Genomic DNA, 115343 nt, shown 5'->3' on the forward strand with positions numbered 1-115343 from the left:
GCAGGATTCCCAAGGTGGAAACAAGTGCTATACGACTAGTCATTTTAATTTATTCTCCAGGACCATAAGGTCAAGGCTTTTTTCGGTCCATATTTTGGACAAGCTTTCGGGAACTGGAGTGAAACCATAGGAGAAGGCACTTAGGACAATATCCATGTCTCCATCCTGGTCCACATCCCCAGAATCCATCAACAACCACCTCCCCAGGTTGACATCCGCAAAGGTGTAGGGTTTAAATACGAATCCGGCGGCATCCATGTTTTCCAAATATACAAAGGCATATTCCGGTTTTTGATCGTAGTCGGGAAAGGTGGAAAGCAGTCCAAAATCTACATCCCCATCTTGATCAAAATCCTCAGCTACCACACGGGTGGTCCCGTTAAGGGGATAGAAGTAACGCTCCTCAAATACGTTCTCCCCTGTATTGATATGTATCCGCATGCCGTGATACGGTTTATGTACATAGGATTTATCGGCATTGTCTCCATGTACGGTAATCATATCATCATCCCCATCCCCATCAAAGTCCACTAGTTCAAACCAACTGCTCCCGTATACTGGACTGAAACGTATCACCTTTTGGGCCTTAAACTGCAGATCCTCCTGCTGATACAGAATGGTTATGCTCTCATCACCTTGGGAAGTAAGGACCACCAGATCTTCCAGACCATCCTGGTCCATATCTTTGGCTATGACACGTATTGCCCCAGGTTGCTGTAACAAAACGGTTTTTCTATAGGATGGGTCCTGTACCCCTTGTGCTAAAAGGGAGAGTTGTCCGGTATAATTGCCAAATTCGCTCACCACTAGTTCGTTCCTACCGTTCTTGTTCAGGTCACAAACTAGCGTATGTACGGGTCTGTGCAGCACTCCGCTGATTGTTTCCGTTGTGTCCGTTCCTACCCTAATAACTTTTCCCGAGGGTATTTCCGAGGGGTTTAAATAGCCAATGGACGTGGCATAAGAAAGCGAATCGGTTTCCGTAAAGTCAATAATAGGTGCACCGAACTGATGTAAGGACACCTTCTTCTTCTCGGTATAGGAATAGCCCAAAAGGTTTCCCGCAATATCGGCAGTTCTGATAAGTCCCTGGTTAGGGCTGTAGTCCAGAAAAGTAATTAAGGAACCCGGTGCGCTGTCCAGCGCAACCGCCTGTGGGGTAAATTGGTTTAATTCTCCGCTAGACTCCCTATTGATACTGGGAGGTAATGTGTCCGGGGCCATGGAAATGATGTAGGCCTTGAGCGATTCCCAATCGGCCTTCGAAATGGAAGGCCTGTAGGGGTAGATACCACTTTTAATAATGGCTTCCTGTTCTTCAAAGGACTCCCCTTTCATGGGATTGTAGCCCGCATCCCGGATGCCCAATCGTGCACCCATATCGGGTAAAATTTCCTGGGCCCATATATGTTTTGGCAATGACTGCATGGAAGGTGCCAGGTGACAACTGGCGCAATAGGTTTGGTATTGCACCATTGCGCGTTCCTTTTTAGAGGGCGAACAAGAAAATGTTAGCATCAGCAGGAACACGGAGATGCCTTTGGGAAGCAAGGGTCCTTTGGTCATTTTTAATACTTGGCAATTCACATTGGAAGATAGCCATCCTTGACAAATAATGGAACATAAATGACCTTAAAACCGACCTAAGGGCACAGAATACATCAAAAAAGCTTATTTCGGCAGGGGTACATAGCTATGGTCCCCGGACATCATAGGAAAGGTCCGCTCCTGCCATTGCTGCTTCGCCAGCTGGATCTTTGATTTATCGGAGGAAACAAAATTCCAGTAAATATGCCGTTCTTCCGGGAAGGCCTCACCTCCAAAAAGCAATACATGGGTATCTGGCCTTAGTACGGTATTACAGGAATCCGACACTTTGGAAACCACAATATTACCTTTTTCCACAACCTCCCCACAGGCTTCGAGTGTGCCGGTTACCACACAAATACCTATTTCGCCCTTCAGATGCCCTTTGGTTTCCAACCGATATTCCCCTATTGTCTTAATTTGGATCATAAACAAGGGCGAATGTACGGGCACGGGCGACCTTTTTCCGTATCCTTCCCCCGCTACCAGGGTAAAATGAGCATTGCCATCGGTCCATTGTGGCAGATCCTTGGCGGGAATATGATGAAATTCAGGGGCCATATCCTCCAAATGACTCGGTAGGGCAACCCATATTTGGTATCCATGGGCAGTAAAACTGTTCCCGTTCCTAAGATCGGCCGGGGTCCTTTCCGTATGCGAGACGCCCTTGCCGGCGACCATCCAGTTTACAGAGCCCGGGCGAATGCGTTGTTGGGTTCCTATACTATCCTCGTGCATGAGTTCCCCCTCTAGCAGATAGGTAAGGGTTGCCAGTCCTATATGGGGATGTTGATCCACATCCATGTACCGACCGGGTCCCAACTCGGTGGGCCCCATATGATCTATAAAAATAAAAGGACCGATCATGCGCTTTTTGCGGAAGGGAATTAACCTGCCTACAAGAAAATCCCCGATGTCCCTACTGCGCTCCTCAATGATCAAACCAATATTGGACATAAATACAAATGGTTATATTCGTTGCTTAAATGTACAATAATCCCCCAGTTAATGAAAACCTTTAAACGCGTTCTCGCCCTCCTTATCTTGTTTGTCATAGGAGTGGCCTTTTTCAATTATTCCAAGCTCAACATTATTTCGGGCTATGCTGCCAAGAACATGGCCTCTACTCTTTACATTGCCCAACGCACGGAGCATTCCGTGAACGAAAACGATAACAGGGTACCGCTTATAAAAATGGCGGAGACAGTCTATGATGAAAGTTCAGAAACTGTTTCAGCCTCGGTATTCGGTCTGATGGAACGCCAAGCTATCTGTAGGGATGGACTGGGCTGTGCGCTGGTTCTCGAGGACTATGAGATAAAGGAAAACTATCCTAAGCCCAACAGGCAACGCGTGCAGCGTAATGTCGCGTTTCCCTACGGGGATAAGGATCCCAGGGATACCCTCCTTGAAAATGTGGATTATGCCAAACTGAAGGAAGCCTTGGATGATGCCTTTGCCCTTCCGGACAAGCAGAAGACCCGCACTGTGCTGGTGTTGCATAAGGGACAGATCATTGCGGAGCGTTACGTTGAAGGCTTCAACAAGGATACGCCCATCCTGGGTTGGTCCATGACCAAAAGCGTTCTGGCCACTCTATATGGAATCTTGGAGTATCGGGGAGGGATTAATGTGCACCAATACAGGCCTTTCCACAACTCGGAGGAGGCTTCCAAGGCGTCCATTACCCTGAACCATTTATTGCGGATGCAAAGTGGTCTTGCCTGGGAAGAGGATTACACCAAAATTTCGGATGTTACCCTGATGCTGTTCCTGGCTGCCGATATGACCAAACCACAGGAAAATACCGAAATGATCGCGGCACCAACAGAGGTATGGAACTACTCCTCAGGTACGTCCAATATGTTATCTGGGATTTTGCGCAAGCAATTTAACAACTACCAGGAATACCTGGATTTTCCCTATGAAGTGCTTATTGATAAAATTGGTATGCACTCCATGTTGATCGAAACCGATTTGAGCGGGAATTTTGTAGGCTCCTCCTATGGTTGGGCAAGCACGCGCGATTGGGCAAAATTTGGACTGCTCTATTTAAACAGGGGCAATTGGAACGGGGAGCAGATCTTTGACCCATCCTGGGTAGATTACATCCAAAAACCTACTGAGCACTCCGATGATGCGTACGGGGCCCACTTTTGGCTCAATGCTGGTGGTAAGTATCCCGATGTGCCCCGCGACCTGTTCTCTGCCAATGGTTATCAAGGCCAGCACGTGTTTATCATTCCATCCAAAGATCTGGTCGTGGTCCGTACAGGACTCGCGGAATCTCCGAAATTTGATGCAAACGGATTTTTGGCGGGGATTGTAGCCGCCCTTCGTTAAAATACCGATTTCGCAGGGTAAAAAACCTTGATTTTCCTACAAATATCAAAATTAGCATACCAGACCACAAAACTACAGTGGTTCACAACAATAATTTCTTTTTTCAAGGAGTCGGTGGTACTTTAGTAGTGTAATTAAATAAGGAGTTAATTTTTTCATTTTCATATAGTGTTCTCGTAAAAGAGTCTTATCGTAAAAGGTAGGGCTCTTTTTAGTTGAACACCCCTGCTTGCAGCTCCCCATGCCCCCTTGTTTTAAGGAATCCACTTGTTTTCGCCAAAATCTGGCCTGCGTTTTTCCAAAAACGCATTTCTTCCCTCCTTGGCCTCATCCGTCATATACGCCAAACGGGTAGCTTCTCCCGCAAATACCTGTTGCCCCACCATACCGTCATCGGTAAGGTTCATGGCAAATTTTAACATCTTTATGGAGGTTGGGGATTTGGCCAGAATCTCTTGGGCCCATTCATAAGCGGTAATTTCCAGTTCTTCATGTGGTATCACTGCATTGACCATACCCATTTCATAGGCCGCCTGAGCGGTGTAGCTTCTGCCCAAAAAGAAAATTTCCCTGGCCTTTTTCTGCCCCACCATTTTAGCCAGGTAAGCGGATCCATAGCCACCATCAAAACTAGTAACATCGGCATCGGTCTGTTTAAAGAGGGCGTGTTCCTTGCTGGCCAAGGTAAGATCGCAGACCACGTGCAGACTATGTCCGCCGCCAACGGCCCATCCCGGGACCACTGCAATGACTACCTTGGGCATAAAACGGATCAGACGTTGCACCTCCAGGATGTTCAATCGGTGCATCCCATCTTCCCCAACATATCCTTGATGTCCCCTAGCTTTTTGGTCGCCACCGCTGCAAAAGGAATAGATCCCATCTTTGGTGGAAGGCCCTTCGGCGGATAATAAGACCACACCAATGGAAGTATCTTCCTGTGCATCGTAGAATGCCTGGTACAGTTCGCTGGTGGTCTTAGGCCTAAAGGCATTGCGAACATTGGGCCTGTTAAAGGCGATTCGGGCAACCCCATTGCATTTTTTATAGGTAATATCCTCAAAGGTTTTAGCTGTTTTCCAATGTATTTCTTTCATCCTATGTCCTGATTATCGATTGTTAAAGATAGTATTTCCAAGGCATCCATGAAACTGGTTTTTCCCTCCAATTGGGTACCGTAGACGCGATATGCAGATCAGCCTTCCGACCCTTCTGCCCTGTTTTTAGCACCGATCCATTTGGCCATATATTTTGTGCTTGCCATGGTATGGTGCAAAAGAAGGGTCCCAATCAAATTTTTATCCCTATGGGTATCTAAATTACGAAGTAATTTCTCAATTTTTCGGCCCAATCGGTCCTCTAGCAAAGCCTTGTCATAACACTGATTGATAATGGTGGTGCCATTTTTTTGCGCCTGTTCCCACAATTTTCGGTCCTGATACAGTTGTACGGCGGCATTGGCAAAGTAAGTTGGGTCATTTTCAATTTTCCCATTCCAATGAAACTGTTCGCACATCCCTTCTGCACCTATGCTAGTCGTTACATTAGGGGTGCCGACTAACATGGATTCTGCCAACTTTCCCTTAATTCCGGCGCCAAATCGCAAGGGAGCCAGACTTATCTTTGCGTTGGCCATGACCTGCATGGCGTCCTTGGCCCTTCCCATAACATAAAATCCATCTGCTGGTCGGTGCAGTTGGGTAATGCTTTCGGGCAAATAGGACCCGTATATCCGTAGATCGGCCTTTGGTAGTTGGGCCCTGATCAAGGGCCAAATCTCATTTTTGAGCCATACTACCGCATCAATGTTTGGAGCATGCCGTCCACTACCAATACAAATAAAATCCTTACGAGGCTCAAAAGGGAGCCAATTCGTCGTTTGTTCCTCGTTCAGGTTGGTTATCATAAAGGGAAGATGAAGCAGCAGGTTGGTGTCTATTTTAGCCGTTTTTTGGAGCAATTCCATTTCGTGGGAAGAAATGATCAACGATAGATCCGATCTGTAAATACTGGCTATTTCCCGTTTGGCCATATCACTGTGCATCCAATCCCTTTCGGAAAAGGGGAGTCCTGCCTTAAATTGGGTCTCCCTACTTGTGCGAAGTGAATGAATGTCCTCCGTATCCAGAATCCGTAGGGCCTTTGGAAGGTATTCCGCTACCCGCCATCCAAATTGCTCCTCAACCATAAAACGGTCAAAAAGCACAATTTGTGGCGCAAGTTCCTTTATAAAATCGTCAAAACTATCGTGGTTAAGACGGATAGACCGCTCCTTGACCCCAAGGTCACTTAAATTCACGGAGTGTTCATTTTTGGTAGCCGTACTGGCAAAGGTAAGCTCATAGCCCTGGGCGATAAAAAAATGGATAAGTTGTAACATCCTGCTTCCCGCGGCGGTGGAATTCGGTTCTGGCCAAACAAAACCAATGATAAGAAGCTTGTTACTGATGGTTTCCAAAATGTTACATCTTGGCCGCAAACTTTTGGGAAATGTTCAGACGAAGTTTACGTTCGTAATCTTCCTCCAGCCATTCCTTGTAGTTTTTGGTATTGTTCATGATACAGTACGAATATTGGCGTACCCTATAGGCAATTTCTTCCTTGAGCTGTTTAGCCAGGATACGGGCATCGAATACATCATCGCTGTTTTCAACACATATCTGAGCGTGCTGTTCAATACTGCGTTCCAGGACGGTTTTTGATTTTAAGCCCTTGGCAAACACCTTTTTGTACTCTTCCTTGATATCAAATTCGATACAATCCGACTTCCCGAACATCGCCTTGAGTTCTGGCGGCATTTCATAGACAAAATCGCGTTCAATTTCCTCATCATTTTTGATGTTCTCCAGAAAGAAATCAGGGAAATGAAAGATTTCCTGCCAATCTACCGGAGCATCCCACATACCGAATCTTGCCATATTGTTCCCCAGATCGATTACCGTAAAATCGTTCTTGTTGGGCAACACCCTGGAGCCTCTACCAATCATTTGAAAATACAGTGTCAGGGAACGTGTTGCCCGGTTCAACATGATGGTCTCCACGGTAGGTTCGTCAAAACCGGTCGTCAAAATACTTACGGAGGTCAGTATGGCATCCGGGGTCTCCGAAAACCACCGTAATATCTCCCGCCTTTCCGAGGCATTGTTCTTATTGTCCAAGTGCCGAATATTGTAGCCCGCTTTTTTAAAGGTTTCATAAACGTACCTAGAGGTATTGATACCATTGTTGAATATCAGGGTTTTTGTTCCCTTTGCAACCTCTTCGTAGCCGGACAGGAGTTTTCCCAGCATGTTCTGGTTCCCATAGAGCTCATCGGAGGATTTAACCGTATAATCCCCACTGATGCCAAGCTTTAGGCTACGCAGACTAACATCATAGCTATACATGTTTGCCCGTGCCAAAAACTTTTTTTCGATGAGGGAGGAAATAGACTCCCCAACGATCAGTTTCTGGTAATTATCCTTCATGGGAAGTTTAATATTTGAGCTTAAGGGAGTGGCGGTAACTCCTAGAATAATGGACTTCTCAAAATATTTAAAAAGTTTTCTGAAGGAATTGTAGTGGGCCTCATCAATGATGACCAGACCAATATTGTTGATCTCAATTTTATCTTCCTGAAGCCTATTGTTCAGCGTTTCTACCATGGCCACAAAACACATGAACTCATCTTGGTCCTGTAGTTCCTTGACATCACTGCTGATAATCTTATTATTTACTCCAAAACCGTGCAGCATCTTTGAGGTCTGGGAACTCAGTTCTATTCTATGGGTAAGGACGACCACCTTTTTTTTGGTCTCTGTGATATACCTACGGACAATCTCTGAAAAAACAACCGTTTTACCCCCGCCGGTAGGCAATTGATACAACAGGTTCTGATCGCTCGGGGCGGTTTTCAAATGGCTGAAGATCTTATTGAGATCTTCTAACTGATAATCATAAAGTGTCTTTTCTATCTTATGGGTTTGTATTTCCAAAGGTGTATAGGCAAGTTTTTGTTTATTTTCCGTCCCAAGGAGCAATTTCCGTAACTCCAATTTTGCAAAACTAGAAGTTTTTTATGCGTAAACGAAATATTAAGGACGAAATCTAAAATTTAACGGCCAATTAATCCAAAATGTCCAACGCTCGGGAAAAACCCTCTTGAAAAAGCCATTCTTGCTCTTGGACGGTTTCATAAATGATTCGGACACGGTCCTTAAAATCGGGCAGAAGCCCATTGAGAGAGATATATTGTACGGCTTGGGAAAAAGAATTGAGCATGCTTCGGTAAAAGGCATCAGGAACTTTGCGATCTCCGGCAAAGGCCTGTGCCACCTCAAGGTTGTACAGCATCAGATCGGCCACCATATGCGAAGCCACGCCCAAGGTAATAAAGTGTTTAATGAATTTTTGCGCCACGGACCTTCGGGCCTTGGGTTTTCTTCGCTTTACCGGGAAATACTCATTGGATATTCTGACTTTGGCTTCCTGTATCCTTTTTTCCTCTTTGGGATCAAACACAAAATCGTAATATTCCTTAACCACCGGAAAGCGATTATACAGGTCTAGCAGCTGTTCCGAAAGCCCTTCCCTTTCCAACCCTTCCAAATATTTCTTCAATGCCCGTTTGCCCATGTCCTTCCCAAGTGATTGCCGGAAGTGTTTTGCAGCAAAAATGGCTTTCCGGTCCGGTTCAAAAATAGCATAAGTAATTTACAGTTTGGGCAAAACAAGGGGTATTTTAAAAAAGAAAGCTCTTAATAAAATCGGTATAAGTAAATGGAATCTTGTTTGGATAATCCATTATAAAGGTGTATTATGAAAGTTTATAGAACCCAGTAAATTTAGAAGACATATATGAGGCAATTAAAGATTATCAAGCAGGTAACCAATAGGGAATCAAAGTCGTTGGACAAGTACTTGCAGGATATCAGTAAAATAGAATTGATTACGGCAAATGAAGAAGTGGAGTTGGCACAAAAAATACGGAATGGTGACCAGGCAGCCCTGGAAAAATTGACCAATGCCAATTTGAGGTTTGTGGTCTCCGTGGCCAAACAATACCAGAACCAGGGGCTGAAATTACCCGATTTAATCAATGAGGGCAACGTTGGGCTGGTGAAGGCCGCCAAGCGTTTTGATGAGACCCGGGGCTTTAAGTTTATCTCCTACGCCGTTTGGTGGATTCGCCAATCTATTTTACAGGCACTGGCCGAGCAGTCTAGGGTAGTTCGATTGCCTTTGAACAAAATAGGTTCAATAAACAAGATAAAGAAGACTTTTTCCTATTTGGAACAGGCCCATGAACGCCCACCTTCAGTAGATGAAATTGCCAAGGAATTGGAAATGAGTGTAAGTGAGGTAAAACAGTCCCTAAAGAATTCGGGCCGACATGTTTCCATGGATGCCCCATTGAGGGAGGGGGAAGATTCCAACCTCTATGACGTACTTCGGGCCGGGGAATCCCCCAAACCGGATAAGATACTAATGCAACAATCCCTAAATACCGAAATAAACAGGGCCTTGGAAACATTATCGCCCAGGGAGGCCGATGTGGTGAAGCTCTATTATGGCATCGGGGACCAACAATCCATGACCTTGGCCGAAATTGGGCAGACCTTTGACCTGACCCGGGAACGTGTGCGGCAAATCCGGGAAAAGGCGATACGCAAGTTGAGGCATAATTCTAGAAGCAAGCTTTTAAAGACCTATTTGGGCTAGGAGAGGGCAAAAAAAAAGGAGCCCCTTACGGACTCCTTTCTTATCGCGGTATTAAGGAATAACAATTAGGAATAATTTAATTTGCTGATATCATAATCTACTAGAATTTCATTCAGATCCTCAATGAAATTCAAATATGCGGAGTTGTCTTGATTTTGATTTGCCATAATTCAAAGATTTGGGGGAAAAGCTGGCCGGACTATAAATAGTCCAGCTCAGCTAATTCATTTAAACTTAAAATTTCATTTAAATCTCGGAGAAACGTAAGGTATTCCTCCCCGTAGGTATCGTATAACATGGTAAGCCTGGGTTTTTGTTTATTATTGAGATTTGGGATTCAATAATTATACAGTAAACATATATATTACAAGGGGGCTAAGCAACAAATTGTGGTGTATCTGCCGTTTTTTGTTGTAAACGTGCCTAATTTAATGGCTAAAGTGGGTTTTAGAACTTCACTTGATAGTTGATTCCGGCAGAAATCGCCCAAAAAAACTTCCCTGGTTCAAATACAAGCTCCTGTCGGGTCAGGCCCAAGTTGGCCCTGTACAGGTTGGGTCGGTCCTTGGCCGTAAATTGGTATTCCAATTCCAAGCGCTGTGATTCTATGTACAGCAGGCTCTCAGAGAGCAATACATCGTTGACCAATAATTGTTTCAGTTCAGGGGCGTTGCCGTAGATAGCGTTTAGACCCAAATAATTTTCGCCGTCCCGAAGGTATTTTCGGACCAGCAAACTACCGGAAAAACTGGTTGGTCCATCAGATCTTGGGGTAACATAGGGCCGTAATGAAAAATAGTAGTTTCCCATGTAATGCCCTATCGATCCCGTTAACACAGTTGCGTTACTCGTGCTAAAATCTAGATACCGCATTCCGAGCGAAGCTTCCAGATTTTTGGGCAGGTTGGCATATAGCTCTGCTCCTGCCCTATGGTCCGGAAATATATCGGCCTGCGAAAATCCGTAGTTCAGATACCCATAGAACCGCTTTGATATTTTGGGATAAAAATCCATTTCGTATTGTATCCCATGGGTCTCGAATCTGTTGGCATAGTTAATTCGCGGAATAATACTTCCTGCATCGGTCTCCCGTCTGTATTCCACGCTGGAATAGAACATGGGTTCATATACCACATCAAAAATTTCGAAGGAATTGATGACGCCCACCCTATTTTTAAGAACCTTAGCCTCCAACGAATCTTTTGGCGGAGCTGTTCCCTCCTCATTTGCGCTGTCTTTTTTTGCTCCCAGCAAGTCCATTACTTTGGTACGCAAGTTCAAAATATCGGTGTCATTTTCTATGTAAATCAGTGCTTTATTGGCCAGTCCCAGTGCGATGGGATAGTTTTTCGCGTAAATTTCGTTCTTAATGGCCGCTATCCATACCGCCTTGTTTTTCCGCTCCACGGAAGTGATCTTGTTGAAATGTCTACGCGCCTCATCATAACGACCATCCCAACTATAGGTCTTTCCCAACAATTCCCTGACATCGGCATACTCGGGGTATTTGCTGAGGATTCGCTGTAAGGTATCCCTTGCCTGGGTACGCTGGTCGTTAAAGGCGAGGTTCCTTGCATTGTAATAGGATACATCCGGATCTCCGGTATACGTGGTTCCCTGCGCACCAAGGCCCAAGGACCATCCGCAGAGTATCACAAGAAAATACAGGTTTTTTAGGTTCATCATCATAGGGATGCTAAATAGTTTTCAATATTTTGTGGGTTGCGCAAGGTATTCAGATCGTTTTCGGGATTGGATTTGAGGCGGGTGTAGGCCCTAGCTATTTTTTTGGCCACCTCCTTGCTTTTTATTTCATTGCGTTCAATGACCTCTACCAAAATCATGGCTTCCGTATCCTGATCAGACCAGAAATAGACATCCAGCAGGGCTGCATAGCCATCGGCATACGTAGGGTATTTTCGTATGGCTTCCTTTAAAATTTCGATGGCGATATCGTATTTGCCCTGCCAAGCATGTATTCTGCCCATCAATATCTGTGTGTCCGCATGTCCGGGTACCTTGGCCAAAATATAATGGCAAAGTAGCAAAGCCCTATCGTTTTCATGGTTCAATGCCAATTTCCGAGCGGAAGCATAGGCTTTATCAAAATCGTTCCCGTTGAATACGCTATTGATCCAGACCATATCTTCTTTGGCAAATTCCATTGTCGCTCTTTTAAAGAGGTTAAGGGAGTCCGGCATCAACTTGTTGTTTTCCACTACGTAGGTGTTGATTGCCCTAAAGGACTTGAATTGTTCGGCGAGATCTTTTTTTATGCCCGTATCGTCCACCTCGCTCAACGCCAATTCCGTGGTTAGCCCGTACAAGGTGCCACGGGACAACAGGTGTTTTCCGTATATGTAGTCTTGAATATTGTTCTGGCCCCTGAATAAGGGGATGGCCTTGCTGGAATCAAAGACGTTTTCCGAGATTAGGCTTTCACCCAACCAGGCTTCCCTATCAGGAAACTTAAGATCGTATTTTTCGTGTAAAAGGGCTACCACGGAAGGCAGTACATCGGCATGTGATGCCAGGGAGTTTACAGTTTTTGGCGCTTTTAACAAAGGGCTATAGATCATAAGCGGTGCCCGGTAACGTCCCAGATCGTCCACTTGGGGCAAATCTGTACTGTTGTGGCTACCTGTGATTATAAAAATGGTATTGGCATAGTCAGCGTGACGGCTGAAGTCCTTAAAGAACGTTTTCAGGGCCTCATCGGCATAAATTAAGCTGGCAAACATCTCCTTGTTCTTTGTAATCAGTTTTTTAGACCGCTTTGGCAATGGGGTCTGTGCCATATGTTTCTCGACCTGAGCAATATAATGTCCCCGATTGGGTATTAAATAAGGCTTTTTAGTGCTCAAGGTTAAAAAAACATCGAGCCTGGGTTTGTTGTCCAATATCCGTTCGGCATTCCACTTTTTGAAAAGTGCTTGATCGGGATACCCCAGGGAAATACCCGCTGCATCCTTGTCCATAAGGCTGTACTTGTCGCCAAAACCATTTTTATCCACGACAAAATCTACCCGTTCCTCGTCCACAAAACGGTCCAAGTGCTGTAGGGCGCTATTCCCACCATAATTAAAGGTAGTGGTATATCCATTTTTTTTAAGGATGCTGAAAAGCGTATTCCTGCCAGGTGATCGTTCCGCATAGGTAAACCCGTTCCTGCCAAAGGGCAGGGAGCCTATTAGGGTAGGAATGGCGGCAGCGCTTTCCCCTGTATTGCTCACATAATTGCTCCAATACAAAGATTGGGTGGCCATAGAATCCAAAAAGGCAGTGAAACCAGGGTATCTAGCCTTAGGTCCAACAAAATCGGAGCCGATTCCTTCCATGACCAGAATTACGATATTTGGCTTTTCATTCGGAAGCTCCAGGTATTTTCCCAAAACATCCTTTTGGACATGGGGTTTCAGCAAGGGATATTCGACCGCCCCCTCATATTTATTGAAATCGAACAAATTGGAGGCGATGCTACCCGCCAAATGCTGGATTTTATTTTCGTTGATCGGCCTCCTATTGGAGGTCAGCGTAGCCAGGAACAAGCCAAAAAGTACGATGGTAAACGGGTACATACTGCTTATAACATGGTAGAAGGATTTGCTTATCCGATAAAAGAGATAGAACAATGGTAGCAGCGCCAACAAGGCCACAAGGGCAATCAATAGGTATGGGCCTACCTGCCCTGCGCTGGAGGTACCTAAAATATCCGCCCCCAAAATTTCATAGTTCCGGACATAGTACTCGATTAGAAGGGTCTCCAGGACCAGTGAAAGGAGCAAGATACCCCCAACAAGCCTGAATCCAAATTTGGCCTTCCTCCCCTCTACAAAGTTGAACAGAAAGGCCAGAACTAGGGAGATTACCGCAGTAAAACCCAGCTGGTGAAGCCATAGCAACAATAGGCTTTTGTTCAAAAAGCTATCGAGCACCCCATTGGAATACAGTCTGAGTTGTTGATAGACAGACAGTACGGCCAGGGAAAAGAAAAAGGCAAAGACCAACCGGATAAAGTCCCTAAGGGTCTTCTTTTCCAAACGCTTATGTGCTTGTTTTTCTACCTGCATCCTGTTATGCTTTTGCAAAACCTTTTCTAACCTGGGATCCCCAGCCCGATTTTACCTTAAACAGTTTTTTATAGTTGCCCCTTACCGCTGCCCAAACCACAATAGGGTGAAAAACGATAGGCTCAATGATCGCACAGAACATTAGGGTTAGAATATCCTTTGTCTTTTTATACTCGTTATAGGAATACACGTCCCACAAAATGGCATAAAAGGAGAACATTACCGAAAAAGTATAGACCGTACAAGTAATGGCCACAAAGAACTCCCAGTTCAGGATACCCAAATAGTAAAAGAGCAGGATCGAGAAAAAACCGACGAACTCCAATATGGGCGCGAACCACTCATAAAAGAACCAATAGGGATAGCTGAGCATGCCCAATCTCCCAAATTTTGGGTTCAGGAACATGTCCTTGTGCTTGTAAAGGGTTTCCAAGTTGCCCCTGGACCATCGGTCCCTTTGGTTGATCAATATCTTCAGGTCCTCGGGCACCTCCGTCCAACAGAGCGGGTCCGGAATATACTCTACGGTATAGGGCAACTTTCGCTCGTGCATGTACCGCCTCATCTTAAACACGATTTCCATATCCTCCCCTACCGTATTGGTATCATACCCACCCACGGCCAAGGCTATTTCGCGGTCAAAAAATCCAAAAGCCCCGGAGATGATCAAAAGGCTATCTATGCGCCCCCAGGCCATTCTCCCCAAAATAAAGGAACGCGTATATTCCAAAAGTTGAAATTTGGCCAACCAATTTTTAGGTAAGCGAATTTCTTCCAACCTACCCCCTGCAATCTTACAGGAGTTGGCAATACGGATGACCCCTCCTACCGCAACAACGCGTTTTTTTGATCGTTGATAAAAGGATTTGACCACATGCAGTAGGGCATCGGGCAACAATAAACAGTCTACGTCAATACACCCCACATATTTGTTCTCGGACAACTGGATCCCAGTGTTCAGGGCATCGGATTTACCGCCGTTTTCCTTGTCGATCACCGTAAGTTTGGAAAAGGATGAATGCTTTGATTTGTATATGCCCCGTATGGGCTTGGATTTCCAATTGGGATCGATTTTCCGTTCAATTTTTACCAGGTCATAAGCCTCAATCATTTTCTCCAAGGTATCGTCCTTACTCCCATCGTTTACCACCATTACCTCGTAGTTTACATATCGTAGGGACATTAGGGAACGTATGTTCTCCACAATGGTCATGCCCTCATTGTAGGCTGGTGCTATAATGGTAATGCTCGGGGCCAAGGGCGAGGCCATGATCTTGGAAAGGTCCCCAAAACTGTTTTTGTTCTTATAGTGGATGGAACTTCGGGTAGAAAGGTACCCCATGAAGGTAAACATGGTAAAAAGGATTACGGTAAATACCAGGAAAATGATATTTATGTACTCAAGCACGATATTGAAAATTCCGTTATCCATTGAATTTTTCCATGATTTTTATGGGAAATGCAAGCAAGATATCCCACAGGGAATCCTCACCATTTTCCTTTTGCAGGTTTTTTACACCTTCTTTTCCACTTTCCTGTTCTTCCTCCATCTGCCGTTTATAGAACTCATGGGTAAGGGCAAAGTCTACATCCATAACGCTAAAGGCTTTGGAGGGTTTTATGTTCAACTCATCCAGTAGAAAACAGAAGTCAAGTGGCATATGGCCCCTACTGTTTTGAAAACCCGGTTCTTTTTTCCTGGCATCGGGCATGGACTGCAGTTCAAATGCAATTTCGGAAATCCCTTCGGCCAAGGAAGATGTCCTGGACGCCCGCTGGGCTCCAGATTCGGCCTCCGTACCGCTCATTTCCTCTTGTTGGGCCTGGAGTATTGTCCGCACCCTTTTCGCTCTTTCCCGTATTTCACGTACCGGAAAATTCTCGAGGGTTTTTAGAAAATTGATTTCCTTCTGGTCTCCCAACTGCTCAATTTCTTCCAGTAACATTAGCTTGGAAGGGGTATCCCCTGACCAGAACAACTGTCTGAAAATGCTACTTCCCTTAAAATCCTCGCTTTCAAGCACCGTACCGTGTACATCGATAACCCGGTAATTTCTTTCCGATATTCCGTTCAACACTTCCAAAGCGCGATCTCTTATAAAAGGATCCGATTCCTTATCCGTGATTTCAACAAGAAATGGTATTTCCCTTTCGTCACCGATATCCGCAATAGTGTCCAGCAACAGTATCTTACTGTACCGCCCCTTATCCAGGAACAATTGCTTAAAAACACTTTGGGAATAGGGAGATACCGTGGCGTCCGAAACGATAGGGGTAGATTCGCCTTTTTCAACCACAAGGGGCAAGAAATCCAGGAGAAAAATGTCCCTTTCATTTTCTATGTCAACCAGATCCTCTTCCCTGGCGGGAATAATTTCCTCGTAGACCAGGTCCAACGCACGTACGTTCTTCTCGATATCAATGGTGAAGTCTATTGCAGTATCCTCTGCCTCTTCTACGGTCACTGCAGCCTCGATAGTGTGGGTATCCGGTGTTTCTGGCACCATTTCCACTGTTTCGTAGGTCATGGGCACTTCTTCATAGACCACTTCAAGGGATTGTACGGCTAGGTCTGTTTCCTGCTCCGTCCCTATATCCTCAACAACGCTGGGTATCTCCTCATAAGATACCTCTAAGGATTGTATCGCGGTCCAAGAATCTTCGCTAAAGTCCATAAACACATCTTGCTCCTTCTCAGCATCGTTTTTCGGCCTGTGGGTTTTCTCTACCTCCTGAGTGTTGGGTACCACCAAGGGTAAAAAATCAAAATCGAGCAATATACGATCGTCTTCTGTTTCTTCCGGAAGTGTGTCAAATTCCTGGATAATTTCGTCCATGGGTCGTTTCAAGGAGAGCGCGGTTATTTCCTCACCGTTTACTTCGAGTTCCAGAAGGTCTTCGGGCGAAAGCAAAATTTGTTCTTCCGCGGGCACTGGCAAGGGTGTTTCTTCTGGCGAAACAAGATGCTCCGAAGACGCGTTGGATGGCTCTTCTTTGGGTGCTTCATCAGTTGTCTCCTGTTCCATGACAACATCCTTGGCATCCAGGGCTGCCGGTACATCGCTCTCCTCAATTTCAAAGGCAAGGGCATCGGTTCTCCAGGAATCGCTTTCCAATTGTTCTTGAATACCTTGGGTGGGCATGATTGTTTCGGGAGATATGGTATTAATGGCGTGCAACGCCTTGCTCCTGACCACAAAATTGGATTCCCTGCTTTCGACCAAGCGCAAAAAAGGAATGTCTTCCTCTTTTCCCAAAGTAGCGATAGCATCTAAAAGTAAAAGCTTAATATCCGTGCGACATTTCCAAAAAACCCCTTTTAAGGTATCCAGCGCTTCTAAAATGTAGAATTCCTTGATACAACCTATGGCCTCCGATTTGATCTGATCATTTTTATGCTTCACCAACTGGGTTATGGAGGCATAGGCATCGTTCTGATTATAATACTTTATCAAACGAAGGGCAAACAGTACTACATCCCGGTTCGTGGAGGTTAACCAGGCTTTAAAACTCGGGGGTTGGTAATCCTCAAAATTCCGGATGACATCCAACAGTTTTAGCTGCTGCCATTCGGAAATTTTGTAGCGAGTGGTATCCAAAAAGTAATTTATGCCTTCCGGTCTAAGGGTTACCGTAGCAATCTCGGCTTGTTTTCGTATAACGCCCCTTTTATCGTTGATGAACTTTGTAATAAAACTATAGGATTCCGGAACTTGTAATTTGGTCAGCTCCAAAATGCCCTGTGAAACCACTTCCCAACGCCAGCTCTTGAGTTTTGCAAAGGCATCATGCTGCAGTCCCAAATCCCTGTACAGCTTAAAGAGCCGTAAGAGGGTGTCTCCCAGCAGGTCTTTTTGTAGGTCCATAAGAATCTCGGTCAGCACTTTGCGATTAAAACGGTCCTTAAGCAGTTCCCTGATCTCGATTTTTAAATTGATATAGGTATCCTGGTCTTCCCTTGCGCTGTTTGGGTCATAAAAGAGAAATTCACTTACCATGGGGGTTAATTCCTTCTTTTTTAGCGCTATTCCTTTCGTTTTGGAGGAAAGTTTATTTCGGAAAAAAAAGACAAAAAGGAAATAGACCACTGCCAAGCCAACAAACAAAAGGGATAAATCCCACAAAAGATCCGTGTGGATCTTTGGCGCTGTTATGAGCAACTTAGGGTGATATGTAGGTAGTCCTATATCCACAAATTATACGAGCTTTATTTCCCGGCCTACCCGGATCAATAATTCCGAAATGTTCACCGGTTTTGAGATAAAGTCATTGGCTCCCAATTCAAAAGCACTCAAGACGTTTTCCTCGTTTCCTGCGGAAGAAATAATGATTATAGGGATAGCCGACCCTAATTCGTTGCGCACAAAATCGATCAGTTCAATACCGGAAAAATACGGCATCATGATATCGCTGACGATAATATCGGGCATGTGGCTCCCCAAATATTCCTTTACCTGCTTACCATCATGGACCAAGCTCACCTCGTATCCTCCTTTTTCCAGACGATAGGTCAGCAAGGAGGCCAATAATTCGTCATCTTCCGCAAGCAAAATCCTGTTCTTTGTCATGGGCTTTAGCTGTTTCTTTTTAATTTTTTCAATTCTTGTTCCATGGCTGTTTCCACGATAGGATATTCTTCAAGAAAACGGTCGTAGAGCGTTTGAAGCTTGGCCATATCGCGATCGGTCTTACTGCACTGGTGTATTTTGACCGCTATCTTGTGAAGACCATAGGTTTGCATCATGGCCAGACCGGATTTGATCTTATGGGAGGCAAATTCAAGTCCTTCGAAGTCCTGGTTCTTTAGATGCAATTTCACGTTACCAATGAATTCCAGGGCATTTTGCTTGTATAAACGAACCAACTCTTGAAGGAGTTCCAGTTCCCCTCCACAGTCTTCCAGCAAGTCGGATAGGTCCATGATACTATGTTGTTCCTCCGCCTTGGTTTCCTGCGTTTCACTGGTGGACATTTTAGAATTCAGGGTAGTTATTCCTTTTTTATTATCCAAGAGCTTTTGCATAAGCTCCTCGGGGGCATAGGGTTTTAGAATATAGTCGTTGATACCGGTCTTAGCACACTGCTCTTTGTCCCTAACGGTAAAGTCGGCCGTAAGTGCTATGATCGGAATGCTCCTTATTGCCCCACTTTTATGGCTACGTATCTTTTGGGTGACTTCAAAGCCATTCATGACCGGCATTCTCAAATCCATCAACACCAGATCAAATTTGCTTTTTTCAAGGATGTTCAGGCCGTAATGGGGATTATCGGTGATATAGGGTTTGCACCCCCATGTTTTTAGACGCTGTTCTATAAGGCGCTGATTCAGAAGGTTGTCCTCAAAAACCAATATCCTTAGGCCTTTTAACTGCGCTTTTGCCTCCTGCTCCGGGGCTTTGAGATTCTTCTTCCTCGGTTTTGGGGATTGCTTGCCCTTTCCATAGGGCAGCGTAAACGTAAAGGTAGTACCTACCCCCAAGGTGCTCGAAACCTCAACGGTACCGTTGAGGTTTTCTATGATTTTCTTTACGATGCTGAGCCCCAGACCGGAACCTCCGTATTTGGCAAAAGTATCCGACTCGGCCTGCTTAAAGGAATCAAAAATATGCTCCAATTTTTCCTCGGGAATGCCGATGCCGGTATCCGCCACCTCAAACTCCAACAGGACTTCCCCTTCCGTAGTTTTTAGGGGAGCCACGCGCAGATGGATTTCTCCCTGCTCTACGAACTTTATCGCATTGCCCATCAGGTTTAGCAATATCTGTGATAGTTTTGAGGGATCTCCGATCAGCACCTCCGGAATGGCCGGGTTTATATTGACCTCCAGGGTCACTTTTTTTTCCAGAATAAGCGTATTGCAGAGATAGGCCACATCGCGGATAACGCTGCTAAAATTGAAGTGTACCGATTCAAATTGCTCCAGACCAGCCGACAACTTGGAATATTCCAGCAATTCGTTGATGATGTCCAGTAGGGTACGCGAGGCGGATTGAATGGCGTTTACATGGGTCAGTTGTGACTTGGTAAGTTTGCTCTCCCTCAGGAGATCGGTAAATCCTATAATGCCATTTAAGGGGGTTCGTATTTCGTGACTTACGTTGGCCACGAGCATTCCCTCGGTGTTTGAGGTTTCCTTTGCCGGGGTCTTTTTGTAGAGGGTAATTGGTGTCTTTTCCCCAAAAACCTGTGCCTCTACCTGTGCCCTGAAAGACAAAAACGTTTTTCTTAGGGTGGCAGCTTCATCGGTGGTCAGTTCCTCAAAGGAAAAGTCGGATAACTTCGATTCCAGATCGGATAAATGGGAAAGTAGGTCTTTGGATTTCAATGGGGAGTGGATTTGGTAGGTAAAGGCTTGTGTAGGGAGCAAATCCTATACTTTTCTATACATGTTTGGTTTTTATACCCCTAAAACTCTTCTTTTCGCCCAGCCTGTGCAATTAAATGTTACCTAGGCTTCTGTTTTTGTTGTCAAAGCACTTTATTTGTAGGTATAAATTCTGACAAATGAAGCATTATATCCTATTTTCTTGCATCTTGACCCTGTTTTCCTGTGGCCCGGAGGGTAAAACAACTGGGGAAAGCGATTCCGAAAAAGCGAAGCGCATACACCAGGCGGTCATTACCCTGGATACACATAACGACATTAATGTCAAGAACTTCACGGATAGTCTCAACTACACGCAAAATTTGGATACTCAGGTGAACCTGCCGAAAATGGATGCAGGCGACTTGGATGTTTCCTGGCTTATCGTTTATACCGGTCAGGATTCGCTACATATGGAAGGGTATGAAAGGGCCGCCGAGAATGCCATGGCAAAGTTTGAGGCCATACATCGGCTCTGCGAGGAATTTGCGCCTGACCAAATTGAATTGGCGCTGACCTCGGAGGATGTACGCCGAATTGATGCTTCTGGAAAAAAGGTCGCAATGATAGGGGTAGAAAATGCATACCCCATCGGAGAGGATCTGTCCAATTTTGAAACCTATTACAAACTAGGGGCACGCTATATTTCCCTTTCCCACAATGGGCATAGTCAATTTTGTGATTCCAACACGGGGGAACAGGACAGCATATGGTTGCATAATGGTTTAAGTGACTTAGGTAAAAGGGCTGTAAACGAGATGAATAGATTGGGTATTATGATAGATGTTTCCCATCCGTCAAAGGAAGCCATGAAACAGATGGTAGCCTTGTCAAAAGCACCGATTATTGCATCACATTCATCGGCCAGGGCCCTCTGCGATCACAGTCGAAATTTGGATGACGAGCAATTGATGCTTATGAAAAAGAATGGCGGGGTAGTACAGACGGTGGCCTTTAGCTCGTATTTGCACAAAGCGAAGCATGAGGCCAGGGCCGACTTTATGAAAAGTATACACCAACAGGTAGCCGATTCTCTGGGGGTTCCCTGGTACGAGCGCTCAGAGTTTCGCCAGTTGGATCAGGAACAACAGGCCGCTTTTGTGGAAAACCGCACCAAGATCAGGGCCATTGCCAAAACCCTTTTGGCCTCCAGGCAGGATGCTCCGCCTCCGGTAGATGTAGCCGATTTTGTGGATCATATTGATTATATGGTGCAATTGATCGGGATCGATCATGTGGGCATAAGCTCAGATTTTGACGGGGGTGGCGGTATCGCCGGATGGGAAGACGCCTCCGAAACTTTTAATGTAACCCTGGAATTGGTCAACCGTGGTTATAGTGAAGCGGAAATAGCACAATTGTGGAGCGGTAATCTCTTGCGCGTGCTGGACGAGGTGCAGGAAGTGGCCATTAAACTCCAAAAAAATTAAGGTTCCGTTGCCAAACTTTGGGCTTCCCGCTTTTTCTTGTAGGAAACCTATGGGACGGTATTTAAAAATTCGCTCACGGCCTCCCAATAGCCCTTATGATCGTTGAACTTTTCCCATAGTGCCCTGGAACCGTGATTGCCCGAAGTATCGGGAAGGTAGCTTTTCTTTTGGGTACCAGGAATGGCCGCATGGATCGCCTTCCAGTTTTTATACTCGTTCTTGGCAGAGGTAATAAAAGTGGGCACCTCAATATGCTTTGCGCTATCCGCTATATAGGTTTTGCTGCCAAAATACTCACCAGGGGCAAAGGACACTATAGCCTGTACGGCTGTTGGATGATCGCCAGCGTATTTTAATACCAATGCAGAAGAATACGAGCTTCCCCAAAGAATGAGCTTTTCCGGTTTGTAGGTAGTTTTTACGAAATTGACAGCTGCTTCAATATCTTTAAAGGCTTCCTTATAAGTGGTTGCCATTCCCTTGGCTTTAGCCTTTCTGTTCGTTTCGTTAACCACGCCGTTGACCGCACCTCCAGATCGTAGGTCTACGGCAAGGCAGGCATATCCCATGGCATTCAACTTTGGGGCAATTTCGCGGTACTCGCCCCTACTCCAACCAGCCTGATGAAATAGAAGGATAAAGGTGGATGTCCCTTGTTTGGCATAATAATCGGAGCTAATTTCCAAACCGTCCGAAGAATTAAAATGTACAGATTGCTGGGACTGTACCGAACAACATAACAATAACATACCAATAAGGAAGACTTTCATAACTGCCAGGGCTTTAAAAAATAAAAGTAGTGATTTCATAGAACCCATAGGCTTTGGTATTCGATTTAACACAAAATTAGAAGCTTGTGGTAAAAACTGTTAAGCTTACAATAAAATTTTCTTAATTCACTTTTAGGTTGCGGGTAAAAAAAATACATTTAAGAAACCTAAACCATCTCCTCATGCAAACTATAGGTAAATTTTTCCTTGCCCTTCTCCTTTTATTCCTCTCCTACTTTACTCACGCACAGACCTCCGATGAGCAAGCCATTGAACAGGCCGCCATAGATTATATGGAGAGTTACTACAATAGTGATCAGCCTCAAATGGAACGGGCCGTGCACCACGAAGTGGCCAAACGCCACATTGTGGAACGCGAAGGTTTTCAGTTGGTAAAGAACATGGGATATACCGAACTCGTATCACTCACCAAGTTGGACGGGAAAAAATGGGCCCTGAAAAAGGACCAACCCTTGCGGGTAGATGTGAAAATATTGGATATTGATGGCAACATAGCCAGTATTAAGGCGAGCACCAATCAGTACGATTTTTATGATTATATGCACGTGGCAAAAATTAACGGGGAATGGAAAATCATCAATGTGCTATGGGATACTAAGAAAATAGACTAAGCCACTATGGAGACCTCTACCTTGGAATCGTATTATTCAGATCCACATTTTACCGTATTCAAAGTTCCCCAATGGCGTGCAAATCTTTATCAATTCCTATCCGTCAGTGTGTGGGGCAAGCTACCCAGCCATATACAAAAAAAGGTATCGGCCGCCTATGCATCTACCTATGACAAACCCTATTCCAAATGGATCATTAAACCCTATATCAAGATAAACTACCAAGACAAGAACTATTTGGAAAAGTTTAAACCTCCCAAAGGAAAAAAGAGCTTTGACAGTTTTCAAGATTTTTTTATCCGTGAGTTTAGAACCCCTCCTAAAAATGAAAGTCCGTACGTGTGGCCTTGTGAAGGCCTATTGTGCGATGAGGGAAAAGTGGGGGATATAGACAGGGTGAAGGTCAAATGTGACGAACGCAATATCACCACCATTTTCGGGGTTGCGGCAGATACCATCCCCGACAACTACAGTTTTACCAATGTATTTCTGCACAATAAAAACTATCACCGAATCCATTCCCCGATTGAGGGTACCATAAGCCGAATACAGCATGTTCCAGGAGATCTGGTGGTGTTACGCCCATGGATCTATAAACAAAACCCTTCCTTGCCGGCCTTTAGGAATGAACGCTACAATATAGACATTACCGATGCCGATGGCAGGGTCTGGTACATGTCGATCGTTGGTGGCCCAGCTGTGGGCACCATAGAGCTATCCGAACATATAGCCTTGGGCAATAAGGTCGGCAAACTGCAAGAGGTAGCGCTGTTCTATTTGGGATCTACCTGCTGTATGGCCGCCCCATTGGACCCTAAATTCCATTCAAAGAACACCTTCGTGGAAGTCGGTGCTAGCTACTAAAACAGTGTTTTGGGTTTTACCAGGGTATTCGGTATAATCAGGTTTACCGGTAATGCAGTATTTATTTTTTCAATAAAATAGGCGGATAAGAGTGGGGATTCCAGCTCCAAATTCTGATGTACAAAAAAGTGAATGTTTCGAAGCCCTTGATCGTACCAATGCTTTAGGCGATCCACCCAGTCGTCCATCCTATCGTAGTCACTTTTATGATTGGCCCCCACATAGCGGACAAATGCCTCTCCATTGGTTAATCGCATATGCATAATATCCCTACGGCCGGCGGTATCCACAAGGATGTTGGCTATATTATTTTCCTCAAGCAGGTGGTACAGTTCCTGGGCCACCTTAACATCATTGAACCAATCTGTGTGCCTAAATTCCAGCGCTAGTGGGAATTCCTTGGGCCAGTACTCTACAAAGCGTACGACCCGGTCCCAATTCTTAGGTCCAAAATTGTTATGCATCTGTAAAAAAATGGTTCCCAACTTCTCCTTTAAATTTGACGTGACCTCCAAATATCGATCCACCGTAGGATATATTTGATCATTTAATCTGCGAAGATGGCTTATCTCATTGGCTACTTTGGGGAAGAATTTAAAATGCCCGGGCGTTTTCTCATACCATTTGGTATACTGCTCTGCCGAGAAAATACGATAAAAGGTGGCATTCAACTCAATGCAATTGAATTGGGACGCATAATAGGCCAACTCGTCCTTGGTTCCGCGGGGATAAAAGTTCTTCAAATCCTGGCGGTTCCACTTGGCACAACCTATGTACACTTGCAAAGTTTCTTCCTGTTTGCCTTTGGAGAGTACCACTTGTGTATCCGGATGGTCTGCTGGCAAAGTAAAATCTATCAATTCTGGATTATCTACCTTTCCAAATTTCATGGGCTTCGGGTTTACAATATCATCTTAGGGAGCCTAAAGATACGCAATATCCCCAAGGACCATACAAGGTAATAAAAGCACAAAATTGCTAAAACCGAAGGATATGATCTATATTTGATACGAGTGACTAATTTAAAGAATGCTTGGTAATGAAAATACTACAGCTTAGCCTTGCGCTATGCCTATTTGTTTTTTCTAAGCCTGTACAAGCCCAGACCGTAGATCAGATTCTGACCACCTATATTGAGAACATAGGTGGCCAGGAAAAGCTTCGTATGCTTCAAGGTTTAAGAATGACCGCCAGCGTAAATCAAAGGGGTACGGAAATCCCTTTCCAAATTGTGCAGTTAAAGGATGGCCGTCAGATGACGATAATCCAGTTTCATGGAAACGAACTGAAGCAACGGGTTTTTGACGGCGAAACCCTATGGGGCCATAATTTTATTACCCTGGAACCCGAGAAGAGCGATGCGGAAACAACCCAGAACTTTAAACTCAGATCCAACGACTTCCCTATAGTTTTCTTGGACTACAAGCAAAAGGGATATACTGTTGAACTTTTAGGCAAGGCCGTTGTTCACGGAAACGAGGCCTTTAAGATAAAGTTGGTGAAGGAGCCTTTGACCATAGATGGAAAGGAAGAGGAAGATGTGTCCTTTTATTTTTTTGATGCCGTACGCTTTTTTCCTGTTGCCATACATTCGGAAATTATGTACGGAAAAGAAAAAGGACAGATGCAAGAGGTGGTCATGAGCGATTATCAGGAGGTAGAGGGACTGTATTTTCCCTTTTTCCTGATTCAAGGTATGGTAGGGGAACCCGGAAACCTACTTACCATAGAACGTATAGAACTTAACCCTGAGGTAGCCGATGATGCTTTTTCATTTCCCGGGGATTGATGACATCATTCCAAAGGAAGTGGGCGCTATTATTGAATATCTGCCTCCAGAACCTTAAATCGGATCGAGGCCTTTTCATCCGTAGCCAACCAAAAATTATAGGTAGAGCCCCAAGAGCTGTCGGGAGTGGCGGTGCGGGAAAAATTTTCCAGGTCCGAACTAACATCCTCTATTTTGGCAGAACTCAGTTGCTCGGTCGAAATAATGATGGCCAGTGCACTAAATTCCTTCTGTGAATTTTCCGCGTTGGGCACCCTGGCGCCATGCTGGGCAATGAGATCACTTGCAGTATGGGTATCTATGGCATCGGCAGTAAATTCCCCAAAAGTGGAACCAGGGGCCGGGTTAACGGCCACCTGCACCGACTGCAACTCGTCTGCCCCGATCAGCCCCATCACATAAAGTTCTATATTTCCATAAGGCACGGAATTTCCGCCATTGGCAAACGTACCAAAGCCATCGCCTCCGTTTAACCTGCCCCTATAGCTGTTCCCTCCCAAGGACACCAATTCATCAAAGCCGCCCAGTTGCCCTCCGGCACTGGCGTAGCCCCAATGACCACCCACTGTGGTAGGAATAAAACCATGGTTGGCCCAGGTATGTGCAATTTCATGCAAAAAAGGGCCCGTTCGCACATATTCGGTCCGTGGCATATAAATGACGCTCTTGAGTCGGCCCGCAGAACCGTAATTGGAGGTGCCATCAAAGATGCCCGATCCAATACCCTGTACCTGGTTTTGAACACTCGTGGACCTTCCAAAAAAGAGTCCGTCGGGTTGTACGGTTTCTACGGAAAGAATGACAATATAGTCGAACTCATCATTAAAATACTCGTATGCCTTTTCCGTGACCATGGTCACATCACCATCACCCTGGATAAAGGAATCATAGGTCGCTTGCGGTAGTACAAAGTTAACGAGCATCCTTTCCTCGTCAAGAACAAAGGTGTCTTCAAAGAAAATAGATCCGGAGGGCGCCGGTCCGTCATCATTCGTATCGATAGGCCCATCATCGGTCTGTGACATGTCATCTTCGCCTTCCACGCTATCGTCCTTGCTACAGGAAGCAATCAGCATAAGGAAGCTAAAAACAATAAGAATAACGGTAAACGGTCTTGGGGTGCAGTTAAGTTTCATTTTGTGTGTTTTCATTGAGGTACTTATATAACTCCCCGGATCGTGCTTTATTATCAAAATTTTCCCGCTGATCGATGAAATGCCATACCGAATCCGTTGCACGGTCTCCCCTGCCCTAGTCCTGCTACGCTCGTCAATCTTCATAGGGCCTTATTTATGCCCTTGGGAACGGCATCATAGCCCTTTCTCTTCCGAACCCTAACCATAGTTGGGGAATCGCTTTGCTAAGCGTGAAAATTCGATATTCTTTAATGCGCTGAATAACAACTATTTAAAATATGGTTATATAGCGAAAATGTTAAATAATGTTTAAAATGGTACTATTTATTACATAGTACTGTAACAAAACCACTAGTACGGCGTCTATTAAGTATAAATCAAAAAACAAACATCATGAATGCAGCGGATAAGAACGGCGTATACCAAATCCTAAATTACTTGTTCGGTTTTGGTTGGAACACAGAAAGGGGCCAGATATAAGCCGATAAACGATAGGCCCAAAAAAACATAAACAACAACACTAAAAGCAATAGACATGAGAGCAGCAATTAATAAAACACCGACAGAATCAAAGCGATTTTCTTTCTTCTCGAGTTATCGGGACAGCAAAAGGGTCCGCTGGGCCGAGCACAGAAATTTCAACAGATAAACGGCAAGCTTTGTCGTACCATCCCTTAGATTTAGTTAGTTGAACCTTAGGGGTCGGGCTTCCCATAAGCCTGGCCCCTATTTCATTCCCCATCAAAGTACTTCAAAGAGAATCCGCTTCTTTTCAGATGTTGGCTCCATGGCGGAGGCAAGATCGAGCTTGCTGTCGAATAGATGGTTCAGATTGTTTCCCGCCAGATCCTCCAAACGGGATTCCACGATAACGGTATAACTTCCTTTGGACCAGGGTTCCTTTGGCAAAAAAAGAAGGGAACGCTCTTCATTCATCAAGGTGTATGTACCGCGTATTTCATTTTCCCCTGACCGATGTACCTGAAAGGTTTCGGTAGCCAGAGTAGCGTCCATAGCCTCGTTAAAATCAAGGATCAAAGGCTCTAAGCTGCCTGGTTTGGGTACATGTATTGTCCAGTGTTCCGGCAAAGGCCTTTCCCCGTCCCGATGCGCAACATAAAACGTTTTTATACCGGTTTCCCCCAGTTCCATTCCATGGGCATCCTTCCAGTTTTTGGATATCGAGATGGTATAGTTATTCCCTTTCCGGAGGGGCAGTCCTCTCTCCTGGTTAGGAATTAGGTTGGTCTTGATCCTTCCAGGATCTAACCAGAGCGTAAGGCGATTATGGTCCGCATTCCAAAGTTCCGATTGCAGTTCAAGGAAAACGGGCACTTCCCGGTTTTCCTCCCTATGCGTCACCGAAACAAAGTCTAGGGCGTTTCCAACTTCCTGCATGGGTTCTGAAAAGTGTAAATATATTTTAAGGAGATTCTCGGGTACGGTATCCGCACTAGGGTAGATGGCCAACAACTTGGGACGCTCAGTTTTTGTTCTCCCAATCTGGAACTCCCCTATGGTCGTGGACCCTTGTCTTATTTGATAGCCTTGGCCCTCAGCAAATGGAACCGCTGGTACAAAGGTACAAGCGCCCTCTTTGATGGAGAACTGCCCCAGTACCGCCTGCTTGCCGTTCGCAACATATATCCCTAGCCCTTGGGCGGGCCCCTCATATGCGAAAGCAACACTTACCGCTTTTTTATTGGTCCAATTTACTTGGGTAGCAGTTAGTGTCGTATTTTTTTTGCAGCCAAACCCGGTTAGAAAGCAAAACAAGACCAAGTACACCTTGATCTTTTTATCGGTAACGCCCGAAGGAATTACATCCATTTGGTAGACCTGCTACGCAATATGAGTTCACCGCTGGAGGTTCGCTGCATATACACCACTTTGTTGGCGTCCAGGTTGTCCAATTGCAAAACATTTACCATGGGAAGTGAAACATAACCTACTCCGGTAGCCTTTGCAAATTCGGTTACGGGAGTCGTTAAGGATTCTTTGAAATCGGCAATGGTCGTATAGTCTATCCGCATCACGGAACGGTTGGTATTGGACATTAGAAAATAAGGCTTGCCTTCTTTTTCGAAAGAGATCATGTCCAAAGGGGAATTTCCAGAGCCCAATTCGGCCACTGTTCTGCCCTTGGTATGTTTACCCTCCTTTAATTCCTCCATGGGAAATAGTACCAAAGGCGTACAGGTATAACTTGCCATGAGGTATTCCTTATTCTCCAAAGCGATGACATCAAAGGTCTTGATGGGAGCAAAGGTTTCGTACTGTCCATGGGCTGCGTGGTAAATTTCCAAAGAGGCGTAGTCTTGTGTATCCTTAAAAGGGAAGGGAATACTCCTAAAGGTAGATCCAAATTCCTTATTGGAAAGTCCGGAGACCAGTATCTTGCCCTTATGGTACTTCATATCGGAAATGGCCCAAATCCTTAAGGGCCGTCCTCTTTTGTCCTCTGCATTCACCTCTACGGCATCGCTAAGTGCTATTTTGCTGTAGCCGATGTTGTTCAATGGGATATTGACCAAAGCTTCCTCTTCCAATTTTAATAGTACAGGGGTGCCATCCACCAAGTTCACGGAAAAATAAACCGTTTTGGATACAGGGTTCACCGCCATATCCGTAACCTTTATCTGATCCTTGGTCCTGCCCAATGAAGCTGCAATCTTGGTGTCAAAATCTCCCAAATTAATTTCCGCGGATTCGTCTTTGGGGTCGGCATCCTCAGTGTCCAGGGCATAGATTGTGGCATTTTTGGAATCCCCAATAAAAAGAATGCCCTCAGGTCCAAAGCTCAGGCTAGTAATGGATGCGATTTCCGGGTCTCCTATAAGAAAACCATCGGTAAGTGTGCTTTTTGTTTCGTTAAAGGCCGAAATGGTGACCCACCCCAGTCCACCTAAAATAAGGCCAAAGAGTAATTTTTTCATCGAAGTATAATTTTTTCTTAAAGTATCGATTAATGGAATAAATCACCTCACGGATAAATTCAATTAACTAAAGTTTAACGCATAGCACACATTAACAGGGGAATACAACGTTAACAGTTTCTGGCTCCTGCCATGTATTCGGCCACACATTTTTCCAATTCCCTGAACTCCATGAATTGTTGTTTTATACGCTCTACCTGGTTACCCAGGTTCTTTTTGTGGTCCTTAAGCGAAGCCATGATTTCCGAATTGTTATCCTTTAGGCGTTCCAGCCGATTTCTTAGGATTTCTATGCGTTCGAACAAAGTATAGGTCCTGGGTTCGCAGATATACGAATTCAATTTCTTGCTCAATTGCGCAAGATCCCTGTGGTTGCGCTCCATGCGAAGCAGACAGGCATTGCTATCGAGCTTATCCGTGATGGGAGATGTAGTATTCATGTTCCTTTAGATTTTGGGTGGAGTTGTTGAACTTATTGGTCCTTTAAGTTACAAATAATACAAATGCAAATCAATCCTAATTATCGGAAAATCAGACTTTAACATTTTATTTTCTTAAAGTTGATGTAATCTTAAACCTAAACAAAACACAGATGTTCCTACCTAGTAGGTCAAATAAAGGAAAGCAGGGAGGTCCGTTAAAGAATGGCATCAGTTTTGTTTTTCTATTGTTTGGTTTACTTTTGATTTCGAAAAAGAAATAAAAAATGAAAGCTACAACCCTATTCCTTTTACTCCTTTCCACCTTGGCTTCCTTGAGTCCGTCCGTCCCCAAATCGGTGACGGAGGCCCAGGTCAGTTTTGTTTTTTTATCCAAGGATGTCGATGGAAGCATCAGTGGATTTGAATCCAGTTCGGATATCGACCTACAAAACTTGGAGCATTCCAAATTTAGCGGATCCGTAGCTGTAGAAACGCTTAAAACAGGCATTTTCCTTAGGGATTGGCACCTGAAAGGCGGTAAGTACTTTGACAAAAAAAAGCACCCTCGCATCCACTTTGTTAGTGAGCAGGTATATGCGGAGGGTGAAGATATTACGGTGAAGGGGCTGCTTACTATCAAAGGCATTACCAAGCCGCTTGACTTTCAATTCCAAGCCAAGGGAAACCGATTGATAGGAACCGCCAACTTATACACCTCGGATTTTGGTATCCACATCAAAAAGAAGCGGGAAGAAAACAAGGTGGCCATCAAGATTGTACTTTCCCTAGCCGGCTAAGGTGGATCTGCTTGGAATGGATTAGTTTTTGTGCTGTAATTTTTTATCAATAATGGCCAAAGCATCCTGCACCGTCTGCATTTGCTCCATATCCTCGTTCTCCAACATAATATCGAAGGTGTCCTCCACATCAAGGACAATGTCCACCAAGTTGGCCGAGTTGATATTTAGCTCCTCTATAAAATGGCTTTCCTGGCCTACCTGATCTACCGATACGTCCTCGGGGAGGTAAATTTTAATGATTTCCTTTAGTTTTTGGTACCGTTGTTCATCTTGCATAGCAATGGGGTTCAATCCTTATAGGCCTTAAAAATAACACAAGCATTGACATCCCCAAAACCAAAACTTGCTTTTGCAATGACTTTTGGCGTATATACAAAAGTTTTCCGAGGAATCCTGGAGTTATCCACAAGTGCGGCAATTTCCGGATGCAGGTCATCACAATTGGCATTTCCGAACAACTGTGCCTCGCTGAATTGTAAAACGCTACCCACACATTCTATACTACCTGCGGCGGCCAAACAGTGCCCAAACAACCCTTTGAAGGAGTTTACATAGGGGAACCGGGAACCGGAACGCTCCAAGGCCATGCTCCAATTTCGTATTTCCACGGGATCCTTGGCCGTTGCTGTTAAATGTCCATTGATGGCATCAACCTCGTCCTTTTCCGTAGCCGAGGCCTTAAGGGCCTCTTCTATACACCTGCGCACAGCATCGCTATTGGGAGCGGTCATGCTGCCTTCCGCACGTTGTCCTCCGCTGTTTATGCTTCCTCCCTTGACCTCTGCATATATTTTTGCCCCGCGTTCCCGTGCACTCTCCAGGGATTCCAGTACCAGGGCCCCTGCTCCACTGCCCGGAACAAATCCCGCCGCTGAAGCGCTCATGGGCCTACTTGCTTGGACTGGCCGGTCGTTATAACGCCTTGGCAATATGCGCATAGCATCAAATCCTCCCCATACATAGGGACCGCTATCGCTACAACTGCCCGTCAATATTTTGTTTGCCTTTCCCGAAGCGATTCGTTCATAGGCCATGAGTACACCTTCGGTTCCCGTAGTACATGCCGAGGAATTTGTGGTCACCTGGTTGCCACATCCCAATATACCGCCCAAATAAGCACTGATACCACTGGCCATGGTCTGCAAAACGGCCGTGCTGCCCAAGCGCCGTGTATCACCGGCATCCACCAGGTGGATGGATTCCCTAAACTTATCGACTCCCAAAATACCAGTACCAAAAATAATACCGGCGTCCCAAAACGGAGTTTCCTTGGGAGCTATGCCCAAACCAGCATCCTTCCAGGCATCGGTACCCGCGATTACGCCGTAAATTAGCCCGCTGGCCGCCAATCCCTTGCGCTGCAGCGATGTGAAGTATCTGTTGATATGTTCATTTGTAAGTATTGGTTTTCCAGCAACTTGACAGGCAAAATTCAAATCAGCTAGTTCTTGATGAAAACGAATGCCGCTGTCTCCCTTTTTAAGGGCGCTGAGGAAAAGGGGAAGGTTTATCCCATTGGGGGCGCAGACCCCAAGACCGGTAATTACAACGCGTTTACCCATGGTCACTTGATTTAATCATTCCGGCAATCGTCCCTTTGCAGACCAGCTCTCCGCGATCATTATGCATTTTTACCTCACATTTTAATTTGTGAAACCGGAAGTATATTTTTTTTGAGCTTACCCACACCCTTTCCCCGGGATAAACCGGCAAATAAAATTCCATGTCCGCACTGCTCATCCCGATCTTGGCTTCCTTAAGTTCCTCAGATCCCAATAGAAAAAGGCCCAGGCAAACCAGCCCGATCTGGGCACAGCATTCCGTCAACAAAACTCCTGGGGTAATTGGGTTTCCCTTTAAATGACCCTCGTAGAAGTCCATTTCTTTCTTAAAAGTGAAACTGCCCTTGGCTCCATCTTCATCCACCTGCTGCAGTTGGTCCACAAACAGGAAGGGCTTGGCGTAGGGCAATCTGTCCAAAATAGGTTTGTACTCCATAATTATTGTAAACTCTCTCCCCCATCTACGGTAATGATCGTTCCCGTTATCCATTGGGCTTCCTCGGTACAAAGCAAATAAGCGGCATTGGCCACGTCTTCGGGCCGGGTCAACCGGCCATGGGGGTTACGCTCCAGGGCATGTTTCCTTAGGGCCTCATGGCCCGGAATCTGCTTGAACGATTTGGTTTCGGTTATCCCTGCCTGTATACCATTGGCCCTGATGCCCAAGGGAGCGAATTCCAATGCCATATTTCTGATAATGGCCTCCAGTGCCGCCTTGGCAGCTGAGACGGCCCCATAATTGGGCCATGCCCGTACACTGCCCTCGCTTGTGAATGCCACAATGCGGGCATCGGAGGCAAACAGGTCTTCCCTTATCAGCAGTTGGGCCCAATCGTACAAGTTTATGGCCATGGCATCAAGGGTAAGGTGAAAATCGGCATTGCCCAGTACCCTATCCGTAGCAGATCGCATGGGTTTGAGGTTTCCTTTGGCTATGCTGTGCACCAATACCTTTACTTTTCCCACAGGCCCCAACACTCCTTTTATCTGTTGTATCAGCCTTGTCCGTTTTTCAGGATGAAGGGCGTCCATATTATAACTTTGGAAGGCCACTCCAATTAAAGTAATTTCTTTAAAATCACTTTCAATACTCTGTAAATCAGACTTTTTATCCCTATGAACTATAATAATATTGAATCCTTCGCCAGCGAGTTTTTTTGCCGTCGCCAATCCAAGCCCGCTACTCCCTCCTATAATGAGGGCCCATTCGTTGGAAGAAGAACTGTGTTTAATCATAATCAAACTTACACATTATACGCGTCATGGCGACTTACCATTCCAACAAAACACGTTGAGCGGAAAAACCCGGTCCAAAGCTAAGGAGCAAACCTTGTTCACCAGTTGCGATATCTTTTTTTAAAAAACGTTCCAACACATAGAGTACGGTAACACTGCTCATATTGCCATAGCGCCTAAGGGTCTCCCTGGTATCATCCAGGTTCTTCCCGAGCGCTCCGAACAGCTCTTCCACCGTTTGCACGATCTTGCGGCCCCCTGGATGGAAAACCAGATGATCCACCTCCCTGATCGATGTGCCATGCCGTTTCAAAAAGGGGTGCACGATTTTTGGGAAATGTGATGCAATGGTTTCCGGAACCGCAGGGTCCAGAATCATACGGAGCCCAGTATTGGTAAGGTCAAATCCCATTAAATGCGTTGCTTCCTTAAAATGATACATCTCTTCTCCTTTAATTTTGGGTCCGTTGGCACCTTCTTCCGAGGAAAGCAACACACAGGCCGCCCCATCCCCGAAAATTGCGGCACTGACCATATTGGCCATGGAATAATCACTCAATTGAAAGGTGGCAGTGGGACTTTCCACGGCCACTATGGCCGCCCTTTTACCAGGGTTTGATTTCAAAAAGTTACTGGCGTAGATCAAACCAGATATTCCGGCGGCGCAACCCATCTCCGTGACCGGTAAACGCACTACATCCTGTCGGAGTTCCAGTGCATTGATCAAATAGGCATCCAGGGACGGGATCATGATTCCCGTACAACTCACGGTGATGATGTAATCCAACGAATCTGCTTCCCAGCCTGCCTCGTCCAAGGCCTTTTTTAATACCGCACTACCCAATTTCTTGACCTCCCTGACGTAGATATCATTCTTTTCCTGAAAGGAGGTGGCCGTAAATACTTCCTCAATACTCATGATCCCATAACGCCGATCTACTGCCGCCCCTTCGAAAATCTTTAACACCTTGCGTCGAAAACGCTCGTCTTGATCGGCCAACCACATTTCCACAAAGGGCAGTATTTCCTTGGTATCACGGCTATGGGGGGGCAACTGCTTCGCTACCGTTGTTATTCTTATATCATTCATACATCGCGCTTAGTCGGGCCGTTTCAATGACCCATACATATCTGAAGGCCCATTTCCAATGAATTGTATGCCTTACATTTGGCAATCTCCGGGAAAAATCAACCAATTCTTTTTTTGTGAAGCCGCTTTTGATGGAGAGCAATCCATCGTATTTAGCAATTTTTGTTTTTATAAAAATAAGACGAAAAGCTTTAAAAAGATAGCAGGCCAAATAACTTCTGTGTAAGTCATTTATAACCACGCCAATAGACGCCAGCTTTGCAAATTTTTCCAAAAAAATGGGAATCTGCCCATCTTCAAAATGATGCATGGTTAGTGTGCACAGCATGATATCGCAATCCAGATCGGTCGTTTTCATATCCAGGATATCCTTCTGGAGAAAATGGATTTCCGGAAATTTGAAGCTGGCCTTCTTTGCAATGTCCAGCGTCTTTTCGCTGAGGTCTACGCCGATCAATTTAACCAGGACTCCCAGTTTTCTAAAGCGCAGGGCTACTTCCCTTAGTATGGCACCATCGCCACAACCCATATCCACTATGGTATAACTTTCCTTAGGATAGGCACGGACCAAGCGTTCAACCTCCTTTATGGTAATCCTGTTCCCCCCCAACATCCTGTTGGACCTGTTGATATCCTTTAGCACTTCCACCAGGACCTCCGTACCCATCCTTGGGTCGTCCATTAATTCGGTTTCTCTATTTCGTAACGATAAGTCCATTAAACAACAACGGGGTTTCCATGAGTTTTCCGTATCAATCCCTTCAACAGCCAGGGCGAATTTGCCACGCTTCCCATGGACAGATCAGACAGCGTATGGTTCAATAGGACGGACTGCAACAGTCTTCCCATTTGTAATCGGCCCCTAAAGGTCCTATTCCATTTTCGGGTATAATCGGCCTCCATGACGGCCCGATCATAATGTTTGTCCTTGAAGTATCTGCAGATCAATTCTACCGCAATTTTAGCACTGTGTATGGCCATGGCCATGCCGTTACCACATAAAGGGTGGATCAGTCCGGCCGTATCCCCGCACATGAGTACATGGTTTTCCACGGCTTTTTTTGGGCTAAAGGATATTTGGGCAATGCTAAGTGGGCGTTCAAACAAAGGACGGGCTTCTTCCAGGAATGCACCCAGCAAGGGGTTTCTTTTTACCACATTGGCATTAAAGCTTTCAATGTCCTTTTCCTTTTTGAAACTATTGTATGAAACCAAATAACAAAAATTCACCGCCCCGGTCTCTGTTTTGGAAAGTCCGCCATACCCGCCCCGGAAATTGTGCAGGGCTACCAGATTTTCCGGAAATCCATCATGTCTATAGTGTGCTTTGACGCCCAGCCAGGGCGACTTCCGCCCGATGAAATTCCTGTTGAGATGATGATCAAGGTTAGCTCTTTTGCCGTAAGCACCGATCACGATAGGTGCCGTAAAGATGCGGCCCGTATCCGTAGTAACTGTAAAAAGATTGTTGTTATAACCTACCGCGGTGGCGCTCCCAAAGACAAAATTGACCTGTAGGAAAAGGGCGCGTTGGTACAGAAGCCTGTCCAGCGCATATCTACTTATGCCCTTGCCTCCCAGGGGAAGCTTGGCCCGCAACGATTTCCCCGCAATGGTGCTTAATTCCAGGGTGTCAATGGACACCGCTTTGGCCTGCGTCAGGGACACGCCCAAATGGTCTAGGTAATCCAATATTTCATTGGAAACATATTCGCCGCATACCTTGTGATGGGGGTACTGTTGCTTTTCTATGACCAGGACCGTATACCCTTCCCTGGCTATGTGCAAAGCTGCCGTAAGTCCTGCCAATCCCCCGCCAACAATAATAAGATCGTAATCGTTCACTTTAGGAAGATACGTATTCTAAACTAAAAAATCCCGGTGTATTACCGGGATTTTCTAGGGGACAATAAACTATTGTTTTGTTTTTTCCTTTGCTTCCTGCTTTAAAGCTTCGTTGGCCACAATGGCGAGTTCCACTCTACGATTCTTGGCCCTACCCTCAGCAGTGGCATTGTCCTCCCGGGGTTGCGTCTCCCCATACCATTTTGTGGTAAATCTACCAATGGATACTCCTTGGCTCGCAAGGTATTTGGTGACGGATTCCGCTCTTTTTTGGGATAGCGTCATATTATATGTGTCACTTCCAGAGCTATCCGTATGACCTTCCACAAGAATATTGGAATTTGGGTATTCCTTAAAAATTCCCGCCAAGCGGTCAAGCGTTGTGGCCGCGTTGCCCTTAATGTCGGACTTGTTGGTCTCGAAATACACGCCGCTGTTCTCGTCAAAGGTTACATTGATCCCCTCACCTACCCGGGTTACTTCCGCTCCAGGTACTTCAGACTCTATGCGCTCTGCCTGTCGGTCCATTCGGTTTCCGATATAGCCACCGGCGGCACCACCTACAACACCTCCGATAATGGCGCCCACCGCGGTTTTCTTACTGATCAGTCCTCCGATAACAGCACCGCCAACAGCACCGATTGCCGCGCCTTTTTGCGTGTTATTTGCATTCTTGACCGTACTGCAGCTTGCAATCATGGCCACCATCATTGCAAACGATACCCCTTTGATTATTGTTCTTTTCATGTTTTTAGTTTTTTGTGAATTGATATACTATGGTGACGGGTTCCCCATCTACCGATACGTTGGATTTTAAGGTCATGGCCTCGGCAGTAAGATTGGAAATATTAAGACGATAACCTACCCCGCCGGAAATGTCCTTTAATTTTTCATCGATGAATTTAAATTGCAATTGACTCGAATAGCTTTCGGGACGTTCAACCACTGACCAGCGGATAAAGCGTTCCCCTCCGTTACACAGTGTACTGTTGTTGATAGTATATTTTCCCGTGCTGTTGTTGTCCCTAAAGAACCACTGACTTCCTTCAAAGCAAATGTCATCGGCATCGTTAAAAATAACCGATTTAAAGTTACCAGTATTGTTCTCATAGGAAATGGCATTGAGCGTCCAAGTGCCGCTCAATAGATTGCGTTGACCTCTTGCCGCTTTGGAAACTGAGCAAGAAACAACGAGGATAGCGGTCGCTGCCAGCAACCAAATCAACTTCTTATTCATAATATTAGAGTTTAGTTCATACTATATACGAGTGACCGAAAAAAATGATCTTTGAGACTCGTTAAGTTATTGTTAAAATTGTTAATTCCCACTATTTCAATAAGCTAACAGATCCGATAGGATCTGGCGGAAGCGTTCCTTTGGCAGATAGTTGTTTTCCAGTTTCCTCGCAAAGGGAATTGGGGTCTCAAGGCTAGCCACCCGTCGTACCGGGGCGTCCAAATGTTCAAAGCAATGCTCCATGACCAGGGCCGATATGTCACTGGCCACGCCCCCGAACATACTATCTTCCTGGAGGATAACCAATTTGCCCGTTTTTTTCACCGAGGCATACACGGTTTCCATATCCAACGGGACCAAGGTCCTAAGGTCGATAAGGTCGGCCGATATCTCCGGGCGATCCTTCAATACTTCCATCGCCCAATGCACGCCGGCTCCATAGGAGACGATGCTGATATCATTGCCTTCCTGTAACAGAATTGCCTTGCCAAGTGGAAGGGTATAGTAGTCCATGGGTACCTCCTGATATAGGCTGCGGTACAAAGCCTTATGCTCAAAAAACAATACCGGGTTGGGGTCATTGATGGCCGTAGCCAAAAGTCCCTTGGCGTCGTAAGGAAAAGCGGGATACACCACTTTAAGCCCAGGGGTCTTCGTAAACCAGGCCTCATTGGTCTGTGAATGGAAGGGCCCCGCTCCCACGCCTGCCCCACAGGGCATACGGATGACCACATCTGCCTTCTCGTCCCATCGGTAATGTGCTTTGGCCAAATAGTTGACAATGGGATTAAAACCGCTGCTTACAAAATCGGCGAACTGCATCTCCATCACTGCCTTCATGCCATTTATGGAAAGTCCCATGGCCGCGGAAACCACAGCCGATTCACAAATGGGAGTATTGCGCACCCGCTCCCTACCAAAGTGCTCCACAAAGCCCTCCGTAATCTTAAAAACACCTCCGTATTCCGCAATGTCCTGCCCCATGACCACCAAGTTATCATGCCGTTCCATGGCCTGTCCCAGGCCATCGGAAATGGCATCAATCAAACGTATTTTTTTTACTATCGAACCATGTTTAACTTCCTCGTATACAGTATTTTTAAAAACATCTTCTAATTCTTTACTTTCATCCAAAGAAATCTCCTCTTCATTAAAGGCCAGCTGTAGGTTTTCTTCAATTTCGGCATCTATTTCCCGCTGTATGGAACCCATCATTTCCTGGCTTAGGATCTTCTCCGATAGCAAGTGGGCCGCAAAGTTGGAAATAGGGTCTTTTTCTGCCCATTGGGCCATCAACTCCTTGGGCACATATTTGGTGCCGCTAGCTTCCTCGTGCCCACGCATGCGAAAGGTCTTGAATTCCAACAGTATGGGCCTCGGTTTTTTGCGCATACTTTCACTTAGCTTTTTAACTTGGGTATAGACCTCCAGAATGTTATTGCCATCGATCTGATGCGCCTCCATTCCGTAACCGATGCCCTTATCGGCCAAGTGTTCGCAACGATACTGTTCAGCTGTTGGGGTGGAAAGGCCATATCCATTGTTTTCTATACAAAAAAGAACAGGCAGGTCCCAAACGGCCGCTAGGTTAAGTGCCTCGTGAAAATCCCCCTCACTAGTGCCCCCTTCCCCGGTGAAGACTGCTGTAACCCTAGGCTGCTTTTTTAATACTTCGGCCAGGGCTATACCATCGGCGACGCCCAATTGGGGGCCCAGGTGTGAGATCATGCCTACAATTTTGTACTGCTGCGTACCAAAGTGGAAACTTCGGTCCCGTCCCTTGGTAAATCCGCTCGCCTTACCCTGCCATTGCGCAAATAAACGGCGCAAAGGGATGTTTCTAGTGGTAAAAACACCGAGGTTGCGATGCATGGGCAGTATATATTCTTTTTCGGTCAGTGCACTGGTCACGCCTACCGATATGGCTTCCTGGCCAATGCCACTGAACCATTTGGAAATTTTTCCCTGACGCAGGAGAATCAACATTTTTTCCTCAATACGCCTGGGTCTTAGCATGGCCCTATAGAGCTGTAATTGTATTTCCTTGCTGAGCTTCCCGCTTTTGTATTTCATTATGATGATTTGGAATTTTACACTAAAAGCGCGATAAAAGTAGCAAAAAGGGTCGAGGAAAGTTGCGCATAACAAGGGAATATTTTTGGGCCTACATAGCTTTTATTTTCTTAAATTTGAAGTACACTTTTAAACTTAAGAGATGAGCGGTATACCCAGTGTAGATCTTCGGGATTTTTTATCCGAAGATTCAAGTAGAAAGGAAAAATTCATTAAGGAAATAGGAAGCGCATTTGAGGATATAGGATTTGTGGCGCTAAGAGGGCATTTTTTGTCCCCAGAGCTGGTTGATGATCTTTACAGCGAAATAAAGCAGTTCTTTAATCAGCCTCAAGAGCTAAAGGATAAATACGAAATTGCTGGCATTGGCGGGCAACGGGGATACACTTCCTTTGGGAAAGAACATGCCAAGGGAAGAAAGGAGGGCGACTTAAAGGAGTTCTGGCATTTTGGACAGTACGTGGAGGACAATCCCAAATTGGAAGCGGAATACCCGGACAATGTTATGGTGGACGAACTGCCCAGTTTTAATGCGGTGGGGAAAGAGACCTATAAAATGCTTGAAAAAACGGCGAAATATGTGCTACGGGCCTTGGCCTTGCATCTGGGCTTGGAAGAGACCTATTTTGATGCGTATATCAAAAACGGAAATTCCATTTTGCGACCCATCCACTATCCTCCCATTACCTCCGAGCCGCAAAATGCGGTACGCGCGGCGGCACATGGGGATATTAATCTGATTACCTTACTTATGGGCGCCCATGGTAAAGGGTTGCAAGTACAAAACCACGAAGGCGAATGGGTAGATGCTATTGCGAAACCCGAAGAATTGATGATCAATGTAGGCGATATGCTTTCCCGTTTAAGTAACAATAAACTAAAGTCTACCATTCACCAGGTGGTGAACCCGCCTCGGGAACTCTGGGGGACTTCACGTTACTCCATCCCCTTCTTTATGCATCCCATTAGCGAAATGCCCTTGAATTGCCTGGAGGATTGTATTGATGCCGAACATCCCAAAAAATTTGAGGATATCACTGCAGGGGAGTTTTTGCACGAACGTCTCATTGAATTGGGCCTTATTAAAAAATAAATGATGTGCGGGTCAAAAACCACATCAACACAAGTACAATGATGACAAAAATACAGGCCAAGGTCATTCCAGGCTATGGGGCGGCCTCGGGGAAAAACCAGGACCAGCGTTATCCCAAAGGTACCATAAGCGTGCAGGCCGCTTTTTTTGAGGAAAGAGGGTTGGACCTGAGTTCTTTTTTTAAGGGAACGCTCAACATCGATATTTCGCCCTATACCTTTGAGATCAAAAAGCCCAAACACTTTTTTGAGCAAGTGGATTGGTCCGAACACATACCTCCGGAAAATTTCTATTTTTTTGATATTTCCCTCTTTCACAAGGGAACCTCCTACGAAGGATTAATCTATATGCCAGACCCCAAAACCAAGACAGAACATGTGCAGCAAACAACGACCTTGGAGCTTGTTCTTCCCAAGGTGGCGGGACTAGAATACGGGCAAGAGGTGTCCGTAGGAATAGACCAGGGCCAACTGCAGCTTAACAAAAGGAATTGACCTATGGATTTACAAGATCAACTAAAACATCTTTTCCCAGATCATGTTCCCACTGAAAACGAAGAAAATCAGGAGAGAAAAAATGATATCTGGTTACAGGAAGACCCCATCATCTGTAAATATGAAAAAAGAAAAGGGAAACCTGTTACCCTCCTGGAAGGGTACACGGGTGCAACGGATGATTTCAAGAAACTCGCCAAAGAACTCAAGACCAAACTTAGTGTTGGCGGCACTTTCAAGGACGATACCATTATTATCCAGGGCGACTATAGAGATAAGATTATGAGCCTTCTCAGAGAAAAAGGTTTTAGGGTGAAGCGTGTAGGGGGTTAGTTTTCTGTTAATTTTTTTTTAATATTTTAGATTAAATGTTACTTTTAATCGTTAAAGACCTAATCAACAGCCAACATGAGTTCCCTTCTACATATTACTAATGGTGATAGTTTTACCGAGAAATTAAAATCCCTGGATCTAAAAGGGGATATTATTACTTGGAGAGAAATGCTTTGCGAAGGAAAAACACTTACCAATGTGGGCAGTGAATCTTTTTGGAAGACCCGCTTCGAATTTCTGAACAAACACTATAAAGTTTCCAAATCGCGCTTCATAGAGCTCACATTAAAGGAATACCGCTCGTTGTGCAATCACAAACAACAGGATCGTATCGTACTCTGGTTCGAATACGATCTTTTTTGTCAAATCAATATGCTCGCCGTAATCAGTTGGTTAAAGGCGCATAGAAGGCACGCGGAAATATCACTGGTCTGCAGTGGCAAGGAAGACGAAACCGATACGCTATACGGCTTGAGTGAATTAAGCGATGAACAGTTGTTAGGCCTCTATGAAAACAGGACACGTCTTAGCCAGGACGATATAGAATATGCGGATTATGTCTGGCAGCTTTACTGTGGCGACAGCCCAATTCGTTTGGAACATCTGACAGATTTCAGAAATTACAATTTTAATTATTTGGAAGATGCCATTACCGCACACCTAAAACGTTTCCCCTCAATCAAGAATGGCCTAAACCATATGGAAAACAAAATGTTGCAGTTGTCTTTGGAGAAAAAACCATCCTCCAAACGGGAACTTTTGGGCGTTATCCTAAAAAATCAGGGCTTTTATGGCTATGGCGACACCCAATATGAGCGGGCAATATCCAGGCTTAAGCCTTTGTTTACCTCCTTTAATCCTGTAAGACTTACCCGAAAGGGCAAGCAAATCCTGGAGGGGAAAAGTAATTACTACTCCAGCATAAGGGACAGTGATGTCTATCTGGGCGGCGCATTAAAATATAATTTTCTCTACAATACCGCCACAGATAAAATTCTAAAACTATAGCATGAAGCTAAGTCCGTCAGAACTCATTCTGAATCCCGACAATAGCATTTATCACCTTAATCTACAGCCTGAGGATATCGCAGATACGATTATCACCGTTGGTGATCCGGATCGTGTGGACATGGTGTCGCGGTATTTTGATAGCATTGAAATCAAAAAGGGAAAACGGGAATTCATCACCCACACCGGGCATTTCAATGGAAAACGATTGACCGTGATTTCAACGGGGATAGGAACAGACAATATTGATATTGTCATGAACGAATTGGACGCCCTTGTAAATATCGATTTTAAGAACAGGGCGGTTAAACCTGAGGCCTCCTCCTTGGACATTGTCCGGATAGGAACTTCTGGGGCCTTACAACCCGATATCGCGGTAGACTCCTTCCTTATGAGCCAATACGCCATTGGCTTTGATAATCTATTGCATTTTTATCAGAGTGAAGAGGTACAACATCCAGAGATACAACTCGCCTTTATAGATCATACCAATTGGTCTATCTTTAAATCCATTCCCTATGTGGTCAATTGTGACATGGGCCTGGCAAAACGACTCCTTTCCGATTCGGTTCGGCAGGGTTTTACGGCCACAAATGTTGGTTTTTATGGCCCCCAAGGCCGGAAACTACGCTTGGAAACGGAGGACAACGAGCTTAATTCAAAGCTTTCGAGTTTTGAGCACCAAGGGATACGCATTACCAATCTGGAAATGGAGACATCGGGCATCTATGGGCTTGCCTTGCTCTTGGGGCATCGTGCAGTTTCCATGAACTGTATTTTGGCCAATAGAAGTACGGGTGAATTCTCCAATAAACCCAAAAAAGCCATGCGCGAACTTATTCAATATACTTTGCAAAAACTTACCGAGGCTTGAAAAAGGTAAAGATCGTTGGTGTTCCTGAACATTTTAACTTACCCTGGCACTTAGCCATTTCCGAGGGCGCTTTTGCTGAACGCGGCATAGCCCTGGAATGGACAGATATCCCTGAAGGTACAGGGAAGATGTGCCAAATGCTCCAGGACAAGGAGACCGATCTGGCCATTATCCTCACAGAAGGTTTGGTCAAAAGCATTAGCCAGGGGAACCCCGCTAGAATTGTTCAGGAATATATTGCTTCGCCTCTATTATGGGGAATTCATGTGGCCGCCAAGGGACCTCACCAACATCTGGCGGACCTGGAAAATTCGGTTGCTGCCATAAGTCGATTGGGTAGCGGCAGTCATTTAATGGCCTACGTGCATGCCCAGCAGTTGGGATGGGATTTGGAGAGGCTTCAATTTAAGGTGGTCCACAATCTGGAAAGCGCTGTGGAAGCCTTGACCCAAGGGCAGGCCGATTATTTCATGTGGGAACATTTTACCACCAAGCCTTTAGTGGATTCAGGGGTTTTCAGAAGCTTGGGCGATTGCCCCACACCCTGGCCTTGTTTTGTGCTGGCCACTACAGAGGCCTTTAGTAATGAAAACCACGGTCTTTTGGTCCATATTTTGGAGGTAATCAACCTCTATACTTCAGAATTCAAGGCCATTCCAAGCATTGACCGTACCTTGGCCAACCGCTACGGGCAACAGCTCGAGGACATCCAAGAGTGGTTGGAGCTGACCCGCTGGAGCCAATCTCAAGTAACGGCAGAAGTTCTTGATAACGTGCAAGATAAGCTTCTTCTTCTAAAGTTAATCAAGAAGAGAATGCCTTATGAATCCCTGCTTACCAGGCGATAGGTTTTTTGCCTTTTTGAATCAAAATTTCATTGGCCTTGCTAAAGTGTTTGTTGCCAAACCACAGGCCTCTGTTGGCACTGAGTGGAGACGGGTGCCCCGATTTCAATATATGGTGCTTGCCGGCGTCTATTAGATTTGCCTTTCTTTTGGCAAAACCACCCCACAAGAGAAATATCAATCCTTCCCGCTCTGAAGAAAGCTTTTTGATCACCGCGTCGGTAAAGATTTCCCATCCCTTATTTTGATGGCTTCCCGCCTGATGCGCCCTAACGGTCAGGGTGGCATTCAAAAGGAGTACACCCTGATCCGCCCAACGTTCCAGATTACCGCTTTTTGGATAAGGTTGGTTCATGTCGGTCTCTATTTCCTTAAAAATATTGATGAGCGATGGCGGATGGGGAATTCCGTCATGCACGGAAAAGCACAAGCCGTTGGCTTGATTGGGACCGTGGTAGGGATCTTGGCCAATAATGACCACTTGGGTGTCGGGGAACGGACTATGGTCAAAGGCGGCAAAAATGTCCTTTCCCCGGGGGTAACAGGTCGTACTGCCGTATTCTTTTTTTACGAAATGGGCCAAGGTCGAAAAATAGGGCTGGTTAAACTCCTGCTCTAACTGGGCTTTCCAACTTGGATGGATGTTGACGTTCATTTGATGTTCCAATACTTGCTTTGCCACCAAAAATAATAATATCTTTCCTCACCAAAACCCTTAGTTGACTAAAATGGCGTTTAAACTTAAATTCACCTTTCCCACAGCACATACCATTCTTTTTGTGATTGCGGGCATGGTGGCCCTTTTGACCTGGATCATCCCAGCGGGCCAGTTCGATAGATTGTCCTATGATACCGAGAATAACACCTTTGTACGGAGTAATGCGCAAGGCACAGAAACCTTGGAAGCCTCGCAAGAGACCCTGAATGCACTGCAAATAAAGATCCCCTTGGAAACATTTACGGAAGGGGCGTTGGGAAAGCCGATCAGTATTCCCGATTCCTTCAGGGAACTGGAGGCCCGGCCACAAGGGTTTACCGCCTTTATTCAGGCACCGTTAAAGGGTATCCTAGAAGCTGGAGACATCATCCTTTTGGTGCTCATCATTGGTGGACTCATCGCCATTGTAAATGCTACAGGCGCCTTTGAGGCAGGGATTGCCTGGCTTTCCCAAAGACTTGTGGGAAGGGAATTCCTGCTGATCATCATGGTCACCAGTCTGATTGCCCTTGGCGGCACTACTTTTGGACTCGAGGAAGAAACCATTGCCTTCTACCCTATTTTGATTCCGATTTTCCTTGCCGCCAAGTACGACGCCATTGTAGCGGTTGCATCGATCTATATTGGATCATCTATCGGTACCCTGGCATCCACAGTAAACCCGTTCAGCACCATTATAGCCTCAGATGCCGCAGGAATAAGCTGGACCGTGGGCCTACAGGCCCGGTTGTTGATGTTGGTTTTGGGGGTAGCCATATGTCTTCTGTACATTCTCCGGTATGCTCGACGGGTCAAAAAGGACCCTTCCAAATCGCTTGTATATGATCAAAGGGCCGAAATTGCACAGCTGTTTGCAGGGAGCTCCTCCAGCCATGTGCCTGCCTTGACCGGTCGGTTGCGCTTCGTATTACTGGTCTTTATTTCATGTTTTGTGGTGATGGTATACGGGGTTTCCCAATTGGGGTGGTGGTTTTTGGAAATGACAGCGGTTTTCCTGGTGGGTGCTATCGCCATAGGGTTCATTGCTGGCATCAGTGAACGCATCTTTGTGGAAAAATTTATTAGAGGTGCTGCCGACCTGCTGGGGGTGGCCTTCATTATTGGGATTGCAAGGGGCGTTACCGTGCTGATGGAGGACGGATTGGTGAGCGACACCTTGTTGTTCCATGCAAGTTCGGTGACCGAAGGCATGCACAAAGGTCTTTTTATCAATGTGGTGCTCTATATTTACAGTGGGCTATCGTTCTTTATCCCCTCTTCCTCCGGGATGGCCGTATTGACCATGCCCATTATGTCTCCCTTGGCCGATACCGTGGGCGTTGGTCGTGAAATAGTGGTCAATGCCTATCAATACGGTGTGGGCCTGTTTAAATTTGTGAGTCCGACCGGAATTATACTGGCCTCCCTGGCCATGGTAAAGGTGGGCTACGACAAATGGCTGAAATTTGTACTCCCTTTGGTGGGTATCCTATGCGTACTGGCCATGGCAGCCCTTACGATTTCCATTTACATATAACCGTTGTATACTGTACCTTTGCCTCGGCAAAAAAAAGCGATGGACCCAATATACAGCAAAACCCTTGAAGATCTAGAGTTCCCCACGGTGTTGGACCAACTGGCGGATCGCTGCCATACCGATCTGGGAAAGCTGCGCGCGCAATCGGTAACGCCCTTGGCCAGCAAGGAGGCGATCATAGAGGCCTTGGGTCAAACCTCGGAATACCTATCGTCCTTTGAAAACGAGAACCGCATTCCCAATCACGGTTTTGATGGGATAGACACCGAATTGAAGTTGTTGTCCATAGAGAACACCACCCTGGAGATAAGCGGGTTCAAAAGAATTGCTTCCCTATGCCATACGATGGCAACCCACAAGAAGTTCTTTAAAAAATTCCATGCGTACTACCCCCTCCTCTTTACACGGTCCGAAGTAGTGGAACTACAGTCGGAAATCCCAAAGTATATTGATCAGGTCATCGACAAATTTGGAGAGGTCAAGGATAGTGCATCGGTCAACCTAAAGGGTATCAGGCAACAGATGCATACGGTGAAAGGAAATATCAACAAGAGCTTTGCCGCTGCCCTTAACACCTATTCCGGGGCCGATTTTTTGGATGAGATCCGGGAATCCGTGGTGGACAATAGGCGGGTACTTGCGGTAAAGGCCATGTACCGAAAAAAGGTAAAGGGCTCTGTGATGGGTTCCTCCAAGACCGGAAGCATCGTTTATATTGAGCCAGAGGCCACACTTCGGTATAGCCGGGAACTCAACAACCTGGAGTTTGAGGAGACCGAGGAAATTCAGCGAATCCTAAATACACTTACGGACCAGATAAGGCCCTACGTTTCCCTCCTATCCGACTATCAGGATTTTTTGGCCCATATGGACCTTACCGCGGCCAAGGCCAGGTATGCCGAGGATATGAATGCTTTGATGCCGACCATCAATGACAAGCAGGAATTGTTTCTGCGCGATGCCTATCACCCCTTATTGTATTTAAGCAATAAGTTAAAAAGGGAAAAGACCTATCCACAGACCATTGCCTTACATCCTGAGAACCGAATCATTGTTATCTCGGGCCCCAATGCCGGAGGCAAGAGCATTACGCTAAAGACCATAGGCCTGTTACAGCTAATGGTGCAAAGTGGCCTGTTGATTCCTGTGCACGAGCGCAGTACGGTCTGTCTCTTCCAAAAGGTACTTACGGATATCGGTGATAACCAATCCATTGAAAATCATCTCAGCACTTACAGCTATAGGCTCAAGAACATGAACCACTTCCTTAAAAAGTGCAATAAGGATACACTCTTCCTGATCGATGAGTTTGGGACCGGAAGTGACCCTGAGCTCGGAGGTGCCCTGGCCGAAATTTTCTTGGAGGTATTTTACGAACGGGGTGCCTATGGCGTGATTACCACACACTATGCAAACCTAAAACTATTGGCCAACGAACTACCCCATATGGCCAATGCCAATATGCTTTTTGATGGAAAGACCCTGGAGCCTATCTTTCAATTGGTCATGGGAGAAGCTGGCAGTTCGTTTACTTTTGAAGTGGCACAGAAAAACGGAATTCCGTACAGTCTTATCAACAAGGCGAAGAAAAAGATTGCCAGGGGCAAGGTGCGTTTTGATGCCACCATTGCCAAACTGCAAAAGGAACGCAGCAAGATGGCGAAGACCGGCTCGCGGTTGCAGGAAGAGGAGTCCAAGGCAAGGGACGAGGCCAAACGTCTGGAAGCGATGAATACCAAAATCAAATCCAAGTTGGAAAACTATCAGGAACTCTACGATCACAACCAACGCATGATCTATTTGGGCAACAAGGTGAACACCGCCGCAGAACGCTATTTTCAGGACAGCAAAAAAAGACCCTTAATTTCTGAGCTCCTACGGATCGTAGAAACGGAAAACAGCAAACGGAAGAAAAAAACGGCCAAGGAGTTCAAGGAACAGCGCCAGAAAAAAGTCCAGGTAGAGCAGGAAGTGCAGCGTGAGGTGAAAGTAATCCGCGAAAAGAAAAAGGTGGCCAAGAAGAACACCCAGGCAAAGGAAAACAACAAACCCAGACCGATGTTCAAAGTAGGTGACCGGGTACGTTTACCCGATGGCAAGGCGGTGGGCAGCATTGATAGCCTGGAAAAAAATAAGGCTGTGGTCAATTATGGGATGTTCACCACACGGGTAAACGTGGATCAATTGGAACTGGTGGAGGCCAAAAAGTAGTTTACCCCCGCCCCTTCTGTCGAGGCAAATCATAGGTATTTCAACCAACAAGTCGTATTTTTGCAGTGTAATGGAATTGGAAGAAGGAAAAAAATTGATTTTGTTCGACGGGGTATGTAACCTATGCAATGGGGCGGTGCAATTTATCATCAAAAGGGACCGCAAGGATACCTTCCGCTATGCTGCTTTGCAAAGTCCACTTGGCGAGCAATTCATCGAGGCCAGAAAGATAGACACCACCAAGGTAGATTCCATTATCTTGGTAGCACCCGGCGTTGCGTATTATACCAAGGCCGCTGCGGCTTTAAAGATCGGCCAGGCATTTGGGGGCGGTTGGAAACTTTTGGCCATCCTGGAATGGATTCCTCCCATCATCAGCAATGCAATCTATGACATCATTGCCAAGAACCGCTACCGCTGGTTTGGAAAAAAAGAGGCCTGCATGATTCCTACGGCCGAACTAAAGGCCAAATTTTTGGGCTAACTAGATCAGAACGCCCTTTTACGCATCGAAACCAGCGCTTTGCGCGTTGGCTGTTTGTTATTGGTATTAATGGGATTAGGTTTAAGCAAACTTTAAATCCGCCAATGATGAAAAAACTAGCTTTTGTACTCGCCTTTGTACCCCTACTATGTTTTGCCAATGACCTACAAGTTCCTTCCACGATAAAGGAAGTGACTGTCTATTTGAACGGAGCTCAAATAACCCGTACCGCACAGTGCAGCTTAAATGCCGGCACTACAGAAATGGTATTCACAGGGCTTTCGGCCAAAATCGAGGAGCACAGTATACAGGTTTCGGGCCTACAGGCCGTATCGATCTTGGCCATGTCCTACGATATTGATTATCTCACCAAGGTCGAGAGCCATCCCGAAGTAGCAAAATGGAAAAAGGAAATTAACGCGCTTCAATCCAAAATTGCCTTTTTGCAAAACAGGATAAACGGGCTCGAAGTGGAAGAACAGCTCATTTCAGCGAACCAACAACTCCATTCCGATACCCAGGCCCTGGATCTGGATAAGATCAAGGAAATTAGCACCTATTATCGGCAACGCATAACCGCTATCAAGGACGAAATCTTTACCACCCGAAAAGAAATTGAACTGTTGAAAGAAGCGTTGCAGCAACTGGAACTTCAATTGGCTGAAATTAACCAAGCCCCTGAAAAGAGGCAGGGGAAACTGAAAATACGGTTTGATGCCCCGGCTGCTACAAGCCTGCAACTAGCCCTGACCTATACGGTAAAGGATGCAGGATGGATCCCTACCTATGATATCAAATCCAAGCAGATGAACGACCCTATAAAACTGACCTACAAGGCCCTGGTCTACCAAAAGACGGGGAATGCATGGAAGAACGTAAAGGTGATCCTGTCTACCGGGAACCCCCATCTAAATGTGGAAAAACCCGATTTGGGCACGAAGTACCTCAACTTTGTGAGCCGCCATCAAAAGCGTTATGGCAGTGGAGCCGTCAAAAAACACAAATACGCCTTTAACCCCACAGTGAAACGGGTGCTAGGCACAGTCACCGATGCCTCGGGTGCTCCCCTACCCGGCTGTAGCGTAGTCATTAAGGGAACCACCATAGGAACCCAGACCGATTTTGATGGCAACTATGCCCTTGATATTAAGGAGGGACAGACGCTGGCCATCTCCTATATCGGATTCAGAACACAGGAACTTCCCATCTACGCTTCCCTGATGAACGTACGCCTGGATGAAGACGCTGAGATGCTCGAGGAAGTGGTGGTCACCGCATACGGAACCGCCGGCACCGCTTCCTCTGGAAGCGTACGTGGTTATTCCAGTACCCCAAAACCCGTTTTACCGCTCTACCTGATAGACGGTGTTCCCGTGGACGGCTTTGCCGAGGGCGACCTGGACGAAAGCGAAATCCTGTCCATTGAAGTCCTCAAAGAAGCGAGCGCTACCTCTATTTATGGAAGCCGGGGAGCTCATGGGGTAATCCTGATCACCACACGCAAAAGCCGACAAAAGGAAGGCGTGACCAGTACGGAGTTCGTTATTAAAAAGCCCTACTCCATTGTATCGGATGGGGACATCACGGCCATAGAGATCAACACCTATCAGTTCGATGCGACCTATGAATACTTTGCGGCCCCGATCGTCAATGAGAATGTGTTTCTCACCGCCTCCTTTACGGATTGGGAGCGTTATAACCTGTTACCTGGAGAGGCCAACGTCTATTTTGATGGTGGTTATGCGGGGAAAACCGCGATCGATCCCTATATCGCCAAGAAAGAAATGTCCGTTTCCCTGGGAATTGATCCCAGTATTACCGTTGTGCGCAGGCAGAACAAAAATTTTAAGAGCAACGCTTTTATCGGAAGCAACCGAATTTTGGATAGGAATTACGAACTGGAGGTGAAAAACAATAAGTCAACTCCAATTACCCTAAAGCTGATGGACCGTATTCCGCAGTCGCAAAACAAGGAAATCAAAGTAAGTGAAATAGAAACTTTTACCGCCGATTACGATAAAAAGAAAGGGCTATTGACCTGGAAACTGGAATTGAACAGCAAGGAGAACAAAAAGGAAGGTTTCTCCTTTAAGGTAAAGTATCCACGCTACAGAGCCATCTCCTTGTAGGACCTGTTCTTCCCTTTTTTGGAGAAGAATGCAAATTTTCTATGTAAAAAGGCCACCCAAACACCTGGGTGGCATACATTTTGTGGCATTTTTTATACAAGCCATCTCTATCTTTCGGACGTTTTGCAACTGCTTGGCACCCTTACGGTGTGTCAATGCGCGTGAAGCATTGTTGCTTTCCTATTTGGAAGCATCTAAAAAGAACACCCCCATGCGGGGTGCAAGAAGTTATTCATTCAATTACTAAATTTAAATCTGTGCTATGAGAACACTATTTCTATCCATTGCAATGGTATTTTCCCTTTGGGCCCTTGGCCAGGGAAATGCCGCCAAAAATGACATTGTATTCACCAAAACTGGTGAGATTATTCAAGGTAAAGTGGTCAAGGTCACAGCCTCAACCATTAGTTTTACCTACCCTGGCGAAACCCTGATCAACGAAATTGGAACCCAAAACCTGGAAAAGATTGTCTTTTCAAGCGGCAGGACACAATCTTTTGGAACATCCTCCGCTGGGCAAAAAGCCGAAGAAACCATAACGGTCTTTGCTCCAAACGATGCGGTTCAACAAAAGGAAACTACCACGCCCATCCCTAAGGAAGAGATCTATCTAGGCCCGGGTTACGAAGAGAACAAATTATCGGTGATTCCGTTGAGTTTTACCAAGAACGGTACCTATGACAAGGACGTTTCCAGTCAGATGACTCAATTTGTAACCGATTATTTGGCCCAAAAGAACCAATCCCTGCCCATTACCGTACAGGACATGATGACCACTATAAAAAACTTAGTGGACTCCAATGTTGGATTTCGACAATTGTCACAAACACCTATTGACAGGTTACAGCAAATTTTAAAATCGGAATATATTGTTATGGTCGAGGTAAACGAGAGCAGCGCAAAGGCCGAGAAAAAGGATTCCGGTTTTTTTGATAGTACGACAGAACCCGCTTCGTCCGAATCTGGCCTGCGCTATGACATCGAACTAATCGTGTATGGAGATCAGGGGGCCGAAAAATACTCGACAAAGTTTTCGGACGAGCGCTCTTTCGGTTCTCCTTTGGGAAATGCCCATCAGGAAGGCTGGAAAACCGCCATGCAATACGTCTTGGATCAGGTATTGGCCTCTGGCAACCTTTAATTTTGCCTTAAAAAAGTAGGAATGGCAGTAAGAACGAGTGTTTTGCTGTCATTCTTATTTCAAATTATTCAAAATAAAATCGAGGGTTTTGTTCGTATTCAGGTTTTGGGCGTAAGAGTGGTTCTTATGGGTAATGTTTTGGGCCAATCCCAAATAGCGTAGTTTCTTTATGATGTCCTCATATTCCAGTGTGACCTTACCGGTAAGCAGGGTATCCATGGGTTCTTCGTGCAGGTACCGTTTGTATATTTTGCGCAGGCCGCTCAAATAAAGTCGGTCTTTTGTAAACCCACCTCCCCGATGTGCGCGTAAGGTGATGGTGAAGGCATCCTCCCTATTGAGTTTATACTGATTATGGATTAAATCAAAGGTGTCCGAAAAAGCGTAACCTTTTATTAAACTATCGGATGCTAAAACCCTGTAGGCCAATTCTTTGAGTCTTTTCAGCCTTAACGCACCGCCCATGTACTCCCCAAAAACGGCCAGACCTTCCTGGGTCTCCACATTTTTTGGAAAGCCGTTGGAGAAAATCTTTAAGGGTTGCAAGATTCCATTGTAGGTGGTGACCAAATGCACCCCTATTTCATGATGGGCCAAGGTCAGCAATTGGTTTTTGCTGAACCGGGTATTCTTTTTGATCAACAAGGTCCTGGTAGAATTGCTTACCATGGCGGCTGCGGCGATATTGGTGGAGAAACGGATGTTCAAGGGAAAATCGTACTGTTTTACAAAGTCTTCAAAATAGGCTTTTGCCTCTTCGGGGCTAAATACCTTTTCCATATCACCGGTAATGGGCTCATCCTCATAATGCAGAATGAACTTTGCATTGTGCACATCCTTCTCCGTGGGTGTGCCATAGATCCTAAGGGAATTGTAATAGAACTTCTTATCGGCCCCAATGGTTTCTATACATTGGATCATGTTGGCATAATAATAAATGATGTCCTGGTACAGCTTTCTAATCTGTTCGTCCGCGATGCGCTCCAAACGTTGGGAAAAAAACAATCGATGCAGTTTGTAGGGATCAAACTTAAGTTTGGGGTATTTAAAGGTGGGGTCCTCACTATATTTTGAAGTAAAAAACCGATGTTTCTCTTTTTCAATGTTCAACGGATTCACGTAGTTGAGCAGCTCTATGCGCTTTACCAAGCGATCCAGGTTGGCATCAATATCAAAGAGTTCGGCATTTGCCCGTTTTATATCCCGAAATTCCCCTTCCCTGATCATAGTGTATCCCTTTGAAATTCCTTCACCTGTAAAGGTATCAATTCTTTAAGTTGCTGTTCCACCGAGCGTACCACCTCGGGATAAATCGTCCCCTCATATTCATCGCAATATACCTTTGCGATCTCTGTCGCCAAAACTAGCGTATCCTTAAAGTTTTGGGTGATATATTTTAAGAAATGCCCATTGCCCTGAAACGTATCGTTGATCTTGGAGGTAGAGGCAATGCCATTGGGCAGCGTCATACCACCCAATTTTTGGCTCCAGGCCCTTGCTTGTGACCCAAACCGGTCATTATCAATATTAGCGGTCCCCAAATTCCAGCAGGGTACCTCCCGGTCCCAACGTTTCCAATTATAACTGTGCATATCGAACACCAAGGCTTTGCCATAGCGCGATTCTATTTGGTGTACCAAGGCGTGCACCACTTCATAAAAGGCATGGTGCTTCCGCAGACTATGGGACTTTTCTGTTTCCGTCAAGGGCCGTTTCCAAAGTTGTTTGCCCCATGCATCCGTGTAAATGGCCGTTTCCGGGGCACGGTTCAGATCATATTCGAACCTGCTATCACAGCCAGCGATTACAATGGGATGCGTCTGTACCATTTCCTTGGTACAGGGGTCTTCCTCGTACCAACGTTCGTATTCGGTATGCAAGCACGGTTCCCATAACGACTTCCTAAACTGGTGCCCGTCATGTACGGCCCCACAAATATACGGGGCATATTCCTCAATCTTGATCGTAAAGGAATAATCCTCGGCCACGGCCTCAAACGGTGTGCCCGAGCGGATACGGGAAACAATATCGCTTATGGAAAGTTTATGCATTCTCTACTTCACTTCGCAGGCGGGATCGTCGGTCAAACGCTTTTAGATTGTCCAAGACCTTGCTTTCAACAAAATCGATTACCTTACACTGTAGTTTGGCCTTATATACCTTGTTCATGTAGGTGATTCCGCCAGGGGACATCACATTGACCTCTACCAATTTTCCTCCAATGACATCTATCCCCACAAAATAGAGTCCGTCTTTGACTAGTTTAGGCCCAATTTGTTTGCACAACGCTTTTTCGGGTTTGGTGAGCTGATGTTTCGCGACCGATCCCCCTGCAGAAACATTGGAGCGATGATCGTCCGACCCTGGAACCCGTTTCATGGCACCAATGGGTTCCCCATTGAGCAATAAGATACGGACATCGCCCTGATCCGCACCTTCAATATATTCTTGAAGTATAACATAGTTAGAGCTTCCATCTGAGTTTGTTACATAAAAATCCAATAGGGATTTTATATTGGACATGGCCGATTTTTCGATGAGGATAACCCCAGAGCCCCCAAAGCCGTTCAAGGGTTTTAGGATCATTTTGTCCGCTTCGGATTCCTTGATTTGCCGCACTAAATAATTTTTATTCTTAGAGACATGGGTCACCGGAATAATGTTGCTATGGGAGTCCCCAAATGCTGCCGTATAGAGCTTGTTATTGGCCTCCCGAAGCCCCTGCAGGGAGTTTACGATAAAGACATCGTCCTTTACCGAATCCAAAAAATTGAGCATTATGGGATCCAGGGGCGGATTGGCACGCATAAAAATCACATCGAACCCTGCCAAGGGCAACATTTCCTCCCGTAAGGTGGCCTGTTTGTAAAACGTCTTCAGGTTGCTCGATACCTTATCCATTCTGTTGATTACGGTACAGAAAGCGTTGGTGACGCTGTTCCGGATGGTAAGGTTGGCGGGTGCACAAAGGGCCACGCCATGATTGCGTTTCACACACTCATGGATGAGCGCCAGACTGGTATCGTTCTCTGGGTCTACCTCCTCCCAGGGGTACATTAAAAAACAGATGTTCATTTTTAGTGTTTTTAAGGTTCTACTTTACTTCTTCCAAATGGTCGTCCCATTCCTTTACCTTGGGCTGACCCAGTTTCCCGACGGATTTGGCCACGGCCATCGATACCGTGGCATCCCCGGTAATGTTCACTACGGTTCGGCACATATCCAAAGGTCGGTCTACTGCAAAGATCAAGGCCAACCCTATGGCCAACTTGTCCGCAGGAAACCCGATGGACTCCAGCACAATGACCAGCATAACCATACCCGCACCGGGAACCGCCGCTGAACCAATAGAGGCCAACAAAGCGGTAAGCACTATGGTCAACTGGTCGGCCAAAGTGAGGTCAAAAGCCAGCGCCTGTGCGATGAACACTGCCGCCACACCTTGGTATAAACTCGTGCCATCCATATTGATCGTGGCTCCGACCGGTAGCACAAAACTGGACACTTCCTTGTCTACTCCTATATGCTCCTCTACCCTTTCCATGGTTACCGGCAAGGTAGCCGCACTGGAACTAGTGGAAAAGGCCAACAATTGGGCCGGACTGATTTCCTTAAGGAACCAGAATGGGTTTTTCTTGGTAAAAACGGAAACCACAATGGCGTAGAATACAATCATCAGAAAAAGGCCCAGCACCACCACTCCTGCATATTTTAACAAGGCCAAGAGCAGTTCCGGGTCGCTCGAAGAGGCCACAACGCCCGCCAAAAGCGCAAAGACCGCAAAAGGCGCAGTTAACATGATAAGGTCCACCATTTTCAACACTACGTCATTGAGGGCGTCAAAAAACTGTTTCAGAGGTTTTGCACGCTCCTCCCCGATGAGCAACATGGATATGCCAAGAAAAATGGTAAAAAAGATTACCTGAAGCATCAAACTGTTGTTGCTCATAGCTGCAAGGGCATTATCAGGAACCATATCTACCAAAAAATTGAGAGGACCACTATCTTTTTGCCGGGTGGCCTCTTCGATTTTGGAAGTTACCCCGCTATCTGAGGCATAGGTATCGGTCAATTTCGTAATCGTCGCTTCCGAAATACCCTCGCCAGGCTGAAAAAGATTCACCAGCAGTAATCCGACACTAATGGCCACCACGGTAGTCCCCACGTAGATGCCAATGGTCCGCAGACCAATATTCCTAAATTTGGAAATGTCCTTTAGGTCGGAGATTCCCTTTACCAGGGAGGCAATAATCAAGGGAATGGCGATCAGTTTCAGGAGTTTTACAAAGATGGTTCCAAAGGGTTGTACCCAGTCTGCTATAAAACCTTTCCCCCAGGAGAGATAGGTCATTCCGAAACCAAAAACAATACCAACTATCATCCCAATGAGAATTTGCCAGTGCAATTCAATTTTACGCATATCGTTGTTTTAGGGCGGTAAGATACTATTTTGAACCGAAAACCCTAGGGACAAATTTATATTTTGTTGGTACGGGAAAGCAGGGAATAATCGGCCAAAACCAAGGCTGCCATGGCCTCTACAATGGGCACCGCCCGTGGGACAACACAGGGGTCGTGCCTTCCCTTGCCCTTGGTGGTGATTTTTTTCCCCTCCTTGTTGATGGTCTCATAGGGCTGGATGATGGTGGCCACGGGTTTAAAGGCCACATTGAAGTAAATATCCATCCCGTTGCTGATGCCGCCTTGCACACCACCGCTTAAATTCGTCTGCGTTGTGCCATCGGTATTGTAAGCGTCATTGTGTTGGCTGCCCTTCATCACCACACCGCCAAAGCCACTGCCATATTCAAAGCCCTTTACCGCGTTTATGGATAGCATTGCCCTGCCCAATTCGGCATGTAATTTGTCAAAGACCGGTTCTCCAAGACCAATTGGTACATTTTGGATGACACAGCTGATGATGCCACCAATGGTATCGCCCTCTTTACGTATCGCCTTGATATATTCGATCATTTTTTGAGCCATCCCTGGGTCCGGACAGCGCACTGCATTGGATTCGATAAGAGAAAAATCCAATTCCTGATAGGGTTTATCCAATTTCATGGAGCCTACTTGGGACACATAGGCATGAATCTGTACAGGAGCCAGAAACTGTTTGGCTATGGCCCCGGCCACTACCCTACTAGCCGTTTCCCTTGCAGAACTTCGCCCACCGCCGCGATAATCCCGAAAGCCATATTTTTGATCATACACATAGTCCGCATGGGAAGGCCTATAAGAGTCCTTGATATGCGTGTAATCCTTGGATTTCTGATTGGTATTGTGGATGGCAAAACCGATGGGTGTACCGGTGGTCTTTCCTTCAAATATCCCGGAATAAAAGACCACGGTATCCGGCTCCTTGCGTTGGGTCACAATGTCTGACTGCCCCGGTTTTCTACGGTTCAATTCGCGTTGCACTGCTTCCAAATCCAGGGACATTCCTGATGGGCAGCCATCAAGCACCCCGCCAATTGCGGCCCCATGTGATTCCCCGAAAGTAGTAAGTTTAAATAGGTTTCCGAAAGTATTGCCCGCCATAGAGTATGATTTCGTTCCAAAGGTATATCTAAATTGGGCAAAACCAAAATTTGTTCTTACAGCAATGTTGCGCCAACAAAGCTCGTAGTATCCCATCCAAGGGAAAGACGATTTACTGAACGATCAATGCCTTTCTAAGAATACTTATAGGGTGCTCGGCCGTTCTGCCTGTTCCATCGTAGATTTGATGCCTGCAACTGGTGCCGTTGGCCGCGATACAAGTAGCTGCCCCTGATTTTCGAATCGATGGGAACAGCTTCAGTTCCCCAATTTGCATACTCGTACTGTAATGCTCCTTTTCATACCCGAAGGAGCCCGCCATGCCGCAACAACCGGAACTAATGATACTAACTTCAAAGTTCTCCGGGAGGTTCAAGACATCAAAGGTTACCTTTTGATCGGACAAAGCTTTTTGATGGCAATGGTTGTGCACCTTAATTTTTTTGGGTTCCTTAGTAAAACTACCGGCCTTTACCCTGCCCTCACTTATTTCCCTGGCCAAAAACTCTTCGATCAAAAAAGAGTGTTGCGCAATTAGATCAACCACTCCCTTGTCTTCCGAAAATCTACGGTACTCGTCCCTAAAGCTGAGGACTGCCGAAGGTTCCAGACCTATAATGGGGTATCCCTTCTCCGCAAAAATCTTTAAACGATCAATGTTCCGCAGGGCCAAACGTTTGGCTTGCTTCAAAAAACCCTTTGAAATATAGGTGCGACCACTTTCGGCCTGAAAAAGCTGTACATCATAACCCAAATTGGTTAAAACCACTATGGCGTCCTTGCCTTGATCGATATCGAGGTATTGGGTAAACTCATCAATATATAGTACTACTTTTTTAATGTAGCTAAACTCCTTGTTCTTAATTAATTGTAAGTATTTATCGAAATTAAAACTCGATACTTCGGGCATGCGTCTTTCCAAGGCTACACCCGACGTTCTTTTGACCAGATTGCCCAATAATCCGGAACGGTACACCGCATTGGTGAATGCGGAAACTTTGCTGCCCAATCGGTTTAACCTGGTACTATGGGCAAAGAGTTTACTTCTAAAACCGTACCCGTTGGCTTCTTGATATTGATGCGAAAATTCGGCCTTTAAGGCGGCAACATCCACATTGCTGGGACACTCGCTCGCACAAGCCTTACAGCTTAGGCATAGATCAAAGACCTCTTTTAGTTCTTTATGGTCAAAAGCATTGGCAGATTGGTTCGGCTGGGTAAGAAACTCGCGCAAGGCATTGGCCCTACCCCTTGTGGTGTCCTTTTCGTTCCTTGTAGCATGATAACTGGGGCACATGGCCCCGGACATGTGATGCGTTTTTCTGCAATCCCCACTCCCATTGCATTTTTCCGCGGCCTTGAGAATCCCCTCGCTATCGCCAAAGTCCATCAAAGTAGCGACCTTGGGCTCTTCCCGATCCACCTCATACCTCAGAGACTCGTCCATTGGGAAAGGGTCTACGATTTTTCCTGGATTAAAAATACCATAAGGATCAAAATACGATTTGATCCGCTTGAGGAGTTGATAGTTCTTTTCGCCGATCATCGTAGGTATGAATTCCGCACGGACAATCCCATCGCCATGTTCCCCACTAAAAGACCCCCTGTACTTTTTGGTCAGATGGGCCACATCGGTGGTAATGGACCGAAACAAGGCCACATCCTCGGATTTTTTTAGATTAAGAATGGGCCTAAGGTGTAGTTCCCCTGCTCCGGCATGGGCATAATAGACCGCTTCCTGCTTATATCCCTTCATAATCGCGGAAAACTCCCCAATAAAATCCTTGAGATCTTCCAGGGCCACGGCGGTGTCCTCAATACACGCTACGGCCTTACGGTCGCCTACCATATTCCCTAATAAGCCCAAACCCGCCTTTCGCAGTTCAATGGCCTTAGGGATGTCCCCATGCCTAAGGACCGGATGGGCATAACTTAAGCCCGAAGTCGCTATAGTGTCCAACAACTCCTTTAAAGCCACCTCAAGGGCATCCTCGGAACTGGCCCTAAGCTCCAGCATAAGCAGTGCCTCTGGATCACCCTCAACAAAAAAGCGGTTGGCGAATTGGGTGCGGTTGTTCTTGGTACAGTCCAAGATCACTTTGTCCATCATTTCACAGAGATGGAGTGCATGGCCCATTACGGGGACTACATCGGCGAGGCAATCCTCGAGCCGCTTATAATGTGTGACCACCATGGCGGAAAAAGGAGGAGGACTATCATCCAATTGCAGTGTTATTTCTGTGGTAAAGGCCAAGGTACCCTCGCTGCCGCTCAATAATTTGCACAGATTGATATCTCCTTGGGAGTCCCCAAAAAGCATGTTCTTTAACAATTCATCCATGGCATAGCCGGTATTCCGTCTATGAATTTCAGCTTTGGGAAAATTATTTATTATTTCTTCCCTTATTTCTATGGAAGATAATTCTTTAAATATGTTTTCATAAATTTTTCCTTCAAGTGATTCCTGCTTTCTTTTCGCATGGAAACCGGCTTCGGAAAGTGCCTCAAAGGTAGCTTCGCTACTGTCGGAGAGCAATGCTTTTAAGGCCACGACCTTGTCCCTGGTTACACCGTATTGTATGGACGTGGTCCCTGAAGAATTGTTGCCAACCATACCCCCGATCATGCACCGGTTGGAGGTAGAGGTATTGGGACCAAAGAAAAGACCGTGGGGGGCAAGATATTGGTTCAGCTCATCTCGGACCACACCTGGTTGCACGCTAATCTGCTTTTTATCCGTATCCAAGTGTAAAATCTTGGTGAAATGTCGGGAAACATCCACTACAATTCCATCCCCCACACATTGTCCGGCCAAGGATGTACCTGCGGTGCGTGGTATTAGGCCCAGTTTATTTTCCCTGGCAAACGAAATGAGTTTTTTCAGGTCCGCTACTCCTTTTGGATAGGCCACTGCCATTGGGCGTTTTCGGTACACCGAAGCGTCTGTGGCGTAAAGGGCCTTGGTGAGTTCGTCTGTATGCAACTCCCCGTCGAGGCTGGCTTGCAGGACTTTGAGAAAATTTTTATCCAAGCTGGAACAATTTTGGGCACTAAAATAAGTTTTTATTAACTGAACACAACCATGCACCACGAATTTTAAACTTTATATAAACACACATCTTATGAAAATTTTTAAAGCAGTAATCCCTATTCTTTTTTTTGGCTGCCTATCTGTTAGTGCCCAGGAAATATCGGAACATGCACTGGGACTTCGGTTAGGTGATAGCGATGGCTTCGGGGCCGAAATTTCTTATCAAAAATCAATTGCACGCTACAATCGGTTGGAAATTGACCTCGGATGGCGCGATAGTCGCGAGTTTGATGCCTTTAAACTGACCGGAGTCTATCAATGGGTACATTCCATTGATGGTGATTTTAACTGGTATTACGGCATAGGGGGCGGACTAGGAAATGTGGATTTCGAATCCCGACTTAACAACAATAATCAGCCCTTTACCCCAGATGGGGGACTTTTTATCTTTGCCGCCGGCGATATTGGAATAGAATATAATTTTGATATTCCCCTTTTAATTTCGCTCGATTTTAGGCCAGAAATTGGTCTTATCGGCTACGATGATTTTGATGACAGTTTTGATTTTGACATCGCGTTGGGCATTCGATACCAGTTTTAAGCTAGCATAACATACCAATCAAAAGCCCTAACATAGTGTTAAGGGCTTTTTTTATATGCGCTATATAAGTACCTTTGCCGAGCAAAATAACATTTCCATGAAAAAAATAGTAGTGGCGCTCTGCGCTTTAGCCGCCGTGGCCGCCTGCAATGACAACCCTAATGGCTTCATCGTTGAAGGCACCATAAGGGGCGATTTGGAAAATGGAACCAAGATCTTTCTAAAGAAGACCGATGAAAAAAACCAACCCATAGACGTGGACACTACCACGGTAGAGGAGGGTAAATTTCTTTTCCAGGGAGAATCCGATATTCCCGAGCTGCATTATATTTTTATAGATAAGATACGAGGCAACATCCCATTTATCGTTGAAAATGGGGAAATAGAATTAAAGGCACAAAAGGACAGTTTGGGCCTTGCCAAAATAAAAGGCACGCTGCAGAACGATCTGTTTGCAGATTTTCTCAAAAATTCCCGGGAAATATCGCTCAAGGCAATGTCTATGAACGAGGATATGAGGAGGGCTGCCAGTGCTACACCAAGGGATGAGGCTACGATGGCATCTTTGAGAGAGGAATACTTTGAACTTCAAGAGGAAGCCAAAAGTTTTGAGCTCGATTATGTAAAAAACAACCCGAATGCTTTGATATCGGCCCTGATCATTGACAAAGTGCTTACCACAAATGCCTTGTCAGAGGATGAGGTACAACAAATGTACGAGGCCCTAAGCCCAGAAATTAAGGCAACCAAGGTTGGCAAGGGAATTAAGGAAAAACTGGACAAAAAGAAAAGTACGTCCGTGGGGTCCAAGGCGCCCAATTTTTCGGCCCCTACACCTACCGGTGAAGAGCTGGCCTTACACGATGTATTGGGGAAGGTGACCATCGTTGATTTTTGGGCCGCATGGTGCAAACCCTGTCGTATAGAAAATCCCAATGTGGTAAAGGTATATCACAAATACCATGAAAAAGGCCTAAATATTTTAAGCGTATCCCTGGACAAAAAAGCAGAGGACTGGAAACAGGCGATTTTGGACGACGGCCTGGTATGGAACCATGTCTCCAACGTGGATTATTTTGACGAGATTGCACAACTTTATGGGGTAAATGCTATTCCGGCCACTTTTATCTTGGACGAAAATGGCGTAATCGTTGCAAAAAACCTTCGAGGAAATGATTTGGAGACCCAGATTGCTTCCATGTTACAATAGCTTATAACCACCATTGAACACATACAAAAAGCCCTGAACGTACTGGTTCAGGGCTTTTTTTGTATTTATTTTGACTGACTTGCTTAAGGTATTAGAACTTGTTCCTTACGTCATTGAAGGTGCCGCTTACAGTACTTGAACCATTTCTTTGGACAGACCCAAAAATGTTTACGACCGAGTTTTCCCCGATGAACTCCAGGGTTGCCCCATCGTTCAGGATAAGATCGCCATAAATAATAAGGTTACCCTCTACTCGAAAAGTAGCTCCGCTTTCCACCGTAACATCTCTCCTCCTATTGTTCCTTCCCACTACAAAAGTACCGTTCATTTCAAAAAGTGCATCGGTATCCAGGCCTACATTGTTGATTACGGTCCAAGAACCGCAAAGCAAAAGGGATCCAGCTACATTCAGGTTTTTGAATCTTTTGGCTCCTCGGTATTCCAAAGTCTGACCTTGGCTTACGTTAAGTGTAGAACTACCACTATAAGCGGGCAGGGAAGCACAACGGGCGGCCAGACTTTCAGAAGGTCTGTTTAATTTTATGATTTGTAAACCTTCCCTCCCGGAAGCCGCAAATAGATAATCATCTTTGGAAGCCACATAGTTTATGGAGCCCTCCAATTCAATAATACCCACAAGGTCCGCGTTGTTGCCATTGTCCTCGGACAAGCAAAGTCCGGCACCGCCATTGGCCATAAGAATCATCTCTTCGTTGGTGGCGACCGCATTGGTCACGATATCCGACTCGGCCACACCGGCCGGATCGATCAAAATGGGAATATACTCCACCAAGCTTCCCGATGAAAGGCTGTACACACCGGCACCTTTGCCTCCCTCGGAAACCACAATCTTATCCCCGGAAAAATCAATGGATTTTTTCGTAGCAAGACCAAAATCGGTATCGATAGGAATTTCTTTGATTACTTGATAACTGGCATCTAAAATGACCAGTCCCGTACTAGCGTTCAATAAAGCTATATTCCCTTGGTCCAAAGCCAAGGATCTTAGGTCGTCATAGGGTACTTCTTCCTGTATGGCCAGATCCGATTGGTTATAAACGGTCAAAGATCCGTCCTTACCACTGGTCGTCAGGACCCTTTGGCCATCTACGGCCACATCATTGGCGTTGAATCCCTGCTGAAAGCCATAGGTAATACCTCCTCCTGTGTTAAATCTTCCGTTGGAGACCGCAATTTTGCCCACAAAAGAGTTGGATGTGGCCAACGCGGATGTCTCTGAATTGACGCCTCCTGCTACATATACAAATCCATTCTCGTACTCCACGGAATTGAGATCCGCATTGAGATAGATCAGACGCGAGGTAACCCTTGGACTATTGGGGTCACTGATGTTTATGATTTCAACAGCTCCAAAATAACCATCCTCCACTTCGTTGTAGGACACATAGGCATAGTTGCCCTCTACATCTACATGGGAGGCAGTTAGGCCCCCTCTGCCACGATAGGTTGGGGGGTTCACTTGGGCTACCAAAGTTAGGGGATAGTCCCCTGCGATATCGGCCTTGTTGGTAAGGCCGCCCTTATTGGTCAAGGCGTCTTCATCGAAAATCTCAAGGACACCCGATTTGTCATAGCTAATGCTGCCTTCCAATTCGGCTTCGTTGCTTTCTACAATTACATCATCCTGAAGATCATCCTTAAAGACGGTAGTTTCGTCGCTACAGGAAGTAAATAGCACTGTAGCTGCTAAAAATAGTTGGGGAATTCGTTTCATTGTAAGTAGGTTTAACAATACTCTAGTTAAGATTTGGGTCCTACGTAAACGCCGAAAGCGGGGAAAAGGTATATTTTCCTACGGATTTTTCGATGAATTGCGTAATATGGTGTATGTATGCCTCAATATGGGGCTGAAACTGCGCCTTTGTCCAAGGCCTGATCAGATTTTCCCCATTTTCTCTAGGACAAAAAGAATCAGGATGGGAATGGCCAACAGCACCACCATGATGGTATCGCTTTCTATAAGTCCGGGCTTAAAGAGCAATGTGGTCACATAGCCCCCTATGGCGCCCCCAAAGTGCGCGGTATGCCCTATATTGCCCAATCTGCTCTTCATACCGTATATGGAATAGAGCAAGTAGGCGATACCCAACACGTAGGCGGGTAAGGGAATAGGGATGAACATAAGGCCCAGTTGCATATCCGGTTGCAGAAGAATGGCTGCATACAAAATTCCGGTCACGGCCCCACTGGCACCAACGGCGCTGTAATAGGGTTCCTTTTTATGAAAAAACAAGGCCAACAGGCTTCCCGCTACGAGGCTGATCACGTAAATAATGATGAACTTGGACGGACCAAACCAGTTAATGACCACATCTGCGAAAAAGTAGAGTGTGAACATGTTGAAAAAAAGGTGGGAAATATCCACGTGGAGAAAGCCGGAAGTGAACATACGTTCTTTTTGTCCTGCCTGTATCGCACCGATTCCAAACTTATAGCGCTCAAAAAAAATGCCGTCCCTAAATCCCCTTAAGGACACTAGGACATTGGCAGCAATGATGGCAATCGTGGCAATATGCAAATCCATGTTTTTCCTGAGGTTTGGTGTCAAATATAGCTATATTTGCCAAAACTTTCCCGCACACAAATGCAGCTATTGGTCTATATTTTGGCATACCCATTTCTTTGGCTTATCTCCGTACTTCCGTTTAGCCTTTTTTACCTTTTTTCGGATTTTGCCTTCTTTTTGGTGTATACCGTATTTGGGTACCGCAAGAAAGTGGTCTTGGAAAACCTACAACTCGTTTTTCCAGAAAAAAGCGAAGAGGAAATAATGCAGATCCGCCGTAAATTCTACGCGCACATGTGCGATGTTTTCCTTGAAATGATCAAAACCATGGGCATGACCAAACAAACCATGGAGAAACGGTTCAAAATCATGAATATTGAGGTGCTACGGGAAATTGAAAAGGAAAAAAGTTGCATCGTGCCCATCACCCACTACGCCAATTGGGAGTGGAATGTTTGCGTTAACAATTATTTTGAGTCGAAGGGTTATGCGGTCTACCAAAAGATTCAAAACAAATATTTCGATGCGTTGGTCAAACGGATCAGGGCCAAATGGAATGCTACGCTCATCACTCAAAAAGAAACCGTAAAGACCGTGATACGGAATGAACAACAAGGAATAAGATCCGTATACGGCATGGTTAGTGATCAATCGCCCATGATGTCCGAAGCCAGGTATTGGGGTTCTTTTATGGGTATTACGGTACCCGTGCATACCGGGATGGAGGTGTTGGCCAGGAAGTTAGATCTTGCAGTGGTTTTTTTAAAGGTTTCCAAGGTAAAGCGGGGATTTTATGAGGCCGAGTTTATCCCCATTACTACGGCGGGAGGCCAAACGGACGAAAACAGCATTACGGACCGTTTTTTGGAAGAGGCCGAAAAGCAGATTAGGGAAAAACCGGAGTATTATTTGTGGACCCACCGAAGATGGAAACACCGACACAAGGTCCCTGAGGAAATGCTCAAATGAAGCGCCCCAAAATCGGATAGGAAACTAGAATGGAGATAACCACTTTAGCAAGGAACAGGAACTATGGTCGCCATACGATTTAAAAAAAGGTATTTCATCTATGCGCCGCTATTGGCCTATCTCCTATTCAATTATTCCTGCCTTACAATGCGCACTTCCCGGTCCCAGACGAAGAAATTCTTTGTGGAACAAAAGGTGGCCTATGTTGATACTACAGTGCAAATAGGAAATCAGGAAATCCACTACATTCAGACCGGAAAGACCAATGCCCCTACCCTCGTATTTGTACATGGCTCCCCGGGAAGTTGGGATGCCTACAAGGGGTATCTGGCAGATTCCGTGCTGCGCGAACACTTTAGGATAATAGCTCCGGACAGGCCTGGTTTTGGTTATAGCGACTACCGAAAAAGCATGGGCCTAAAGGCACAGGCAAAACAATTGAACTCCCTATTGGTGGCCCTAAGCAACGGGGAGGCCTATACCCTTATCGGCCACTCTTATGGAGGACCCTTGATTGCTCAAATGGCCGTGGACCAACCGGCGCTCTACGATAACCTGGCCATCTTTGCGGGTGCGCTGGATCCCCATTGCGAAAAACCGGAACGCTGGCGTTATCCCTTCGGTGCCTTTCCCTTAAAATATTTGGTTCCCGGTTCCCTAAAGCCATCAAACGAGGAATTGATTTTGCTGAAAACCGATCTCAAGCATCTCAAGAAGGAGTTGCACAAAGTTTCCCAAAATGTGCTGATCATGCACGGCACCGAGGACAAATTGGTGCCTTATGGGAATGTCCCGTTTATGCAGCGCGAGTTTACCCAGGCACAAACAATAAAGCTTCTCCCGTTGGAGGGTGGAAACCACTTTTTTATTTGGGAACAACAGGATTTTGTTATAAAAAACCTGATAGACTGGCTAAAGTCCGAGGAACAACCTTGATCAGATTCCAGCTATTTCCTTGATCTCCAAAATAATTCTGTCGGCAAGTGCATCCGCCTCGGCCTGACTTTTTGCTTCCGTATAGATCCGTATGATCGGTTCGGTATTGGATTTCCTGAGGTGTACCCAGTTTTCCGGAAAATCTATTTTTACCCCGTCCACAGCGCTTACTTCCTCATCCCTGTATTTCTGTTGCATCTGTGCCAGCAAAGCATCCACATCCAAATCGGGCGTCAGTTGTATTTTCTTTTTGCTCATAAAATAAGCGGGATAACTGTCTCTTAGCTCCCGGACCGTTCCGCCACGTTCCGCCATCAACATTAAAAACAGCGCGGTTCCCACCAAAGAATCCCTACCGTAATGACTTTCCGGGTAAATGATACCCCCGTTGCCCTCTCCTCCTATGATGGCATGGTTTTCCTTCATTTTAGTGACCACATTCACCTCTCCCACAGCCGCGGCCTCATAGGTGCCCCCGTATTTTTCGGTGACATCCCGTAGGGCCCGTGAAGAGGACAGATTGGAAACTGTATTTCCCCCGATCTTCGCAAGTACATAGTCGGCACAGGCCACTAAGGTATATTCCTCCCCGAACATTTCCCCAGTATTATCAATAAAGGCCAAGCGATCTACATCGGGGTCCACAACGATACCAAAATCGGCTTTTTCCTTTACCACCAATTCGCAAATATCCCCTAAATGCTCCTTTAGAGGCTCGGGATTATGCGGAAAATGTCCGGTAGGGTCGCAGTACAGTTCCACTACCTCTACCCCTAAAGCCTTAAGAAGTTTGGGAATGGCAATTCCTCCCGTGGAATTTACCCCGTCCACAACCACTTTGAACCTGCTTTTCTTGATGGTATCCGCATCTACAAGTGGTAGGTTCAGCACTTCCTGGATGTGGATATCGATATAGGTATCATTTTTGGAAACCTGTCCCAAAGCATCCACCTCGGAAAATGAAAAGGCCTCACTTTCTGCCAGTTGCAGGATTTTGGCCCCTTGTTCGGCATCCAAAAACTCGCCTTTCGCATTTAAAAGCTTCAAGGCATTCCATTGTTTGGGATTATGGCTGGCAGTGAGAATGATCCCGCCATCTGCCTTTTCCAGAGGTACGGCTATTTCTACCGTGGGCGTGGTGGAAAGTCCAAGGTCCAATACGTCTATACCCAAGCCCACCAAGGTGGAGACCACTAGGTTTTGGATCATTTCCCCAGAAATACGGGCGTCGCGTCCTATTACGATTCTGAGCTTAGCTTTATTGGTATTTTCCTTAAGCCAACTGCCATAGGCAGCAGCAAATTTTACGGCATCGATCGGCGTTAAATTATCCCCAGGTGACCCACCAATGGTACCCCGTATTCCGGAAATGGATTTTATAAGTGTCATATAGAACGAAAAAGTTTTGGCAAATATACAAGTCTGTGGTCAATCATATGTTGCTAATTAGTAAATTCGGCCTTAAGAATTTTAGGTACCCATGAATTTTCTAGCGCACATCTATCTGTCCTTTGACGATGACCAAGTGACCATCGGAAATTTCATTGCCGATAGCATTCGGGGAAACCGTTACGATCATCTGCCCAAGCAGGTGCAGAAAGGTATATTGCTACACCGGGCCATCGATACCTACACCGACGCACATGCTACGGTTCGCAAGAGTACCAAAAGGCTCCATAGGAACTACAGCCACTATAGCGGAGTAATCGTTGATATTTTTTACGATCATTTTCTTGCCAAAAATTGGTCGAGCTACTCACCCACCCCGCTCAAGGAATTTGTGGAGAACTTCTATGACCTGCTCGAAGATAATTATACCTTGCTTCCCGAGGGCATAAAACGGATGATGCCCTATATGATCGCTGATAATTGGATCTACAACTATGCCAAGATGGAAGGCATTGGCAGAGTGTTGAACGGAATGAACCGCAGGACCAAAAACAGATCCAAAATGAATTTTGCCATATTGGACCTCGAGGAACATTATTCCGAATTTGAATCTGAATTCACCTCCTTCTTTGAAGAGTTAATTATCTTTTCCAAACAAAAATACCTTTCCCTATGCGAAAAATAATACCCCTGTTTTCCCTTCTCCTTTTTATTGGTTGCAGTAAAAATTTAGCTCCGCCTACTGGTGTTGTTACCGAAAATGCCATGGTAGTTTCTGCCCGTGCAGAAGCCTCCAGAATAGGTGCTGAAATTCTTGGAAAAGGTGGAAACGCCTTTGATGCCATGGTAGCCACCGAAATGGCTTTGGCCGTGGCATACCCCTATGCGGGCAATTTGGGCGGAGGCGGGTTTATGGTGTATCGTACCAGTGATGGAGCTGTCGGAGGCTTGGACTATAGGGAAAAAGCGCCACTATCGGCACACAGGGACATGTATTTGGACTCCCTGGGCAATGTAGTTCCGGGCAAAAGCACTATTGGTGCTACCTCGGTGGGTGTTCCCGGTTCCGTGGCCGGTGTTTTTGAAGTACATAAAAAATTTGGATCGCTCCCTATGGAGACCATCCTCCGACCCGTAATCGAACTCGCCGAAAAGGGGGTGATTGTTACCGAAAAACAGGCAGTGCGGATTGAAAAATACAAAAAGACCATCCTACAAGTAAATGGTGACAGCACCTTGTTCGCAGCGTCCTTTAAACCGGGGGATACCATTAAATATGGGGCCTTGGCCCGTACGTTGAAGCGCATAGCCAAAAACGGTAGGGACGAATTCTATAAGGGCGAGACCGCAAGGAAATTGGCCACCTTTATCCAAGACAAAGGTGGTTATATTACCGTTGAAGACCTGGAAAAATACCAGGCTAAATGGCGCACACCCGTGGTTTTTGATTACAAGACGCTTAAAATTATCTCGATGAGCCCTCCCAGCAGTGGCGGGGTAACCCTTAACCAGATCTTCAAAATGATGGAGCCCTATGATATTGCGGCTTACGGACATCACTCGGTAGAGGCGGTCCAATTGTTCACCGAAGCCTGCAGAAGGGCTTATGCCGACAGGAACCACTATTTGGGGGACCCCGATTTTGTAGACATTCCTCTGGAGGTCCTGCGCAACGATGCCTATCTCCAGGAACGGATGCTCGACTTCAGCTTTGACCGGGCCACCAAGTCCTCGGAAATAGAACGGGGTGCCGTGGAAATCATAGAAAGCACTGAAACCACCCATTATTCTATTGTGGACGGGATGGGGAATGCCGTTTCCACAACAACCACGCTGAACGGAGGCTACGGCTCCAAGTTGTATTGTGATGAACTGGGTTTCTTTCTCAATAACGAGATGGACGACTTTAGCTCAAAACCCGGTGTTCCCAACACGTATGGACTGGTAGGTGCCAATGCCAACAGTATTGCGCCAGAAAAACGCATGCTAAGCAGTATGACACCCACGATTGTGGAAAAGGACGGAAAACTATGGATGGTAGTGGGTTCTCCCGGGGGATCTGCCATCATAACAGCCGTGGCACAGACCATATTAAACGCCTACGAGTTTGGAATGAGTATGCAGGACGCCGTAAATGCGCCTCGTTTCCACCATCAGTGGCTCCCCGATACGGTGACCTTTGAATTGGAAGGCTTTCCGGAAGCATTAAAGGCCGAGTTGGAATCCAAGGGCTATCAGGTAAATAAAGGGCGCACTCCCATAACAGCCAAGGTCGATGCCATACGGGTGCTGCCCGATGGCACGTTGGAAGGTGGCGCCGATAAACGTGGAGACGACACCGCTGTAGGATTTTAGAACATTAAGATGTAGCTTTAGGGAGATATAATTGTACATCCATTTAATCCGTATACCTATCAAAAAATTACTGAAGATACTCGCACGGGCCCTCCTGGGGCTCGGAATATTGCTCCTGTTCACCTACGCGGTGCTTTATGTGCTTTGCCATGAGCCACGGCCCGAGCTCGAAGCAAGTTTTGAAGCCGATATGCTGGCCAATAAAATGTTGAAGGCGGTAGGTAATGAAGCCTACAAAAATACCCGATATTTGGAATGGTCCTTTAGAAATGGGGCCCATCAATTTTTATGGGACAAGACCAAAGGGGTGGCCCAGGTAACGTGGAGCGATAAAAAAGTGGTGCTGGATCTAAACGATACTGCCAAAAGTATGGCCTATCAAAACACCGGTTTGGTAAGGGGTGATCGAGCGGAAAAGTTGATCAAAAAAGCAACCGCTTTGTTCAACAACGATTCCTTTTGGTTGGTAGCGCCCTTCAAGGTTTTTGACCCGGGTACCCAACGGGGCGTTGTGCTTATGGAAGACGGTTCTCGAGGGTTGTTGGTCACCTACTCCAGTGGTGGGGATACCCCAGGGGATACCTATCTCTGGAAACTACGGCAGGATGGTTTCCCAGAAAGTTATCAAATGTGGGTGAGCATCATTCCCATAGGGGGCGTAGAGGCCAGCTGGGACGATTGGCAGGTGGTGGATAGCGGTGCATTTCTTCCCAAATCGCATGAACTGGGACCTATTACCCTGGATATGGGCGCGGTAAAAGGGTACAACTAAGCTATTTGAGGTTGAACCGGTAGCTTGCGGTACCCCAATCGTTAATTTCCTACGGATTTACCATCCGATAGCGCCTTGGTTTTTTTATTTGGTGATAAGCAATTGGATGCTAAGAAACTTGTTATTTCTTGAGCTGATTTTTAAGTTCCTCCATGGATTCCTGCAGCTGTCTCAAAAGCCCTTTTTCTGTAGTGGCATCCACGCCAAAGGTAATCTTGCTGCTCACTTGCCAAAGTTCCTGGACTTGATGTGGTTCAATCTCATAGGGCGGGTAAGTCTCGTTCAAAGAGATGAGCACTATGTTTTGGGAGTTGGGTAGTTTTTCGATTTTTTTGACCAGTACGGCATCCTGTAGCACCACAACGTACATTTTATTGGGGTTTACGTCATCCAAATGTTCCAAGGCTTTGGCCAACACCCATTCCCCGGGATGAAGGTTGGGCAGCATACTATCCCCTTCTACCTGGAATCCCCTGTAGGTAGCGTTTCGAAATTCGGGCAAGGGCATATCAAATGCTGGTAGTTGGCGGTACCAACTGGTGTCTTGGATATTCTGGGGGTAACCTGCAGCAGCCTTGGCATTCACCAAGACCATGTTCTCGTTATCAGAAGTATCGACGGTGACCACTTTGGGAATCACACTTGTATTGGTACTGGACAAGTACTGCTGTCCGCTTTCCCCAAAAAGCCAAAGTGGATTGATGTTGTACTGTTTTAGCAGCTCGGCCACTACTTTACCGGAGAGTTTGGTACGCCCACGCTCAATATCGGCCGTTGTACTCGAAATTCCCAATTGCTTGGCAAAATCGGCCTGGGTGTATCCAAGGTCCCTTCGTACTTCCGTAAACCGTTTTGCCGCGATGTCCAATTCATTTTCCATGCTCAAATATACATAATTTGGATTATTTCCAAAATAAATTATGGATTATTTCCAACATTGGGAAATTTTCCATATTTTTGGAATCATTACAAATACCACAATGTCCTATGAACGAAATACAAGACAAATTAAACGGTCTGGCGAAGCTCGGAATGAACGATACCTACATAGCGGAGCCAGTCCTGACGAAACGGACAAGGTCCAAAGGTGTTTCCAAGCGCAAGGGCAACGCACCATCGAGTACTAACTCAGAAAATATCCCGGAGGTTCAATTACGTTTATTCAATTGATTATGAAAAATGCAAAAACTTTAATTTACGACGGTAGTTTCAACGGCTTTCTGACTGCAATTTTCAAGGCCTTTGAGGAGAAAATGATCGTTTCCGACATTCAAAAGGAAAGTAAGGGCCAAGAGGGCCTGTTCTCGGAAACGGAAGTGGTCTTTACCCAAATAGACCTCGCCAAGCGAGTGTGGACGGGGATTGGTAAGAAGAGCAATTTGGCGATTAAGAACGTTTATTTTGCATTTCTCAGTGAGTCCAAGGGAATAGAATTGCTGCTGTACCGATATGTGAGGAAGCTGTTCGCGGGCCTTAATGTGGCAGAACCACGCCATGACGAGGACTTGATTTTCAAAGTGGGCCAGCTGGCCCATATGGTGGCCAGGGAAAAACGGCGAACAGAAACTTCACTACGGTTCCAATTGACACAGGACCAGGTATATTTTGCAGCTGTCGATCCGGATTTTAATATCCTCCCATTGATATCAAAACACTTCAGGTCGCGCTATACGGATAAACCTTGGATCATCTATGATACTAAAAGAAAGTATGGCCTCTATTACAATTTGGACGGTGTGGAACTTGTTTCCTTAAATCTTCATGAAGTTTACGCCGGACGCATTATTAAAGGTGATCGCTTCCTACAAGAAACCTCTAGCGATCAGGAAATGTGGGACAATTACTTTAAGGAGGTGCCTATTATATCCCTCCTGAACAAAAAACTGCTTACCACTCGGTCGACCAGAAGGAATTTAGGGTATTCCAGGGAAAAAACAGCGGTATAATTTTCAAGGGGCAACGAAGATAAACTAAACCGACCCAGCTTCTTTTTTAGGGGCCAAAACCGTACCTTTGCAACTTTGCTTTCCAAAATGACACATTTCGAGGAAAATATCGAGGTCAAAGGGGCCCGCGTCCACAACCTTAAAAATATTGACGTCACCATCCCACGGGAAAAATTGGTGGTGATTACCGGGCTTTCGGGCAGTGGTAAGTCGTCCCTGGCCTTCGACACCATCTATGCCGAGGGACAAAGGCGTTATATAGAAACTTTTTCGGCCTACGCGCGACAGTTTTTGGGCGGACTGGAGCGACCCGATGTTGATAAAATAGACGGCCTCTCCCCTGTCATTGCCATAGAACAAAAAACCACCTCCAAATCGCCCCGTTCCACCGTAGGTACCATTACGGAGGTCTATGATTTTCTGCGGCTGTTATTCGCACGCGCAGCAGATGCCTATAGCTATAACACCGGCGAAAAAATGGTCAGCTACAGCGATGAGCAGATCAAGGCCCTTATAAAATCGGCCTACACCAACAAGCGGATAAACATCCTTGCCCCTATCGTAAAATCAAGAAAGGGGCATTATCGGGAACTGTTTGAACAAATTGCGAAACAAGGTTTTGTAAAGGTCCGGGTAGATGGTGAAATCGTGGACATCGTGAAGGGCATGAAGGTAGATCGGTACAAAACCCATGATATTGATATCGTAATAGATCGCCTCAAGGTGACCGATAGCGAAGAATTGGACAAACGGCTGACCGAATCGATCAATACGGCCATGTACAGCGGTAACAATGTGCTTACCGTTTTGGAAGAGGGTACCTCTGAACCGCGTTATTTTAGTAGGGACTTAATGTGCCCTTCCACAGGTATTTCCTATCCCATACCGGAGCCCAACACCTTTTCCTTTAATTCGCCCAAGGGCATGTGCAAAGCATGCAACGGCCTGGGGCATGTGCACGAGGTAAATGATCAAAAGATATTCCCTAACAAAAAATTGTCCATCACTTTAGGAGGTATTGCGCCCTTGGGCGAGTACAAAAAATCCTGGGCCTTTAAACAGATAGAGACTATTGCCCAGCGCTATGATTTTGAATTGACCGATCCTATTACTAAAATCCCCGAGGAAGCCCTGCATATTATTCTTTACGGCGGGGAAGAACGTTTCGAGGTAGATTCCAAAACTTTGGGGGTAAAACGTGAATATAAGATTGATTACGAAGGCATCTCCAATTTTATCAAAAGCCAGTTTGATCAGTCAGACTCCACTTCCATACGCCGTTGGGCCAAGGAATTTATGGATAAGATCACCTGCCCGGAATGTGAAGGCTCCCGTTTACGGAAAGAATCCCTGAATTTTAGGGTAGACAACAAGAATATTGCCGAACTGGCCCATTTGGATATCGCGGAATTGGCCGATTTCTTTAAAGACCTGGATCATAAATTAGATGGAAACCAGCGTACGATTGCCGAGGAGATCATTAAGGAAATCAAAACGCGGATCCAATTTCTTTTGGATGTTGGCCTGGATTATCTGTCGCTCAACAGGAGCTCCAAATCCTTGTCCGGGGGTGAGGCGCAGCGTATTCGTCTGGCAACACAGATCGGATCGCAATTGGTTGGGGTACTCTACATTCTGGACGAACCCAGTATTGGCTTGCACCAACGGGACAATGCACGGCTAATCCGATCTCTGGAGTCCCTTAGGGATATTGGAAATTCTGTCATTGTGGTGGAGCACGATCGGGATATGATAGAACATGCGGATCATGTCATCGATATTGGTCCCCGGGCCGGGAAGCACGGTGGGGAGATCATCTCGGAGGGGAAACCCAAGGATCTTAAAAAGCACCATACCCTAACGGCCGATTACATCACCGGACAAAAGGAAATCCCCATTCCCTCAAAAAGAAGAAAGGGTACGGGTAAGGCTATAGTACTTTCGGGTTGTACCGGCAACAACCTTAAAAATGTTACCGTACGGATTCCCCTTGGGAAAATGATCGGGGTTACCGGGGTATCTGGAAGTGGCAAGTCTACTCTTATCAATGAAACCTTGTATCCCATCTTAAATGCCCACTATTTTAACGGGGTCAGAAAGCCCATGCCATACAAGAAAATTAACGGTTTGGAGCATATAGATAAGGTCATAGACATCAACCAGTCTCCCATTGGTAGAACACCACGGTCCAATCCGGCCACCTATACCGGTGTTTTTAGTGAAATACGCTCCCTATTTGCCAAAACTCCCGAAGCGGCAATCCGGGGATACAAACCGGGGCGCTTCAGTTTTAACGTAACGGGCGGAAGATGTGAAACTTGTCAGGGCGGTGGTCTCAGGGTCATTGAAATGAATTTTCTTCCGGATGTATATGTGGAATGTGAAACCTGCAATGGCAAACGTTTTAACAGGGAAACCCTGGAAATCAGGTATAAGGCACAATCCATTTCCGACGTTTTGGAAATGACGATAAACGAGGCGGTCAGTTTCTTCGAAAAAATCCCTAAAATCCATCGAAAGCTAAAGACCATCCAGGATGTAGGCCTGGGGTATATTTCCTTGGGACAGCAGTCCACTACCCTTTCGGGCGGCGAGGCCCAACGTATCAAACTGGCGACCGAACTCTCAAAACGGGATACCGGCAATACTTTTTATATCTTGGATGAACCTACCACCGGGCTCCATTTTGAGGATATTCGGGTTTTAATGGAAGTTTTGAACAAATTGGTAGACAAAGGAAATACCGTTTTGGTCATTGAGCACAATATGGACGTCATCAAAATGGTTGATTATATTATAGACATAGGGTACGAAGGTGGCCGCGGGGGCGGCATGATAGTTGCAGAGGGAACTCCCGAGGAAGTGGCCAAAGATAAAAAGAGCTATACCTCCATATTTCTTAGAAAAGAATTAGGTTTGTGAAACGTGTTTCTCAACACGGGTACAACAATGGTTGATCTGCGATCGTTAACGGATATGGGAAAGTTAATACAATAAGGATGAGAAAAGAACAGCATCATAAAGGTTGGAATGAAATTAAGACCAACGACTCATGGGCCATTTTCAAAATCATGGGCGAGTTCGTGAGTGGTTTTGAAAAAATGAGCGCCATAGGACCCTGTGTCTCCATTTTTGGTTCCGCACGGACACAGGAATCGGACAAGTACTACAAACTAGCCATAGATATCGCCAAAAGCGTTGCCGAGGCGGGCTACGGTGTCATTACTGGCGGAGGACCTGGTATCATGGAAGCTGGCAATAGGGGGGCGCATTTGGCCGGAGGTACTTCCGTAGGACTCAATATAGACCTGCCCTTTGAACAACACGACAACCCCTATATCGATGACGACAAGAACTTGGACTTTGACTATTTCTTTGTCCGCAAAGTGATGTTCGTAAAATACTCCCAGGGCTTTGTGGTTATGCCCGGCGGTTTCGGCACCCTGGATGAGCTTTTTGAAGCCATTACCCTGATCCAAACGAACAAAATTGGAAAATTTCCTATTATTCTAGTAGGCTCCCATTTCTGGGAAGGCCTTTTCGATTGGGTAAAAACTACCATGCTCCAAGCGGGCAATATTAGCCCTCAAGACCTTGATCTTATCAAAATTGTAGACTCGGGGAAAGAGGTGGTCGAAATTATCGATGCTTTCTACAAAGGAAATATCCTGAGCCCCAATTTTTAATCCAACTATGTCCCGGAAAAAGGCGATATACATATTCAACACCTTTGGCATTTTTCTTTTTTTGCTGAGGTACGGCATGGTCCATGGACAGCACATCAACGAAATAAAGGCTACGCTCGATGGGGAAACCAAGGTCATCAGCATACAACAAAAATTCACTTACATAAATACATCCACGGATACGCTCCGAATCTTGTATTTCAATGATTGGGCAAATGCTTATTCGGACAAAAACACCGCCTTGGCCAAACGTTTTGCTGAGGAATTTAAGAAAAGTTTGCATTTGGCCAAGGACAAGGAAAGGGGTGCAACCAAGATCATCAGCACGGTAGATGACCAATACCGGGGACTTCAATGGCAGCGTACCGAGGGAAAAGATATTATTATGATTATCCCAAGGGAGGCGCTGGCCCCACAGGATTCCGTACAAATCTTTATCTCCTATGAAGTGAAATTGCCTCCCAAAAGGTATACGCCTTATGGTTATGACGGCCGCAATCGATATTACCTGAAGGATTGGTACCTTACCCCAGCGGTCTACAATAGGGAGTGGCAAATTTATTCCAACAAGAACCTGGAAGACCTGTATACCGAGGCAGCCAACACACGCATTAATTTTGTGTATCCCGCAGGACTATCCCTGAACAGTAACTATGAGGAATCTGCCGTCTCTTCCTTTCCAAGAGGTCAACAGATTAGCCTAAAAGGAACCAGCCAAAAGAGCTGTGAAATTATACTTGACCCAATCAATAGGTTTACGAAACATGTTAGCAGGCATTTAACAGTGGCTACGGATATTGAATCTGCCAAGTATGATAAAATATCACAAGGCATCTCCATCAATAAGGTTTCCAAGTTTATCTTCGAAAATTTGGGGGAGTACCCCCATGGTTCCCTCTTGGTAAGTGAAATAGACTACAACAAGAGCCCGTTGTACGGCATCAATCAGCTCCCGTCCTTTATTAGGCCCTATGCAGAACAGTTCCAGTTTGAAATGAAGTTTCTCAAGACGGCATTAGGCAGTTATCTCAGGGAAACCATGTTCATCAATCCTAGAAAAGAGCAATGGGTTACCGATGCCCTATTAAACTATCTGATGATCAATTATGTGGAAACCTACTATCCCGAGCAAAAATTATTGGGCAAGCTGTCCAAGGTATGGGGGGTTAGAGGTTTTCATCTGGCCAAAATGGGTTTTAATGAACAATATCCCCTACTGCATATGCTAACGGCACGCAGAAACCTGGAACAATCCTTGATCACACCCAATGATTCCCTGATTAAGTTCAATCAAAAAATTGCCAACAGATATAAAGCAGGATTGGGATTGGCCTATTTGGCAGATTATATCGGGAAGGAAAAAGTAGATCAAAGCATAAGTAGCTTTAGTAATTCATATAAGCTTAAATCGGTTACCGCCAAGGACCTGCAAACCATTTTGGAAAGCGCTACGGACCTGGACATTACTTGGTTCTTTGATGAATACGTATCTACCCGGGAAAAAATCGATTTCAAAATCAAAAAGATTACCAAGAGTTCGGATTCCCTTGGGGTGACGATCAAAAATAAGCAGGGAACCAATGTGCCCATATCCCTTTTCGGGCTCCAAAAGGATTCCGTGGTTTCCAAATATTGGTTGACCGATATCAAGGAAGAGAAGACCTTTATCATTCCCCGAAACGGGGAAGACCGTTTAGTGCTGAACTATGACCAAAAAATACCGGAATTTAATCAACGCGACAATTGGAAATCGCTCAATGGTTTTTTCTCCAGTAACAAAAAATTGAAATTCCAATTCTTTAAGGACGCTGAAGATCCCTATTACAATCAGATCTTCTATGTCCCGGTGGCCACTTTTAATATCTATGATGGTATCACGCCGGGGCTTCGGTTGACCAACAAATCCCTGTTGCAGCGTCCATTTGTGTTCGATTTTTCACCGTCTATTGGATTCTTGGAGCGGTCCCTGGTGGGTTTCGGAAGATTTTCCTACACGGATTATCATGAGAAAAGTGGTCATTTTGTAACCAACTATACCCTTCGGGGTTCCACTTTCCACTTTCAGACCAACTCCCGTTTTGCAACCGTTACTCCATCTATAAGTTTCGGATGGCGTCCGGATAACCTGATTTCCAACAAAAGACAGGCCCTTTCCTTTAGGTGGGTCAATGTCTTTAGGACCATTGATGAGAGTTTGGACGAACTGGAAACCGATCCGGACTACAGCGTACTCAATGCGCGTTATACCAACTCCAATATAGGTATCATTGATTATATTTCCTGGTTTGTGGATGCCCAACATTCGAGCGACTTTAGCAAGCTTGCCTTTAACTTGGAATATCGGAAACTTTTTCAAAACAACACCCAGTTCAACTTTCGCTTCTTTGCCGGTAAGTTTTTGCGGAACAGGACCGACTCCGATTTCTTTAGTTTTGCGCTGGATAGACCTACCGATTATTTGTTTGACTTTAACTATATAGGGCGGTCGGAAGATGCCGGACTTGCCAGTCAGCAGATTATCATTGCGGAAGGCGGGTTTAAGTCCCAGTTGGAAAATCCCTTTGCCAACGATTGGATTACCACGGCCAACACCAGTTTTAGTCTTTGGCGATGGATAGAACTTTACGGGGATGTCGGGTTCATCAAAAACACCGATGTAAGTACAAGGTTCGTGTACGATTCCGGGGTCCGTTTGAATTTGGTGACCGATTTTTTCGAGCTCTATTTTCCGGTATATTCCAACAATGGCTGGGAAATTGCGCAGAACAATTACGAGGAAAAGATTCGTTTTGTGGTGACCCTGAGTCCCAAAACACTCCTGAGGCTTTTCAATAGAAAATGGTTTTAACCCCTTGATAAATTCTCAAAAAAAATTGTTTTTCTTGTATTATAATTAACAATACAGGCTTAAAATGTGCCTTTTTTAGTAAATCATTAATAAATTACCCTTTTTATTGATTGCAAAACTGATTCTATTTTGATACTTTTGTGGAAAATTGACATTTCTTAATGGACGTTAAATTTCAGACCAGTGAGGATATTTCCTTTGACGATTTTAGGACACAGATCCTAAAGGATTATGAGATTGCCGTAACCAGTAGGGAATGCAGCCTGTTGGGAAGAAGGGAGGTACTCACCGGAAAGGCCAAGTTCGGAATATTTGGAGATGGAAAGGAACTTCCCCAGTTGGCCATGGCACGTTCTTTTAAGAACGGTGATTTCCGAAGCGGGTATTATCGCGATCAAACGTTCATGATGGCCTTGGGCGTGTTAAAACCCAAGGATTTCTTCCACGGCCTCTATGCCACCACCAACATTGAGCAAGAACCCATGAGTGCCGGTAGGCAAATGGGCGGGCATTTTGTGACCTATAGCCTCAACGAAGATGGTAGTTGGAAGGACCTAACGGCACAAAAAAACAGCAGTGCGGACATCTCCCCCACCGCTGCGCAGATGCCTCGCTTATTGGGCTTGGCACAAGCTTCTAAAATTTATCGACATGTACGTGGTATTGATGCGCGGAAGTTTTCCAACAAGGGGAACGAAGTTGCCTGGGGCACCATTGGCAATGCGAGTACCAGTGAGGGTTTGTTTTTCGAAACTGTAAATGCAGGAGGCGTATTGCAGGTGCCCATGATTATCAGTGTTTGGGACGACGACTATGGGATTTCGGTACCAGCAAAACACCATACCACCAAGGAAAATATTTCCGAAGTGTTAAAAGGGTTCCAACGTGATGAAAACAACGCGGGCTATGAAATACTAAAGGTCAAGGGTTGGGACTATACCGCCTTGATACATACTTATGAAAATGCCTCCGATATCTCCCGTGAATCCCATATTCCGGTGCTAATTCACGTCGTGGAGCTAACGCAACCACAAGGGCACTCCACTTCCGGTTCCCATGAAAGATATAAGACCGAGGAACGCTTGGAATGGGAAAAGGAGAACGATTGCAACAAGCGCTTTAGGGAGTGGATCCTTGAAAAGGGCATTGCAACCGAAGAAGATCTTAAGGCTACTGAAAAAGCCATAAAAAGGGAGGTTAGAACGGCCAAAAAAGAAGCTTGGGCCGAGTTTTTGGAACCCCATAAGGAAACCAAAAGGATCTTGGTTCAACTACTTGAAAACGTTGCCAATAGCAGCCCCAATAAGGCTTTTATCACCAAAATAAAAAATGACCTCATAGCTATTGAGGAGCCTATAAAGAAGGATTTGGCGTCCAAATCGAGAAGGGCCCTGAGGTACCTCCTTGGGGAAACAACCGCTGAAAAAAACGCGTTGACCCAATGGATTTCCGAGTTCTTGGAGGAAACACAACCCAAATACAGTTCCCATTTATTTAGTGAACTTGCCAATAAGGCCACGAACATTTCCGAAGTTAGACCGGAATACGATGGTACTTCTGAAAAAGTGGACGGTAGGATTATCCTTCGGGATAATTTTGATGCCCTTTTTGACAAGTACCCTGAAGCCCTGATCTTCGGAGAGGATAGCGGCACCATTGGAGATGTGAACCAGGGGTTGGAGGGGCTACAGAAAAAATATGGCGCCTTGCGGGTCGCGGACACCGGAATTCGTGAAGCTACCATAATCGGACAAGGGATCGGGCTTGCGCTCAGGGGACTACGCCCCATAGCAGAAATACAATATTTGGATTATATACTGTACGCCATTCAGACGCTAAGTGACGATTTGGCTACGTTGATGTACCGTACGCTAGGAAAACAAAAGGCACCCCTTATCGTAAGGACGCGTGGACATCGTTTGGAAGGTATCTGGCATTCCGGTTCGCAAATGGGTGGGCTCATTCATCTCTTACGAGGGATGTACATCCTTGTTCCAAGGGATATGACCCGAGCGGCCGGTTTCTATAATACCCTTATGAAAAGCGATGAACCCGCTTTGGTCATCGAAAGTCTTAACGGATATCGTTTAAAGGAGCCCAAGCCAAATAATCTAGGGGAACTCTGTACGCCCATAGGCGTGGTGGAGACCATCAAGGAAGGTAGAGACATTACCTTGCTGTCATACGGATCTACACTACGTATCGTGACCCAGGTGGCCCAGGATCTGAAAGAAGTAGGTATCGATGCCGAAGTAATCGATGCACAGAGCCTTATGCCTTTCGATATAGATCACGATGTCCTCAAGAGCGTTAAAAAGACCAACCGCCTTCTTGTAATAGATGAAGATGTCCCCGGAGGATGTTCAGCTTACCTTGTTCAGGAAATTGTAGAAAAACAGGGTGGATACAAATACTTGGACAGTGCCCCACAAACACTTACCGGAAAAGACCATAGACCGGCATACGCCACAGATGGCGATTATTTTTCAAAACCCAATGCCGAGGATATTTTTGAAAAGGTATACGAAATTATGCACGAGTCCAACCCACAGGATTACCCAAGTTTGCGCTAATAAAACTTCACATGGATTAAAAAATCCCGCTCTTGGAGCGGGATTTTTATTTTAAACCTTTACAAAATCGAGCCTTTAGTTCTTGATATCCATTTCCGGTTCCTTGATGGCCGGCGTAATGGGGTTTCCATCCGCGTCTATTTCAATGATGGCATCAAAGCCCAGTTCATCCAACTTGTCTATTATTTTGGCCCTATCCCCCACCATAAACCAGTTTACTTCATTGGGTTTTACTACTTTTTGGCTCACCTCTTGCACTTCGTCAAGGGAAAGGTTCCTAACATTACCATCGTATTTCTGATAATAATCATCGGCCAATCCGTAGCGTACTATATTGGCCAAAGAGTTGTTCACGGCAGTATTGGTCTCCCACTGTCCGGGAAGTTTCAATACCTGATTGGTCTTCACCTTATCCAATTCTTGCTGTGTAGCCGGTCTTGTGGTGGTAAATTCCGAGATTTCCTTGCGCAGCTCGGTTACCGATTCCGCAGATTTATCGGTCTGTACAGGGGCATACATTATGAATGGTCGTTCTTCCTTGGCGCCCAGGACAAAACCACCGGCACCGTAGGCCCAATGTTTATCCTCCCTGAGGTTCATATTGATTCTGGAAGTAAAATCACCACCGAGAATACTTACCATCTGCTCCAGGGCCACCTCGGAAACGTCCCCGTATTTTTCGGTAAGGTGCCCCGCAATGATAACAGATTGCTGCGATTCCGGACGGTTCATTAAGTACAGTGTATTTTTTGAACTGACCGTCGGTTTGCCAAAAGTAATGGAAGGCACCGCTCCCTTTTTCCATTTGCCAAGGGATTTTTCCAACTTGGAAGTCAACTCATTCATCTCCACATCCCCGGTCACCACCAAGGTGGCATTGTTTGGCTTCATCCATGTATCGTAGAACTTCTGAACATCTGCCCGGGTCAATTTGCCCACCGTCTCCTCAAAACCAGAGCCTGTGTACGGGTTGCTATAGGGATGTCCTTCTCCGTACAGGTATTTGGTCATGACTCGCAACGCCATGGAGATCGGCTGCGATTTTTCGGTTTTAATATCATTGATCTGCTCTGCCTGCAGGCGCTGAAATTCATTTTGCGGAAAGGAAGGGTTCAATACCACATCGGCAAATAGATCCAGGCTTTCCCCTAGACTAGGCTTAAGGGTATTCATATACACACTGGAAATATCCTGATTGGAAAAGGTATTAAGGCTTGCGCCCAAAAGCTGTAATTTTTCATTGATCTGCAGGGAGTTTAGGTCCTGGGTGCCTTCGTCCAAGAGGTCCATGGCCAGCGACGCTGTACCAGGACTGGCCAAATGGTCTGTCTTGTAACCCGCATTCACCATAAGGTTCATTACTACCGTAGGTACACCGGCCCGTTTGGCCAAAATTACATTAAGTCCGTTAGAGAGTTTGGCCCGTTCCAAATCGGGAAACTTGGAACTCTTGGGAGCACCCAGTTCGGGTAGTTTGGAGCGATCAACGGTGCTTGCTTCAACCTTATATTCAGGAAAAGGATTGCAAATCAGCACATGTTTGCCTTGGGTAAGCCATTTCTGGGCCGTCTTCTTAATATCGTCAATAGTGGCATCCTCTACGTACTTAAGCACTGTTTTGTAGTAGGAAGCATCGCCGAAATAGGTTTCGTTGGAAGCTAGGATATCCGATACCCCGCCAAAACCTCCAATACGCTCCAACCCCTTAATGAAATTGGCAAAGTAGGCCGCCTTTACCCTTTTGAGTTCGGCCTCGGTAGGGCCATTTTGAATAAGATTATCTATTTCTGCCCAAAGTTTGGACTTCACTTCCTCTACATCGCCACCGGGTTTCACATTGGCCCAGCTAATAAACCTGCTCGAAATCTCGCTCGACGCTTGAAAAGCAACCACCGAACTGGCTATTTGGTCTTCATAAATCAATTTTTTGTACAGTCTGGAATTTTTCCCACTGGTCAAAATAGCGGAGATCAAATCGAAGTGAATGTCCTCCTTATCACCAAATTGAGGGGTATTCCATGCAAACAGTACCCGGGTTTCCGGTACCCTATCCTGGTAGACCTGATAGGTATCGCCGGTGCGGCGGGGAATGTTCACTTCCTGTCGTTCTATGGTTGGTCCGGAAGGAATGTCACCAAAGTAGTTCAACACTTTTTGGTATACCTCTTGCGGATTGATGTCGCCCGCTACGGCCACTACGGCATTCGCCGCGCCGTAATAACTTTTAAACCACTCGTGTACGTCCTCTAGGGAAGCGGCATTGAGGTCTTCCATCTCCCCAATTACGGTCCAGGAGTATGGATGGCCTTTGGGATACATGGCCTTGGTAAGATAATCGTACTGTTTCCCATAAGGCTGATTTTCACCCTGCCTTTTTTCGTTTTGTACAACACCCCTTTGTTCATCTAGCCGTTCTTGGTCGATAGCGCCCAGCAAATGCCCCATTCTATCCGATTCTAAAAAAAGGACCTGGTCCAGGGCGGAAACGGGAACATTTTGGAAATAATTGGTGCGGTCGTTGTTCGTAGTACCGTTTAGATCCGTACCCCCAATGCGCTCCAATGCCTGAAAATAGTCGTCATTAAAATTTTCACTTCCGTTAAACATTAAATGTTCAAACAAATGGGCAAACCCGCTCTTTCCAGGCTTCTCGTTCTTGGAGCCTACATGGTACCACACGTTTACCGCGGCTATAGGGGCCTTATGGTCTTCATGGACCAATAAAGTAAGCCCATTGGGCAGTTCAAAACGTTCATAGGGAATTTCAATGTCGGAGGCTTTAAATTCAAAGCCCTGTGCTTGCTGTTTCTGCATAACAAAAACCAGCAGCAAAAAAAATGCTACTTTTTTCATGATTGATGATTTAATTATAATTAGTCCAAAGTCTAAGCATAAATATACTGCTAGTAGCGCTCATATACAATTTTTTATGAGAGGTCCTTTTTGTATAATTCTTTTTTCTGTATCGTAAAATTGCCCTAAGTTTATTCCAAGATCATAGCTTTGCACCGCATGGACATGGACACCATTTTGGAAGAATTTTATTCGCTTACCGAAACTAGGACAAGTCGGCTAGAGGGCTATGATAGTATTAACTTTAAAGTAGTGCACAAAAGCGGAGTCTACGTGTTAAAGCAGCACCCAAACACGTCCGGGACCATAGCCCTATTGCAGGCCGAGGCCAAAATTTTTGTGCGCTTGGCCGCTCTGGAGGCCTACGATTTTCCCAACAACATCTTAACTACCGCTGGCGAATCGCTGGGTATAAGTGGTGATTGGGTCTACCAATTGCTGTCTTTTGTGGAAGGTGATTTTCTAAATCAGGTACCCCATACCGGGGCCCTATTACATTCCTTCGGTGTTTTTTTGGGGCAAATGGACAAGGCTCTTGAAAAGACCTATGAAGCCGCTATCATGGCCAAGGAGACGGTATGGGATTTAAAACATTTTAGGAACAGCCGGTCACTGTTGCACCATATAGGAAATGTACGGGACAGGAACCTTGTGGATTATTTTTTCCTACAATTCGATGAACATTTGAGCCCCGTGGCACACCAGCTCAGGAAAGGCATCCTGCACAATGACGCCAACGATTGGAATGTACTGGTCCAAAACGGAAGGGTTTCGGGTATCATCGACTTTGGTGATATGTGCTACACCTGGATCATCAACGAAGTGGCCGTGGCCCTTACCTATGTGATGATGGAAAAGGAAAACCCCTTGGACATTGCAATTCCTGTAATACAAGGGTACCACCAAACGTATCCCCTGGAGGAAAAGGAACTGGACATCCTTTATTACTTGATAGCGGCCAGGTTATGTACCAGCGTATGCAATTCTGCCCATAGCAAAAAATCAAAGCCCGATTCGGACTATATTGTCATAAGCGAAAAGCCGGCATGGGAACTCTTGCGGAAATGGATAACGATTAGTCCCATAAAAGCCAGGGAAACCTTCAAAAAAGCTGCGGGCCTTCCACTGCCCCCAAAAACAAAACCAGACCATCAACTCAAAAGAAGAAAGGCCCTTTTAAGTCCGTCGCTCTCCCTGAGTTATCGCCAACCCATTGAAATGTCCCGATCGGCCTTTCAATATATGTACGATGCAGAGGGAAACACCATTTTGGACGCCTATAACAACATTATGTTGGTAGGGCATTGCCACCCCAAGGTAGTGAGAGCCGGGCAAAGGACCCTGGCAAAATTGAACACCAACACACGATATTTGTATGAGGAACTCCTGGCTTATGGCGAAAGATTACTTTCCCTGTTCCCAGAAAAGTTGTCCAAGGTTTTCTTGGTAAACTCGGGCAGCGCTGCCACAGACTTGGCTATTCGCATGGCCTTGACCACTACCAAAAAAAATAAGGTGATGGCCCTTGAACATGGGTATCATGGAAACACGCAATTGGGCATTGATATTAGTCATTATAAGTATCAAGGCAAGGGAGGAAGCGGACAAAAGGATTTTATAATCAAGGCACCCATGCCAAAAGTGTTTGCATCTGGTTTTGACAATGAGCAGGGGGCCGGGGAGCACTTTGCGGCACTTGCGACGGAACTGATCCAAATAGATCAAAATGACATTGCTGCTTTTATCGCAGAACCCTTCATGGGCTGCGGCGGACAGGTTCCCTTGGCCCCGGGTTACCTTAAAAACGTCTATCCCAAAATAAGGCAACAGGGAGGTATCTGCATTAGCGATGAGGTGCAGGTGGGTTTTGGCCGACTGGGAAGCCATTTTTGGGGTTTTGAAATGCACGGGATAGTACCTGATATGGTCATTCTGGGGAAACCCATGGGAAATGGCCATCCCATTGGTGCAGTGGTGACCACAGAGGCAATGGCCAAAGAATTTGATAACGGCTTGGAATTTTTTAGCTCCTTTGGAGGCAATCCGGTTTCCTGTGCCATTGGCCATTCCGTACTTGATGTAATACAAGAAGAAGGTCTACAAGAACATGCCAGGGATGTAGGAGATTATTTAATGACCCTTTTAGCAGACCTTGGGAAACGCTACCCTCAAATTGCCGACGTGCGGGGGGCGGGGCTTTTTATAGGTGTGGAACTTACTGATACGAACGGAAAACCCCTTACCCAACTGGCTTCCAAGATTAAGAACGGCCTACGTGAACGTCACATTTTAATAGGCACCGACGGTCCTTTTGACAATGTTTTAAAGATTAAACCACCACTCGCTTTCAATAAATCTGATTCGAGGAAATTGGTAGGCCAAATGGCATCAATTCTCGAGGAATTGACCATACTTTAGCAAAAAAACGATACATTTACTGGCATTCAAATCTTATTATTAATGAAAAACAGCTTAAAAAATGACCTAGGTCTGGCCGTGCTCAGAATTGCCTCATCGGCCATGTTGCTTACCCATGGTATTCCCAAATTTCAAAAGCTAATAAATGGTAATTTTGAATTTCCCAATCCATTGGGCATCGGAGCTTCTCCCTCACTTTTTCTAGCGGTCATCGGAGAATTTGTTTGTCCAATCCTGATCATTATCGGTTATAAGACCAGATGGGCTACGGTACCTCCAGCAATAGTTATGCTTGTGGCCGCCTTCATGATCCATGGCTCCGATCCATTTAAAAACAAGGAATTGGCCTTGCTGTATTTAACAGCTTTACTGACCGTTATGCTATTGGGCCCTGGCCGATATAGCATTGACAAAAGGTAGTGTTAGATAATTTTTACAAGTAGTTCCTTCAACAGGTCGGCCTGGGAAATATTTTGGGCCCCTACCCCTTTTCCTTTGAGATCCAGTTCCCTTAGCTGGGCAATTATACGGCTCACCTTTTTCATGGGATAGTTTTTTGCCGCGATCTGGTATTCACTCACAAAATAAGGGTTTACCCCTAAGGTACTTGCCACATTTCTTGGGGAGTGATCATTGAGTCCATGGTAATTCAACAACTGGGAAAAAAAGGTGTGCAACAAGGTTATGGTAACCACCAGGGGGTTGTCCTTTGGGTTTTGCGCAAAATAATTGATGATGCGGGTTGCCTTAAGGATATTGCGTTCGCCAATGGCTTTTTTCAGTTCAAAATTGTTGTAATCCTTGCTTATCCCAATGTTCTCCTCTATCGCTTCTGCGGTGATTTCTTTTTCTTTTGGAATTACCAATTGTAGTTTTTCCAGTTCGTTGTTGATCTTGCTGAGGTCGGTACCCAAAAATTCCACCAGCAACATCGCCGCTTTGGGGGCAATGCGATATCCCCTGCCCTGCATTACCTTACGGATCCATTCGGAGACCTGGTTTTCGTAAAGTTTTTTACTCTCGAACAGGACGCCATTGTTCTGTAGCGATTTGTACAATTTTTTGCGTTTGTCCAATTTGGCATACTTGTAACAAATGACCAAAACCGTGCTGGTCTGTGGTTGATCCACATACGAGCTCAAACTGTCTATGGAACGCGAAAGGTGTTGGGCCTCCTTAACAATGACCACTTGCTTCTCAGCCATCATGGGATAGCGTTTGGCATTGGAAACAATACTCTCAATGGATACATCCTTTCCATAAAGTACCATTTGATTGAATCCCCGTTCTTCCTCCGTTAGCACATGATCCTCAATAAAGGCTGCAATCTTATCAATATAATAAGGTTCCTCCCCCATCAAAAAGTAAACAGGGGCAATGGTTCCGTTTCGGATATCCGCGACAATTCGTTTTACTTCATCCATTAAAAAAAAATCATCAAATTTGTGCCATGCAGGTACTGAATTTTTCAGCGTACGACTTCCGCTTCAAAAATAGCGAAAATAAAGTCCATATTTTTGACGTGATCCGTAAAAAATTTGTCGTGCTACAACCCGAGGAATGGGTTCGCCAACACGTGGTGCACCATCTTCTATTTAATAAAAAATACCCAAAGAGTCATATCAATGTAGAGAAACAATTGCAATTGAACACCCTTAAAAAAAGATATGACGTTGTTGTTTTTAACCCTGATGGAACCATAGAGATTTTGGTGGAGTGCAAATCGCCGGATACGAAGATAACCCAGACGGTGTTTGATCAGATCGCTCGCTACAATATGCAGCTACGGGCCAAGTTTTTGATGGTCACCAACGGTCTGGAGCACTACTACTGTCAAATGGACCTGGAAGAAGAAAAATATACTTTTTTGGAGCATATTCCTGATTTTAGCCGTTAATTTGCAAGCGTTTTGAAAATAGCGATCGTCATACTCAACTGGAACGGGGAAAAACTCTTGGAAAAATACCTGCCATCGGTGACCCAATTTTCCAAAGAAGCTGACCTCTACGTAGCGGACAACGCTTCCTCAGACGGTTCGGTATCTTTTTTGGAAACGCATTATCCCAACATTAAAATTATCAAAAACAATAGCAATGGTGGCTTTGCCAAGGGCTACAATGATGCCCTTAAGGAGGTGGAAGCCGATATCTTCTGCCTGTTGAACTCGGATGTGGAGGTCACGGAAAACTGGCTCGAACCAGTAAAAGATGTCTTTCGAAACATCCCTGAGGCGGCCATCGTTCAGCCCAAGATCCTAGATCTAAAACGGAAGGACCATTTTGAGTATGCAGGTGCGGCCGGGGGCTTCATAGACCAATTGGGCTATCCCTTCTGTAGGGGGAGAATATTTCAGGCCTTGGAAAAGGATAGGGGGCAATACGATGACGTACGGGAGATTTTTTGGGCCACGGGCGCCTGTATGTTCATTAAAAGGGAAGTTTTTAAGCACTTAAAGGGATTTGATGAAGACTATTTTGCCCATCAAGAGGAGGTAGACCTTTGTTGGCGGGCCAAAAACAGCGGATATAAGGTTTTCTATACCGGTAAGGCTTTTGTATATCACTTGGGGGGATCTACCCTGGATAATATGAATCCCAAGAAGACCTATCTCAACTTTCGGAACTCCCTGTTTTCCATTACCAAAAACCTGCCCAGGCGAAAGGCAATGCCGATCATCTTCTTGCGTTTGTTGTTGGACGGTGTGGCCGCACTGCGATTTATTCTGCAATTAAAGTTGAGCCATTGCTGGGCGATTCTAAGGGCTCACCTCAGCTTCTATAGGCAGTTCCGAAAGATGTACCGGAAGCGGGAAAAAGCTAATTTTATACTAAAGTACTATGCGGCAAAGTCCATAGTGTGGTCGCATTTCGTAAATCAGGTAAGAAAATTTAACGTTTTAGTAAAAGATTAACTAATTTGCATTATTCGAACATGGCATTTTATCTAATTTTGAACTTATCAAATTAATTAACCCTAGTAATAGTATTATGAAAAAAATCGTTTTTGGCCTTTTGGGGATAGCAGTACTGCTATCTTCTTGTGTATCACAGAAAAAATATGCCGACTTAGAGGCAAAGCAGAAGGAAACGCAGGATCTTTTGAACTCTGCAACCGTTAAACTCAATGATTGTTTATCCGAAAAGGCATCAGCAGATTCCAGGCTGAAGACATTGGAGGACCAAAACGCATTCCTTAAGGCGAACAACCAGGAGTTGATCAACAATATGGGAAATCTTACTACCCTAACCACCAAGGGTGCGGAGAACTTGGAAAAGTCCTTGGAAAGTCTAAAGGAGAAAGACCTTACCATTCGCAAACTACAAGATGCCATTACAAGGAGGGATTCGGTTAATTTGGCCTTGGTACAGAGCCTGAAGGGCGTCCTAGGAAACCTGGACGACGAGGATATCGAAATCAACGTGGAAAAAGGTGTGGTGTTTGTATCCATTTCCGACAAATTATTGTTTAGCAGTGGAAGCTATAATGTGACCAGTAGAGCCAAGGAAGTTTTGGGCAAGGTGGCCAAGGTGGTCAACAACAAACCAGACTTTGATTTTATGGTAGAAGGCCACACGGATGATGTACCTTACAGAAGTGGTGTATTATTGGACAACTGGGATTTGAGTGCAAAACGCGCAACCGCCATCGTACGAATTTTACAGAACGATTACAATGTTGATCCCAAGCGGATGACTGCAGCAGGAAGAGCGGAATACATTCCAGTTTCCGAAACGGACAAAGCCAAAAATAGAAGGACCCGTATTGTTGTATTGCCAAAAATTGATCAGTTCTACAGTATGATAGAAGAGGGAATGAAAGATCCCGCTATCAACAACTAGAAAACGAATATATACCTACCTAAAGGCGACTCTTGAACAGAGTCGCTTTTTTTTGTCAAAAAATGTCTGTACTACCCTTGCCTTCACGTAGTATAAGAGGTTCGTCACCGGACAGGTCTACAACGGTGGAGGCCGTGTTATCCCCGTAGCCCCCATCGATCACTACATCTACAAGGTTTTCCCATTTCTCATAAATGAGTTCGGGGTCCGTGGTATACTCCAACAGTTCATCCTCGTCTTTTATGGAGGTCGAAACTATAGGGTTTCCCAATTCGGCTACCAGAGCCCTTGCTATGGAGTTAGCGGGCACGCGGATGCCCACGGTCTTTTTCCTTTTAAAATCTTTGGGGAGATTATTGTTTCCTGGCAAAACAAACGTATACGGCCCGGGTAGCGCGCGTTTTAAAATTTTAAAGGTGGCCGTATCTATTTGACGGACGTAGTCGGACAAGTTGCTCAAATCTGCACAGATAAAGGACCAGTTGGCCTTTGCCAATTTCACACCCTTTATGCGCGCAATCTTTTCCAGGGCCCTGGCATTGGTAATATCACACCCCAGACCGTAAATCGTGTCCGTTGGGTAAATGACCAAGCCGCCCTTTTTTAGCACTTCTACCACCTGCTTTATGGCTTCGGGCCGGGGGTTTTCCTCGTATATTTTAATCAATTCGGCCATAAAAAAGGAATCATAAGAATGGTTGCTATTCTAAATTTGGGTCTTTCCCGGATCCAACTAAAATTCTACCTATAGCTTTTCCAAGCTTGAACGGGACCAACAAAGTACGCACTAAAATTTTAATTATTAAACACCAGAGATGAAAGATTCCGAGTGGTTTTTATTTTCCGACCCACATTCCCTAGGGTTCGGAGAGCACCTCCAATTTGGCGAAACGCAACAACAGCTTTTTTACGTTCCCGTTCTCAAAGTGTATTTCCGCTTTTTTATCGTTGCCCGCACCTTCAATCTTAAGCACCTTGCCCCGCCCGAACCTGGTATGATTTACCAAGGCGCCCTCTACAAGTTTTGGGTCTATGTTGTGGGTGTTCCCAATGGGTTTGGAGAGTTCGGGTTTGAGCTTCCTTAATTTTTTGAGCTGTCTTTCATTGGGTCTGGAAACGCTGGGCGGGTTTCCATTGGTAGGTTTTATTTGCCGTAGTTTGCTTTTGTCCACCTCTCCAAAGATGTCCGTATTGATCAGGGATTTATACTGGTAGGCCTTCTCTACTGGTGTAAGGTTCTCTACATATTTTTCATCTATTTCTTCGATAAAGCGGCTTGGTTCAGCATCAATGAGCTTTCCCCAACGATATCGGTTTTGGGCATAGGTAAGATAGGCCTGCTTTTCGGCTCGTGTAAGTGCTACGTAAAACAAGCGTCGCTCTTCCTCTAGTTCGCTCCTGGTGTTCATGCTCATGGCCGATGGAAAAAGATCTTCCTCCATACCCACAATGTACACGTGGGGGAACTCCAAACCCTTGGCCAAGTGAATGGTCATCAATGCAACACGGTCATCATCACCGGTATCCTTGTCCAAATCTGTAGCCAGGGCCACGTCTTCCAAAAATTCGGCAAGGTCTCCCTTGGCATCGGCCAGTTCCTTTTGTCCTTCCACGAAATCTTTTATCCCATTAAGCAACTCTTCTATGTTCTCCATCCGGGCAATCCCTTCGGGTGTACCATCTTTTTTAAACTCTAGGAGGATTCCGGTCTTTTTGGCCACATGTTCCGCCAGGGCGAACGCATCGGATCCCTCGTTCATAATCTGAAAGCTCTTGATCATGGTTACAAAATCGCTCAGCTTGCGTTTTGTGCCCGTATTGATCTTCAAATCCAAGCGGTCCAGATTTTCCATTACCTCAAATATGGATCTACCGTAATGATTGGCAGCCACCAACAGTTTATCCATGGTGGTCTGCCCAATGCCCCTGGTGGGAAAATTGATAATACGTTTTAAGGCTTCCTCGTCCTTTGGATTGATTACCAGGCGCAAATAGGATAGCACATCCTTTATCTCCTTGCGTTGGTAAAAAGACAGTCCGCCATAAATCCTATAAGGAATATCTTTTTTGCGCAAAGCGTCCTCTATGGCCCGGGATTGCGAATTGGTCCTATAGAGTACCGCGAATTCCCCATTGGACTGTTGGTTGCGCATCTTGTTCTCAAATATGGAGCCAGCCACAAAACGGCCCTCCTCGGCATCGGTTATACTTCGGTGCAATTTGATCATGGCCCCCTCGTCATTATCGGTCCAAACCACCTTTTTCAGTTGGTTTTTGTTTTTGGCGATAATGGAATTGGCCGCGTTCACAATATTCTTTGTGGAGCGATAGTTCTGTTCCAAACGGTAAACGGCTACATCCTCATAGTCCCTTTGAAAGTTTAAAATGTTGCTGATATTGGCTCCACGGAACGAGTAGATGCTCTGGGCATCATCCCCTACCACACAAATATTCTGGTAACGATCGGCCAAGGCCTTCACAATCAAATATTGGGAATGGTTGGTATCCTGATACTCATCTACCAGGATATATCTAAATCGGTCCTGATATTTCATCAGTACCTCTGGAAAACGGCTCAGCAGCTCGTTGGTACGCAGTAGTAGATCATCAAAATCCATGGCGCCGGCCTTGAAGCACCGGTCCACATAATTTTTATAGATTTCTCCCATTCTAGGGCGTTTAGCCATAGCATCGGCCTCTACCAGCTCCGGATCGTTAAAATAGGCCTTTACTGTAATCAAACTGTTCTTATAAGAGGAAATCCTGTTTTGGACCTGCTTGTACTTATAGATATCCTTGTCCAGCCCCATTTCCCTGATTATCGATGCGATCAAGCGTTGGGAATCCTGGGTGTCATAAATGGTAAAATTGCTAGGGTAACCCAATTTGTCCCCATCAAAGCGCAGGAGCTTGGCAAAAACCGAATGAAAAGTACCCATCCACAAGTTCTTGGCCTCCGAACCACCCACAATGTCCGCGATCCGCTTTTTCATTTCCCTGGCCGCCTTGTTGGTAAAGGTAAGTGCCAGGACGTTGAAGGCGTCTACCCCCTGCCCCATAAGATGGGCAATGCGATAGGTGAGTACCCTGGTCTTGCCCGAACCGGCACCGGCAATGACCATTAAAGGCCCTTCCTTATGCAAAACCGGCGCTTTTTGCGCCTCATTCAATTCGTTTAAAAACTTCTCCAATCTACCCTTCGTTTAAAGCGAATCAAATTTAGCCATTATTACCACCATCCTAAAATCATCCTTTAATTATTATGAACAATAGCAAGCTGATTTATATTGATTTGAATATATTTAGGCCATCAAAGGCAAATGATGAAAAAAATTAAGTTCCTGCTCCCCATAGTGTCCATGGCATTGATCTTTTTTCCCGTGCATTCACAGCAAAGTAAGGCCGGCCCTATAATCGAGAATTTTGGCAAGGTCTTTAACATAGAGAAACCCGCCTTTAAACTGGACACCACCCTGACCTACAAGGCGGTTTTTGACATTGTGAATAGCCCTGAAGGCCATACAGAACGGAACAAAAGTCTTGAGACGGCGGCACGTTTTCTGAATATGCATGCACAAAGCGGCATTCCCAAGGCACAGTTAAAGGCAGCCCTGGTTGTACATAGTAAAGCGTCCAAGGACCTTCTCTCCGATGCCGCCTATGAAAAACGATTTGGCGTCAAAAATCCAAATGGGGAATTGATCAAGGCCCTACTGTCTGCTGATGTAGCCATAATTTTTTGTGGTCAGTCTTCCATGGCAAGGGGGTATCCCAAGGAAGACCTCATACCCGGGGTACAGCTGTCCTTATCGGCCATGACCGCCCTAATCCAGTTGCAAAACGATAATTACAATCTAATAAAGTTTTAAAACCCTATGAAAAAAATAGCTTCCCTAATAGTATTCATAGCCAGTGCCATTAGCTATGCACAGGGCCCAAGTTTGGAAAACGATTACAATGCCATTGAGAGCAAAGTAATCGAATGGCGCCACGATATCCATCAGCATCCTGAACTTTCCAATCGCGAATTCAAAACAGCGGAAAAAATCGCCGCCCATCTAAAGTCGCTCGGGATAGAAGTACAGACCGGGGTGGCCAAAACCGGGGTGGTAGGTCTTTTAAAGGGGAATAGCCCCGGTAAGGTAGTGGCCCTTAGGGCAGATATAGATGCCCTGCCTGTAACGGAGCGCAACGATCTTCCCTATAAATCGACCGTAACCTCCGAGTTTCTGGGTGAAAAAGTTGGGGTCATGCATGCCTGCGGTCACGACACGCATACGGCCATCCTCATGGGTGTAGCTGAAATTCTTTCAAAAAACAAGGACAAAATAAAAGGTACGGTAAAGTTTATTTTCCAACCTGCGGAGGAAGGCGCACCTCCTGGCGAAGAGGGGGGAGCTCTCCTTATGGTAAAAGAAGGTGTTCTGCAAAGCCCCAAGGTGGACGCCATTTTTGGGCTTCACATCAACTCGGCCACCCCGGTAGGCACTATTCGCTACAAATCTGGGGGCAGTATGGCTGCAGCACAGCGTTTTGTCATTCAGGTAAAGGGAAAACAGACTCATGGATCACAGCCCTGGGCCGGGGTAGATCCCATCCTGATCAGTGCCAAGATCATTGATGGCCTGCAGACCATTATCAGTCGGGAATCAGAACTCACCAATGAGGCAGCGGTAATTACTGTTGGAAAAATAACCAGTGGCGTACGTTTCAATATCATTCCGGAAAGTGCAGAAATGATCGGAACCATCCGTACGCTGGATTACGACATGCAAGCCTTGATCAGCAAACGTATGAAAGAAATGGTTCCTGCTTTGGCCAAGGCGTATGGTGGTGAAGCCACCATAGACATACAGAACACCACTGAAATTACCTATAACGACCCTGCACTTACAGCCCAAATGGTACCCAGTCTGGAACGTGTAGCAGGTGAGGGAAAAGTGGAAGTACATAAGGCGATTACCGGGGCAGAGGATTTTTCGTATTTTCAAAAGGAAGTTCCGGGTTTCTATTTCTTTTTGGGCGGGATGACCCCTGGAAACACCGAGGCTTATCCACATCATACGCCCGACTTTAAAATAGATGATAGCGGACTCCTGTTAGGCGTAAAGGCGCTTACCGAAATCAGTTTGGATTATCTAAACCAATAACGCATGGATTCCTTCCTCAATATCTTTTCCAATATCCCTTGGTGGGCATGGATATTGGTGTTTTTGGCCTTGGTGGCCCTACGTGATATTTTCTTTCAGCGATCGCATACCATAAGCCATAACTTTCCCATAGTTGGTCATTTGCGCTATTGGTTGGAGAGTATCGGTCCTGAAATGCGGCAGTATTTTGTGGCCAACAACAGGGAAGAGCTTCCCTTTAACAGAATAGAACGAAGTTGGATCTACGCTTCGGCCAAAAAGGAAAACAACTACGAAGGTTTTGGTACGGATCGCGACATTTATGCACACCAGCATATCTTTATTAAGAACCAGATGATGGCCTACAAGGTAACGGGTGATCATCCCAATGCCATTGACAAAACCTTCCTTCCCTGTGCCAAGGTAATCGGCGCCTACAACAAACGCAGAAAACCGTATCGCCCAGCCTCCATAATCAATGTTTCGGCGATGAGCTTTGGGTCACTTTCCGCGGCTGCCGTAGAAGCCATGAACTGGGGAGTTGCCAAAAGCGGGGCCTACCATAACACGGGCGAGGGCGGACTCTCACCCTATCACAAACAGGGTGGTGATGTCATCTTTCATTTTGGCACCGGATATTTTGGGGTGCGCAATAAAGATGGGAACTTTTCCATGGAAAAAATGAAGATCCTGGTCGACGAAAACCCCTGTATCAAGGCCATTGAAATAAAACTTTCCCAAGGGGCAAAGCCAGGCAAGGGTGGGGTACTGCCCGGAGCAAAGATTTCCCATGAAATCGCAAAGATACGTGGTGTGGAGGTTGGTAAGGACGTATTGTCACCAGCAACACACAAGGCTTTCGATACTATTCCCGAACTGTTGGAACTTATTGAGGCCATCGCAAAGGAAACGGGTCTTCCCGTAGGGCTTAAAGGTGCCATTGGAAAATTGGACCAATGGGAAGAACTGGCCGATCTAATGCAGAAAACAGGGAAAGGCCCTGATTTTATTACTGTTGACGGAGGCGAAGGTGGTACCGGTGCTGCGCCACCAAGTTTCGCCGATCATGTTTCCTTGCCCTGGGTGTATGGGTTTTCTAACTTGTACAAAGTTTTTAAGGAGCGAAAGCTCTCCGATCGTCTTGTGTTTATCGGTAGCGGAAAGCTGGGATTCCCTGCCAAAGCGGCCATGGCATTTGCGATGGGGGTAGATTGCCTAAATGTGGCCAGGGAAGCTATGATGAGCATTGGCTGCATCCAGGCCCAGGTATGCCACACCAACCGTTGCCCGTCCGGGGTGGCCACACAGAGCAAATGGTTGCAGAGCGGTATTGACGTCCCCCTGAAATCGGACCGCCTGGCGCAATACTTCAAGACCTTTAGAAAAGAGTTTTTGGAAATCACCCATGCCGCAGGATATGAACACCCTTGCCAATTTACCATGTGTGACATCCAAGTAAACATTGATGATCAGGATTTTAACAGAGACCTTAAGGCCTCCTATGGCTATGAAAAGACCGCCGTTCCCTATACCAACATGCAGGACCTTTACGATTGTATGTATCTCGGCGGAAGAAAAAAGAATGAAACTAAAGCTTAAATACCGTACCCCTATGAAAAAAATACTACTATACGCACTGACCCTTCTTTTAAGCTGTTCCGTGCTTCACGCACAAAAAAAGAAAGATCTTCTTTTGGAGATCGATGAGCTCAAGTCCAAACTTACTACCACCGAAGGTGAGCTGGCCGCATCCAAAAAAAGTGAAGCAGCAAGCTTGGCCAGTTATGAGGCAGTACAGGCGCAAATCAAGGAACTAAGGGAAGCCAATGCCGCCCTCTTGAAAAATCTGAACAGTTTTGCGGAGGTTTCCAACAAAAATTCGGAAAATGTGGCCAAGACGCTTAAAACCCTAGAGGAAAAAGAAAAACAGTTAAAAACGGTAAACGACGCCATAGCACGGAACGATTCCACTGCAGTCGTAGTACTTACCAACGCCAAACAGACCCTGGGCGAAAACGCCAAATTATCGGTTAGCAACGGAGCCGTAATCGTTTCCGTAGGCCAAGCCTTTCTCTTTGGAGAAGAGGCTACGAGCAATGACCTTACACCGGCCGCTGTGACCTGGCTAGAAAAGATTGCAGCCGTCTTGACAGCCAATCCGGATATGCGGGCGACCGTAGAGGGACTTAGTATTACAGGGGAGTTGGATATTGCTGCGCAGCACGCCACCTTAGTGGGCAATACACTTCAAAAGCAGTACGGTATTGCCGCAGATCGCATCAGCAGTATGGGAAAAGATGGAGGGTTTAAGGAAGGAATCAATATAAAAATACATCCCAAGTTCGATCAATTTTATCTCCTGGTACGGGAGCATATGAAAAACGGGAGGTAGAAGGGAGATGATGTAAGTCCGAGGATATAATTTTTATAGAAATCCTTCGTTCTAAATCCAAAACCAAACACCAAAACCCATGAGTGGAGATCAAATTTTTCAATTGTTTGCTTATTTATTACCAGCGGTGGTTACCGGCGCGGTGGCCTTTTATTTTTTTAGGATGCATACCAACAACGAAGAAGGCCGTAGACGATTTTTATTGCACAAGGACTCTCAAAAAAATGCAATGCCCATTCGCTTGCAGGCTTATGAACGTATGGCACTTTTCCTGGAGCGGATCTCCATTCCCAGCCTAGTAGTGCGGGTGGCACCCAAGACCTCTGACAAGGGTGCATATGAAAATCTGCTGATAAAGAACATAGAGAACGAGTTTGATCACAACCTTTCCCAGCAGATCTATATGACCGATGAATGTTGGAATATTATCAAGGCAGCCAAAAATGCTACCATACAGTTAATCAGAAAAGCTGCGGTAAGTGATACGGACTCCGCAGACAAGCTGCGCGAGCATATCCTTAATGCCACTATGGACAAACAATCGCCCTCGGCCACGGCCCTGTCCTATGTAAAAAAGGAGATTGGCGAACTTTGGTAACGCCGTTCTTTTAGGCGCTCGTAGAAGTGTTTTTTAAAGAGACCTTAGTTGCTGCTGATACTTTCGTCCAAATCGATCTGGCTGGTTTCCTGGTTTTTATATTTTGCAAACTTATATCCACTTTCCCACCACGTAGTCATCTTTTCCTTGTTGAAAATGAGGGAGTTTGTGGTGAGAACAGAGGGGGTGTAGTAAAAATTAATCAGCGCATTATTGTGGTTCGCAACATACTTGCCTATGCGGATGTTCTGTTTTTCGATCCGTTCCAACATAAATTCGAACATGGTGCTCAACAAACCGAATACATTTCTTGAAGGTAGGCGGTTCAAGTGGGTCACCTCCGTTTCCAAAATAATGGCATCTACCTCCGTAGCGCCTAATTTAATGGCTTCTTCTATGGGTACCATGCTTCCAAGGCCACCATCGGCGTACTCACATCCATGCTTCCTTACCAAGGTCATAAAGGGCGTATAATTGCAAGAGATCCAAATCCACTCGCAGAACTCCTCATAGGAACAATCGTTGATCGATTTATACTCTACTTGGTTTAGGGAAAGGTTAGACACCGTGACCACGATGTTCTTAGACCCCGCCTTTAAGGTGTTAAACTCTTCGCGGGTAACCTTCTCCTTGATCAGCTCGTACAGATTATGGCTCTCCCCAAAGGTTTTGCTACCCCTATAAAAATTCTTTAGCACATTAAAATGATTGATCCCTATGCTTTCTACCCCGTGTTTTTTTGTCACGTTAAAGGGGCAATTATCAAAAATGCTGGCTTGGTTTACCGAGGTATAGACTTCTTTTATTTTTTCTATTTTTTGTAAGGCCAGATGCGAAATCAAGAGACTACCGGTAGAGGTTCCCAAAAAGAGATCGTACTCATAGCCAAGTTCCTCTATGAGATACTGCGCCACACCCCCCGCAAAGGCACCCTTACTTCCTCCTCCAGAAATGACCATGGCCCTCATTGCTTATTGCATTTTACTATTAACATATTCCAGTTCCTTACCACCCAATTCCTTGGATAGGTTTACAATACGCTCCTTGTAGCGTTCTTCTTTTAAAAGTTTATCCAACATGGCTCTCGCATACTTTCTAAACTGCCAGGTATGATGGGTGGTTGCCTGTATCAGGTCCCGTAGGTTCTCATCGTTGAAATCAAACACCTCCTTGATCCATTGAAAGGCGAGCTGTCTCATCTCAAAAGGATAATTGGACGAGGTATATCCCCTTAGCTCCCTATAATACTCCAGTTTGCTTTCCTCATTATAAGCTTTGGTCAATAGCGCCAATGTAAGCCATAACAACCGCACATTGCCGTTCTGAAACCCAAACCATTTCTTGCTTTGGTCCAAATAGGTCTTCCTATCATTCGGAAAATATACCCATAACTTATACAGGGCGTTTTCCAAAGTCACATAACTTTGGTCGTTGAGCAGCGTTTCAAACTTACTTTTTAGCTCCAAGGGCACTTTCTCCATCTGCACGGCCAAAGCCTGCCTTATTTGGGGTACGTTGGTGTCAAAAATTTTTATCAAAAAATCGATGGAAAGGGATTTATGATACGTGGACACGATTCTTTTCTTTAAATCAATGGATTCCGTGCTGTCCCAATAGCGTTGGATTATGGTTTCATTGCTTTCCGAACTGGTGGTGAGTTCCCGTTGTAGGAGATGGAATTGCTCAATATCCCCACAAGAGGCCCGTAAAGTTTGCATTGCCTTGGTGAATGGGAATTGCTTGTCTTGAAGCCATACCTTTTGAAAGTCCGACAGGTCGGTGTCACTGGCGCTCTCCATTTCCCATATCAAATCCTCAACGGTGGCATTTTTGAACTTAAACCGCTGCAGATAGTTTTTTATCCCCTGTTTGAAAGCCCGATTCCCAACACGATGGCGCAGCATAAACAGCGCCCAGGCCCCTTTTTCATAAAATGTTAGACTACTCGCCTTGGGGTCTACCAGGGCCTCGCCCTTTCCACTATCGGACAGCTCGCCCAATTGCTGGGCCGTATCATACAATTTCCAAAAAAAATGGACATCCCCAAAAACCGCTTGCTCTGCCAGCAATGCATAATAGGTGGCAAAACCTTCATGGAGCCAATGGTGATTTCCATCTACCTCGGTCACGAGGTTACCAAACCATTGGTGCGCCATCTCATGGGCATTCACATTTACATAGTTCCGGTCCTTAAAGGCCATGGAATCCACAACATAGGCATCAGAAAAAATAGTGGTCCCCGTATTCTCCATCCCGGCATACAAAAAGTCCTTTACGGGGATTTGTTTATAGTTCTGCCAGGGATAGGCAAGCCCGATTTCCTGCTCCAAAAAATCAAAAATACGTTTGGTATACCTATACGTAGGCTCGGCCCTAAGACTGTCTTTTGGGTAATAGTACAACTCCAAAGGGATGCCACTCGACGAAACTTCCATTCTTTTTTGGTACTTTCCTATGGCGAAGGCCAGCAAATAGCTGCTCATGGGATGTTCCATGTCAAAGGACCAAAGCTTTAAACTATCCTTCTCCTCCATTTTTTTTAGTTTTCCATTGGCGATGATATCATAGCCGGGGTCAAAGCTCAGTTTAAGGTCATACACCACTTTCTCGTTCATATCATCGAAACTGGGAAGCCAGTGACTGGTGTATTTACCCTGTCCCTGGGTCCACACCTGTTGTAGAAAATCGCGATTTGAGATAGGATCTTCCCTATTCCAACCCATAAAATAAACCGTCTGTTTTGGTTTTGCCCTGTACGCCAGGGATAATTTGTAGGAGCGCCCGGGCTTTAGTCTTTTCTTAAGGCTTATCGTTTTTCCAGAATTCCGGAAGGGTACTTTTTTATTGTTTAGTCGCACGGTTTCAAAGTGCATGTTCCTCGCATCCAAAAAGAGGGAGTCCACCTTTTCCAAAACATCAAAGGTATATACTACCTCTCCACTCACCTCCTGGGCGTAAGGGTCAATATGCAAGGAAACGGCTCCCGTAATAAAATCCACTTTAGGTTGGGATTGCGCATAAGCGGTTAGACTGAAATGGACAAGGATAATAAGAAAAAGATATCGCATAGTAGCTCTCTTGGGAAAGACAGCACCAAAATAAGAAATTTGCTTGTTGCAGGTGTATGGGTTTACCACTATTTTAGTCTTATGAATGCCAATTTTCTTCAAACCCCTATTTCTTATCTCAAGGGTGTTGGCCCCAATAGGGCAGATACCCTGCAATCAGAACTTGGCATTCGGACCTATCAAGATCTTATCAACCTCTTTCCCAACAGGTACATCGATAAGACCCAATATTACAAAATTGGCGAACTGCAGCGGAGCAATGCCGAGGTGCAGCTTATAGGGAAAATAGTTCATATAAAGACCGTGGAACAGAAAAGAGGAACGCGTTTGGTCGCCTCTTTTATAGACAGTACAGGGGAAATGGAACTGGTATGGTTCCGAGGCCAGAAATGGATCCGGGACAACCTAAAGTTGAACACGCCCTATGTTATTTTTGGGCGCACCAATTGGTACAGTGGGAAATTTTCCATGCCACATCCCGAAATGGAATTGTTGTCCGACCACGAAAAAGGGCTTCGGGTAGCCATGCAACCGGTTTACCCATCCACCGAAAAACTAAGCAATAAAGGAATAACCAACCGGGTCATTACCAAATTAATGCAACAGCTGTTCATGGAAACTAAGGGGCAGTTTGCGGAAACCCTCTCCCCTGCCCTCCTGGATGAGTTAAAATTGGTATCCAGGAGCGATGCCCTCTTCAATATACATTTTCCCAAAAATCAGGTGCTTTTGGCCAAGGCGCAATTTCGATTAAAGTTTGAGGAGCTGTTGTACATTCAGTTGCAACTGATCACCAAAAAACTAGTGCGCAAACAAAGGATCAAAGGGTTTAACTTTGATCAGGTCGGGGAATTCTTTAATACGTTCTATACCGATCATCTCCCCTTTGAACTTACCTCTGCCCAAAAAAGAGTACTCAAGGAAATCCGACAGGACTTGGGAACCCATGCGCAAATGAATCGGCTTTTGCAGGGCGATGTGGGGTCTGGAAAGACCATGGTAGCGCTAATGACCATGTTGCTGGCCCTGGACAACGGTTTTCAGGCCTGTCTGATGGCCCCTACCGAAATTTTGGCCACCCAACATTTTAACGGCATACGGGAACTATTGGGTTCTATGGGCGTGCAACTTGCGTTGCTCACCGGATCGGTAAAAAAGAAGGAGCGAAACCGCATACACGAAACACTGGAAAACGGAGAATTGCAAATTTTGATAGGCACACATGCCGTACTGGAGGACAAGGTCCGGTTCAAAAATCTGGGATTGGCCATTATTGACGAGCAGCACCGTTTTGGAGTGGCACAGCGTTCCAAGCTATGGCATAAAAATGAGATTCCCCCACATATCTTGGTCATGACGGCTACTCCTATCCCGAGGACCTTGGCCATGAGCCTTTACGGCGACCTGGATATTTCGGTGATCGATGAACTGCCCCCAGGAAGGAAGCCGGTGAAAACGGTGCATCGTTATGACAATAACCGATTAAAGGTGTTTCAGTTCCTCAAGGAGGAAATAAAAAAAGGACGGCAGGTATATATGGTCTATCCCTTGATCCAGGAATCCGAAGCGTTGGATTATAAAGATCTAATGGATGGTTATGAAAGTATGGTACGTGATTTTCCGTTACCCAACTACCAGATCTCCATTGTGCATGGGAAAATGAAAACTGAAGACAAGGACTATGAAATGGCGCGTTTCATCCGGGGCGAGACCCAGATCATGGTGGCCACTACGGTTATAGAAGTAGGTGTGGACGTTCCCAACGCCTCTGTAATGATTATTGAGAGTGCCGAACGTTTTGGGTTGTCCCAGCTACATCAATTACGTGGACGCGTAGGGCGGGGCGCTGACCAGAGCTATTGCATTTTGATGACCGGACATAAACTTTCCACGGAGGCCAGGACCCGCTTGGAAACCATGGTGCGTACCCATGATGGTTTTGAAATTGCGGAAGTAGACCTACGTCTTAGGGGCCCTGGAGACCTTATGGGTACTCAACAAAGTGGGCTCCTCAACCTTAAAATTGCAGATATCGTAAAGGATAATGATATCTTAAAAACAGCGCGGTTCCATGCGCTCAAAATCCTACGGGCGGATCCGTTGCTTGACCATGAAGAAAACAAGGTGTTACGCCAAACTTATGCCTTATTGGTCAGACATAAAAACATATGGAACTACATTAGCTAATAATCCTTGGGATCGCGCATAAAAAAAACGCCCGACTTTCGCCGGGCGCCGTTTCAAAAGAAACGTGTGGCTTTAATTTATAGCTTCACCTTTTTCAACTTTAGCAATATTGGCCGCAACCCGATCCTTGTTAACTTGTGCCGGGGCATTGTTTAGGGCCAATTTTAAATATTTAAGGGCAGACTTGTTGTCCCCTTTCGCGGAATAGGCTCTTGCCAAACCGTAATTTACCGGCCAGGTGTCCTTATGGGCCTTTGCATTCCACTTAAAAATTTCCAATGCCTTATCGGTCTGACCCTGACCGATCAATTGTCGGCCGTATCCATGTACCTGAAAAACAGTACCCAACGGAAGGGCTTCCTGCATTAGGGCCTCAGCTTCCGCTGTCTTTCCCTGCTTGGCCAAAATACGGGACTTAATGCCCAGATTGTTGAAGGTCTTTTGGCTAAAGAACTGTCCGGAAATAGCAGCGTCTACCCAAGCCATAGCCTCGTCCAAATCACCATCGTTGTTCAAAGCAAAATTTGCTGCCTGTTCCCAACTCTGTCTGGTAAAACCAGGTTGTGTCTGAAGCTTTTGGCGTACATCTGCCAAAACCACATCGGTAACGTCCACTTCTACCTTAAAGGGAATTTGTTTCTTCTCCCAATTTAGGGAAGCAACGGCTGAAGTAGCATCCACCCCGTTAAAGAGATAGGTCAGTTGTTCCGTATGCGGTACTTCGGAAGTAGTAACCTCCACCTTAAGGGCATCCTCTGCGGGGTCATAGAAATAACTGCCCCAGGCCCCATGATTTTTGGAGAAAATAACAGTGGCCTTGTCGCCTTCGTTGACGACCATATGTAAACCGTACTTTCCGGCAGCCAAGGGCTGTCCTTCAATTTTTACATCATGGGTAAACTTGATAATCGTGTTTTCATTGGCTCCGGCCCTCCAAGGCGATTCCTTGGCCGTGCCAAATCCTAAATTGTTCATACCATAAGGAACCAATTGTCCCCAAATTTCCCGGTCGTTCACACTGGGTCTGGAGTAGACAATAGTAATGTCAGTAATGCCCACACGCTGGGATACTTTTGCTTTTTGGCTACCTCTGGGGAGATCTAATTGCGCCATTGCCTCTGTGGAGAAAAACAGAAGGCATAGCGACACCATCAATAAATTTTTTGCGTACACTTTTTTCATGAGATTGTTAGTTGTTAATATTTAGTAATTAGGTTCAACTAAAGATAGATAGTGAAGCTACCTCAAACAGTTACCATTGTGTTAAAGTCAAGTGAAAGCGTGTTAAACTATCTTAATAATAGGTTAAATAGGAAAATCATATCCGTTGAACATCGTAATTCCGGAGCACTCATTCTGTTAAAAAAAATGGTTTTGTATAAATTTGTATCGTTGAAAATTATGTGGAAAAATGGGGTGCTTTTGGATATTCTTTGCTCCTTTCCCCTAAAATATAAGTTACGAATACAAGAAGGAAAATGAAAAAAACGCTATTTGACAAGGTTTGGGATTCCCATGTGGTACACAGTATTGAGAAAGGCCCCGATGTTTTGTTTATCGATCGTCATATGATCCATGAGGTCACGAGTCCAGTGGCTTTTCTCGGATTGAAGCAACGGGGAATCGGGGTGATGTATCCGGAACGGACATTCGCCACCGCAGACCACAATACACCAACCATTAATCAACATCTTCCGGTAAAGGACCCTCTATCGGCCAACCAACTTAAGGCCTTGGAGGAAAATTCCAGGGAATACGGTATTTCCTATTGGGGCCTGGGCCATGAAAAGAACGGTATTGTCCATGTAGTGGGTCCGGAATACGGAATCACCCAACCTGGAGCAACAATAGTTTGCGGGGATTCGCATACCTCTACTCATGGTGCGTTTGGGGCAATTGCCTTTGGAATAGGCACCTCTGAAGTAGAAATGGTTTTGGCATCACAGTGTATCATGCAGCCCAAACCGAAAAAAATGCGAATCAATATCACCGGAAGCCTCAGCAAAGCGGTTACACCAAAAGATGTGGCCCTTTTCATTATTTCTCAACTAACCACTTCAGGAGCAACGGGCTATTTTGTGGAATATGCTGGTGAGGTTTTTGAAGGTATGACTATGGAAGGACGAATGACCGTGTGTAACCTAAGCATAGAAATGGGCGCCCGTGGCGGCATGATCGCTCCGGATGAAAAGACCTTCGATTATATCAAAGGGCGCGAGTTTACCCCCAAAGGAGCATCATGGGACAAGGCCATGGCCTATTGGGAGACCCTGCATACCGATGCCGGAGCCGTCTTTGACAAGGAGATTACCTTTGATGGCTCACAGATAGAACCCATGATTACCTACGGTACAAATCCAGGCATGGGCATGGGCATAAGCAATGATATTCCCAAAGCGGAAGCCGTTGAAGGTGGCGTAGCTACCTATAAAAAATCCCTGCAATACATGGACTTTCATGAAGGGGATAGTATGCTAGGGAAAAAGATTGATTTTGTTTTCGTTGGTAGCTGTACCAATGGCAGAATAGAGGATTTTAGAGCCTTTACCAGCATGGTCAAGGGTCGGAAAAAGGCAGATCACGTTACAGCTTGGCTGGTCCCCGGTTCACATAAGGTGGAAAGGGCCATTAAAGAGGAAGGTCTTCTGGACATACTTCATCAGGCCGGTTTTGAGCTAAGGGAACCGGGATGCTCTGCCTGCCTGGCCATGAACGAGGATAAGATTCCCCCGGGAAAATATGCGGTAAGTACTTCCAACAGAAACTTTGAGGGAAGACAGGGGCCCGGAGCCCGTACCTTACTGGCAAGTCCATTGGTAGCCGCTGCGGCTGCGATTACAGGAAAGGTAACCGACCCCAGGGAACTTATGGAACTGGAAACGGTGTAACCCGCCAAACGCATATGCGCTAGATGCTAAACGCTAAACGCTATTTTAATGAGGGATTATAGAAAATATGACATATGGAAATTAGGACATGAAATCACTCTCAACATATATAAATTGTCAGCAGCTTTTCCAGAAGAAGAACGCTATGGTATAACCGGTCAGGTGAGAAGGGCCGCTTATTCCATTCCCTCGAATATAGCGGAGGGGTGTGGTAGGTCATCTGACGCTGAATTCAAAAGGTATTTGACTATCTCGCTTGGTTCTGCCAGTGAATTGGAGTATTTCACCATGTTAATTAGGGATTTGGGGTACATTAAGGAATCTGATTTTGACACACTATATGATGACGTTAATAAAGTAAGACGAAGTCTGAACAACCTTATAAATAAAGTTTGATAACAACGGCGGAAAGCGGTAAGCGCTTAGCCAATAGCAATAAAATAATGGCATACGATAAATTCAACATATTGACCAGTACGGCAGTACCCCTTCCCATAGAGAATGTGGATACCGATCAAATTATTCCAGCACGTTTTCTAAAGGCGACCGAACGGAAAGGGTTTGGTGATAATCTGTTCAGGGATTGGCGATACCATCCAGATGGTACACCCAAGACGGAATTTCCCTTGAACGACCAAAAATATACGGGGAAAATTTTGGTTGGTGGCAAAAACTTTGGTTCAGGCTCTTCACGTGAGCACGCCGCATGGGCGGTTTATGATTACGGCTTTAGATGCGTAGTTTCCAGTTTTTTTGCGGATATTTTCCGGGGCAACTGTTTAAATATCGGTGTCCTTCCGGTACAGGTAAGCCCAGAATTCCTTCAAAAAATATTTCAGGCAATAGAGGCCGATCCCACTACGGCGCTAGAGGTCAACCTACCTGACCAAACCATTACCCTTCTTTCCTCGGGTGCTCAGGAACGCTTCGATATCAATGACTATAAAAAAGGAAATATGCTCAATGGCTTTGATGATATTGACTACCTGCTGAACATCAAGCAGCAGATCGGTGACTTTGCCCAGGACACACCATTATAGACTTTGCGTTTTCATCGGGAACAGACTTTGAAATGAAGAAAAGAAAGATTGAAATAATGGACACCACCCTACGGGATGGTGAACAGACCTCAGGGGTATCCTTTTCGGTTTCGGAAAAACTTACACTGGCCAAGCTCCTATTGGAAGAACTCCAAGTAGACCGTATAGAAGTGGCCTCGGCAAGGGTGTCCGAGGGGGAGTTACGAGCGGTGCAGCAAATTACCGAATGGGCCGGGTCCATGGGGTATCTGGATCGGGTGGAGGTACTTACCTTTGTGGACAATGGCGTGTCGCTGAAATGGATGCAAAAGGCCGGTGCCAAAGTGCAGAACCTATTGACCAAAGGTTCTATGAACCATTTGACCTACCAGCTGAAAAAAACACCGGAAGCCCACTTCAGCGATATCCAAAAAATTATTGCCCGTGCAGAAACGGTGGGAATTGATACCAACGTCTACTTGGAAGATTGGAGCAACGGCATGCGAAACTCTCCCGAATACGTGTTTCAGTATCTGGATTTTCTGGCCACGCAGCCCGTAAAAAGAATCCTGCTGCCGGATACCTTGGGCGTGCTTACCCATTCCGAGACCCATACGTTCATCAGTGAGATCATAACCCGCTATCCCCATATTCACTTCGATTTTCATGGGCACAACGATTACGACCTCAGTGTGGCCAACGTAATGGAAGCACTTAAGGCGGGGTGCCATGGCCTGCACCTGACGGTGAACGGTATGGGTGAACGGGCGGGAAACGCTCCCCTGGCTAGTGTGGTAGCTGTCGTAAACGACTTTATGCCCGAATTGAAAATCACCGTACGCGAATCATCCCTTCACAAGGTGAGTAAATTGGTCTCTGCCTTCACAGGGTTCGGAATTCCAGCAAACAAGCCCATTGTAGGCGATAATGTTTTTACACAAACGGCAGGCATCCATGCGGACGGGGATAGCAAAAAGAACCTGTATTTTAATGACCTGTTGCCCGAACGTTTTGGACGAAAACGCACCTACGCCCTAGGCAAAACTTCGGGCAAGGCAAACATTCAAAAAAACCTACAGGAACTGGGACTTACTCTGAACGATGATGAATTGGGCAAGGTTACCCAACGCATCATTGAACTGGGCGATAAAAAAGAAAAAGTAACCAAGGAAGACCTGCCCTATATTATTTCGGATGTGCTCGATAGCGAAGCCTACGAGAAAAAGGTCTTGGTTAAGTCGTATGTACTTACCCATTCCAAGGGGTTAAAGCCGTCCACTACGGTATCATTGGAAATCCACGGAAAACAGTATGAAGAAAATGCGCAGGGCGATGGACAGTTCGATGCCTTTATGAACGCCATAAAAAAAGTCTATACCGCAGAAAAATTGGAACTTCCCAAACTAATTGATTATGCGGTACGTATTCCTCCGGGAAGCCATTCGGACGCACTTTGCGAAACCATTATCACCTGGGAAAAACAAGGCAAGGATTTTACCACTAGGGGATTGGATTCCGATCAAACCGTATCGGCCATAAAGGCCACCGAAAAAATGCTCAATATTATATAACACAAACCACCGATAATTAGATGAAATTACAAATAGCCCTTTTGGCAGGAGACGGAATTGGTCCGGAGGTAATCGATCAGGCCGTAAAAGTGTCCGACGCTGTAGCACGGAAATTCAAACATGAAATCACTTGGGCTCCGGCACTTACTGGAGCCGCCGCCATCGATGCGGTTGGCGAGCCCTATCCGGACGAGACCCATGCCATATGCGTAGCGGCCGATGCGGTACTTTTTGGTGCCATAGGTCATCCACGTTTTGATCATGACCCCTCGGCCAAGGTACGTCCAGAACAGGGCCTGCTAAAAATGCGCCAGAAATTGGGGCTCTTTGCCAATGTAAGGCCCACCTTTACCTTTCCCTCCTTGTTGGACAAATCACCCTTGAAACAGGAACGCATAGAGGGTACCGACCTGGTTTTTTTGCGGGAGCTTACCGGAGGCATCTATTTTGGAAAACGTGGCCGGGAAGATAATGGGGAGACCGCCTATGATACCTGTACCTACACACGCGCAGAAGTACAGCGTCTGGCCAAAAAAGGTTTTGAGATGGCAATGAAACGCTCTAAAAAGCTATGCTGTGTGGATAAGGCCAACGTTTTGGAATCCTCACGGTTGTGGCGAGAGACCGTCCAAGCCATGGAAAAAGAGTACCCTGAAGTGGAAGTATCCTATGAATTTGTGGATGCCGTAGCCATGCGATTGGTACAATGGCCCAAGGCCTATGACGTTTTGATCACGGAAAATCTTTTTGGTGATATCCTAACGGATGAGGCTTCCGTGATTTCAGGTTCCATGGGGCTAATGCCCTCTGCTTCCCTAGGCACCAAAACTTCGCTCTACGAGCCGATCCACGGGTCTTATCCCCAGGCCGCAGGCAAAGATATTGCAAATCCGCTGGCGACCGTGTTATCTGCCGCTATGCTTTTTGAGGACAAGGGCCTCACCGAAGAGGCAGATGCGATTCGGGCGGTGGTAAATAGATCCCTTGATGAAGGAATGGTGACGGAGGATCTGGCCGATGGTGGCAAATCGTACAAGACTAGTGAGGTCGGGGATTGGCTGGCAGAGCATGTTTGAGAAAGGAGCGACTAAAAAACATCCTCCCCTTTCTCACGCCAAAGGCGTGATTCATTCCCCTCCTTGTCAAGGAGGGAGCTTAAATAGGGCCCCTTTTCTAACTCAAAACACCCATGTGAAACAGCACTAAAGCTCCTCCCCTGGATCAGGGGAGGTGGATTCCGGCCGAGCACAGCGAGCGTCAGGGGACGGAGGGGTCAAACCCACAGCCTTTTGTATTTCTATAAAATATAGTCTGTACTGATAAAGTTGGAGAGCTTCATCTCCAGCAGTTTTTCCAAAATTTCGTTATTCAGCTCATTGTCTTTGGAAGCCACAAAGGTCCGAATGGAAAATGACCGAAGCGCATCGTGGACGCTCAAGGTGGCCACGGCAGAATCTTTTCTCCCGGTAAACGGATATACATCGGGCCCTCTTTGACAGGAACTGTTCAAATTTACCCTACAGACCAGGTTGGCCAAGGTATCAATCAAGGGTGCCAGTTTGTATACATCCTTCCCGAACAAACTCACCTGCTGCCCGTAATTGGATTCGGCCATATCGTCCAAAGGCTCTTGGATATTTTTAAAGGAAAGGATAGGGACCACCGGGCCAAATTGTTCCTCCTCGTACACCTGCATGTCCTTGCTCACAGGATAAAGGGCCGCGGGCCATATAAAATTATCATAATGCTCCCCGCCCTTTTTGTTGAGCACCTTGGCTCCTTTGGCAACAGCATCATCAATGAGCTCCTGGATGTACCCAGGTTTTGCAGGTTCGGGCAGGGGTGTTAATTGTACTCCTTCATCCCAAGGGTTTCCAAACTTAAGTGCATCGATCGCTTCGGAAAACTTGCGGTTAAACTCTTCCACGATAGCCTCATGGGCGTAGACCACTTTTAAGGCGGTGCACCGTTGTCCATTGTAGGACAAGGTTCCCGCAATACATTCCTTGATGGCAAGGTCCAGGTCGGCATCAGGGAGGATTATGGCCGGGTTTTTGGCCTCCAAGCCCAGGACCAAACGCAAACGATTGCTTTTGGGATGTTGGTTTTGTAGCGCATTGGCAGACGAGCTATGCCCTATGAGTGCCAAGACATCTACCTTTCCTGTTTCCATGATGGGTCCGGCGATGGCCCTGCCTCTGCCGAACAGAATATTGACCACGCCTTTGGGAAAACTTTCCTGAAAGGCTTCTATAAGCGGAGCAATTAACAAGACTCCATGTTTGGCGGGCTTAAAAATTGCCGTGTTACCCATAATGAGGGCGGGAATAAGTAAAGTGAAGGTCTCGTTCAAAGGATAGTTGTATGGACCCAGGCATAGCACTACGCCCAAAGGTCCTCTGCGTATATGGGCATAGACACCCCCGTTTTTTTGAAATTTCGCCGAATTACGATCCAACTGTTTATAATCCTCAATAGTGTCCTGGATGTACTCTACCGTACGGTCAAATTCTTTTTCAGAATCGGGAAGGGACTTTCCAATTTCCCACATCAACAACTTAACGATCTCCTCCCTTTTGGAACCCATTTTTTCAACAAAGGTCTCCATACAAGAGATCCTGTCCTTTACACGCATGGTGGGCCATGTGCCTTGGCCTTTGTCATAGGCCTGTAGGGCTGCTTCCAAGGCCTCATAGGCCTCCTTCTCCCCCATGGTGGGGATACTGCCCAAAAGCGTAGGTGCATAGGACGCTGTGGAAGAAATGGTGGAATACACCTCCGAGGTTTCCCCATCCCATTTCCTGAGTTCCCCATTCACCAAAAAGTTCCTTTGGTGCAAAGGAGCCTTAATTTCAAACTTCTCCGGTATTATAGATTTTGTGCTAATCATAATATGTTCTCTTAGTGTTTGGCTATCCTACGATAGATTGAAATAGATTCAAAGTACTAAAGGTGCTATACAATAGGTTTCATAGCGGTCATGGAGGCACGCAATCTAGCGCCTACAATTTCAACCGGATGCTCCCTAAGGGCTTTGTTTACCGCTATTAACTTCACATTATCCACACCATTGTCCTTACTTTCCCCATAGTGCTTTCCAATGACGTCCGTATCAATAGTCTTCATAAAATCGGCCAACAAGGGTTTGCATGCATGATCGAAGAGATAGCAGCCATATTCGGCTGTGTCCGATATTACCCGGTTCATCTCGAACAGTTTTTTCCGCGCTATGGTATTGGCGATCAAGGGGGTCTCATGCAAGGATTCGTAATAAGCCGATTCTGCGATAATGCCCGACTCCGTCATGGATTCAAAGGCCAGTTCCACTCCGGCCCGAACCAAGGCTACCATTAATACCCCATGGTCATAGTATGCCTGCTCCGAAATAGCATCATCACCCGCAGGAGTCTTCTCGAAAGCGGTCTCGCCTGTCTCTGCCCGCCATTGCAACAGGTTTTTATCGTCATTGGCCCAATCTTCCATCATGGTTTTTGAAAAATGGCCCACCATAATATCGTCCATATGTTTTTGGAACAACGGACGCATAATGTCCTTAAGTTCCTCGGAAAGGTCAAACGCCTTGATCTTTGCTGGGTTGGACAAGCGGTCCATCATATTGGTAATCCCTCCATATTTAAGGCCTTCTGTAACCGTTTCCCAACCGTACTGGATCAATTTGGAAGCATATCCGGCATCTATTCCCTTTTCGATCATTTTATCAAAGCACAGTATGGAACCGGTTTGCAGTAGGCCGCATAAAATGGTCTGCTCCCCCATAAGGTCCGATTTTACCTCGGCAACGAAGGAGGACTCCAGCACACCTGCCTTATGTCCTCCGGTACCGGCGGCATAGGCTTTTGCCTGTTCCAGGCCTTTTCCTTCCGGGTCATTTTCCGGATGTACCGCAATAAGTGTGGGCACTCCAAAACCTCTTTTGTACTCCTCTCTCACTTCTGAGCCGGGACTCTTGGGAGCCACCATAATCACTGTAAGGTCTTCCCGTATCTGCATACCCTCTTCCACAATGTTGAATCCATGGGAATATGAAAGCGTAGCACCCTTTTTCATTAAGGGCATTACGGCACTTACCACGTGGGTATGCTGCTTGTCGGGGGTTAGGTTTATGACCAGGTCCGCAGAGGGGATCAGGGTCCCATAGGTATCTACGGTGAAGCCGTTTTCCTTTGCATTCTTATAGGATTGGCGCTGTTCCTGAATCGCTGCCTCCCTTAGGGCATAGGAAATATCCAGGCCGGAATCGCGCA

General features: G+C 45.8%; 95 protein-coding genes (2 of these 95 running past the window's edge). 46 read left to right on the top strand and 49 right to left on the bottom strand.

Going from position 1 to position 115343, the window contains the following annotated elements; translation table 11 throughout:
• From ACRD67_RS09255 to ACRD67_RS09265, 3 genes are all read right to left on the bottom strand, one after another.
• On the bottom strand, positions 1 to 43 hold the 5' portion of the coding sequence (locus ACRD67_RS09255) for a 3D domain-containing protein (RefSeq protein WP_430966851.1). The gene continues 392 nt to the left of window position 1, outside the view; only the first 43 of its 435 coding nucleotides appear in the window; it begins with the start codon at positions 41 to 43; its stop codon lies beyond the left edge, outside the window.
• Positions 40 to 1566, bottom strand: a complete 1527-nt coding sequence (locus ACRD67_RS09260) for an FG-GAP repeat domain-containing protein (RefSeq protein WP_430966852.1) — start codon at positions 1564 to 1566, stop codon at positions 40 to 42. Before ACRD67_RS09260 ends, ACRD67_RS09255 begins: the two co-directional genes overlap by 4 nt.
• Before the next feature lie 105 nt (positions 1567 to 1671).
• Positions 1672 to 2544 (bottom strand): pirin family protein, encoded by an 873-nt coding sequence (locus tag ACRD67_RS09265; protein WP_430966853.1) that lies wholly within the window; start codon positions 2542 to 2544, stop codon positions 1672 to 1674.
• Positions 2545 to 2595: 51 nt separating this feature from the next.
• Between ACRD67_RS09265 and ACRD67_RS09270 the strand changes: the two genes are divergently transcribed.
• The gene (locus tag ACRD67_RS09270) at positions 2596 to 3930 is read left to right on the top strand and encodes a serine hydrolase domain-containing protein (protein WP_430966854.1); all 1335 of its coding nucleotides are present in this window, start codon (positions 2596 to 2598) and stop codon (positions 3928 to 3930) included.
• A gap of 254 nt (positions 3931 to 4184) precedes the next feature.
• On the opposite strand, the gene ACRD67_RS09275 is transcribed toward ACRD67_RS09270, so the two are convergent.
• The 4 genes from ACRD67_RS09275 to ACRD67_RS09290 all read right to left on the bottom strand — a co-directional run bounded on the left by ACRD67_RS09275 (position 4185) and on the right by ACRD67_RS09290 (position 8544).
• Positions 4185 to 5027 carry a 1,4-dihydroxy-2-naphthoyl-CoA synthase gene (locus tag ACRD67_RS09275; RefSeq protein WP_430966855.1) on the bottom strand — a complete coding sequence of 281 codons (843 nt, stop codon included), beginning with the start codon at positions 5025 to 5027 and terminating at the stop codon, positions 4185 to 4187.
• Between the two features lie 98 nt (positions 5028 to 5125).
• Positions 5126 to 6388 carry a glycosyltransferase gene (locus ACRD67_RS09280; RefSeq protein ID WP_430966856.1) on the bottom strand — a complete coding sequence of 421 codons (1263 nt, stop codon included), beginning with the start codon at positions 6386 to 6388 and terminating at the stop codon, positions 5126 to 5128.
• A gap of 4 nt (positions 6389 to 6392) precedes the next feature.
• Positions 6393 to 7904 carry a DEAD/DEAH box helicase gene (locus ACRD67_RS09285; protein ID WP_430966857.1) on the bottom strand — a complete coding sequence of 504 codons (1512 nt, stop codon included), beginning with the start codon at positions 7902 to 7904 and terminating at the stop codon, positions 6393 to 6395.
• A 130-nt stretch (positions 7905 to 8034) separates the two neighbouring features.
• A complete protein-coding gene (locus ACRD67_RS09290) occupies positions 8035 to 8544 on the bottom strand; it encodes a DUF6155 family protein (protein WP_430966858.1) in 510 nt (169 codons plus the stop codon).
• Between the two features lie 222 nt (positions 8545 to 8766).
• Here ACRD67_RS09290 and ACRD67_RS09295 point away from each other — a divergent pair, with 222 nt between their 5' ends.
• Entirely contained in the window at positions 8767 to 9630 is an 864-nt protein-coding gene (locus ACRD67_RS09295) for a sigma-70 family RNA polymerase sigma factor (RefSeq protein ID WP_430966859.1), read from the top strand.
• Positions 9631 to 10077: 447 nt separating this feature from the next.
• Here the strand turns inward: ACRD67_RS09295 and ACRD67_RS09300 are convergent, their stop codons facing one another.
• Genes ACRD67_RS09300 through ACRD67_RS09325 form a run of 6 tightly spaced genes read right to left on the bottom strand, consistent with a single transcriptional unit; the run spans position 10078 to position 20025 of the window.
• Complete coding sequence (locus tag ACRD67_RS09300) at positions 10078 to 11319, bottom strand: YaiO family outer membrane beta-barrel protein (protein WP_430966860.1); 1242 nt, start codon at positions 11317 to 11319, stop codon at positions 10078 to 10080.
• A complete protein-coding gene (locus ACRD67_RS09305; RefSeq protein WP_430966861.1) occupies positions 11316 to 13700 on the bottom strand; it encodes a sulfatase-like hydrolase/transferase in 2385 nt (794 codons plus the stop codon). The genes ACRD67_RS09300 and ACRD67_RS09305 overlap by 4 nt, the downstream gene beginning before the upstream one ends.
• Before the next feature lie 4 nt (positions 13701 to 13704).
• A complete protein-coding gene (locus ACRD67_RS09310; protein WP_430966862.1) occupies positions 13705 to 15132 on the bottom strand; it encodes a glycosyltransferase family 2 protein in 1428 nt (475 codons plus the stop codon).
• Positions 15125 to 17893 carry a hypothetical protein gene (locus ACRD67_RS09315; protein ID WP_430966863.1) on the bottom strand — a complete coding sequence of 923 codons (2769 nt, stop codon included), beginning with the start codon at positions 17891 to 17893 and terminating at the stop codon, positions 15125 to 15127. The genes ACRD67_RS09310 and ACRD67_RS09315 overlap by 8 nt, the downstream gene beginning before the upstream one ends.
• Before the next feature lie 3 nt (positions 17894 to 17896).
• Entirely contained in the window at positions 17897 to 18268 is a 372-nt protein-coding gene (locus ACRD67_RS09320; RefSeq protein WP_430966864.1) for a response regulator transcription factor, read from the bottom strand.
• Positions 18269 to 18273: 5 nt separating this feature from the next.
• Positions 18274 to 20025: an ATP-binding protein gene (locus tag ACRD67_RS09325; RefSeq protein ID WP_430966865.1), complete on the bottom strand. Its 1752-nt coding sequence runs from the start codon at positions 20023 to 20025 to the stop codon at positions 18274 to 18276.
• Positions 20026 to 20204: 179 nt separating this feature from the next.
• Here ACRD67_RS09325 and ACRD67_RS09330 point away from each other — a divergent pair, with 179 nt between their 5' ends.
• Entirely contained in the window at positions 20205 to 21494 is a 1290-nt protein-coding gene (locus ACRD67_RS09330; RefSeq protein ID WP_430966866.1) for a dipeptidase, read from the top strand.
• A gap of 47 nt (positions 21495 to 21541) precedes the next feature.
• On the opposite strand, the gene ACRD67_RS09335 is transcribed toward ACRD67_RS09330, so the two are convergent.
• Complete coding sequence (locus ACRD67_RS09335) at positions 21542 to 22264, bottom strand: alpha/beta hydrolase (RefSeq protein WP_430966867.1); 723 nt, start codon at positions 22262 to 22264, stop codon at positions 21542 to 21544.
• Positions 22265 to 22446: 182 nt separating this feature from the next.
• Here ACRD67_RS09335 and ACRD67_RS09340 point away from each other — a divergent pair, with 182 nt between their 5' ends.
• Complete coding sequence (locus ACRD67_RS09340) at positions 22447 to 22896, top strand: nuclear transport factor 2 family protein (protein WP_430966868.1); 450 nt, start codon at positions 22447 to 22449, stop codon at positions 22894 to 22896.
• Positions 22897 to 22902: 6 nt separating this feature from the next.
• Positions 22903 to 23760: a phosphatidylserine decarboxylase gene (locus tag ACRD67_RS09345; RefSeq protein ID WP_430966869.1), complete on the top strand. Its 858-nt coding sequence runs from the start codon at positions 22903 to 22905 to the stop codon at positions 23758 to 23760.
• Here the strand turns inward: ACRD67_RS09345 and ACRD67_RS09350 are convergent.
• The gene (locus tag ACRD67_RS09350; protein ID WP_430966870.1) at positions 23757 to 24650 is read right to left on the bottom strand and encodes a DUF72 domain-containing protein; all 894 of its coding nucleotides are present in this window, start codon (positions 24648 to 24650) and stop codon (positions 23757 to 23759) included. The two genes, ACRD67_RS09345 and ACRD67_RS09350, sit on opposite strands and share 4 nt — an antisense overlap.
• Before the next feature lie 149 nt (positions 24651 to 24799).
• Here ACRD67_RS09350 and ACRD67_RS09355 point away from each other — a divergent pair, with 149 nt between their 5' ends.
• The gene (locus ACRD67_RS09355; RefSeq protein ID WP_430966871.1) at positions 24800 to 25549 is read left to right on the top strand and encodes an outer membrane lipoprotein-sorting protein; all 750 of its coding nucleotides are present in this window, start codon (positions 24800 to 24802) and stop codon (positions 25547 to 25549) included.
• Positions 25550 to 25578: 29 nt separating this feature from the next.
• Here the strand turns inward: ACRD67_RS09355 and ACRD67_RS09360 are convergent, their stop codons facing one another.
• The 4 genes from ACRD67_RS09360 to ACRD67_RS09375 form a co-directional block, all read right to left on the bottom strand.
• Positions 25579 to 26829, bottom strand: a complete 1251-nt coding sequence (locus ACRD67_RS09360; RefSeq protein ID WP_430966872.1) for a hypothetical protein — start codon at positions 26827 to 26829, stop codon at positions 25579 to 25581.
• 597 nt (positions 26830 to 27426) lie between these two features.
• On the bottom strand, positions 27427 to 28515 hold the full coding sequence (locus ACRD67_RS09365) for an Ig-like domain-containing domain (protein WP_430966873.1): 1089 nt from the start codon (positions 28513 to 28515) through the stop codon (positions 27427 to 27429).
• Positions 28506 to 29621, bottom strand: a complete 1116-nt coding sequence (locus tag ACRD67_RS09370; protein ID WP_430966874.1) for a hypothetical protein — start codon at positions 29619 to 29621, stop codon at positions 28506 to 28508. Before ACRD67_RS09370 ends, ACRD67_RS09365 begins: the two co-directional genes overlap by 10 nt.
• Positions 29622 to 29731: 110 nt before the next feature.
• A complete protein-coding gene (locus ACRD67_RS09375) occupies positions 29732 to 30061 on the bottom strand; it encodes a hypothetical protein (protein ID WP_430966875.1) in 330 nt (109 codons plus the stop codon).
• A 266-nt stretch (positions 30062 to 30327) separates the two neighbouring features.
• Here ACRD67_RS09375 and ACRD67_RS09380 point away from each other — a divergent pair, with 266 nt between their 5' ends.
• Complete coding sequence (locus ACRD67_RS09380; protein WP_430966876.1) at positions 30328 to 30840, top strand: YceI family protein; 513 nt, start codon at positions 30328 to 30330, stop codon at positions 30838 to 30840.
• A gap of 21 nt (positions 30841 to 30861) precedes the next feature.
• Here the strand turns inward: ACRD67_RS09380 and ACRD67_RS09385 are convergent, their stop codons facing one another.
• From ACRD67_RS09385 to ACRD67_RS09430, 10 genes are all read right to left on the bottom strand, one after another.
• Positions 30862 to 31119 (bottom strand): acyl carrier protein, encoded by a 258-nt coding sequence (locus tag ACRD67_RS09385; RefSeq protein WP_430966877.1) that lies wholly within the window; start codon positions 31117 to 31119, stop codon positions 30862 to 30864.
• A gap of 11 nt (positions 31120 to 31130) precedes the next feature.
• Complete coding sequence (locus tag ACRD67_RS09390; protein ID WP_430966878.1) at positions 31131 to 32405, bottom strand: beta-ketoacyl-[acyl-carrier-protein] synthase family protein; 1275 nt, start codon at positions 32403 to 32405, stop codon at positions 31131 to 31133.
• The gene (locus ACRD67_RS09395) at positions 32398 to 32841 is read right to left on the bottom strand and encodes a 3-hydroxyacyl-ACP dehydratase FabZ family protein (RefSeq protein ID WP_430966879.1); all 444 of its coding nucleotides are present in this window, start codon (positions 32839 to 32841) and stop codon (positions 32398 to 32400) included. The genes ACRD67_RS09390 and ACRD67_RS09395 overlap by 8 nt, the downstream gene beginning before the upstream one ends.
• 2 nt (positions 32842 to 32843) lie before the next feature.
• The gene (locus tag ACRD67_RS09400; protein WP_430966880.1) at positions 32844 to 33641 is read right to left on the bottom strand and encodes an enoyl-ACP reductase FabI; all 798 of its coding nucleotides are present in this window, start codon (positions 33639 to 33641) and stop codon (positions 32844 to 32846) included.
• A 34-nt stretch (positions 33642 to 33675) separates the two neighbouring features.
• Positions 33676 to 34731, bottom strand: a complete 1056-nt coding sequence (locus tag ACRD67_RS09405) for a type III polyketide synthase (RefSeq protein ID WP_430966881.1) — start codon at positions 34729 to 34731, stop codon at positions 33676 to 33678.
• Positions 34724 to 35413 (bottom strand): methyltransferase domain-containing protein, encoded by a 690-nt coding sequence (locus ACRD67_RS09410; protein ID WP_430966882.1) that lies wholly within the window; start codon positions 35411 to 35413, stop codon positions 34724 to 34726. Before ACRD67_RS09410 ends, ACRD67_RS09405 begins: the two co-directional genes overlap by 8 nt.
• Before the next feature lie 35 nt (positions 35414 to 35448).
• Entirely contained in the window at positions 35449 to 36576 is a 1128-nt protein-coding gene (locus ACRD67_RS09415) for an NAD(P)/FAD-dependent oxidoreductase (protein ID WP_430966883.1), read from the bottom strand.
• Positions 36577 to 36645: 69 nt separating this feature from the next.
• The gene (locus tag ACRD67_RS09420; protein WP_430966884.1) at positions 36646 to 37323 is read right to left on the bottom strand and encodes a YiaD family glycine zipper/OmpA-like lipoprotein; all 678 of its coding nucleotides are present in this window, start codon (positions 37321 to 37323) and stop codon (positions 36646 to 36648) included.
• A gap of 4 nt (positions 37324 to 37327) precedes the next feature.
• Complete coding sequence (locus ACRD67_RS09425; RefSeq protein ID WP_430966885.1) at positions 37328 to 37813, bottom strand: lipocalin-like domain-containing protein; 486 nt, start codon at positions 37811 to 37813, stop codon at positions 37328 to 37330.
• Between the two features lie 96 nt (positions 37814 to 37909).
• Positions 37910 to 39886 (bottom strand): alpha-ketoacid dehydrogenase subunit alpha/beta, encoded by a 1977-nt coding sequence (locus ACRD67_RS09430; protein ID WP_430966886.1) that lies wholly within the window; start codon positions 39884 to 39886, stop codon positions 37910 to 37912.
• A gap of 142 nt (positions 39887 to 40028) precedes the next feature.
• Between ACRD67_RS09430 and ACRD67_RS09435 the strand changes: the two genes are divergently transcribed.
• The 6 genes from ACRD67_RS09435 (at position 40029) to ACRD67_RS09460 (ending at position 44536) form a co-directional block, all read left to right on the top strand.
• Positions 40029 to 40979 carry an isopenicillin N synthase family dioxygenase gene (locus tag ACRD67_RS09435; RefSeq protein ID WP_430966887.1) on the top strand — a complete coding sequence of 317 codons (951 nt, stop codon included), beginning with the start codon at positions 40029 to 40031 and terminating at the stop codon, positions 40977 to 40979.
• A gap of 38 nt (positions 40980 to 41017) precedes the next feature.
• The gene (locus tag ACRD67_RS09440; RefSeq protein ID WP_430966888.1) at positions 41018 to 41473 is read left to right on the top strand and encodes a hypothetical protein; all 456 of its coding nucleotides are present in this window, start codon (positions 41018 to 41020) and stop codon (positions 41471 to 41473) included.
• Between the two features lie 3 nt (positions 41474 to 41476).
• Positions 41477 to 41806, top strand: a complete 330-nt coding sequence (locus ACRD67_RS09445) for a translation initiation factor (RefSeq protein WP_430966889.1) — start codon at positions 41477 to 41479, stop codon at positions 41804 to 41806.
• 75 nt (positions 41807 to 41881) lie between these two features.
• Entirely contained in the window at positions 41882 to 42814 is a 933-nt protein-coding gene (locus ACRD67_RS09450; protein WP_430966890.1) for a DUF1835 domain-containing protein, read from the top strand.
• Between the two features lies 1 nt (position 42815).
• Complete coding sequence (locus ACRD67_RS09455) at positions 42816 to 43688, top strand: nucleoside phosphorylase (RefSeq protein ID WP_430966891.1); 873 nt, start codon at positions 42816 to 42818, stop codon at positions 43686 to 43688.
• Complete coding sequence (locus ACRD67_RS09460; protein ID WP_430966892.1) at positions 43685 to 44536, top strand: substrate-binding domain-containing protein; 852 nt, start codon at positions 43685 to 43687, stop codon at positions 44534 to 44536. Before ACRD67_RS09455 ends, ACRD67_RS09460 begins: the two co-directional genes overlap by 4 nt.
• Here the strand turns inward: ACRD67_RS09460 and ACRD67_RS09465 are convergent.
• On the bottom strand, positions 44523 to 45188 hold the full coding sequence (locus ACRD67_RS09465) for a uracil-DNA glycosylase (RefSeq protein ID WP_430967159.1): 666 nt from the start codon (positions 45186 to 45188) through the stop codon (positions 44523 to 44525). The two genes, ACRD67_RS09460 and ACRD67_RS09465, sit on opposite strands and share 14 nt — an antisense overlap.
• Positions 45189 to 45261: 73 nt before the next feature.
• On the opposite strand from ACRD67_RS09465, the gene ACRD67_RS09470 reads away from it, so the two are divergent.
• The 5 genes from ACRD67_RS09470 to ACRD67_RS09490 all read left to right on the top strand — a co-directional run bounded on the left by ACRD67_RS09470 (position 45262) and on the right by ACRD67_RS09490 (position 52732).
• A complete protein-coding gene (locus ACRD67_RS09470; RefSeq protein ID WP_430966893.1) occupies positions 45262 to 46767 on the top strand; it encodes a YfcC family protein in 1506 nt (501 codons plus the stop codon).
• A 39-nt stretch (positions 46768 to 46806) separates the two neighbouring features.
• Positions 46807 to 48978 (top strand): endonuclease MutS2, encoded by a 2172-nt coding sequence (locus tag ACRD67_RS09475; protein ID WP_430966894.1) that lies wholly within the window; start codon positions 46807 to 46809, stop codon positions 48976 to 48978.
• Between the two features lie 70 nt (positions 48979 to 49048).
• On the top strand, positions 49049 to 49462 hold the full coding sequence (locus ACRD67_RS09480) for a thiol-disulfide oxidoreductase DCC family protein (RefSeq protein WP_430966895.1): 414 nt from the start codon (positions 49049 to 49051) through the stop codon (positions 49460 to 49462).
• Positions 49463 to 49566: 104 nt separating this feature from the next.
• Positions 49567 to 51591, top strand: a complete 2025-nt coding sequence (locus tag ACRD67_RS09485; RefSeq protein WP_430966896.1) for a mucoidy inhibitor MuiA family protein — start codon at positions 49567 to 49569, stop codon at positions 51589 to 51591.
• A 262-nt stretch (positions 51592 to 51853) separates the two neighbouring features.
• A complete protein-coding gene (locus tag ACRD67_RS09490) occupies positions 51854 to 52732 on the top strand; it encodes a hypothetical protein (RefSeq protein WP_430966897.1) in 879 nt (292 codons plus the stop codon).
• 54 nt (positions 52733 to 52786) lie between these two features.
• Here the strand turns inward: ACRD67_RS09490 and ACRD67_RS09495 are convergent, their stop codons facing one another.
• The 6 genes from ACRD67_RS09495 to ACRD67_RS09520 form a co-directional block, all read right to left on the bottom strand.
• Entirely contained in the window at positions 52787 to 53959 is a 1173-nt protein-coding gene (locus ACRD67_RS09495) for a peptidase MATCAP family protein (protein ID WP_430966898.1), read from the bottom strand.
• Complete coding sequence (locus ACRD67_RS09500) at positions 53956 to 54783, bottom strand: N-formylglutamate amidohydrolase (RefSeq protein ID WP_430966899.1); 828 nt, start codon at positions 54781 to 54783, stop codon at positions 53956 to 53958. Before ACRD67_RS09500 ends, ACRD67_RS09495 begins: the two co-directional genes overlap by 4 nt.
• Positions 54776 to 55807, bottom strand: a complete 1032-nt coding sequence (gshB, locus tag ACRD67_RS09505) for a glutathione synthase (protein WP_430966900.1) — start codon at positions 55805 to 55807, stop codon at positions 54776 to 54778. Before gshB ends, ACRD67_RS09500 begins: the two co-directional genes overlap by 8 nt.
• Before the next feature lie 19 nt (positions 55808 to 55826).
• Positions 55827 to 57152 carry a dicarboxylate/amino acid:cation symporter gene (locus ACRD67_RS09510; RefSeq protein WP_430966901.1) on the bottom strand — a complete coding sequence of 442 codons (1326 nt, stop codon included), beginning with the start codon at positions 57150 to 57152 and terminating at the stop codon, positions 55827 to 55829.
• A gap of 56 nt (positions 57153 to 57208) precedes the next feature.
• Entirely contained in the window at positions 57209 to 58273 is a 1065-nt protein-coding gene (aroC, locus tag ACRD67_RS09515; RefSeq protein WP_430966902.1) for a chorismate synthase, read from the bottom strand.
• A gap of 112 nt (positions 58274 to 58385) precedes the next feature.
• Positions 58386 to 61304, bottom strand: a complete 2919-nt coding sequence (locus tag ACRD67_RS09520; protein WP_430966903.1) for an FAD-binding and (Fe-S)-binding domain-containing protein — start codon at positions 61302 to 61304, stop codon at positions 58386 to 58388.
• 91 nt (positions 61305 to 61395) lie between these two features.
• On the opposite strand from ACRD67_RS09520, the gene ACRD67_RS09525 reads away from it, so the two are divergent.
• Entirely contained in the window at positions 61396 to 61905 is a 510-nt protein-coding gene (locus ACRD67_RS09525) for a hypothetical protein (protein WP_430966904.1), read from the top strand.
• Positions 61906 to 62002: 97 nt separating this feature from the next.
• Positions 62003 to 63115 carry a redoxin domain-containing protein gene (locus ACRD67_RS09530; RefSeq protein ID WP_430966905.1) on the top strand — a complete coding sequence of 371 codons (1113 nt, stop codon included), beginning with the start codon at positions 62003 to 62005 and terminating at the stop codon, positions 63113 to 63115.
• A gap of 91 nt (positions 63116 to 63206) precedes the next feature.
• Here ACRD67_RS09530 and ACRD67_RS09535 read toward each other — a convergent pair whose 3' ends face one another.
• Both ACRD67_RS09535 and ACRD67_RS09540 read right to left on the bottom strand, forming a co-directional pair.
• A complete protein-coding gene (locus ACRD67_RS09535) occupies positions 63207 to 64850 on the bottom strand; it encodes an LVIVD repeat-containing protein (protein WP_430966906.1) in 1644 nt (547 codons plus the stop codon).
• A gap of 162 nt (positions 64851 to 65012) precedes the next feature.
• Positions 65013 to 65660 carry a rhomboid family intramembrane serine protease gene (locus ACRD67_RS09540; protein WP_430966907.1) on the bottom strand — a complete coding sequence of 216 codons (648 nt, stop codon included), beginning with the start codon at positions 65658 to 65660 and terminating at the stop codon, positions 65013 to 65015.
• Positions 65661 to 65720: 60 nt separating this feature from the next.
• On the opposite strand from ACRD67_RS09540, the gene ACRD67_RS09545 reads away from it, so the two are divergent.
• Both ACRD67_RS09545 and ACRD67_RS09550 read left to right on the top strand, forming a co-directional pair.
• Entirely contained in the window at positions 65721 to 66611 is an 891-nt protein-coding gene (locus ACRD67_RS09545; RefSeq protein ID WP_430966908.1) for a lysophospholipid acyltransferase family protein, read from the top strand.
• A gap of 63 nt (positions 66612 to 66674) precedes the next feature.
• A complete protein-coding gene (locus ACRD67_RS09550; protein ID WP_430966909.1) occupies positions 66675 to 67547 on the top strand; it encodes an alpha/beta fold hydrolase in 873 nt (290 codons plus the stop codon).
• On the opposite strand, the gene glmM is transcribed toward ACRD67_RS09550, so the two are convergent.
• Positions 67548 to 68936, bottom strand: coding sequence for a phosphoglucosamine mutase (gene glmM, locus ACRD67_RS09555; RefSeq protein ID WP_430966910.1), 1389 nt, complete (start codon positions 68934 to 68936; stop codon positions 67548 to 67550). It abuts the gene before it with no gap.
• A gap of 91 nt (positions 68937 to 69027) precedes the next feature.
• On the opposite strand from glmM, the gene ACRD67_RS09560 reads away from it, so the two are divergent.
• The 3 genes from ACRD67_RS09560 to ACRD67_RS09570 are packed head-to-tail and all read left to right on the top strand — an operon-like array spanning position 69028 to position 72063.
• Entirely contained in the window at positions 69028 to 69621 is a 594-nt protein-coding gene (locus tag ACRD67_RS09560) for an acyl carrier protein phosphodiesterase (RefSeq protein WP_430966911.1), read from the top strand.
• Positions 69609 to 71291 carry a gamma-glutamyltransferase gene (ggt, locus tag ACRD67_RS09565; protein WP_430966912.1) on the top strand — a complete coding sequence of 561 codons (1683 nt, stop codon included), beginning with the start codon at positions 69609 to 69611 and terminating at the stop codon, positions 71289 to 71291. The genes ACRD67_RS09560 and ggt overlap by 13 nt, the downstream gene beginning before the upstream one ends.
• A gap of 31 nt (positions 71292 to 71322) precedes the next feature.
• The gene (locus tag ACRD67_RS09570) at positions 71323 to 72063 is read left to right on the top strand and encodes a hypothetical protein (RefSeq protein ID WP_430966913.1); all 741 of its coding nucleotides are present in this window, start codon (positions 71323 to 71325) and stop codon (positions 72061 to 72063) included.
• 121 nt (positions 72064 to 72184) lie between these two features.
• Here the strand turns inward: ACRD67_RS09570 and ACRD67_RS09575 are convergent, their stop codons facing one another.
• Positions 72185 to 72943 carry an XRE family transcriptional regulator gene (locus ACRD67_RS09575; RefSeq protein ID WP_430967160.1) on the bottom strand — a complete coding sequence of 253 codons (759 nt, stop codon included), beginning with the start codon at positions 72941 to 72943 and terminating at the stop codon, positions 72185 to 72187.
• Positions 72944 to 73235: 292 nt separating this feature from the next.
• Here ACRD67_RS09575 and ACRD67_RS09580 point away from each other — a divergent pair, with 292 nt between their 5' ends.
• The 5 genes from ACRD67_RS09580 (at position 73236) to ACRD67_RS09600 (ending at position 83116) form a co-directional block, all read left to right on the top strand.
• Positions 73236 to 74009 carry a TIGR03915 family putative DNA repair protein gene (locus ACRD67_RS09580; protein WP_430966914.1) on the top strand — a complete coding sequence of 258 codons (774 nt, stop codon included), beginning with the start codon at positions 73236 to 73238 and terminating at the stop codon, positions 74007 to 74009.
• Positions 74010 to 74096: 87 nt separating this feature from the next.
• Positions 74097 to 76931, top strand: coding sequence for an excinuclease ABC subunit UvrA (uvrA, locus tag ACRD67_RS09585; protein WP_430966915.1), 2835 nt, complete (start codon positions 74097 to 74099; stop codon positions 76929 to 76931).
• A gap of 77 nt (positions 76932 to 77008) precedes the next feature.
• Positions 77009 to 77695: an LOG family protein gene (locus ACRD67_RS09590; RefSeq protein ID WP_430966916.1), complete on the top strand. Its 687-nt coding sequence runs from the start codon at positions 77009 to 77011 to the stop codon at positions 77693 to 77695.
• Positions 77696 to 77702: 7 nt separating this feature from the next.
• Positions 77703 to 80543, top strand: a complete 2841-nt coding sequence (locus ACRD67_RS09595; RefSeq protein ID WP_430966917.1) for a metalloprotease — start codon at positions 77703 to 77705, stop codon at positions 80541 to 80543.
• 161 nt (positions 80544 to 80704) lie between these two features.
• Complete coding sequence (locus ACRD67_RS09600; protein ID WP_430966918.1) at positions 80705 to 83116, top strand: alpha-ketoacid dehydrogenase subunit alpha/beta; 2412 nt, start codon at positions 80705 to 80707, stop codon at positions 83114 to 83116.
• 75 nt (positions 83117 to 83191) lie between these two features.
• On the opposite strand, the gene ACRD67_RS09605 is transcribed toward ACRD67_RS09600, so the two are convergent.
• Positions 83192 to 85969, bottom strand: coding sequence for a M16 family metallopeptidase (locus ACRD67_RS09605; protein ID WP_430966919.1), 2778 nt, complete (start codon positions 85967 to 85969; stop codon positions 83192 to 83194).
• Positions 85970 to 86128: 159 nt separating this feature from the next.
• On the opposite strand from ACRD67_RS09605, the gene ACRD67_RS09610 reads away from it, so the two are divergent.
• Positions 86129 to 88387: an aminotransferase class III-fold pyridoxal phosphate-dependent enzyme gene (locus tag ACRD67_RS09610; protein ID WP_430966920.1), complete on the top strand. Its 2259-nt coding sequence runs from the start codon at positions 86129 to 86131 to the stop codon at positions 88385 to 88387.
• A gap of 42 nt (positions 88388 to 88429) precedes the next feature.
• The gene (locus ACRD67_RS09615) at positions 88430 to 88807 is read left to right on the top strand and encodes a DoxX family protein (RefSeq protein ID WP_430966921.1); all 378 of its coding nucleotides are present in this window, start codon (positions 88430 to 88432) and stop codon (positions 88805 to 88807) included.
• A gap of 2 nt (positions 88808 to 88809) precedes the next feature.
• On the opposite strand, the gene holA is transcribed toward ACRD67_RS09615, so the two are convergent.
• Entirely contained in the window at positions 88810 to 89811 is a 1002-nt protein-coding gene (holA, locus tag ACRD67_RS09620; RefSeq protein ID WP_430966922.1) for a DNA polymerase III subunit delta, read from the bottom strand.
• Between the two features lie 26 nt (positions 89812 to 89837).
• On the opposite strand from holA, the gene ACRD67_RS09625 reads away from it, so the two are divergent.
• From ACRD67_RS09625 to ACRD67_RS09635, 3 genes are all read left to right on the top strand, one after another.
• Positions 89838 to 90284 (top strand): type I restriction enzyme HsdR N-terminal domain-containing protein, encoded by a 447-nt coding sequence (locus ACRD67_RS09625; RefSeq protein WP_430966923.1) that lies wholly within the window; start codon positions 89838 to 89840, stop codon positions 90282 to 90284.
• A gap of 12 nt (positions 90285 to 90296) precedes the next feature.
• Positions 90297 to 91298: a glycosyltransferase family 2 protein gene (locus ACRD67_RS09630; RefSeq protein WP_430966924.1), complete on the top strand. Its 1002-nt coding sequence runs from the start codon at positions 90297 to 90299 to the stop codon at positions 91296 to 91298.
• A gap of 76 nt (positions 91299 to 91374) precedes the next feature.
• Entirely contained in the window at positions 91375 to 92226 is an 852-nt protein-coding gene (locus tag ACRD67_RS09635; protein WP_430966925.1) for an OmpA family protein, read from the top strand.
• 55 nt (positions 92227 to 92281) lie between these two features.
• On the opposite strand, the gene ACRD67_RS09640 is transcribed toward ACRD67_RS09635, so the two are convergent.
• Both ACRD67_RS09640 and ACRD67_RS09645 read right to left on the bottom strand, forming a co-directional pair.
• The gene (locus ACRD67_RS09640) at positions 92282 to 92902 is read right to left on the bottom strand and encodes an L-threonylcarbamoyladenylate synthase (RefSeq protein ID WP_430966926.1); all 621 of its coding nucleotides are present in this window, start codon (positions 92900 to 92902) and stop codon (positions 92282 to 92284) included.
• A gap of 181 nt (positions 92903 to 93083) precedes the next feature.
• The gene (locus tag ACRD67_RS09645) at positions 93084 to 95417 is read right to left on the bottom strand and encodes an ATP-dependent helicase (protein WP_430966927.1); all 2334 of its coding nucleotides are present in this window, start codon (positions 95415 to 95417) and stop codon (positions 93084 to 93086) included.
• Between the two features lie 129 nt (positions 95418 to 95546).
• Here ACRD67_RS09645 and ACRD67_RS09650 point away from each other — a divergent pair, with 129 nt between their 5' ends.
• The 5 genes from ACRD67_RS09650 to ACRD67_RS09670 all read left to right on the top strand — a co-directional run bounded on the left by ACRD67_RS09650 (position 95547) and on the right by ACRD67_RS09670 (position 100345).
• The gene (locus ACRD67_RS09650) at positions 95547 to 96095 is read left to right on the top strand and encodes a DsrE family protein (protein ID WP_430966928.1); all 549 of its coding nucleotides are present in this window, start codon (positions 95547 to 95549) and stop codon (positions 96093 to 96095) included.
• A 6-nt stretch (positions 96096 to 96101) separates the two neighbouring features.
• On the top strand, positions 96102 to 97376 hold the full coding sequence (locus ACRD67_RS09655; protein WP_430966929.1) for an amidohydrolase: 1275 nt from the start codon (positions 96102 to 96104) through the stop codon (positions 97374 to 97376).
• A gap of 3 nt (positions 97377 to 97379) precedes the next feature.
• Complete coding sequence (locus ACRD67_RS09660; RefSeq protein ID WP_430966930.1) at positions 97380 to 98954, top strand: FMN-binding glutamate synthase family protein; 1575 nt, start codon at positions 97380 to 97382, stop codon at positions 98952 to 98954.
• 13 nt (positions 98955 to 98967) lie between these two features.
• Positions 98968 to 99747 carry an OmpA family protein gene (locus ACRD67_RS09665; RefSeq protein WP_430966931.1) on the top strand — a complete coding sequence of 260 codons (780 nt, stop codon included), beginning with the start codon at positions 98968 to 98970 and terminating at the stop codon, positions 99745 to 99747.
• 79 nt (positions 99748 to 99826) lie between these two features.
• Entirely contained in the window at positions 99827 to 100345 is a 519-nt protein-coding gene (locus ACRD67_RS09670; RefSeq protein WP_430966932.1) for a DUF7935 family protein, read from the top strand.
• Positions 100346 to 100389: 44 nt separating this feature from the next.
• Here the strand turns inward: ACRD67_RS09670 and ACRD67_RS09675 are convergent, their stop codons facing one another.
• Together ACRD67_RS09675 and ACRD67_RS09680 are read right to left on the bottom strand one after the other, a co-directional pair.
• A complete protein-coding gene (locus ACRD67_RS09675) occupies positions 100390 to 101313 on the bottom strand; it encodes a patatin-like phospholipase family protein (RefSeq protein ID WP_430966933.1) in 924 nt (307 codons plus the stop codon).
• A 3-nt stretch (positions 101314 to 101316) separates the two neighbouring features.
• The gene (locus tag ACRD67_RS09680; RefSeq protein ID WP_430966934.1) at positions 101317 to 103413 is read right to left on the bottom strand and encodes a M1 family metallopeptidase; all 2097 of its coding nucleotides are present in this window, start codon (positions 103411 to 103413) and stop codon (positions 101317 to 101319) included.
• A gap of 81 nt (positions 103414 to 103494) precedes the next feature.
• On the opposite strand from ACRD67_RS09680, the gene recG reads away from it, so the two are divergent.
• Positions 103495 to 105600 carry an ATP-dependent DNA helicase RecG gene (gene recG, locus ACRD67_RS09685; RefSeq protein WP_430966935.1) on the top strand — a complete coding sequence of 702 codons (2106 nt, stop codon included), beginning with the start codon at positions 103495 to 103497 and terminating at the stop codon, positions 105598 to 105600.
• Positions 105601 to 105672: 72 nt separating this feature from the next.
• Here the strand turns inward: recG and ACRD67_RS09690 are convergent, their stop codons facing one another.
• Positions 105673 to 106782 carry a DUF2911 domain-containing protein gene (locus tag ACRD67_RS09690; RefSeq protein WP_430966936.1) on the bottom strand — a complete coding sequence of 370 codons (1110 nt, stop codon included), beginning with the start codon at positions 106780 to 106782 and terminating at the stop codon, positions 105673 to 105675.
• A 296-nt stretch (positions 106783 to 107078) separates the two neighbouring features.
• Here ACRD67_RS09690 and leuC point away from each other — a divergent pair, with 296 nt between their 5' ends.
• From leuC to leuB, 5 genes are read left to right on the top strand one after another with little or no spacing between them, the layout of a single operon-like run.
• Positions 107079 to 108488, top strand: a complete 1410-nt coding sequence (gene leuC, locus ACRD67_RS09695; protein ID WP_430966937.1) for a 3-isopropylmalate dehydratase large subunit — start codon at positions 107079 to 107081, stop codon at positions 108486 to 108488.
• 48 nt (positions 108489 to 108536) lie between these two features.
• Positions 108537 to 108884 carry a four helix bundle protein gene (locus ACRD67_RS09700; RefSeq protein ID WP_430966938.1) on the top strand — a complete coding sequence of 116 codons (348 nt, stop codon included), beginning with the start codon at positions 108537 to 108539 and terminating at the stop codon, positions 108882 to 108884.
• A 47-nt stretch (positions 108885 to 108931) separates the two neighbouring features.
• Positions 108932 to 109528: a 3-isopropylmalate dehydratase small subunit gene (leuD, locus tag ACRD67_RS09705; protein ID WP_430966939.1), complete on the top strand. Its 597-nt coding sequence runs from the start codon at positions 108932 to 108934 to the stop codon at positions 109526 to 109528.
• Positions 109529 to 109560: 32 nt separating this feature from the next.
• A complete protein-coding gene (locus ACRD67_RS09710; RefSeq protein WP_430966940.1) occupies positions 109561 to 111078 on the top strand; it encodes an alpha-isopropylmalate synthase regulatory domain-containing protein in 1518 nt (505 codons plus the stop codon).
• A gap of 20 nt (positions 111079 to 111098) precedes the next feature.
• On the top strand, positions 111099 to 112154 hold the full coding sequence (gene leuB, locus ACRD67_RS09715) for a 3-isopropylmalate dehydrogenase (protein WP_430966941.1): 1056 nt from the start codon (positions 111099 to 111101) through the stop codon (positions 112152 to 112154).
• 221 nt (positions 112155 to 112375) lie between these two features.
• Here the strand turns inward: leuB and ACRD67_RS09720 are convergent, their stop codons facing one another.
• Both ACRD67_RS09720 and ilvC read right to left on the bottom strand, forming a co-directional pair.
• Positions 112376 to 113968: an NADP-dependent glyceraldehyde-3-phosphate dehydrogenase gene (locus tag ACRD67_RS09720; protein WP_430966942.1), complete on the bottom strand. Its 1593-nt coding sequence runs from the start codon at positions 113966 to 113968 to the stop codon at positions 112376 to 112378.
• 65 nt (positions 113969 to 114033) lie between these two features.
• Positions 114034 to 115343, bottom strand: partial view of a ketol-acid reductoisomerase gene (gene ilvC / locus ACRD67_RS09725; protein WP_430966943.1) — the 3' portion only. Its footprint extends 166 nt past the window's final position; only the last 1310 of its 1476 coding nucleotides appear in the window; its start codon lies off the right edge, out of view; it ends in the stop codon at positions 114034 to 114036.

The sequence above is a fragment of the Eudoraea algarum genome, from assembly GCF_050589645.1.
GTDB lineage: Bacteria > Bacteroidota > Bacteroidia > Flavobacteriales > Flavobacteriaceae > JBNGOQ01.

What these genes read in the sequence shown, in the direction of transcription:
- ACRD67_RS09260 (WP_430966852.1), bottom strand. Translation starts at nt 1,566, where the DNA reads ATGACCAAAGGACCCTTGCTTCCCAAAGGCATCTCCGTGTTCCTGCTG.
- ACRD67_RS09265 (WP_430966853.1), bottom strand. Translation starts at nt 2,544, where the DNA reads ATGTCCAATATTGGTTTGATCATTGAGGAGCGCAGTAGGGACATCGGG.
- ACRD67_RS09270 (WP_430966854.1), top strand. Translation starts at nt 2,596, where the DNA reads ATGAAAACCTTTAAACGCGTTCTCGCCCTCCTTATCTTGTTTGTCATA.
- ACRD67_RS09275 (WP_430966855.1), bottom strand. Translation starts at nt 5,027, where the DNA reads ATGAAAGAAATACATTGGAAAACAGCTAAAACCTTTGAGGATATTACC.
- ACRD67_RS09290 (WP_430966858.1), bottom strand. Translation starts at nt 8,544, where the DNA reads ATGGGCAAACGGGCATTGAAGAAATATTTGGAAGGGTTGGAAAGGGAA.
- ACRD67_RS09295 (WP_430966859.1), top strand. Translation starts at nt 8,767, where the DNA reads ATGAGGCAATTAAAGATTATCAAGCAGGTAACCAATAGGGAATCAAAG.
- ACRD67_RS09300 (WP_430966860.1), bottom strand. Translation starts at nt 11,319, where the DNA reads ATGATGATGAACCTAAAAAACCTGTATTTTCTTGTGATACTCTGCGGA.
- ACRD67_RS09305 (WP_430966861.1), bottom strand. Translation starts at nt 13,700, where the DNA reads ATGCAGGTAGAAAAACAAGCACATAAGCGTTTGGAAAAGAAGACCCTT.
- ACRD67_RS09310 (WP_430966862.1), bottom strand. Translation starts at nt 15,132, where the DNA reads ATGGATAACGGAATTTTCAATATCGTGCTTGAGTACATAAATATCATT.
- ACRD67_RS09320 (WP_430966864.1), bottom strand. Translation starts at nt 18,268, where the DNA reads ATGACAAAGAACAGGATTTTGCTTGCGGAAGATGACGAATTATTGGCC.
- ACRD67_RS09330 (WP_430966866.1), top strand. Translation starts at nt 20,205, where the DNA reads ATGAAGCATTATATCCTATTTTCTTGCATCTTGACCCTGTTTTCCTGT.
- ACRD67_RS09335 (WP_430966867.1), bottom strand. Translation starts at nt 22,264, where the DNA reads ATGAAAGTCTTCCTTATTGGTATGTTATTGTTATGTTGTTCGGTACAG.
- ACRD67_RS09340 (WP_430966868.1), top strand. Translation starts at nt 22,447, where the DNA reads ATGCAAACTATAGGTAAATTTTTCCTTGCCCTTCTCCTTTTATTCCTC.
- ACRD67_RS09345 (WP_430966869.1), top strand. Translation starts at nt 22,903, where the DNA reads ATGGAGACCTCTACCTTGGAATCGTATTATTCAGATCCACATTTTACC.
- ACRD67_RS09350 (WP_430966870.1), bottom strand. Translation starts at nt 24,650, where the DNA reads ATGAAATTTGGAAAGGTAGATAATCCAGAATTGATAGATTTTACTTTG.
- ACRD67_RS09355 (WP_430966871.1), top strand. Translation starts at nt 24,800, where the DNA reads ATGAAAATACTACAGCTTAGCCTTGCGCTATGCCTATTTGTTTTTTCT.
- ACRD67_RS09360 (WP_430966872.1), bottom strand. Translation starts at nt 26,829, where the DNA reads ATGAAGATTGACGAGCGTAGCAGGACTAGGGCAGGGGAGACCGTGCAA.
- ACRD67_RS09365 (WP_430966873.1), bottom strand. Translation starts at nt 28,515, where the DNA reads ATGGATGTAATTCCTTCGGGCGTTACCGATAAAAAGATCAAGGTGTAC.
- ACRD67_RS09370 (WP_430966874.1), bottom strand. Translation starts at nt 29,621, where the DNA reads ATGAAAAAATTACTCTTTGGCCTTATTTTAGGTGGACTGGGGTGGGTC.
- ACRD67_RS09375 (WP_430966875.1), bottom strand. Translation starts at nt 30,061, where the DNA reads ATGAATACTACATCTCCCATCACGGATAAGCTCGATAGCAATGCCTGT.
- ACRD67_RS09380 (WP_430966876.1), top strand. Translation starts at nt 30,328, where the DNA reads ATGAAAGCTACAACCCTATTCCTTTTACTCCTTTCCACCTTGGCTTCC.
- ACRD67_RS09385 (WP_430966877.1), bottom strand. Translation starts at nt 31,119, where the DNA reads ATGCAAGATGAACAACGGTACCAAAAACTAAAGGAAATCATTAAAATT.
- ACRD67_RS09390 (WP_430966878.1), bottom strand. Translation starts at nt 32,405, where the DNA reads ATGGGTAAACGCGTTGTAATTACCGGTCTTGGGGTCTGCGCCCCCAAT.
- ACRD67_RS09395 (WP_430966879.1), bottom strand. Translation starts at nt 32,841, where the DNA reads ATGGAGTACAAACCTATTTTGGACAGATTGCCCTACGCCAAGCCCTTC.
- ACRD67_RS09400 (WP_430966880.1), bottom strand. Translation starts at nt 33,641, where the DNA reads ATGATTAAACACAGTTCTTCTTCCAACGAATGGGCCCTCATTATAGGA.
- ACRD67_RS09405 (WP_430966881.1), bottom strand. Translation starts at nt 34,731, where the DNA reads ATGAATGATATAAGAATAACAACGGTAGCGAAGCAGTTGCCCCCCCAT.
- ACRD67_RS09410 (WP_430966882.1), bottom strand. Translation starts at nt 35,413, where the DNA reads ATGGACGACCCAAGGATGGGTACGGAGGTCCTGGTGGAAGTGCTAAAG.
- ACRD67_RS09420 (WP_430966884.1), bottom strand. Translation starts at nt 37,323, where the DNA reads ATGAAAAGAACAATAATCAAAGGGGTATCGTTTGCAATGATGGTGGCC.
- ACRD67_RS09425 (WP_430966885.1), bottom strand. Translation starts at nt 37,813, where the DNA reads ATGAATAAGAAGTTGATTTGGTTGCTGGCAGCGACCGCTATCCTCGTT.
- ACRD67_RS09430 (WP_430966886.1), bottom strand. Translation starts at nt 39,886, where the DNA reads ATGAAATACAAAAGCGGGAAGCTCAGCAAGGAAATACAATTACAGCTC.
- ACRD67_RS09435 (WP_430966887.1), top strand. Translation starts at nt 40,029, where the DNA reads ATGAGCGGTATACCCAGTGTAGATCTTCGGGATTTTTTATCCGAAGAT.
- ACRD67_RS09440 (WP_430966888.1), top strand. Translation starts at nt 41,018, where the DNA reads ATGATGACAAAAATACAGGCCAAGGTCATTCCAGGCTATGGGGCGGCC.
- ACRD67_RS09445 (WP_430966889.1), top strand. Translation starts at nt 41,477, where the DNA reads ATGGATTTACAAGATCAACTAAAACATCTTTTCCCAGATCATGTTCCC.
- ACRD67_RS09450 (WP_430966890.1), top strand. Translation starts at nt 41,882, where the DNA reads ATGAGTTCCCTTCTACATATTACTAATGGTGATAGTTTTACCGAGAAA.
- ACRD67_RS09455 (WP_430966891.1), top strand. Translation starts at nt 42,816, where the DNA reads ATGAAGCTAAGTCCGTCAGAACTCATTCTGAATCCCGACAATAGCATT.
- ACRD67_RS09465 (WP_430967159.1), bottom strand. Translation starts at nt 45,188, where the DNA reads ATGAACGTCAACATCCATCCAAGTTGGAAAGCCCAGTTAGAGCAGGAG.
- ACRD67_RS09470 (WP_430966893.1), top strand. Translation starts at nt 45,262, where the DNA reads ATGGCGTTTAAACTTAAATTCACCTTTCCCACAGCACATACCATTCTT.
- ACRD67_RS09475 (WP_430966894.1), top strand. Translation starts at nt 46,807, where the DNA reads ATGGACCCAATATACAGCAAAACCCTTGAAGATCTAGAGTTCCCCACG.
- ACRD67_RS09480 (WP_430966895.1), top strand. Translation starts at nt 49,049, where the DNA reads ATGGAATTGGAAGAAGGAAAAAAATTGATTTTGTTCGACGGGGTATGT.
- ACRD67_RS09485 (WP_430966896.1), top strand. Translation starts at nt 49,567, where the DNA reads ATGATGAAAAAACTAGCTTTTGTACTCGCCTTTGTACCCCTACTATGT.
- ACRD67_RS09490 (WP_430966897.1), top strand. Translation starts at nt 51,854, where the DNA reads ATGAGAACACTATTTCTATCCATTGCAATGGTATTTTCCCTTTGGGCC.
- ACRD67_RS09495 (WP_430966898.1), bottom strand. Translation starts at nt 53,959, where the DNA reads ATGATCAGGGAAGGGGAATTTCGGGATATAAAACGGGCAAATGCCGAA.
- ACRD67_RS09500 (WP_430966899.1), bottom strand. Translation starts at nt 54,783, where the DNA reads ATGCATAAACTTTCCATAAGCGATATTGTTTCCCGTATCCGCTCGGGC.
- gshB (WP_430966900.1), bottom strand. Translation starts at nt 55,807, where the DNA reads ATGAACATCTGTTTTTTAATGTACCCCTGGGAGGAGGTAGACCCAGAG.
- ACRD67_RS09510 (WP_430966901.1), bottom strand. Translation starts at nt 57,152, where the DNA reads ATGCGTAAAATTGAATTGCACTGGCAAATTCTCATTGGGATGATAGTT.
- aroC (WP_430966902.1), bottom strand. Translation starts at nt 58,273, where the DNA reads ATGGCGGGCAATACTTTCGGAAACCTATTTAAACTTACTACTTTCGGG.
- ACRD67_RS09525 (WP_430966904.1), top strand. Translation starts at nt 61,396, where the DNA reads ATGAAAATTTTTAAAGCAGTAATCCCTATTCTTTTTTTTGGCTGCCTA.
- ACRD67_RS09530 (WP_430966905.1), top strand. Translation starts at nt 62,003, where the DNA reads ATGAAAAAAATAGTAGTGGCGCTCTGCGCTTTAGCCGCCGTGGCCGCC.
- ACRD67_RS09535 (WP_430966906.1), bottom strand. Translation starts at nt 64,850, where the DNA reads ATGAAACGAATTCCCCAACTATTTTTAGCAGCTACAGTGCTATTTACT.
- ACRD67_RS09540 (WP_430966907.1), bottom strand. Translation starts at nt 65,660, where the DNA reads ATGGATTTGCATATTGCCACGATTGCCATCATTGCTGCCAATGTCCTA.
- ACRD67_RS09545 (WP_430966908.1), top strand. Translation starts at nt 65,721, where the DNA reads ATGCAGCTATTGGTCTATATTTTGGCATACCCATTTCTTTGGCTTATC.
- ACRD67_RS09550 (WP_430966909.1), top strand. Translation starts at nt 66,675, where the DNA reads ATGGTCGCCATACGATTTAAAAAAAGGTATTTCATCTATGCGCCGCTA.
- glmM (WP_430966910.1), bottom strand. Translation starts at nt 68,936, where the DNA reads ATGACACTTATAAAATCCATTTCCGGAATACGGGGTACCATTGGTGGG.
- ACRD67_RS09560 (WP_430966911.1), top strand. Translation starts at nt 69,028, where the DNA reads ATGAATTTTCTAGCGCACATCTATCTGTCCTTTGACGATGACCAAGTG.
- ggt (WP_430966912.1), top strand. Translation starts at nt 69,609, where the DNA reads ATGCGAAAAATAATACCCCTGTTTTCCCTTCTCCTTTTTATTGGTTGC.
- ACRD67_RS09575 (WP_430967160.1), bottom strand. Translation starts at nt 72,943, where the DNA reads ATGGAAAATGAATTGGACATCGCGGCAAAACGGTTTACGGAAGTACGA.
- ACRD67_RS09580 (WP_430966914.1), top strand. Translation starts at nt 73,236, where the DNA reads ATGAAAAATGCAAAAACTTTAATTTACGACGGTAGTTTCAACGGCTTT.
- uvrA (WP_430966915.1), top strand. Translation starts at nt 74,097, where the DNA reads ATGACACATTTCGAGGAAAATATCGAGGTCAAAGGGGCCCGCGTCCAC.
- ACRD67_RS09590 (WP_430966916.1), top strand. Translation starts at nt 77,009, where the DNA reads ATGAGAAAAGAACAGCATCATAAAGGTTGGAATGAAATTAAGACCAAC.
- ACRD67_RS09595 (WP_430966917.1), top strand. Translation starts at nt 77,703, where the DNA reads ATGTCCCGGAAAAAGGCGATATACATATTCAACACCTTTGGCATTTTT.
- ACRD67_RS09600 (WP_430966918.1), top strand. Translation starts at nt 80,705, where the DNA reads ATGGACGTTAAATTTCAGACCAGTGAGGATATTTCCTTTGACGATTTT.
- ACRD67_RS09605 (WP_430966919.1), bottom strand. Translation starts at nt 85,969, where the DNA reads ATGAAAAAAGTAGCATTTTTTTTGCTGCTGGTTTTTGTTATGCAGAAA.
- ACRD67_RS09610 (WP_430966920.1), top strand. Translation starts at nt 86,129, where the DNA reads ATGGACATGGACACCATTTTGGAAGAATTTTATTCGCTTACCGAAACT.
- ACRD67_RS09615 (WP_430966921.1), top strand. Translation starts at nt 88,430, where the DNA reads ATGAAAAACAGCTTAAAAAATGACCTAGGTCTGGCCGTGCTCAGAATT.
- holA (WP_430966922.1), bottom strand. Translation starts at nt 89,811, where the DNA reads ATGGATGAAGTAAAACGAATTGTCGCGGATATCCGAAACGGAACCATT.
- ACRD67_RS09625 (WP_430966923.1), top strand. Translation starts at nt 89,838, where the DNA reads ATGCAGGTACTGAATTTTTCAGCGTACGACTTCCGCTTCAAAAATAGC.
- ACRD67_RS09635 (WP_430966925.1), top strand. Translation starts at nt 91,375, where the DNA reads ATGAAAAAAATCGTTTTTGGCCTTTTGGGGATAGCAGTACTGCTATCT.
- ACRD67_RS09640 (WP_430966926.1), bottom strand. Translation starts at nt 92,902, where the DNA reads ATGGCCGAATTGATTAAAATATACGAGGAAAACCCCCGGCCCGAAGCC.
- ACRD67_RS09650 (WP_430966928.1), top strand. Translation starts at nt 95,547, where the DNA reads ATGATGAAAAAAATTAAGTTCCTGCTCCCCATAGTGTCCATGGCATTG.
- ACRD67_RS09655 (WP_430966929.1), top strand. Translation starts at nt 96,102, where the DNA reads ATGAAAAAAATAGCTTCCCTAATAGTATTCATAGCCAGTGCCATTAGC.
- ACRD67_RS09660 (WP_430966930.1), top strand. Translation starts at nt 97,380, where the DNA reads ATGGATTCCTTCCTCAATATCTTTTCCAATATCCCTTGGTGGGCATGG.
- ACRD67_RS09665 (WP_430966931.1), top strand. Translation starts at nt 98,968, where the DNA reads ATGAAAAAAATACTACTATACGCACTGACCCTTCTTTTAAGCTGTTCC.
- ACRD67_RS09670 (WP_430966932.1), top strand. Translation starts at nt 99,827, where the DNA reads ATGAGTGGAGATCAAATTTTTCAATTGTTTGCTTATTTATTACCAGCG.
- ACRD67_RS09675 (WP_430966933.1), bottom strand. Translation starts at nt 101,313, where the DNA reads ATGAGGGCCATGGTCATTTCTGGAGGAGGAAGTAAGGGTGCCTTTGCG.
- ACRD67_RS09680 (WP_430966934.1), bottom strand. Translation starts at nt 103,413, where the DNA reads ATGCGATATCTTTTTCTTATTATCCTTGTCCATTTCAGTCTAACCGCT.
- recG (WP_430966935.1), top strand. Translation starts at nt 103,495, where the DNA reads ATGAATGCCAATTTTCTTCAAACCCCTATTTCTTATCTCAAGGGTGTT.
- ACRD67_RS09690 (WP_430966936.1), bottom strand. Translation starts at nt 106,782, where the DNA reads ATGAAAAAAGTGTACGCAAAAAATTTATTGATGGTGTCGCTATGCCTT.
- leuC (WP_430966937.1), top strand. Translation starts at nt 107,079, where the DNA reads ATGAAAAAAACGCTATTTGACAAGGTTTGGGATTCCCATGTGGTACAC.
- ACRD67_RS09700 (WP_430966938.1), top strand. Translation starts at nt 108,537, where the DNA reads ATGAGGGATTATAGAAAATATGACATATGGAAATTAGGACATGAAATC.
- leuD (WP_430966939.1), top strand. Translation starts at nt 108,932, where the DNA reads ATGGCATACGATAAATTCAACATATTGACCAGTACGGCAGTACCCCTT.
- ACRD67_RS09710 (WP_430966940.1), top strand. Translation starts at nt 109,561, where the DNA reads ATGAAGAAAAGAAAGATTGAAATAATGGACACCACCCTACGGGATGGT.
- leuB (WP_430966941.1), top strand. Translation starts at nt 111,099, where the DNA reads ATGAAATTACAAATAGCCCTTTTGGCAGGAGACGGAATTGGTCCGGAG.
- ACRD67_RS09720 (WP_430966942.1), bottom strand. Translation starts at nt 113,968, where the DNA reads ATGATTAGCACAAAATCTATAATACCGGAGAAGTTTGAAATTAAGGCT.